This is a genomic window from Streptomyces sp. NPDC111507, from assembly GCF_055638955.1.
Genome location: NZ_JBVKBU010000002.1, coordinates 112417 through 225475, shown reverse-complemented (window position 1 = coordinate 225475; position 113059 = coordinate 112417). Strand labels below are relative to the sequence as shown.

The 113059-nt window shown below is 70.1% G+C and carries 104 protein-coding genes and 1 riboswitch (2 of these 105 running past the window's edge); of the genes, 45 read left to right on the top strand and 59 right to left on the bottom strand.

What is annotated here, in order from left to right; genetic code table 11:
* The 10 genes from ACZ7M2_RS08515 to ACZ7M2_RS08470 all read left to right on the top strand — a co-directional run.
* Window positions 1–694, top strand: the 3' portion of a protein-coding gene (locus ACZ7M2_RS08515; protein WP_471594662.1) for an SOS response-associated peptidase. The gene continues 122 nt to the left of window position 1, outside the view; only the last 694 of its 816 coding nucleotides appear in the window; its start codon lies beyond the left edge, outside the window; it ends in the stop codon at window positions 692–694.
* A 63-nt stretch (window positions 695–757) separates the two neighbouring features.
* Window positions 758–1390, top strand: a complete 633-nt coding sequence (locus ACZ7M2_RS08510) for an alpha/beta hydrolase family protein (RefSeq protein ID WP_471595204.1) — start codon at window positions 758–760, stop codon at window positions 1388–1390.
* A gap of 255 nt (window positions 1391–1645) precedes the next feature.
* On the top strand, window positions 1646–2329 hold the full coding sequence (sigR, locus tag ACZ7M2_RS08505) for an RNA polymerase sigma factor SigR (RefSeq protein ID WP_054228152.1): 684 nt from the start codon (window positions 1646–1648) through the stop codon (window positions 2327–2329).
* On the top strand, window positions 2326–2628 hold the full coding sequence (gene rsrA, locus ACZ7M2_RS08500; RefSeq protein WP_054228151.1) for a mycothiol system anti-sigma-R factor: 303 nt from the start codon (window positions 2326–2328) through the stop codon (window positions 2626–2628). The genes sigR and rsrA overlap by 4 nt, the downstream gene beginning before the upstream one ends.
* A 155-nt stretch (window positions 2629–2783) precedes the next feature.
* Entirely contained in the window at window positions 2784–4220 is a 1437-nt protein-coding gene (locus ACZ7M2_RS08495) for an HD-GYP domain-containing protein (protein WP_471594661.1), read from the top strand.
* Window positions 4217–5497: an HD-GYP domain-containing protein gene (locus ACZ7M2_RS08490; protein ID WP_471594660.1), complete on the top strand. Its 1281-nt coding sequence runs from the start codon at window positions 4217–4219 to the stop codon at window positions 5495–5497. Before ACZ7M2_RS08495 ends, ACZ7M2_RS08490 begins: the two co-directional genes overlap by 4 nt.
* A 153-nt stretch (window positions 5498–5650) precedes the next feature.
* Entirely contained in the window at window positions 5651–6631 is a 981-nt protein-coding gene (locus ACZ7M2_RS08485; RefSeq protein WP_471594659.1) for a tetratricopeptide repeat protein, read from the top strand.
* Window positions 6632–6759: 128 nt separating this feature from the next.
* Window positions 6760–7410 carry a peptide deformylase gene (gene def / locus ACZ7M2_RS08480; protein ID WP_075028841.1) on the top strand — a complete coding sequence of 217 codons (651 nt, stop codon included), beginning with the start codon at window positions 6760–6762 and terminating at the stop codon, window positions 7408–7410.
* A gap of 309 nt (window positions 7411–7719) precedes the next feature.
* Entirely contained in the window at window positions 7720–8805 is a 1086-nt protein-coding gene (cyc1, locus tag ACZ7M2_RS08475) for an epi-isozizaene synthase (RefSeq protein ID WP_471595203.1), read from the top strand.
* Complete coding sequence (locus ACZ7M2_RS08470) at window positions 8802–10172, top strand: bifunctional albaflavenone monooxygenase/terpene synthase (protein WP_471594658.1); 1371 nt, start codon at window positions 8802–8804, stop codon at window positions 10170–10172. The genes cyc1 and ACZ7M2_RS08470 overlap by 4 nt, the downstream gene beginning before the upstream one ends.
* A gap of 47 nt (window positions 10173–10219) precedes the next feature.
* Here the strand turns inward: ACZ7M2_RS08470 and ACZ7M2_RS08465 are convergent, their stop codons facing one another.
* The 9 genes from ACZ7M2_RS08465 to ACZ7M2_RS08425 all read right to left on the bottom strand — a co-directional run bounded on the left by ACZ7M2_RS08465 (window position 10220) and on the right by ACZ7M2_RS08425 (window position 21599).
* The gene (locus ACZ7M2_RS08465) at window positions 10220–11182 is read right to left on the bottom strand and encodes a GlxA family transcriptional regulator (protein ID WP_403699621.1); all 963 of its coding nucleotides are present in this window, start codon (window positions 11180–11182) and stop codon (window positions 10220–10222) included.
* A gap of 217 nt (window positions 11183–11399) precedes the next feature.
* A complete protein-coding gene (locus ACZ7M2_RS08460) occupies window positions 11400–11858 on the bottom strand; it encodes a hypothetical protein (protein ID WP_471594657.1) in 459 nt (152 codons plus the stop codon).
* A gap of 107 nt (window positions 11859–11965) precedes the next feature.
* Window positions 11966–14047, bottom strand: a complete 2082-nt coding sequence (locus ACZ7M2_RS08455) for a putative Ig domain-containing protein (protein ID WP_471594656.1) — start codon at window positions 14045–14047, stop codon at window positions 11966–11968.
* Window positions 14048–14438: 391 nt separating this feature from the next.
* Window positions 14439–15452, bottom strand: coding sequence for a ribonucleotide-diphosphate reductase subunit beta (locus ACZ7M2_RS08450; RefSeq protein WP_054228144.1), 1014 nt, complete (start codon window positions 15450–15452; stop codon window positions 14439–14441).
* Complete coding sequence (locus ACZ7M2_RS08445) at window positions 15452–17851, bottom strand: ribonucleoside-diphosphate reductase subunit alpha (protein WP_471594655.1); 2400 nt, start codon at window positions 17849–17851, stop codon at window positions 15452–15454. Before ACZ7M2_RS08445 ends, ACZ7M2_RS08450 begins: the two co-directional genes overlap by 1 nt.
* Window positions 17852–17971: 120 nt before the next feature.
* Window positions 17972–18110, bottom strand: a riboswitch (cobalamin riboswitch).
* A 52-nt stretch (window positions 18111–18162) separates the two neighbouring features.
* Window positions 18163–18675, bottom strand: coding sequence for a GNAT family N-acetyltransferase (locus tag ACZ7M2_RS08440; protein WP_471594654.1), 513 nt, complete (start codon window positions 18673–18675; stop codon window positions 18163–18165).
* Between the two features lie 154 nt (window positions 18676–18829).
* Window positions 18830–20440 carry a monocarboxylate uptake permease MctP gene (gene mctP, locus ACZ7M2_RS08435; protein WP_471594653.1) on the bottom strand — a complete coding sequence of 537 codons (1611 nt, stop codon included), beginning with the start codon at window positions 20438–20440 and terminating at the stop codon, window positions 18830–18832.
* Window positions 20437–20718, bottom strand: coding sequence for a DUF3311 domain-containing protein (locus tag ACZ7M2_RS08430; protein WP_095852672.1), 282 nt, complete (start codon window positions 20716–20718; stop codon window positions 20437–20439). The genes mctP and ACZ7M2_RS08430 overlap by 4 nt, the downstream gene beginning before the upstream one ends.
* Before the next feature lie 116 nt (window positions 20719–20834).
* Window positions 20835–21599 carry a GntR family transcriptional regulator gene (locus ACZ7M2_RS08425; protein ID WP_054228140.1) on the bottom strand — a complete coding sequence of 255 codons (765 nt, stop codon included), beginning with the start codon at window positions 21597–21599 and terminating at the stop codon, window positions 20835–20837.
* Between the two features lie 425 nt (window positions 21600–22024).
* Here ACZ7M2_RS08425 and ACZ7M2_RS08420 point away from each other — a divergent pair, with 425 nt between their 5' ends.
* The 4 genes from ACZ7M2_RS08420 (at window position 22025) to ACZ7M2_RS08405 (ending at window position 27586) form a co-directional block, all read left to right on the top strand.
* A complete protein-coding gene (locus tag ACZ7M2_RS08420; protein WP_471594652.1) occupies window positions 22025–23311 on the top strand; it encodes an extracellular solute-binding protein in 1287 nt (428 codons plus the stop codon).
* Window positions 23312–24233: 922 nt separating this feature from the next.
* On the top strand, window positions 24234–25220 hold the full coding sequence (locus ACZ7M2_RS08415; protein WP_471594651.1) for a carbohydrate ABC transporter permease: 987 nt from the start codon (window positions 24234–24236) through the stop codon (window positions 25218–25220).
* Window positions 25217–26065: a carbohydrate ABC transporter permease gene (locus ACZ7M2_RS08410; RefSeq protein WP_352045984.1), complete on the top strand. Its 849-nt coding sequence runs from the start codon at window positions 25217–25219 to the stop codon at window positions 26063–26065. The genes ACZ7M2_RS08415 and ACZ7M2_RS08410 overlap by 4 nt, the downstream gene beginning before the upstream one ends.
* 9 nt (window positions 26066–26074) lie before the next feature.
* Window positions 26075–27586 carry a glycoside hydrolase family 3 protein gene (locus ACZ7M2_RS08405; RefSeq protein ID WP_471594650.1) on the top strand — a complete coding sequence of 504 codons (1512 nt, stop codon included), beginning with the start codon at window positions 26075–26077 and terminating at the stop codon, window positions 27584–27586.
* 100 nt (window positions 27587–27686) lie between these two features.
* Here the strand turns inward: ACZ7M2_RS08405 and nagB are convergent, their stop codons facing one another.
* Window positions 27687–28472 carry a glucosamine-6-phosphate deaminase gene (gene nagB / locus ACZ7M2_RS08400; protein WP_471594649.1) on the bottom strand — a complete coding sequence of 262 codons (786 nt, stop codon included), beginning with the start codon at window positions 28470–28472 and terminating at the stop codon, window positions 27687–27689.
* A 288-nt stretch (window positions 28473–28760) separates the two neighbouring features.
* On the opposite strand from nagB, the gene ACZ7M2_RS08395 reads away from it, so the two are divergent.
* On the top strand, window positions 28761–29837 hold the full coding sequence (locus tag ACZ7M2_RS08395) for an SIS domain-containing protein (RefSeq protein ID WP_471594648.1): 1077 nt from the start codon (window positions 28761–28763) through the stop codon (window positions 29835–29837).
* 467 nt (window positions 29838–30304) lie between these two features.
* A complete protein-coding gene (locus tag ACZ7M2_RS08390) occupies window positions 30305–31771 on the top strand; it encodes a sensor histidine kinase (protein WP_352045988.1) in 1467 nt (488 codons plus the stop codon).
* A gap of 233 nt (window positions 31772–32004) precedes the next feature.
* On the opposite strand, the gene ACZ7M2_RS08385 is transcribed toward ACZ7M2_RS08390, so the two are convergent.
* Together ACZ7M2_RS08385 and ACZ7M2_RS08380 are read right to left on the bottom strand one after the other, a co-directional pair.
* Complete coding sequence (locus tag ACZ7M2_RS08385) at window positions 32005–32262, bottom strand: WhiB family transcriptional regulator (protein ID WP_006380970.1); 258 nt, start codon at window positions 32260–32262, stop codon at window positions 32005–32007.
* 319 nt (window positions 32263–32581) lie between these two features.
* Complete coding sequence (locus tag ACZ7M2_RS08380; protein WP_471594647.1) at window positions 32582–33550, bottom strand: diacylglycerol/lipid kinase family protein; 969 nt, start codon at window positions 33548–33550, stop codon at window positions 32582–32584.
* Between the two features lie 158 nt (window positions 33551–33708).
* On the opposite strand from ACZ7M2_RS08380, the gene ACZ7M2_RS08375 reads away from it, so the two are divergent.
* A complete protein-coding gene (locus ACZ7M2_RS08375) occupies window positions 33709–34158 on the top strand; it encodes a hypothetical protein (RefSeq protein WP_352045990.1) in 450 nt (149 codons plus the stop codon).
* A 126-nt stretch (window positions 34159–34284) separates the two neighbouring features.
* On the opposite strand, the gene ACZ7M2_RS08370 is transcribed toward ACZ7M2_RS08375, so the two are convergent.
* The 3 genes from ACZ7M2_RS08370 to ACZ7M2_RS08360 form a co-directional block, all read right to left on the bottom strand.
* Window positions 34285–35379 (bottom strand): RNA polymerase sigma factor SigF, encoded by a 1095-nt coding sequence (locus ACZ7M2_RS08370; RefSeq protein WP_352045991.1) that lies wholly within the window; start codon window positions 35377–35379, stop codon window positions 34285–34287.
* Window positions 35376–35789, bottom strand: a complete 414-nt coding sequence (locus tag ACZ7M2_RS08365; protein WP_054228129.1) for an ATP-binding protein — start codon at window positions 35787–35789, stop codon at window positions 35376–35378. Before ACZ7M2_RS08365 ends, ACZ7M2_RS08370 begins: the two co-directional genes overlap by 4 nt.
* A gap of 261 nt (window positions 35790–36050) precedes the next feature.
* Window positions 36051–36311: a UBP-type zinc finger domain-containing protein gene (locus ACZ7M2_RS08360; protein WP_352045992.1), complete on the bottom strand. Its 261-nt coding sequence runs from the start codon at window positions 36309–36311 to the stop codon at window positions 36051–36053.
* Window positions 36312–36372: 61 nt separating this feature from the next.
* On the opposite strand from ACZ7M2_RS08360, the gene ACZ7M2_RS08355 reads away from it, so the two are divergent.
* On the top strand, window positions 36373–37968 hold the full coding sequence (locus tag ACZ7M2_RS08355; protein WP_471594646.1) for a Na+/H+ antiporter: 1596 nt from the start codon (window positions 36373–36375) through the stop codon (window positions 37966–37968).
* Between the two features lie 16 nt (window positions 37969–37984).
* On the opposite strand, the gene ACZ7M2_RS08350 is transcribed toward ACZ7M2_RS08355, so the two are convergent.
* From ACZ7M2_RS08350 to ACZ7M2_RS08340, 3 genes are all read right to left on the bottom strand, one after another.
* The gene (locus ACZ7M2_RS08350) at window positions 37985–38863 is read right to left on the bottom strand and encodes a 1-aminocyclopropane-1-carboxylate deaminase/D-cysteine desulfhydrase (RefSeq protein ID WP_471595202.1); all 879 of its coding nucleotides are present in this window, start codon (window positions 38861–38863) and stop codon (window positions 37985–37987) included.
* Window positions 38864–38996: 133 nt separating this feature from the next.
* Window positions 38997–39587: an N-acetylmuramoyl-L-alanine amidase gene (locus ACZ7M2_RS08345; protein WP_471594645.1), complete on the bottom strand. Its 591-nt coding sequence runs from the start codon at window positions 39585–39587 to the stop codon at window positions 38997–38999.
* 169 nt (window positions 39588–39756) lie between these two features.
* A complete protein-coding gene (locus ACZ7M2_RS08340; RefSeq protein WP_054228125.1) occupies window positions 39757–39990 on the bottom strand; it encodes a hypothetical protein in 234 nt (77 codons plus the stop codon).
* A gap of 242 nt (window positions 39991–40232) precedes the next feature.
* Between ACZ7M2_RS08340 and ACZ7M2_RS08335 the strand changes: the two genes are divergently transcribed.
* The 6 genes from ACZ7M2_RS08335 to ACZ7M2_RS08310 all read left to right on the top strand — a co-directional run bounded on the left by ACZ7M2_RS08335 (window position 40233) and on the right by ACZ7M2_RS08310 (window position 44931).
* Entirely contained in the window at window positions 40233–41639 is a 1407-nt protein-coding gene (locus ACZ7M2_RS08335; RefSeq protein WP_471594644.1) for a family 2B encapsulin nanocompartment shell protein, read from the top strand.
* Window positions 41640–41806: 167 nt separating this feature from the next.
* On the top strand, window positions 41807–42853 hold the full coding sequence (locus ACZ7M2_RS08330) for a family 2 encapsulin nanocompartment cargo protein polyprenyl transferase (RefSeq protein ID WP_471594643.1): 1047 nt from the start codon (window positions 41807–41809) through the stop codon (window positions 42851–42853).
* 234 nt (window positions 42854–43087) lie between these two features.
* Window positions 43088–43696 carry a GNAT family N-acetyltransferase gene (locus ACZ7M2_RS08325; RefSeq protein WP_471594642.1) on the top strand — a complete coding sequence of 203 codons (609 nt, stop codon included), beginning with the start codon at window positions 43088–43090 and terminating at the stop codon, window positions 43694–43696.
* A gap of 95 nt (window positions 43697–43791) precedes the next feature.
* Complete coding sequence (locus ACZ7M2_RS08320) at window positions 43792–44076, top strand: hypothetical protein (protein ID WP_352046000.1); 285 nt, start codon at window positions 43792–43794, stop codon at window positions 44074–44076.
* A 21-nt stretch (window positions 44077–44097) separates the two neighbouring features.
* Window positions 44098–44511, top strand: a complete 414-nt coding sequence (locus tag ACZ7M2_RS08315; protein WP_471594641.1) for a YciI family protein — start codon at window positions 44098–44100, stop codon at window positions 44509–44511.
* An 87-nt stretch (window positions 44512–44598) separates the two neighbouring features.
* Window positions 44599–44931: a DUF952 domain-containing protein gene (locus tag ACZ7M2_RS08310; RefSeq protein ID WP_471594640.1), complete on the top strand. Its 333-nt coding sequence runs from the start codon at window positions 44599–44601 to the stop codon at window positions 44929–44931.
* Window positions 44932–44973: 42 nt separating this feature from the next.
* Here the strand turns inward: ACZ7M2_RS08310 and ACZ7M2_RS08305 are convergent, their stop codons facing one another.
* The 6 genes from ACZ7M2_RS08305 to sodN all read right to left on the bottom strand — a co-directional run bounded on the left by ACZ7M2_RS08305 (window position 44974) and on the right by sodN (window position 48250).
* A complete protein-coding gene (locus ACZ7M2_RS08305) occupies window positions 44974–45732 on the bottom strand; it encodes a VOC family protein (RefSeq protein WP_471594639.1) in 759 nt (252 codons plus the stop codon).
* Between the two features lie 20 nt (window positions 45733–45752).
* Entirely contained in the window at window positions 45753–46607 is an 855-nt protein-coding gene (locus ACZ7M2_RS08300; RefSeq protein ID WP_471594638.1) for an ATP-grasp domain-containing protein, read from the bottom strand.
* 113 nt (window positions 46608–46720) lie between these two features.
* Complete coding sequence (locus ACZ7M2_RS08295; protein ID WP_352046005.1) at window positions 46721–47137, bottom strand: VOC family protein; 417 nt, start codon at window positions 47135–47137, stop codon at window positions 46721–46723.
* 9 nt (window positions 47138–47146) lie between these two features.
* Complete coding sequence (locus ACZ7M2_RS08290; protein WP_266431591.1) at window positions 47147–47572, bottom strand: helix-turn-helix transcriptional regulator; 426 nt, start codon at window positions 47570–47572, stop codon at window positions 47147–47149.
* A 40-nt stretch (window positions 47573–47612) separates the two neighbouring features.
* Window positions 47613–47744: a hypothetical protein gene (locus tag ACZ7M2_RS08285; RefSeq protein ID WP_471594637.1), complete on the bottom strand. Its 132-nt coding sequence runs from the start codon at window positions 47742–47744 to the stop codon at window positions 47613–47615.
* Window positions 47745–47854: 110 nt separating this feature from the next.
* Entirely contained in the window at window positions 47855–48250 is a 396-nt protein-coding gene (gene sodN / locus ACZ7M2_RS08280; protein WP_004983535.1) for a superoxide dismutase, Ni, read from the bottom strand.
* Window positions 48251–48394: 144 nt separating this feature from the next.
* On the opposite strand from sodN, the gene sodX reads away from it, so the two are divergent.
* Window positions 48395–48829, top strand: a complete 435-nt coding sequence (gene sodX / locus ACZ7M2_RS08275; RefSeq protein WP_095857783.1) for a nickel-type superoxide dismutase maturation protease — start codon at window positions 48395–48397, stop codon at window positions 48827–48829.
* Here sodX and ACZ7M2_RS08270 read toward each other — a convergent pair.
* Window positions 48733–49362 (bottom strand): CGNR zinc finger domain-containing protein, encoded by a 630-nt coding sequence (locus tag ACZ7M2_RS08270; RefSeq protein WP_352046007.1) that lies wholly within the window; start codon window positions 49360–49362, stop codon window positions 48733–48735. The two genes, sodX and ACZ7M2_RS08270, sit on opposite strands and share 97 nt — an antisense overlap.
* A gap of 110 nt (window positions 49363–49472) precedes the next feature.
* Here ACZ7M2_RS08270 and ACZ7M2_RS08265 point away from each other — a divergent pair, with 110 nt between their 5' ends.
* Window positions 49473–50261, top strand: a complete 789-nt coding sequence (locus ACZ7M2_RS08265) for a class I SAM-dependent methyltransferase (protein WP_471594636.1) — start codon at window positions 49473–49475, stop codon at window positions 50259–50261.
* A gap of 95 nt (window positions 50262–50356) precedes the next feature.
* Here ACZ7M2_RS08265 and ACZ7M2_RS08260 read toward each other — a convergent pair whose 3' ends face one another.
* From ACZ7M2_RS08260 to ACZ7M2_RS08250, 3 genes are read right to left on the bottom strand one after another with little or no spacing between them, the layout of a single operon-like run.
* Window positions 50357–51151 (bottom strand): amino acid ABC transporter ATP-binding protein, encoded by a 795-nt coding sequence (locus ACZ7M2_RS08260; RefSeq protein WP_471594635.1) that lies wholly within the window; start codon window positions 51149–51151, stop codon window positions 50357–50359.
* Complete coding sequence (locus ACZ7M2_RS08255; RefSeq protein ID WP_471594634.1) at window positions 51148–52086, bottom strand: amino acid ABC transporter permease; 939 nt, start codon at window positions 52084–52086, stop codon at window positions 51148–51150. The genes ACZ7M2_RS08260 and ACZ7M2_RS08255 overlap by 4 nt, the downstream gene beginning before the upstream one ends.
* A 38-nt stretch (window positions 52087–52124) precedes the next feature.
* The gene (locus tag ACZ7M2_RS08250; RefSeq protein WP_471594633.1) at window positions 52125–53081 is read right to left on the bottom strand and encodes an ABC transporter substrate-binding protein; all 957 of its coding nucleotides are present in this window, start codon (window positions 53079–53081) and stop codon (window positions 52125–52127) included.
* A 543-nt stretch (window positions 53082–53624) separates the two neighbouring features.
* Here ACZ7M2_RS08250 and ACZ7M2_RS08245 point away from each other — a divergent pair.
* The 4 genes from ACZ7M2_RS08245 (at window position 53625) to ACZ7M2_RS08230 (ending at window position 57476) form a co-directional block, all read left to right on the top strand.
* Complete coding sequence (locus ACZ7M2_RS08245; protein WP_054228111.1) at window positions 53625–54899, top strand: NAD(P)-dependent malic enzyme; 1275 nt, start codon at window positions 53625–53627, stop codon at window positions 54897–54899.
* A 692-nt stretch (window positions 54900–55591) separates the two neighbouring features.
* The gene (locus tag ACZ7M2_RS08240; RefSeq protein ID WP_471594632.1) at window positions 55592–56557 is read left to right on the top strand and encodes a zinc-binding dehydrogenase; all 966 of its coding nucleotides are present in this window, start codon (window positions 55592–55594) and stop codon (window positions 56555–56557) included.
* 143 nt (window positions 56558–56700) lie between these two features.
* Window positions 56701–56910, top strand: a complete 210-nt coding sequence (locus ACZ7M2_RS08235; RefSeq protein WP_010984411.1) for a helix-turn-helix domain-containing protein — start codon at window positions 56701–56703, stop codon at window positions 56908–56910.
* Window positions 56910–57476 (top strand): Clp protease N-terminal domain-containing protein, encoded by a 567-nt coding sequence (locus tag ACZ7M2_RS08230; protein ID WP_471594631.1) that lies wholly within the window; start codon window positions 56910–56912, stop codon window positions 57474–57476. The genes ACZ7M2_RS08235 and ACZ7M2_RS08230 overlap by 1 nt, the downstream gene beginning before the upstream one ends.
* Window positions 57477–57581: 105 nt before the next feature.
* Here ACZ7M2_RS08230 and ACZ7M2_RS08225 read toward each other — a convergent pair whose 3' ends face one another.
* Entirely contained in the window at window positions 57582–58664 is a 1083-nt protein-coding gene (locus ACZ7M2_RS08225; RefSeq protein ID WP_471594630.1) for a PadR family transcriptional regulator, read from the bottom strand.
* 1 nt (window position 58665) lies between these two features.
* Entirely contained in the window at window positions 58666–59541 is an 876-nt protein-coding gene (locus ACZ7M2_RS08220) for a DUF4097 family beta strand repeat-containing protein (protein WP_352046015.1), read from the bottom strand.
* Between the two features lie 233 nt (window positions 59542–59774).
* Between ACZ7M2_RS08220 and ACZ7M2_RS08215 the strand changes: the two genes are divergently transcribed.
* Window positions 59775–60602, top strand: coding sequence for a hypothetical protein (locus ACZ7M2_RS08215; protein WP_471594629.1), 828 nt, complete (start codon window positions 59775–59777; stop codon window positions 60600–60602).
* Window positions 60603–60630: 28 nt separating this feature from the next.
* On the opposite strand, the gene ACZ7M2_RS08210 is transcribed toward ACZ7M2_RS08215, so the two are convergent.
* The 5 genes from ACZ7M2_RS08210 to ACZ7M2_RS08190 all read right to left on the bottom strand — a co-directional run bounded on the left by ACZ7M2_RS08210 (window position 60631) and on the right by ACZ7M2_RS08190 (window position 67813).
* Entirely contained in the window at window positions 60631–60813 is a 183-nt protein-coding gene (locus tag ACZ7M2_RS08210; RefSeq protein ID WP_005312030.1) for a DUF6104 family protein, read from the bottom strand.
* Window positions 60814–60990: 177 nt separating this feature from the next.
* Window positions 60991–64812 (bottom strand): multifunctional oxoglutarate decarboxylase/oxoglutarate dehydrogenase thiamine pyrophosphate-binding subunit/dihydrolipoyllysine-residue succinyltransferase subunit, encoded by a 3822-nt coding sequence (locus tag ACZ7M2_RS08205; RefSeq protein WP_471594628.1) that lies wholly within the window; start codon window positions 64810–64812, stop codon window positions 60991–60993.
* Window positions 64813–65094: 282 nt separating this feature from the next.
* A complete protein-coding gene (locus ACZ7M2_RS08200) occupies window positions 65095–66198 on the bottom strand; it encodes a HAMP domain-containing sensor histidine kinase (protein ID WP_351309806.1) in 1104 nt (367 codons plus the stop codon).
* Window positions 66199–66284: 86 nt separating this feature from the next.
* Window positions 66285–67022, bottom strand: coding sequence for a response regulator transcription factor (locus tag ACZ7M2_RS08195; protein WP_054236710.1), 738 nt, complete (start codon window positions 67020–67022; stop codon window positions 66285–66287).
* 113 nt (window positions 67023–67135) lie between these two features.
* Window positions 67136–67813, bottom strand: a complete 678-nt coding sequence (locus ACZ7M2_RS08190; protein ID WP_471595201.1) for a spermine/spermidine synthase domain-containing protein — start codon at window positions 67811–67813, stop codon at window positions 67136–67138.
* A 223-nt stretch (window positions 67814–68036) separates the two neighbouring features.
* Between ACZ7M2_RS08190 and ACZ7M2_RS08185 the strand changes: the two genes are divergently transcribed.
* The gene (locus ACZ7M2_RS08185; RefSeq protein WP_471594627.1) at window positions 68037–68291 is read left to right on the top strand and encodes a hypothetical protein; all 255 of its coding nucleotides are present in this window, start codon (window positions 68037–68039) and stop codon (window positions 68289–68291) included.
* Window positions 68292–68345: 54 nt separating this feature from the next.
* Window positions 68346–69263 carry a rhomboid-like protein gene (locus ACZ7M2_RS08180; RefSeq protein ID WP_471594626.1) on the top strand — a complete coding sequence of 306 codons (918 nt, stop codon included), beginning with the start codon at window positions 68346–68348 and terminating at the stop codon, window positions 69261–69263.
* 57 nt (window positions 69264–69320) lie between these two features.
* On the opposite strand, the gene ACZ7M2_RS08175 is transcribed toward ACZ7M2_RS08180, so the two are convergent.
* Together ACZ7M2_RS08175 and ACZ7M2_RS08170 are read right to left on the bottom strand one after the other, a co-directional pair.
* The gene (locus tag ACZ7M2_RS08175; protein WP_471594625.1) at window positions 69321–69863 is read right to left on the bottom strand and encodes a sulfatase/phosphatase domain-containing protein; all 543 of its coding nucleotides are present in this window, start codon (window positions 69861–69863) and stop codon (window positions 69321–69323) included.
* Window positions 69864–69900: 37 nt separating this feature from the next.
* Entirely contained in the window at window positions 69901–70842 is a 942-nt protein-coding gene (locus tag ACZ7M2_RS08170; RefSeq protein ID WP_471594624.1) for a sulfatase-like hydrolase/transferase, read from the bottom strand.
* Between the two features lie 381 nt (window positions 70843–71223).
* Here ACZ7M2_RS08170 and lon point away from each other — a divergent pair, with 381 nt between their 5' ends.
* Complete coding sequence (lon, locus tag ACZ7M2_RS08165) at window positions 71224–73641, top strand: endopeptidase La (protein WP_471594623.1); 2418 nt, start codon at window positions 71224–71226, stop codon at window positions 73639–73641.
* 285 nt (window positions 73642–73926) lie between these two features.
* Here the strand turns inward: lon and ACZ7M2_RS08160 are convergent, their stop codons facing one another.
* Entirely contained in the window at window positions 73927–74754 is an 828-nt protein-coding gene (locus ACZ7M2_RS08160) for a lysozyme (protein ID WP_471594622.1), read from the bottom strand.
* Between the two features lie 287 nt (window positions 74755–75041).
* On the opposite strand from ACZ7M2_RS08160, the gene ACZ7M2_RS08155 reads away from it, so the two are divergent.
* Window positions 75042–75560, top strand: coding sequence for a MarR family winged helix-turn-helix transcriptional regulator (locus tag ACZ7M2_RS08155; RefSeq protein WP_471594621.1), 519 nt, complete (start codon window positions 75042–75044; stop codon window positions 75558–75560).
* A gap of 12 nt (window positions 75561–75572) precedes the next feature.
* Entirely contained in the window at window positions 75573–76022 is a 450-nt protein-coding gene (locus ACZ7M2_RS08150) for a MarR family winged helix-turn-helix transcriptional regulator (protein ID WP_352046024.1), read from the top strand.
* Window positions 76023–76035: 13 nt separating this feature from the next.
* On the opposite strand, the gene ACZ7M2_RS08145 is transcribed toward ACZ7M2_RS08150, so the two are convergent.
* On the bottom strand, window positions 76036–76824 hold the full coding sequence (locus tag ACZ7M2_RS08145) for a protein phosphatase 2C domain-containing protein (RefSeq protein ID WP_471594620.1): 789 nt from the start codon (window positions 76822–76824) through the stop codon (window positions 76036–76038).
* A 413-nt stretch (window positions 76825–77237) separates the two neighbouring features.
* On the opposite strand from ACZ7M2_RS08145, the gene ACZ7M2_RS08140 reads away from it, so the two are divergent.
* From ACZ7M2_RS08140 to ACZ7M2_RS08120, 5 genes are read left to right on the top strand one after another with little or no spacing between them, the layout of a single operon-like run.
* Window positions 77238–80072 carry a sensor histidine kinase gene (locus ACZ7M2_RS08140; protein WP_471594619.1) on the top strand — a complete coding sequence of 945 codons (2835 nt, stop codon included), beginning with the start codon at window positions 77238–77240 and terminating at the stop codon, window positions 80070–80072.
* Window positions 80069–80572, top strand: a complete 504-nt coding sequence (locus ACZ7M2_RS08135; protein ID WP_352046027.1) for a roadblock/LC7 domain-containing protein — start codon at window positions 80069–80071, stop codon at window positions 80570–80572. The genes ACZ7M2_RS08140 and ACZ7M2_RS08135 overlap by 4 nt, the downstream gene beginning before the upstream one ends.
* On the top strand, window positions 80569–80976 hold the full coding sequence (locus ACZ7M2_RS08130) for a DUF742 domain-containing protein (protein ID WP_075028888.1): 408 nt from the start codon (window positions 80569–80571) through the stop codon (window positions 80974–80976). The genes ACZ7M2_RS08135 and ACZ7M2_RS08130 overlap by 4 nt, the downstream gene beginning before the upstream one ends.
* Window positions 80957–81631, top strand: a complete 675-nt coding sequence (locus ACZ7M2_RS08125; protein WP_471594618.1) for a GTP-binding protein — start codon at window positions 80957–80959, stop codon at window positions 81629–81631. The genes ACZ7M2_RS08130 and ACZ7M2_RS08125 overlap by 20 nt, the downstream gene beginning before the upstream one ends.
* 24 nt (window positions 81632–81655) lie before the next feature.
* Complete coding sequence (locus ACZ7M2_RS08120; RefSeq protein WP_471594617.1) at window positions 81656–82909, top strand: styrene monooxygenase/indole monooxygenase family protein; 1254 nt, start codon at window positions 81656–81658, stop codon at window positions 82907–82909.
* 15 nt (window positions 82910–82924) lie between these two features.
* On the opposite strand, the gene ACZ7M2_RS08115 is transcribed toward ACZ7M2_RS08120, so the two are convergent.
* The 4 genes from ACZ7M2_RS08115 to ACZ7M2_RS08100 form a co-directional block, all read right to left on the bottom strand.
* Window positions 82925–84013 (bottom strand): C40 family peptidase, encoded by a 1089-nt coding sequence (locus ACZ7M2_RS08115; protein WP_471594616.1) that lies wholly within the window; start codon window positions 84011–84013, stop codon window positions 82925–82927.
* A 102-nt stretch (window positions 84014–84115) separates the two neighbouring features.
* Window positions 84116–84424 (bottom strand): hypothetical protein, encoded by a 309-nt coding sequence (locus tag ACZ7M2_RS08110; protein ID WP_352046030.1) that lies wholly within the window; start codon window positions 84422–84424, stop codon window positions 84116–84118.
* 25 nt (window positions 84425–84449) lie between these two features.
* Window positions 84450–85175, bottom strand: a complete 726-nt coding sequence (locus ACZ7M2_RS08105) for a TetR/AcrR family transcriptional regulator (RefSeq protein ID WP_352046031.1) — start codon at window positions 85173–85175, stop codon at window positions 84450–84452.
* Window positions 85176–85384: 209 nt separating this feature from the next.
* Window positions 85385–86314, bottom strand: coding sequence for an AurF N-oxygenase family protein (locus ACZ7M2_RS08100; protein ID WP_403699478.1), 930 nt, complete (start codon window positions 86312–86314; stop codon window positions 85385–85387).
* 150 nt (window positions 86315–86464) lie between these two features.
* On the opposite strand from ACZ7M2_RS08100, the gene ACZ7M2_RS08095 reads away from it, so the two are divergent.
* The gene (locus ACZ7M2_RS08095; RefSeq protein ID WP_471594615.1) at window positions 86465–87571 is read left to right on the top strand and encodes a ferritin-like domain-containing protein; all 1107 of its coding nucleotides are present in this window, start codon (window positions 86465–86467) and stop codon (window positions 87569–87571) included.
* 69 nt (window positions 87572–87640) lie between these two features.
* A complete protein-coding gene (locus ACZ7M2_RS08090; protein WP_471594614.1) occupies window positions 87641–88549 on the top strand; it encodes an ADP-ribosylglycohydrolase family protein in 909 nt (302 codons plus the stop codon).
* Between the two features lie 15 nt (window positions 88550–88564).
* On the opposite strand, the gene ACZ7M2_RS08085 is transcribed toward ACZ7M2_RS08090, so the two are convergent.
* From ACZ7M2_RS08085 to ACZ7M2_RS08050, 8 genes are all read right to left on the bottom strand, one after another.
* Window positions 88565–89296: a TIGR03943 family putative permease subunit gene (locus ACZ7M2_RS08085; RefSeq protein WP_471594613.1), complete on the bottom strand. Its 732-nt coding sequence runs from the start codon at window positions 89294–89296 to the stop codon at window positions 88565–88567.
* Window positions 89293–90363: a permease gene (locus tag ACZ7M2_RS08080; RefSeq protein WP_352053599.1), complete on the bottom strand. Its 1071-nt coding sequence runs from the start codon at window positions 90361–90363 to the stop codon at window positions 89293–89295. The genes ACZ7M2_RS08085 and ACZ7M2_RS08080 overlap by 4 nt, the downstream gene beginning before the upstream one ends.
* Before the next feature lie 131 nt (window positions 90364–90494).
* Window positions 90495–91949 carry a penicillin-binding transpeptidase domain-containing protein gene (locus tag ACZ7M2_RS08075; protein ID WP_471594612.1) on the bottom strand — a complete coding sequence of 485 codons (1455 nt, stop codon included), beginning with the start codon at window positions 91947–91949 and terminating at the stop codon, window positions 90495–90497.
* Window positions 91946–93340 carry an FtsW/RodA/SpoVE family cell cycle protein gene (locus ACZ7M2_RS08070; protein ID WP_471594611.1) on the bottom strand — a complete coding sequence of 465 codons (1395 nt, stop codon included), beginning with the start codon at window positions 93338–93340 and terminating at the stop codon, window positions 91946–91948. The genes ACZ7M2_RS08075 and ACZ7M2_RS08070 overlap by 4 nt, the downstream gene beginning before the upstream one ends.
* Window positions 93341–93420: 80 nt before the next feature.
* Complete coding sequence (locus ACZ7M2_RS08065; RefSeq protein WP_471594610.1) at window positions 93421–93921, bottom strand: SH3 domain-containing protein; 501 nt, start codon at window positions 93919–93921, stop codon at window positions 93421–93423.
* Between the two features lie 101 nt (window positions 93922–94022).
* Window positions 94023–95360 carry an ATP-binding protein gene (locus ACZ7M2_RS08060; RefSeq protein ID WP_471594609.1) on the bottom strand — a complete coding sequence of 446 codons (1338 nt, stop codon included), beginning with the start codon at window positions 95358–95360 and terminating at the stop codon, window positions 94023–94025.
* A complete protein-coding gene (locus tag ACZ7M2_RS08055; protein WP_471594608.1) occupies window positions 95357–96169 on the bottom strand; it encodes a hypothetical protein in 813 nt (270 codons plus the stop codon). Before ACZ7M2_RS08055 ends, ACZ7M2_RS08060 begins: the two co-directional genes overlap by 4 nt.
* Before the next feature lie 156 nt (window positions 96170–96325).
* Window positions 96326–96832: a protein-tyrosine phosphatase family protein gene (locus tag ACZ7M2_RS08050; RefSeq protein WP_079065052.1), complete on the bottom strand. Its 507-nt coding sequence runs from the start codon at window positions 96830–96832 to the stop codon at window positions 96326–96328.
* A gap of 97 nt (window positions 96833–96929) precedes the next feature.
* On the opposite strand from ACZ7M2_RS08050, the gene ACZ7M2_RS08045 reads away from it, so the two are divergent.
* Window positions 96930–97733: a nuclease-related domain-containing protein gene (locus ACZ7M2_RS08045; RefSeq protein WP_471594607.1), complete on the top strand. Its 804-nt coding sequence runs from the start codon at window positions 96930–96932 to the stop codon at window positions 97731–97733.
* A gap of 189 nt (window positions 97734–97922) precedes the next feature.
* Here the strand turns inward: ACZ7M2_RS08045 and ligD are convergent, their stop codons facing one another.
* Window positions 97923–98789: a non-homologous end-joining DNA ligase gene (ligD, locus tag ACZ7M2_RS08040; RefSeq protein ID WP_352053592.1), complete on the bottom strand. Its 867-nt coding sequence runs from the start codon at window positions 98787–98789 to the stop codon at window positions 97923–97925.
* Window positions 98790–98986: 197 nt separating this feature from the next.
* Here ligD and ku point away from each other — a divergent pair, with 197 nt between their 5' ends.
* Window positions 98987–100081 carry a non-homologous end joining protein Ku gene (gene ku, locus ACZ7M2_RS08035; RefSeq protein ID WP_471594606.1) on the top strand — a complete coding sequence of 365 codons (1095 nt, stop codon included), beginning with the start codon at window positions 98987–98989 and terminating at the stop codon, window positions 100079–100081.
* Between the two features lie 47 nt (window positions 100082–100128).
* Here the strand turns inward: ku and ACZ7M2_RS08030 are convergent, their stop codons facing one another.
* From ACZ7M2_RS08030 to ACZ7M2_RS08000, 7 genes are all read right to left on the bottom strand, one after another.
* On the bottom strand, window positions 100129–101889 hold the full coding sequence (locus ACZ7M2_RS08030) for a beta-ketoacyl-[acyl-carrier-protein] synthase family protein (RefSeq protein ID WP_471594605.1): 1761 nt from the start codon (window positions 101887–101889) through the stop codon (window positions 100129–100131).
* A gap of 261 nt (window positions 101890–102150) precedes the next feature.
* Window positions 102151–103236 (bottom strand): 2,3-diaminopropionate biosynthesis protein SbnA, encoded by a 1086-nt coding sequence (gene sbnA, locus ACZ7M2_RS08025; protein ID WP_352053589.1) that lies wholly within the window; start codon window positions 103234–103236, stop codon window positions 102151–102153.
* A 157-nt stretch (window positions 103237–103393) separates the two neighbouring features.
* Window positions 103394–104488, bottom strand: coding sequence for a 2,3-diaminopropionate biosynthesis protein SbnB (sbnB, locus tag ACZ7M2_RS08020; RefSeq protein WP_471594604.1), 1095 nt, complete (start codon window positions 104486–104488; stop codon window positions 103394–103396).
* A complete protein-coding gene (locus ACZ7M2_RS08015; RefSeq protein WP_471594603.1) occupies window positions 104485–105489 on the bottom strand; it encodes a TauD/TfdA family dioxygenase in 1005 nt (334 codons plus the stop codon). The genes sbnB and ACZ7M2_RS08015 overlap by 4 nt, the downstream gene beginning before the upstream one ends.
* Window positions 105490–105610: 121 nt before the next feature.
* Window positions 105611–108859 carry a non-ribosomal peptide synthetase gene (locus ACZ7M2_RS08010; protein ID WP_471594602.1) on the bottom strand — a complete coding sequence of 1083 codons (3249 nt, stop codon included), beginning with the start codon at window positions 108857–108859 and terminating at the stop codon, window positions 105611–105613.
* A complete protein-coding gene (locus ACZ7M2_RS08005) occupies window positions 108856–111438 on the bottom strand; it encodes a Pls/PosA family non-ribosomal peptide synthetase (RefSeq protein ID WP_471594601.1) in 2583 nt (860 codons plus the stop codon). The genes ACZ7M2_RS08010 and ACZ7M2_RS08005 overlap by 4 nt, the downstream gene beginning before the upstream one ends.
* An 895-nt stretch (window positions 111439–112333) precedes the next feature.
* A protein-coding gene (locus ACZ7M2_RS08000; RefSeq protein WP_471594600.1) for an N-acetylmuramoyl-L-alanine amidase crosses the window boundary here: on the bottom strand, window positions 112334–113059 show its 3' portion. Its footprint extends 1233 nt past the window's final position; the window shows 726 of its 1959 coding nt (coding positions 1234–1959); the start codon falls outside the window, past its right edge; it ends in the stop codon at window positions 112334–112336.

Here is a 113059-nt window from a genome sequence, read left to right as displayed (position 1 = left end):
CTATGCCGTCCTCGACCGCCCCCTTAAGGACGCGGAGAGTCCGAAGCCGGTTCGCCAGCTGCGCAGGCTCAAGTGGGGGCTCGTCCCGTCCTGGGCCAAGACGCCCGAGGGCGGCGCCCGGATGATCAACGCCCGCGCGGAGACCGTGCACGAGAAGCCCTCGTACCGCCGTGCCTTCGCCGCCCGGCGCTGCATCGTCCCCGCCGACGGCTACTACGAGTGGGTCACCGGGTCCACCGAGCGCGATCTGGAGGTCGAGGGCAAGAAGAAGCGGCCGCGCAAGCAGCCGTACTTCGTGCTCCCGGCGGACGGCTCGGTCTTCGCGATGGCAGGGCTGTACGAGTTCTGGCGCGACCGGACGCTCCCCGACGACCACCCCCGGGCCTGGTGGGTGACGTGCTCGGTGATCACGACCGAGGCGGAGACCTCGCCGCTCGCGGTCGCGCCCGCCGAGGGGCCGTACACCCTCGCCGACATCCACCCCCGGATGCCTCTGATGCTCACCCCGGACCGCTGGGACGCCTGGCTCGACCCGGCCCGTACGGACGTCGACGGCCTGCGCGAGCTGCTCGCGCCGCCGCCCGCCGGGCTGATGCGCGCCTATCCCGTCTCCACGGCCGTCAGCAACGTCCGCAACAACGGGCCGGAGCTGCTGAAGGAGCTGGAGGGCCCCGAAGAGGGCACACTCTTCTGACGTGACGGAGGTCATGGAAGCCTTCTGTGACAGAGACCATGGAAGGCTGACGTGACGGAGATCATGGACGCGATCGAGACGGTCGAGACGGACGCCGGTACGGCCCGCGTCACCTGGCACCGGGCCAAGAAGCCACGCCTTGTGCTCGCTGTGAGTCACGGCGCGGGCGGCGGTATCGAGGCGCGCGATCTCCAGGCGCTGGCCGCGGTGCTGCCCGGGCACGGCGTGAGCGTCGCGCTCATCGAGCAGCCCTGGCGGGTGGCGGGGAAGAAGGTGGCGCCCGCGCCCAAGACCCTGGACGTGGGATGGCGGGGCCTGTGGCCCACGGTCGCGAAGCCCGGACTGCCGGTGGTCGCGGGCGGACGCAGCGCCGGAGCCCGCGTCGCCTGCCGTACGTCGACGGAACTCGGCGCCACCGCCGCCCTCGCCCTCAGTTTCCCGCTGCACCCGCCCGGCAAGCCCGAGAAGTCCCGTGCCGACGAACTCCTCGGCGCCGGGGTGCCCACCCTCGTCGTCCAGGGCGGCAACGACCCGTTCGGCAAGCCGGCGGAGTTCCCGAAGGGCTCGCACGAGCTGATCGAGGTGCCGTACGGAGATCATGGCTTCGCTGTGCCGAAACGGGCACCGATCGACCAGGACGAGGCCCTGGAGATCATCACCGGGGGCGTTGTGAGGTGGATCGCGTCACTCGGGTGACGCACGGGAATGTCGGGCGGTGGACCACTGTTGTGCCGAGCAGACAGCACGGAGCGTGCTGAACCGTTCGAACGAGAGGAAGTCCGCCGCATGGGTTCGACCATCTGCCCGAACCGCAGCAGTAGCCCTGAGCTGGACTGGACGGTGCTGCACGCGGCGAAGACCGCCCCCGTTCGAGCGGCGGCGGGTGTGGATGTTCGTCTATCCTCCGATTCGAGTGGGACCGGTTTCGGTTCTGCCATGTCGCTGGAGGAGGTGGGTCCGGTCACTGGGACCGACGCAGGGACCGATCACGGCCAGGCGGAGCAGCCCGAGGGCCAGGGCACGAGCACGGAGTCGTCCGCCGAGCGCACCGCGCGCTTCGAGCGGGACGCGCTCGAATTCCTCGACCAGATGTACTCGGCCGCCCTGCGCATGACGCGCAACCCGGCCGACGCCGAGGACCTGGTGCAGGAGACGTACGCGAAGGCGTACGCGTCCTTCCACCAGTTCCGCGAGGGCACCAACCTCAAGGCTTGGCTGTATCGCATTCTCACCAACACCTTCATCAACTCGTACCGCAAGAAGCAGCGCGAACCCCAGCGCAGTGCGGCCGAGGAGATCGAGGACTGGCAGCTCGCGCGTGCCGAGTCGCACATGTCGACCGGTCTGCGCTCCGCGGAGTCGCAGGCGCTCGACCACCTGCCCGACTCGGACGTCAAGGCTGCACTGCAGGCGATCCCCGAGGAATTCCGCATCGCGGTCTATCTCGCTGATGTAGAAGGCTTTGCGTACAAGGAGATCGCGGACATCATGGGGACACCCATCGGTACGGTGATGTCCCGGCTGCACCGGGGCCGTCGCCAACTGCGCGGCATGCTCGAGGACTACGCCCGTGACCGCGGGCTGGTCCCGGCCGGCGCCGGAGAGTCGAACGAAGCGAAAGGCTCGGGCTCATGAGCTGCGGAGAGCCGCACGAGACGGATTGCAGTGAGGTACTCGACCACCTGTACGAGTTCCTCGACCATGAGATGCCGGACTCGGACTGCACCAAGTTCGAGGTGCACTTCGAGGAGTGCTCCCCGTGTCTCGAGAAGTACGGACTCGAGCAGGCCGTGAAGAAGCTGGTCAAGCGGTGCTGCGGCCAGGACGACGTGCCGACCGATCTGCGCGCCAAGGTCATGGGCCGCATCGACCTGATCCGCTCCGGTCAGACCGTGCCCGAGCACGACGTCACCGCGACGCCCCAGGAGTCCTGAACTCCCCGGGGAGATCGTCCGGTTATCACCCGAACGTGCTAATCCGCGGGCTCAGAGCCCGCGGATTCGGCTATTGCCGCCCCCGCACCGTCCCCACCGCCCTAGGCTCCGGAGCCTGACCGGGGCAGGGGACGTCCGGGGGAGGGAACGAGGCGATGGGGTCGATTCCGGCGTGGGCCCGTGTCTACGTCGTCTGTGTCGTCCTGGCCGCCATGGCCTGCCTGGCTCCGCTGCCCGCCGTTCACGCACCCTGGTGGATCGTCGCCCTGCTCGCCGCGCTGTACGCCGGCTGCGAGCGGATCCCCTTCCCGCACAGCCCCAAGGGCGCCGCCGCTCGCGTCGCCGAGCGGGGCGCCCCCAGAGGGCTGGGCACCTTCCTGCCCGTGCTGCTCGCCGGGGCCTTTCTGCTGCCGCCGTCGGCCGCCGCGCTTGTGGCGCTGCCAGGCGCGCTGCTCGCCCGTGTGGAGCAGCGGCCGCGCTGGCTGCGCCGGATCTGGCGCGCGGCCCAGCTCGCCGTCGCGGTCTGGGCGGCGTCCCGGGTGCACTGGGCGCTGGGCGGCCGGGACGCGGTGGCCCTGCCGCACTTCCCGTACGCGCTCGTGCCCGCCGGGGCCGCGGTGCTCACCTTCTGCGTGGTGCTGACCGCGCTCGACGGCGGGATCCTGGCGCTCGCCGAGCGGGTGCCCGTACGGGGTGCCTGGCGGGGGCTCTTCTCGCGCTCCCTCGCCTCGGTCGCCGTGCACGGGCTCGCCGGGCTGATGATGGCGGTGCTGTGGCGCAGTCCGTACGGTCCCGTCGCCGCGTTGCTCGTCCTGCTGCCGATGTACGTGTCCTGCTGGGCGTTCGCCCAGTACCACCGGGAGCGGGCCGCCCACCAGGCCACCATCCGGGCCCTCGTGCAGGCCGTCGACATCAAGGACGGGTACACGCGCGGGCACAGTGAGCGGGTCGGGCAGGCGTCCATGATGATCGCCCGTGAGCTGGGCATGGACGACGAGCGCGTCGAGGTACTGCGCTTCGCCGGGATCCTGCACGACGTGGGGAAACTGGGCGTGCCCACGCGGCTCCTGCGCAAGGACGGGCCGCTGACGCCGGAGGAACGGCGGATCATCGAGCTGCATCCCGAGTACGGGCACGAGATGGTGCGTGGCATCGGCTTCCTCGGGGAGGCGCGGTCGGCGATCCTGCACCACCATGAGCGGATCGACGGGAGCGGGTACCCGTACGGGCTGGTGGGACGCCAGATCCCGGAGTTCGCACGCGTGGTGGCCGTGGCCGACGCGTTCGACGCGATGACGTCGACCCGGTCCTACCGGCGGGCCCGACCGGTGCCGGTGGCGCTGGAGGAACTGGAACGGTGCGCGGGGGCGCAGTTCGATCCGGGGATGGTACGGGCCCTGGTGCGAGCGCTGAACCGACACGGGTGGCATCCCGCGGTGACAGCGGGGGTCCACCCGCCCGGCGAAACCGGGTCCTCGGCGAGTACGGACGGCTGCTCGATGGGCGCCGACGGGCCGTCGACCGGCGCGGACCGGGACCCGACGGGCGTCGACCCTCGGTCGAGCGGCGTCGTCGGGCGGGGGCGGTCATGAATGCCGTGGGGGTGGAGATTCCCGGGTACGGGATCGTCGGTCGAGCCCCGTTCACCCTCACCCTCGTGCACGCGGTCGCTCTGCTCCTCGCCGTTGTCTCGCTGGCCGTCGTCCTCTGGCACGGTCTCGACGAACGAGGCGTCGCGCTCGCCTTCGGGATCCTCATCGCCGTGGGGGAGCTGACCCGATGGAGCGGGGCCGAGGAGCGGGAGTCGGCGCCCCTCGCCGCAGCCGGCGCCCTCGCGTACGCGCTGCTCGGCGAGAACGCCGGACACCGCACGGCCCCGGGCGTCCTCGAGATCGTGGCTGTCGTCGTGGCCGCGGCCCTCATCGGCTGCGTACCGCACGTCGCCCAGGGCCGCGGGCCCACCGCCGACCACCTCACCCGGCGCGTCCTCACCGTCGGCTTCGCAGCCGTCTGCTTCCAACCCCTCTACAACCAGGGAAGGTTGATGGGCTGGGGCGGCCCCTCGTACGCCCTGCTGCTGGTCTCCCTGCTGGTGCTCACCGCGCTGTGCGACGCCGTGCTCGCGGCGGCGATGGCACACGCCCGGACCCGCTGGCCCTTCGGACCGCTGCTGCGGGACGAGCTGCGGGCCACGCTCGGCATCGGGTCGGCGGTCTGCGCGACCGGGGCCGTGATGTCGCTCGCGGTGGCGGTCGTCGGGCTGTGGGCGCTGCCCGTGTTCTCGCTGCCCCTGTTGCTCACTCAACTCTCCGTCCGGCGGTACGCCGCCGTGCGCGTCACCTACCGGCAGACGATCGCCTCACTCGCGCGGGCGACCGAGATCGCCGGGTACACCCCCACCGGGCATGCCCGGCGGGTCGCCGCGCTCAGCCGGGCCGTCGGCCGTGAGCTGGGCCTGTCCGAGCCCGATCTGACCGTCCTGGAGTACGCGGCGCTCATGCACGACATCGGACAGCTCAGCCTTGTCGACCCGGTGCCGGCCGGAGCCACCTCCGTGCTCCCTGCCGACGAGCAGCGGCGCATCGCTCTCCTTGGCGGCGCCGTCGTACGTCAGACCGGCGTGGACGCCGAGGTCGCCGTGGTCGTGGAGCGGCAGGCCGATCCGTACCGGGAGCAGCCGGTCACGGCACGGATCGTGCGGGCCGTCAACGCGTTCGAGGAGATGGCCAGGGAAGCAGGCCCGGGAGGGCCCCTGACCGCCCTGGAGAAGCTGCGTCTGGCCACGGCCCGCGACTATCAGCCCGAGGTGGTGGAGTCGCTGGCCAGGGTCCTGTTGCGGGGCACCCTTACCCTGCCCCAGGCTGGGTAACCCATGGGTAATGAGCGCCCGTCCAACGGTCCGTGGTTGGATGCGAGGAAGAGGGTGTTCGGGGGCACGGGCCAGCCCGGGGCTGCGCTGTCTTCAAGAAACTCTTCAAGGGACCGGCAGGCGGGAAACGCAAGGAACTGGCAGGCGGGAATCGTGAGGATCTTCGGCAAGGGACGGCACCGGCCCTCCGCCTCATGGCGGCAGGCCACCGATCGCGCGTTCACGCTGATCGGCGACGGCCGGTACGAGGACGCGGGAGCGCTGTTGACGCGTGCCGCGGACCTGGAGCCCTGGCTGTCGGAGTCCTGGTTCAACCTGGCCCTGCTGCACAAGTTCCGGCACGACTGGGAGCAGGCGCGGGCCGCGGGCCTCCGGGCCGTCGCGCTTCTCGAACGGGAGACGGGCGCCCCCGACTGGTGGAACGTCGGGATCGCCGCCACCGCCCTGCAGGACTGGCCGCTGGCCCGTCGTGCCTGGCAGGCGTACGGGCTGCGGGTGCCCGGCGGGGCCGCCGTCTCCGAGGAACCGGTGGGCATGGACCTCGGCAGTGCGGCCGTACGGCTGTCGCCGGAGGGCGAGGCCGAGGTCGTGTGGGGGCGCAGGCTCGATCCGGCCCGGGTGGAGGTCCTGTCCATTCCGCTGCCGTCCTCGGGGCGGCGCTGGGGCGAGGTCGTTCTGCACGACGGTGTCCCGCACGGGGAGCGGACGACCGCCGCCGGGCACGCCTATCCCGTCTTCGACGAGATCGAGCTGTGGGCGCCGTCCCCGGTGCCCACCTGGGTGGTCCTCCTGGAGGCCGCCACCGAGGAGGACCGGGACGCCCTGGAGCAGCTCGCGGCGGACGCCGGCTTCGCCGCGGAGGACTGGTCCTCGTCCGTACGGCTGCTGTGCCGGATGTGTTCCGAGTCGCGGATGCCGTCCGACGAGGGCGACGGTGAGCATCTCGACCCGCACGACCACAGCGAGCCCGGGCATCCGGGGCCGCTCGGTCACCGCACCGACGGGCAGCTGTGGGTGCCGGAGCGGGAGTGCGGGGTGGCCGCGCCGGCTCCGCTGGTCAGGGGGCTGCTGGACGGGTGGGTCGCGGACAGCCCCGACTCCCGGGACTGGCGGGATCTCGAAGAGGTCTGCTGAGCGCTGCGGGTTCGCCGCGGGCCGGTGGGGGCTTGTCACGCAGTTCCCCGCGCCCCTGAAGGGGCGCCCGTCCCCGTACTCTGTAACAGCACCACACTCCCAGGCACCCAGGAAGGCGTACGTCGGTCATGGCGCAGCAGGACACCGAGCAGCAGCACTCTGGAGTGCTCCCCGTGGACGACGAGGGCTTCGTCAACGACACCGAGGACGGTGAGGAGCGCGAGGCGGCCTACCGTGAGCGCGGTACCTCGCGGCCGATCACGGTCGTCGGCAACCCGGTGCTGCACAAGGAGTGCAAGGACGTCACCGAGTTCGGGCCCGAGCTCGCCCAGCTGGTCGCCGACATGTTCGCCAGCCAGCGCACCGCCGAGGGCGTGGGCCTGGCGGCCAACCAGATCGGCGTCGACCTGAAGGTCTTCGTCTACGACTGCCAGGACGACGAGGGCAAGCGGCACGTCGGTGTCGTCTGCAACCCCGTCCTCGTCGAGCTGCCCGCCGAGCAGCGCCGCCTCGACGACAGCAACGAGGGCTGCCTCTCGGTGCCGACCGCGTACGCGCCGCTGGCCCGCCCCGACTACGCGGAGGTCACCGGGCAGGACGAGAAGGGCAACCCGATCAAGGTGCGCGGCACCGGCTACTTCGCGCGCTGCCTCCAGCACGAGACCGACCACCTGTACGGCTACCTCTACATCGACCGGCTCTCCAAGCGCGAGCGCAAGGAAGCCCTGCGGCAGATGGCCGAGAACGAGCCCCGCTACCCGATCGTCGCGAACGACTGAGTCGCGGCAGGACAGTTGGGGCCCGCGCGCACGCGCGGGTCGGCCCGAGCGGCGCCTGGTCAGGGGGAACTCCCTGACCAGGCGCCGTTCGCGTGTGTGTCGCACGTTCGATCCCTTGTGCTCCTCTAGTGATCCATATTCAGTCACACAAGGGGGGATTCTCAGCACCGTGGGGTAGTGAGTGGAGCAAATCCGTTCCCAGAACGGTCAGTTGTGGTGCTGAATGGGAAGTGCGGGGATACGCAACGGCGCACGCCCGGCACAGCGGGAGGGGCGCAGCGTCAACTGGCGGCTGAGAGGGGTTTGTTCGTGCATGCATTCTCACACGGCACTTCATCGACACCCACCGTGGTCGCGGTTCCACCGGCGCTCTCTCTCCCGGTGATCGAGTCCGCGTTTCCCCGCCAACTGCACCCGTATTGGCCGAGGCTCCAGGAGAACACACGTTCGTGGCTGAGGGAAAAACGCCTCATGCCGGCGGACAAGGTCGACGAATATGCCGACGGCCTTTGCTATACGGACCTGATGGCGGGCTACTACATTGGCGCTCCCGACGAGGTCATGCAGGCGATAGCGGACTTCAGCGCGTGGTTCTTCGTCTGGGACGACCGCCACGACCGCGATGTCGTCCACGGCAGGCCCGGCGCCTGGCGGAGGCTCAGGTTCCAGCTGCACGCGGCTCTGGACTCCCCGAGGGAGCACCTGCACCACCGGGACCCCCTGGTCGCGGGGTTCGCGGACAGCATGGTGCGCCTGTACTCGTTCCTGACCAAGAAGTGGAACGCGCGCTTCGCCCGGCATTTCCACGCGGTGATCGAGGCGTACGACCGGGAATTCCGCAACCGTGTCAACGGAACCGTTCCCACGGTCGAGGAATATTTGGAACTGCGGCGGCTCACCTTCGCGCACTGGATCTGGACCGACCTTCTGGAACCGAGCGCGGGCTGTGAACTTCCCACCGCCGTGCGGAACCATTTCGCATATCGGCGGGCGGCGCTGCTGAGCCAGGAATTCGCCGCCTGGTACAACGATCTCTGCTCGCTCCCGAAAGAAATAGCGGGCGACGAGGTCCACAATCTCGGAATCAGCCTCATTCATCACGAGGGGCTGACACTCGAAGAAGCGGTCCAGGACATCCGGCGGCGGATCGAGGAATGCATCACCGAATTCCTCGACGCGGAAAGGGACCTCAACCGCTTCTCCGACACCCTCGCGGACGGCACCGTGCACGGCAAGGAATTGAGCCTCGCAGTGAAAGCGTGCCTCGGCGGTATGCGGAACTGGTTCAGCTCCGTGTACTGGTTCCACCACGAGTCAGGCCGGTACACCGTCGACAGCTGGGACGACCGCTCCACACCCCCGTACGTCAACAACGAAGCGGCAGGTGAGTCATGACCGTCGAGTCCGTGAAGCCCGCGCAACCCGCGGCACCACAGCTGCCCGTCCCACCCCTGGCCGGGGGTGGCGTACCCGTCCTGGGCCACGGCTGGAAACTGGTCCGCGACCCGCTGGGCTTCCTCGCCCGGCTCCGCGATCACGGCGACGTCGTACGGCTCAAGCTGGGCCCCAAGACGGTGTACGCGCTCACCTCGCCGGCCCTCACCGGAGCGATGGCGCTCAGCACCGACTTCAAGATCGACGGACCCCTCTGGGAGTCCCTGGAAGGCCTGCTCGGCAAGGAGGGCGTGGCCACCGCGAACGGGCCCAGGCACCGTCGCCAGCGCCGCACCATCCAGCCCGCGTTCCGGCTCGACATCATCCCCGAGTACGGACCGATCATGGAGGAGGAGGCGCGGGCGCTCGCCGAGCGCATGGGGTCGGGCGAGCCCGTCGACTGCACCTCCGAGTCGTTCCGCGTCGCCGTGCGCATCGCGGCCCGCTGTCTGCTGCGCGGCGAGTTCATGGACGAGCGCGCCGAGCGGCTGAGCGTCGCGCTCGCCACCGTGTTCCGCGGCATGTACCGGCGCATGGTGATCCCGGCGGGCCCGTTCTATCGGCTGCCGCTTCCGGCCAACCGCAAATTCGACCGCGCATTGGCCGATTTGCATCTCCTCGTCGACGAGATCGTCGCCGAGCGCCGCGCATCCGGTCAAAAGCCGGACGATTTGCTGACGGCATTGCTGGAAGCGAAGGACGAGAACGGCGAGCCGATCGGCGAACAGGAGATCCACGACCAAGTCGTAGCGATACTCACGCCCGGCAGCGAAACCGTGGCGTCCACGATCATGTGGCTGCTGCAAGTCCTCACCGAACACCCGGAACACGCCGCACGCGTGGCCGAGGAGGTCAAATCCGTCGTCGGAGACCGGCCCGTCGCATTCGACGACGTCCGGAGGCTGTCGTACACCAACAATGTCGTCGTCGAGTCGATGCGGCTGCGTCCCGCCGTATGGATTTTGACCCGGCGGGCGGTGACCGAAACCGAACTCGGCGGCTATCGGATACCGGCCGGTGCCGACATCGTCTACAGTCCGTTCGCCATCCAGCGTGATCCGCGCTCGTACGACGGGCATCTGGATTTCGACCCAGACCGCTGGCTTCCGGAACGCGCCAAGGACGTCCCGAAGCACGCCATGAGCCCCTTCAGCGTGGGCAACCGGAAGTGCCCGAGCGACCACTTCTCGATGGCGCAGCTCAGCCTGATCGCGGCGACGGTGGCGTCCCGGTGGCGGTTCGAGCAGGTCTCCGAGTCCAATGACGCGACCCGTGTCGGCATCACCCTGCGTCCGTACCGGCTGCTGCTGAGGGCCCTGCCGCGCTGACCGCGCGGCGTCGTCCGCGGTGACCCCGTGTCCGTACCGGCGCGCGTTCAGGCAGCCCGCGGGCCCCTGAACGTGCGCCGGTACGCCTGCGGGGTCGTCCCCAGGCTCCGGACGAACTGGTGGCGCAGCGCGGCCGCGGTGCCGAACCCGGTGCGGCCCGCGATCGCGTCCATCGTCTCGTCCGAGGCCTCCAGCAACTCCTGTGCCAGCAGCACCCTTTGGCGCAGGATCCAGCGGTACGGGGTGGTACCGGTCTCCTGCTGGAAGCGGCGCGCGAAGGTCCGCGGGGACATGTGGGCGCGGGCCGCGAGCTGCTCGACGGTCACCTCCCGGTCGAGGTGGCGCTCCATCCACACCAGCACCTCGCCGACCGTGTCGCAGGTGGAGCGGGGCAGCGGGCGCTCGATGTACTGGGCCTGCCCGCCGTCCCGGTGCGGGGGCACCACCATCCGGCGGGCGATGGCGTTGGCGACCTCGGGGCCCTGTTCCTTGCGGACGATGTGCAGACAGGCGTCGATTCCGGCGGCGGTGCCGGCCGAGGTGATCACCGGGTCCTCGTCCACGTACAGCACGTCCGGTTCGACGATCGCCTTCGGGTACTGCCGGGTGAGCTCCTCGGCGTGGTGCCAGTGCACGGCGCAGCGCCGCCCGTCGAGGAGCCCGGCCGCGCCGAGCACGAAGACACCGGAACAGACGCTGAGCACCCGGGCGCCGCGGTCCGTGGCGCGGTGCAGGGCGTCGAGCAGTTCGGGCGGATAGGACCGGGACACGTAGGAGTTCCCGGCGGGCAGTGCGATGAGGTCGGCGCTCTCCAGTCGCTCCAGGCCGTGCTCCGTGGTCAGCGAGAACCCCGCGTGGGTGCTCAGGATCGGGCCTTCGGCGGAGGCGACAGCGAAGTCGTAGACGGGCAGGCCGTCGTCGCTGCGGTCGATGCCGAACACCTCGCAGACGACCCCGAGTTCGAAGGGGTGCACACCGTCGAGCAGGACCGCGGCCACGTTTTTCAGCATGTCCGCCAGTGTGCCTCGGTCGTGGCAGGAAATCGAGGGTGTACGGCAGTCCTGCCACTGACGCCGAAGGGTGAGCGGTACGACAGTGGTGTTCATGAAGATGCTCATCGGAAACTCGGACACCACCGTCGGAATCCTGACCGTCCTCGCGCTCTTCGTGGTCCTGGCCCTGCCCGCGCTGATCGGCGTGGCCCACGAGCGGCGCATCGACCGTCAGCTAGGACTTCGTGACCAGCACCGTGACCGTCCACTCCTGAATGCCCTTGCACGACACCTTGCCCGGGGCGGTCGCGCAGAGCGGCCGGGACGAGCTGAGGTGGGCGGTTCCCGCCGAGACCGCCTTGAAGGCGGAGCTCGCGTCGCCCGCCTGGAGGACGACGCCGCTGTTGGTGGCCTCTAGCCCGGTGCCGCTGACCTTGACGGGCGTCCACGGCCGACTGGTGGTGCCGTCCAGGGTGAGGCGGAGTACGCCGCCGGCCGTGAGGCAGTACGTGTGGCCGGTGTCGGCGGCGCCGAGCTCCGCGGGAGCGGAGTCACAGCTGGGGTGACTCGTCGTGGGGGACGGCGACACGGTGCGGCTGCCGCCCGCGTCACCGCCGCCCTGTGTGCCGCAGCCCGCGAGGAGCAGTGTCAGGGCCGTGAGGGCGAGGATCCGATGATGGGTCGTACGGCGCATGGGGTGGCACCTCCTTGTCGCTTGGACGTACCACCCCCGCATCAGGATCCACACAGGGACACAGAGAAACAGGGCCCTGGCCGCGACGCCGGCCAGGGCCCCACCGGTCAGCTGGTCGTGACGGCGGTGTCGTCGACGACGAAGCTGGTCTGGAGCGAGGAGTCCTCGACACCGCTGAACTTCAGGGTGACGGTGGACCCGGCGAACGAGGACAGATCGAAGGTCTTCTGGGCGTAGCCGGAGGCGGCGTTGAGGTTCGAGTACGTCGCCAGAGTGGTCGATCCGGCGGTGACCGTCAGCTTGTCGTACTGGCTGCTCGTGGTGGTCTCCGCGGTGTCGATGTGCAGGTAGAAGGTGAAGCTGGCCTTGCAGCCGGACGGGATCGTCACCGACTGGGAGAGCGTGTCGGTGTGCGTCGAGCCGTAGCCGTCCAGCCACGCCTTGTAAGAACCGGCGTGCGCGGCCTCACTGCTGGAGTTGGTGATCACGCCGCTGCTGGCGCTCCAGGTGGTGTTGCCCGACTCGAAGCCCGGGTTGCCGAGCAGCTGCGCCGAGGTGCAGGTGCCGCCGCCGGAGGTGCTGACGGTCCAGGTGAAGGAGGCGGAGCCGGAGGCGCCCGTGCTGTCGGAGGCGGAGACGGTGACGCTGTACGTACCGGCCGTGCTCGCGGTGCCGGAGATCAGACCGGTGGAGCTGCTGATCGACAGACCGGTCGGCAGGCCGCTCGCGCTGTAGGTGAGGGTCGCGCCCGCGCTGTCGCTCGCCGAGATCTGCAGGCTGACCGAACCGCCGGTGGTGGTGGACTGGCTGCCCGGGTTGGTGACGGTCACCGTGTTGCCGGTGCTGGTGCCCGACGCGAAGGCGGTGGTGCCGTTCGGGGTGCCCCAGCCGGTCGGGCCGTCGTAGCCGGTGGCGGCGGTGCAGAAGTACGAGGGCGAGCAGGAGCCGTTGTTGCCGCTGGTCACGTCGTACAGGTTCGAGGTGTGGGAGTACGGGTACTTCGCCGGGTAGTCGCTGGAGCCCGGGGTGCCCGCGAGGGCGTACACACCCGCGATGATCGGCGAGGAGGCACTCGTGCCGCCGTAGACCGCCCAGCCGGAGCCGCCGTAGGTGTCGTAGACGGCCACGCCGGTGGCGGGGTCGGCGACCGCGGAGACGTCGGACTCCATGCGCTTGGAGCAGCCGGTGTCGGTCTGCCAGCTCGGCTTCGCGTCGTAGGCGGAGCAGCCGGAGCCGGTGCCCTCGGTGCTGCTGGTCTTCCACACGGACTCGGTCCAGCCGCGGCTGTTGGAGCTGGTGGACAGAGCGGTGCCGCCGACGGCGGTCACGTACTGGGAGGTGGCCGGGTACTCGGCGCCGTAGGCGGAGTCACCGGAGGAGACGGTGATGGCCACGCCCGGGTGCTTGAAGTACGAGGTGTCCTCGCTGGTCTGCGAGGAGGACTCGGAGCCGCCCCAGCTGTTGGAGACGAACTTCGCGCCCAGCGTCACGGCCTCGTTCTCGGCGGTGCCGAGGTCGGAGTCGGTGGCCGAGTTGGCCTCGACGAGGACGATGTTGCAGTTCGGGCAGACCGCGCTGACCATGTCGATGTCGAGCGCTTCCTCACCCGCCCAGCCGGTGTCGTTGGTCGGCAGGGAGCTGGTCGAGCCGGTCTGGCTGACCTGCTTGAAGCAGCCGTTGGCCTTGGTGCAGGCCGACAGGCCGAACTGCGAACGGTAGGTCGCGAGGTCCGACTCCGCGTTGGGGTCGTTGTACGCGTCGACCACGGCGACGGTCAGGCCGGAGCCGCCGGTGGAGGGCAGGTTGTAGGCGCTGTGCAGGTTGGCCGGGCTCAGACCGGACACCGCGGCGGCGGCGTTCGGTGAGATCGCGGCGGCCAGCTTCTGCTTGATGTCGGTGCGGCGCTGCGCGAAGCAGGCCGCGTGACCGGCAGTCGGGGCGCCGCACAGGTGCGTGGTGGGCACCTTCTGGCCCGCCTTGCCCGTGGAGTGCACGGCCTGTGCGGCCGGGGCGGTCAGGGCCTTTGCGTTCTGAGCGGCCCGGGAGGGCTTGGCGGTGGTCGGCGCCGGCTGCGCGTTCGCGGCCGGGGCCGCCATGAGTCCGGCGACCGTGAGGGCGAGGGCGGGCGCGGCGGCGGTCAGAAGTCTTCGCAGTCGCCGGGTGGGCCTGCTGGGGGGTGTCTCACGCATGGGTGCTGCCTCCATCGGTTTGAGGCGGGGTGCCGTGCGGGCCGGGGTAGGGCCGCGCACGGCTCCACAGCCGGAAGTGGGGGTTCTCGGCGTTGCGTGGCAGGCCCGTGACGCGCGTAGCGTGAGAGAAGTGCGGATGTGCCATGGGCATGCCAATTCAGTCGTCCTGTCGTGCCGCTGTACGTGACATGTCAGGACGGCCAGAACCTAGCCGGGGCCGATGACGCCCGGATAGCCGCGCCCGAAGAACTTTGCCGCCCCATAGGGGGTCCATGGACGGTGCATGGACGGCCCATGGACGAGACGCGGTGATGCCGGGCCGCCACATGCGGCCCGGCATCACCGGTGTCATACCGTCAGAAGTCCTCGTACCGACGGAAGTTCTCGTCCGTCAGAAGTCCTCGTCGAAGCCGACCGAGCCCTCCACCGCCACCTGGTACGCCGAGGGACGGCGCTCGAAGAAGTTGGTCAGCTCCTGGACGCCCTGGAGCTCCATGAAGGAGAAGGGGTTCTCGGAGCCGTACACCGGGGCGAAGCCGAGACGCTGCAAACGCTGGTCGGCCACGCACTCCAGATACTGGCGCATCGAGTCGGTGTTCATGCCCGGCAGACCCTCACCGCACAGGTCGCGCGCGAACTGCAGCTCGGCCTCGACGGCCTCCCTCAGCATGTCGGTGACCTGCTGCTGGAGCTGGTCGTCGAAGAGCTCCGGCTCCTCCTTGCGCACGGTGTCCACCACTTCGAAGGCGAAGGACATGTGCATCGTCTCGTCGCGGAACACCCAGTTGGTGCCGGTGGCGAGACCGTGCAGCAGACCCCGGCTGCGGAACCAGTAGACGTACGCGAAGGCGCCGTAGAAGAAGAGGCCCTCGATGCACGCGGCGAAGCAGATGAGGTTGAGCAGGAAGCGACGCCGGTCCGCCTTGGTCTCCAGACGGTCCAGCTTCTCCACCGAGTCCATCCACTTGAAGCAGAACTCGGCCTTCTCACGGATCGAGGGGATGCTCTCGACGGCGTCGAAGGCGGCGGCGCGGTCCTCCGGGTCGGGAAGGTAGGTGTCCAGCAGGGTCAGATAGAACTGGACGTGGACCGCTTCCTCGAACAGCTGCCTGGAGAGATACAGGCGCGCCTCGGGGGAGTTGATGTGCTTGTAGAGGGTCAGCACGAGATTGTTCGACACGATCGAGTCGCCCGTCGCGAAGAACGCGACCAGCCGGCCGATCATGTGCTGCTCACCCTGCGAGAGCTTCGCGAGGTCGGCCACGTCCGAGTGGAGGTCGACCTCCTCCACGGTCCAGGTGTTCTTGATGGCGTCCCGGTAGCGCTCGTAGAAGTCCGGGTAGCGCATGGGGCGGAGCGTGAGTTCGAAGCCCGGGTCGAGCAGGTTCTTTTCGGTAGAGCTCATTACTGGCAGGCCTCGCAGGACTCGGGGTTCTCAAGGGAGCAGGCGACGGCGTCCTCGTCGGGGATCGCCTGCACGGGGATGGTCTTCGCGGGCTGGGCCTGCGCCTGGGCGGCACGGGCGATACGGGTCGCCGGGCGGGAGCGCAGGTAGTACGTCGTCTTCAGGCCCGACTTCCAGGCGTACGCGTACATCGAGGAGAGCTTGCCGATGGTCGGCGTCTCCAGGAAGAGGTTCAGGGACTGGGCCTGGTCCAGGAACGGGGTGCGGGCGGCGGCCATGTCGATCAGGCCGCGCTGCGGGATCTCCCAGGCCGTGCGGTACAGGTCGCGGACGTCCTGCGGGACCCAAGTGAAGCCCTGCACCGAACCGTTGGACTCGCGCAGCGCCTCGCGGGTCTGCGCGTCCCACACGCCGAGCTTCTTCAGCTCGTCCACCAGGTAGGAGTTGACCTGGAGGAACTCACCGGAGAGCGTCTCGCGCTTGAAAAGGTTGGACACCTGCGGCTCGATGCACTCGTACACACCCGCGATGGACGCGATGGTGGCGGTGGGCGCGATGGCGAGGAGGAGGGAGTTGCGCATGCCGACCGCGGCGATACGTTCCCGCAGGGCCGCCCAGCGCTCCGGCCAGGTCAGCTCCACGCCGTAGTGGTCGGGGTGCAGGACGCCACGGGCCGTACGGGTCTTCTCCCAGGCCGGGAGCGGGCCGCTGCGCTCCGCGAGGTCGGCCGAGGCCTCGTACGCGGCGAGCATGATTCGCTCGGCGATCCGGGTGGAGAGGGCCTTGGCCTGCGGGGAGTCGAAGGGGACGCGCAGCTTGAAGAAGACGTCCTGCAGGCCCATCGCGCCGAGGCCGACGGGCCGCCACTTCGCGTTCGACCGGCCGGCCTGCTCGGTCGGGTAGAAGTTGATGTCGACGACACGGTCGAGGAAGGTGACGGCGGTACGGACCGTCTCGTCCAGCCGCTCCCAGTCGATGTCCCCGTCGACCACGAAGGCGCCGAGGTTGACCGAGCCGAGGTTGCAGACCGCCGTCTCCCCGTCGTCCGTGACCTCCAGGATCTCGGTGCAGAGGTTCGAGGAGTGGACGGTGTGGCCCGGCTCCGCCGTCTGGTTGGCGGTGCGGTTGGCGGCGTCCTTGAAGGTCATCCAGCCGTTGCCGGTCTGCGCGAGGGTGCGCATCATGCGGCCGTAGAGGTCACGGGCCGGGATGGTCTTCTTGGCGAGGCCGGCCGCCTCCGCCCCGCGGTACGCCGCGTCGAACTCGTCGCCCCACAGGTCGACCAGCTCGGGCACGTCGGAGGGCGAGAAGAGGGACCACTGCCCGTCGGCGTCGACCCGGCGCATGAACTCGTCCGGGATCCAGTGCGCGAGGTTCAGGTTGTGCGTACGGCGGGCGTCCTCACCGGTGTTGTCGCGCAGCTCCAGGAACTCCTCGATGTCGGAGTGCCAGGTCTCCAGGTAGACCGCGGCCGCGCCCTTGCGCCGGCCGCCCTGGTTCACCGCGGCGACCGAGGCGTCGAGGGTCTTGAGGAACGGGACGATTCCGTTGGAGTGCCCGTTCGTACCGCGGATCAGCGAACCGCGCGAACGGATCCGGGAGTAGGAAAGACCGATGCCGCCCGCGTGCTTCGAGAGGCGGGCCACCTGGTGGTAGCGGTCGTAGAGGGAGTCCAGCTCGTCCAGCGGGGAGTCGAGGAGGTAGCAGGACGACATCTGCGGGTGCCGCGTACCGGAGTTGAACAGCGTGGGGGAGGAGGGGAGGTAGTCGAGACGGCTCATGAGCCCGTAGAGCGCCGCGACCTCGTCCAGGGCCCGGTTCGTGTCGTCCTCGGCCAGGCCCGACGCCACGCGCAGCATGAAGTGCTGGGGCGTCTCGATGACCTTGCGGGTGATCGGGTGCCGGAGCAGATAGCGGCTGTGCAGGGTGCGCAGGCCGAAGTAGCCGAAGCGGTCGTCGCCGTCGGTGTCGATCAGCGCGTCCAGCCGGGCCGTGTGCAGCCGGACGAACTCCGCCGTACGGTCGGCGATCAGGCCCTCGCGGTGACCCGCGGCGATCGACCCGGAGAAGGACGTGACGCCCTGCGAGGCGGCCTCCGCCGCGATGCTGATCGTCAGCAGCCTGGCCGCGAGCCGGGAGTAGACGGGGTCCTCGGAGATGAGGCCCGCGGCCGCCTCGGTGGCCAGTTCGCGCAGCTCCGTGTCGTCCGCGTGCGCGGACCGGCCGCGCAGCGTGGCGGCGGCGACCCGGCCGGGGTCGGCGCCGGGGAGGTCGGCGGTGAGGTCGGTCAGGGTACGCAGCAGCGTGGTACCGGGACCGTCCGTCTCCACCGGGACCTGCTTCCGCTCCTGCTGTGCGAAAGCGGTAGCTGAAGCCGGGTCGGCTGGCGCGATGGTCACTTGGGGCTCTCCCTCGCTCGGCACGGGGCCTGGCGGAGGGCAGGGCAGCTCACGAGCGCACACGGCGTCGCGTCCACCGGCCCATTCCGCGAGGCCCGGACGTCATGCACCCGGGCCGGATGGCCGGGCGCGCTGTCGGCAGGTCCTCGGACTGACGCGAGTACGTGGGCGCGGGTGTGCGAACACGTACAAGTACACCGTTGCGGGACAGTTCCGGATTTGCACCGGATTCCCCTGCGACGACAGCGAGCATGAGCATACATCTTGTGTCGGGCTGCGGTGACACCACCAGATGTTGTGTCGTGCCGGTGTCAGAGTGTCAACTCGTAGGTGAGGAGAGTGATGTCGTCGAGCTCCGGGAGCGGGTTCCAGTCGCGGTCGGGGGTGCGGGTGAAGCCCAGGCGTTCGTAGATGCGGTGGGCGGCGTGCATGGTGCGCTGGGTGGAGAGCACGACGCGTACGCAGCCCGCGGTGGCGCGTGCGTGGTCGACGCAGGCGCGGACGAGGGTCTCGCCGGCGCCTCGGCCGCGGGACTCGCGTGCGACGGCGAGCATACGGATCTCGGCTTCGCCGGGGCGGGCTATGTCGGCCATGGGGCCGCCACGCGGTACGAAGGTCACGGCGCCGAGGATGTGGTCGTGGTCGTGGTCCACGGCGACGAGGACCTCCGCGGCGGTGGCTCGTTTCGCCACGTCTCGCAGTTCGCCGAGGTACTCGTCGCTCTCCCCGAAGTCGAGCAGATCGTCGCCGAGGTAGGCCTGTGCGGTGATCTCGCCGATGCGGTCGTATTCGTGGGGGTGGGCGTGTCTGATGCGGATGTCCATGCCGGTGAGTGTGCAACAGGGCGCGGGAACGGGCCGCCGGATTTATGTCCGACGGCCCGTGGGGGTTGTTGATGCGGTTCCGCGGCTGCGCGCCAAGCACCCGCTCACCCGCAGTCGAAGAACCCACCGGGGGTACGGGGGCGCAGCCCCGGGCTCAGTGGGCGGAACCCGCCGTGGCCGGAGGCAGCTCCGTCGCGACGCCCGCGTCACCCGCATCCGCCGTGTAGTCCTCCGGAGACGTCTCGTCGACGCCGTCCGGCGCGTTGAAGGCGCGGAGGGCGAAGGTGAGGACGACGCTGACCACGGCGTTCAGGACGAAGGCCGTCAGACCGATGTAGCCGATCTCCCCGATGCCCGGGATCTCCTTCGAACTGCCGCCGAAGTGCTTCTGGGTCGGCGAGGCGACCCCGTACGCGGCGAGCGTGCCGTACAGCATGCCCACCGCCCAGCCCCCGAGCAGCGCCCAGCGGTGGAACCAGCGGGTGAACAGGCCACCGACCAGCGCCGGGAAGGTCTGGAGGATCCAGATGCCGCCCAGGAGCTGGAAGTTGATCGCGACCGTCTTGTCCATCGTCAGGACGAAGACCAGCGCGCCCACCTTCACAAGCAGCGACACCAGCTTGGAGACCCTGGTCTCCTGCTGCGGGGTCGCGTCCGGCTTGATGAAGTCCTTGTAGATGTTGCGGGTGAAGAGGTTCGCGGCCGCGATGGACATGATGGCCGCCGGCACGAGCGCTCCGATGCCGATCGCCGCGAAGGCCACCCCCGCGAACCAGTCCGGGAACATGTTCTCGAAGAGCTGGGGGATGGCGAGCTGGCCGTTGGTGACCTTGACCCCGGCCGCGATCGCCATGAACCCGAGCAGGGCGAGCAGCCCCAGCATCAGGGAGTAGAGAGGAAGGATCGTGGTGTTGCGGCGGATCACCTCACGGCTGCGGCTGGAGAGCGTCGCCGTGATCGAGTGCGGGTACATGAACAGCGCGAGCGCCGATCCGAGCGCGAGCGTGGCGTATGTCCACTGGCCCGCTTCGGCGGGCACGAGCCCGCCCGCCCCCGCCGCCGTGTACTTGTCGCTCGCCGCCTTGAAGATCTCGTCGAACCCGCCCAGCTTGATCGGGATGTAGATGATGGCCACCGCGATCACGATGTAGATCAGGGTGTCCTTCACGAACGCGATCAGGGCGGGGGCGCGCAGCCCCGAGGAGTAGGTGTAGGCGGCCAGCACGCCGAACGCGATGAGGAGCGGAAGGTCCTTCACGAACCAGTTCGTGTTCTCGCCGCCGCCCACGCCCATCACGTCCAGGACGGCCTGGATGCCGACCAGCTGGAGCGCGATGTACGGCATGGTCGCGAGGATGCCGGTCACGGCCACGGCGAGGGACAGGCCCTTCGAACCGAAGCGCCCGCGCACGAAGTCCGAGGTCGTCACGTACCCGTGCTTGTGGGAGACCGACCACAGGCGGGGGAGGAACGTGAAGATCAGCGGGTAGACGAGGATCGTGTACGGAACGGCGAAGAAGCCGGCCGCGCCCGCCGCGTAGATCGCCGCCGGTACGGCGACGAAGGTGTACGCCGTGTAGAGGTCGCCGCCGAGCAGGAACCAGGTGACCCAGGTGCCGAACGACCGTCCGCCCAGGCCCCATTCGTCGAGGCTGTGCTCGTCGTCCGCCCTGCGCCAGCGCGCGGCCAGGAAGCCCATGACCGTGACGGCCAGGAAGAAGAAGATGAAGACGCCGAGCGCGACGCCGTTCACACCGTCCTTCACTTCGCCGCACCCCCGCCCTGGGACGCGCGGGCGCGCTGGTCACGCTGCCACAGCTGGTACGCGGTCACGGTGAGCGCCGTGGACACGAGCACCCACAGCATCTGGTACCAGTAGAAGAACGGGATGCCGATGAACGCCGGGTCGGTCTTGGCGTAGGAGCCGACCCACAGCATCGCCACGAACGGGGCGATCAGGCACAGGGCGATGACCACCCGGATCGGTGTCACCACCGGCGGCTCGACCTTCGGCGCGTCTGAAACGTCTGACACGTCTGACATACGGCGACTCCGTCCCCTCGCTGTTCACCTGTGCAATGCGCAGGCAATCTAGGCGACGGCGTCAGCCATACGGAACCCCTCGTCCGTATCTCGGTCGGGGCAGCACGACAGGTGCGCTACTCCTGCGGGCGCTTGAGCCGTGCCACGAACTTGTACCGGTCGCCCCGGTACACCGACCGCACCCACTCCACCGGCTCGCCCTGCCGGTCCAGCGAGTGCCGGGAGAGCATCAGCATGGGCAGACCGACGTCGGTGCCGAGCAGGCCGGCCTCGCGCGGGGTGGCCAGCGAGGTCTCGATGGTCTCCTCGGCCTCGGCGAGATGGACGTCGTACACCTCGGCGAGCGCGGTGTAGAGGGACGTGTACTTCACCAGGCTGCGGCGCAGGGCGGGGAAGCGCTTCGCGGAGAGGTGGGTCGTCTCGATGGCCATCGGCTCGCCGCTCGCGAGGCGCAGCCGCTCGATGCGCAGCACCCGGCCGCCGGCCGAGATGTCGAGCAGCTCGGCGAGGGTGTCGTCGGCGGTGATGTAGCCGATGTCCAGGAGCTGCGAGGTGGGTTCAAGGCCCTGGGCGCGCATGTCCTCGGTGTACGAGGTGAGCTGGAGCGCCTGGGAGACCTTGGGCTTGGCGACGAACGTGCCCTTGCCCTGGATGCGTTCGAGGCGGCCTTCGACGACCAGTTCCTGAAGGGCCTGGCGCACGGTCGTGCGCGAGGTGTCGAACTCGGCGGCGAGGGTGCGCTCGGGCGGTACGGGCGTGCCGGGCGGCAGTGTCTCCGTCATGTCGAGCAGGTGCTTCTTGAGGCGGTAGTACTTGGGCACGCGCGCGGTACGGATGGGGGCCCCACCCTCGTTCTCCGCACTGCTGACGTCGGTGCTCATGCTCTGCCTTCCCGGCTCCGGGTGCCGAAGCGACCGACATCCCGTCGGCCACGGCTCACATCGTGGCACGGCTTCGTGTGCGAGTGTCCCCCCGCACGCTCCGTGATCCCCTCTATATACCGTCGGCGTACCCGTTGGTCTAGTCCATAGTGTGGACTCGGGTCGGCCGAGAGGCGTGTGAGGCCGCTGAACGGCCCCGCCGTTTATGCCACTTACCTACTTAAAGGTCCTTGCATATGTAGGTCCCATAACGGACGACCAGTCGGGCTTACACACCCTTGACACCCCTCTAGGTCTAGGCCAAGCTCCCCGTACTGGTCTACACCATTGGTCCAGTCCCAGTCCCACGGGCCGTACTCGGCAGCGCTTCGGCATGTGTCACCGCGGTGGGCAGGGGGGTTTATGGCATCCCTGAGGAGGGTGGCGTGAAGCGGAAGCTGGCAGCCGCGATCGGTATCGCGGGCATGATGGTCTCCATCGCGGCGTGCGGGAGCAGCGACAACAAGTCCGGGGGGTCGGACAAGGGCGCGGACGCGAAAGCACTGACCGTCTGGCTCACGGTGGACGCGCAGAACAACTGGCCCGAGCTGGTGAAGGCCGCCGACGCGGCGGTGCAGAAGGCGCACCCGGGCGTCAAGATCAACCACGAGTACTACGGCTGGCCGGACAAGAACACCAAGCTCGACGCGGTCCTCGCCACCGACAAGGCGCCCGACGTGGTCGAGATGGGCAACACCGAGATGCTCGGCTACATGGTCAAGGGCGCCTTCGCCCCCATCGACGCGTCGAAGCTCGACAACTCGGCCGCGTGGCTGGACGGCCTGAAGGCCTCCGTCACCTATGACGGCAAGACCTACGGCGTGCCGTACTACGCCGGTGGCCGCGTCGGCAACTGGCGCAAGGACGTGGCGGCTTCGGTCGGTGTCAAGACGCCCCCGAAGACGTACACGGAGCTCATCTCCGACCTGGACAAGATCCAGAAGAAGGAGGGGAGCAAGTTCAGCGCCTGGTACCAGCCGACGCGTGACTGGTACGCCGCGATGTCCTTCGTCTACGACGCCGGCGGCTCCATCGCCAAGGAGGACGGCGGCCAGTGGAAGGCCAGCCTGTCGTCTCCGGAGTCCATCAAGGGACTCAACGACTGGAAGACCATCGTCGACAAGTACATGCACGGCGACAAGACCAAGGACGAGTCCGACCGTTACATCGTCTACGGCCAGGGCAAGTCCGCCATGATCTTCGGCGCCGCGTGGGAGGGTGCGACCTCCGAGGACCCGAAGAACGACAAGACCGGCAAGCTCAAGGGCAACCTCGAGAACTTCGTGATGCCCGGCCCGTCCGGCAAGAACATCCCCGTCTTCCTCGGCGGTTCCGACCTCGCCGTCCCGGTGAAGTCCAAGGCGCAGGCGCTCGCCGCCGAGTGGATCAACGCCTTCACGGGCTCCGCCGGTCAGAAGGGTCTGATGGCCAAGGGCAACCTGCCCAACAACAAGACCGACCTCGCCACCCTCAAGAACGACCCGGCGACCGTGGTTCCGGCCACCGCGGCCGAGTCCAACTGGTTCGTGCCGATGGCTCCCGGCTGGGGCCAGGTCGAGAAGGCCCAGGTCCTGCAGACCATGCTGCAGAACATCGGCACCGGCAAGAAGTCGGTCGAGGCCGCCGCGAAGGATGCGGACGCCGCGATCGACAAGGTCATCAACACCAAGTGACGTGAGCGCGAGGCGTGGTGGGACCCCGGGGCACCTCCGGGGCTTCGCCCGGGGTGCGTCCAGGGTCCGCCCCGGGTCCGCCCGGGGCGCGTCTCCGGGAGGTACGTCCGAGTGCGTCCGGGGCGATCCCGGGATGCTCCCGGGCACGCCTGCCGGGGCCTCTTCGGGCCCGGGTTCCTACCGCTTCCCGCACGACCGAGCGGGACCCGGCGACGTACGACCGCGCGGGGCCCCGGCCCCGCACGACCGTGCGTGGCCGGGCCGCGTACGGCCGGTCCACGACCCGGGCGGATCCCGACCGGAACCGCCCGCACCAGGTTCGGACCACGCACGACCCGCACCGGACCCGGACCGAGCAGGACGGGCCAGGACCGGCGGGCCGTCTCGCGCACGACCGAGAGGACCCGCCCCGGCGAGCGCCCCGCGTACGACCGCGGGGGCCCGCCCCCGTGCATGACCTGCGCGGGCCCGGCCGGTGTACGACCGAGTGGGTGGGCTCCGGTGGGCGACCTGTTCGGGGCAGGCCGTGTGCGACCCGCGTGGGGTTCGAACTGCGTACGGCCGTGCGGGGTTCGAACTGCGTGTGACCGTGCGGGGTTCGAACTGCGTACGGCCGTGTGGGGCCCGGACTGTGCACCACCGTGCGGGGTTCGGGCCGGGTCTGATCTGGGTGGCTTTCGCCCGGATGCGACCGCACCGGGTTTGGGCCCTGTACGACCGCGAGGGTCCGCCCGTGCGGGATCGCGAGGTCCGTCCCCGCGCAGACCGTGCGGGGCCGGGCCGCGTACGACCGTGCGAGGCGCCGGCCGCGTACGGCCCGGGCGTGTTTCGCCTGTGTTCGACCGTGTGGGGCCTGCCCCGCGTACGACCCCGTGCGGGGCTTCGACCACGTACGACCTGAGGGACCGCTGAGGAGCGCGCGATGAGTGCCGCAGACACGACCACCCCCGCCAAGGTGCCGCCGCCGCGGCAGGCACCGCCACCGGCCGTCCCCAAGGCGCCACGCAGAGGGCGGACCTCGGGCGGAGCGGCGGTCCCCTGGGCCCTGCTCGCGCCCTGTCTGCTGATCCTCGCGCTGGTCATGGGCTATCCCCTGGTCCGCCTGGTCACCCTCTCCTTCCAGAAGTTCGGACAGTCCCAGCTGTGGGGCTTCCAGCCGGCCGAGTCGGTCGGCTTCGACAACTTCGCCAAGGTGCTGGGCGACAGCGAGTTCTGGACGGTCGTCGTCCGCACGATCGTCTTCGCCGTCGGGTCCGTCGTCTTCACCATGGTCATCGGCATGCTGATCGCGCTGCTCCTCCAGCGCGTCTCGGGCTGGGTGAAGATGCTGATCAACATTGTGCTGGTGGCCAGCTGGGGCATGCCCATCATCGTGGCCACCACCGTCTTCAAGTGGCTCTTCGACTCCGACTACGGCGTCTTCAACGCGCTGCTGAGCAAGCTGCCGGGCGTCGACATGATCGGCCACAACTGGTTCGCCAGCGGCCCCCAGGGACTGGCCGTGATCATGCTCCTGGTGGTGTGGGGCGCGGTGCCCTTCGTCGTCATCACGCTCAGCGCGGGGCTCACCCAGGTGCCGAGCGAACTGGAGGAGGCGGCCCGGCTGGACGGCGCCGGCGCCTGGGGCGTCTTCCGTTACGTCACGCTCCCGATCCTCAAGCCGATCATCGTGATGCTCACGACGCTCTCCGTCATCTGGGACATGGGCGTCTTCCCACAGGTCTTCGTGATGCGGGGCGGCCACCCGGAGGCGGAGTTCCAACTGCTCACCACGTACTCCTACGACCGCGCCTTCGTCGTCAACGACTACGCGCAGGGGTCGGCGATCGCCCTGCTGACCGTGCTGTTGCTGCTGGGCGTGGTCGCCGTGTACATGCGTCAGATGCTGCAGATCGGAGAGGTCGAATGAGCACCCTCGCCACGGCGGGCCGGCGCCGGGGGAAGTCCAAGCTCGGCTGGAACCTCCTCGGCCTGCTCGTCTTCGTCACCGCGGGCTTCCCCGTCTACTGGATGCTGAACACGGCGTTCAAGCCGGCGAAGGACGCCATCGACCCGGACCCGAGCCTGTTCCCCACGGGCCTCACGCTCGACAACTTCCGTCGCGCGCTGGACATCGCGGACTTCTGGGGCCCCGTCGGCCGCAGCCTGATCGTCTCCCTGTCGGTCGTCGTGATCGGCGTCGTCGTGGGGATGCTGGCCGCGCTGGCCATCTCCCGCTTCGCCTTCCGCGGCCGCAAGGTCGTGATCGTCGGCATCCTCGCGGTCCAGATGATCCCGCTGGTCGCCATGATCATCCCGGTCTTCCTGCTGCTCAACGACCTGAACCAGTACGACAAGCTCTCCGGCCTGATCATCACGTACCTGACCTTCATCCTCCCCTTCACGGTGTGGACGCTGCGCGGCTTCATCGTCAACATCCCGAAGGAGCTGGAGGAGGCGGCCATGGTCGACGGCTGCTCGCGCACCGGAGCCTTCATACGGGTGGTCTTCCCGCTGCTCGCGCCCGGCATGGTCGCCACGTCCGTGTACGCGTTCATCCAGGCCTGGAACGAGTACCTCTACGCCCTGATGCTCATGAGCCAGGAGCACCAGACCGCCACCGTCTGGCTCGGCAACTTCACCACCAAGCACGGCACCGAGTACGCCCCGATGATGGCCGGCGCCACGATGATGGCCGTGCCGATCGTCGTGCTCTTCCTCATCGTCCAGCGCAAGATGGCCGCGGGGCTGACCGCGGGCGCCGTGAAGGGATAACGCCACCCGATGACGACACTCGCCAGTGGTACGACCGCGTCCTCTTCCGACCGGAACGGCTTGGCACGCGACGCGCTCACCGTCCTCCAGCCCGGCTTCACCGGAACCACCGCCCCCGACTGGCTGCTGCGCCGCCTCGGCGAAGGGCTGGCCGCCGTCGGCCTGTTCGGCCGGAACATCGCCTCTCCCGAACAACTCGCCGCCCTGACCGCCCAGTTGCGCGCGGAGCGCGACGACGTCCTGGTCGCCATCGACGAGGAGGGCGGTGACGTCACCCGTCTCGAGGTCCGCGCCGGCTCCTCCTACCCCGGCAACCACGCGCTGGGCGCGGTGGACGACGTGGAGCTGACGCGGGCGGTGGCCTCGGCACTCGGCCACCGCCTCGCGGCCTGCGGGGTGAACCTGAACTGGGCCCCCTCCGCGGACGTGAACTCCAATCCCGACAACCCGGTCATCGGCGTACGGTCCTTCGGCGCCGACACCGACCTGGTGGCCCGGCACACCGCCGCCTACGTCACCGGGCTCCAGTCCGCGGGCGTCGCGGCCTGCACCAAGCACTTCCCCGGTCACGGCGACACGGCGGTCGACTCGCACCACGCGCTGCCGCGCATCGACGCCGGCCTGTCGGTCATCGAGGCCCGCGAACTCGCCCCGTTCCGTGCCGCGATCGCCGCGGGCACACGCGCCGTGATGAGCGCGCACATCCTGGTCCCGGCGCTGGACCCGGACCGCCCGGCCACCCTCTCCCGCCGCATCCTCACCGGCCTGCTCCGCGAGGAACTCGGCTACGACGGCCTCATCGTCACCGACGGCATGGAGATGCAGGCCATCGCCGGGACGTACGGCATCGAGCGGGGCAGCGTCCTCGCCATCGCGGCCGGTGCGGACGCGATCTGCGTGGGCGGCGGGCTCGCGGACGACGAGACGGTACGGCGCCTGCGCGACGCCCTCGTCACGGCGGTGCGCACCGGTGAACTCCCCGAGGAGCGCCTCGCGGACGCGGCGGAGCGGGTACGGGCGCTGGCCCGTTGGACGGCGGCGGCCTCCGCGGCATCGCCGGCCGCCGAGCGGGAACCGGCCGACGTGGGGCTCGTCGCCGCCCGACGCGCGCTGACGGTGACACGCGCGCCGTCGTACGAGCCGGTGGACGCGGCGCCGTTCGTCGCCGCCTTCACCCCCGTGGCGAACATCGCCGTCGGTGACGAGACCCCCTGGGGCGTGGCCGCGGAACTGGCCCGGCTGCTGCCCGGCACGGAGACGGGCAGCTTCGCGGGGGAGGGGGCGGCAACGGCGGCCCTGGCCGCCGCGGGCAGCCGCCGCGTCGTCGCCGTCGTCCGCGACGAACACCGCCACCCCTGGATGGCGGCCGCCCTGGACACACTGTTGGGGGAACGCCCCGACACGATCGTGGTCGAGATGGGCATCCCCCAGGCCCCGCCCCGGGGCGCCCTCCACATCGCCACGCACGGCGCGGCGAGGGTGTGCGGCCGGGCGGCGGCGGAGGTCATCGCGGGGGAGTGACGGCCTGCGAGAAGGAGAACGAGGAAGGTGCCGGACCCCAGGTGCCGGCACCTTCCTCGTTCTCCTTCTTCCCGTCGTGCGCTCCTTCGCGCCCTCGGGGTCAGATCCCCTGCCAGTCCGGCTTGTTCGCGAACGTGTGCCGGAAGTAGTCCGCCAGTTTCAGCTTGGACGCGGCGGCCTCGTCCACGACGACCGTGGCGTGCGGGTGGAGCTGGAGCGCCGAGGCGGGGCACACCGCGGCCACCGGCCCCTCCACGGTCGCCGCGACCGCGTCCGCCTTGCCCTCACCCGTGGCCAGCAGCACGAGATGCCGCGCCTCCAGGATCGTGCCGATGCCCTGGGTGATGACATGGTGCGGCACCTGCTCGATGTCGCCCTCGAAGAACCGTGCGTTGTCGACCCTGGTCTGCTCGGTCAGCGTCTTGATCCGGGTCCGCGAGGCGAGCGAGGAGCAGGGCTCGTTGAACCCGATGTGCCCGTCGGTGCCGATCCCGAGCAGCTGGAGATCGACGCCACCGGCCGTGGCCAGCGCCTTGTCGTACGCCCGGCACGCGGCCCGCACGTCCTCGGCGGTGCCGTCCGGGCCCATGAACGCGTCCATGCCCAACCCCAGCGGTTCCAGCACCTCGCGCCGCAGCACCGACCGGTACGACTCGGGGTGCTCGGCGGGCAGTCCCACGTACTCGTCGAGCTGGGCGACCCGCGCCCGCGAGGCGTCAACGGCACCGGAGCCGACCTTCGCCGCCAGCGCCTGGTAGATGGGCAGCGGCGTCGAGCCGGTGGCCACGCCGAGCAGAGCGTCGGGCTTGCGCCGGAGCAGCTCCGCCATGGCCTCGGCGATCAGTTCGCCGCCCGCCTTGGCGTCGGGAACGATGACAACTTCCACGCTGGGCCTGCCGATCTGGAGAGTGGCTCGCCGGGAACCGTGAGGGAACACATGTGGTGTAGACCAATCTAGCAAAGGAGTTCCCCCCACGGCCCGTCACGGCTTCTCGGCGCATCCGGGCCCGCCGCCCGGACGTCCGCTCGCCACCCGGTGCGGAGCGGCACACCCGGCAAAGCCCTGCCCACAGGCGATGAGATGCTGATACCGATCCTCGCGATCCGCACCGCACGCACCACCCCGTATCGGCCACGGTCGACGCGTACGACCGGAACGTCCCCAGGAGGCCCCATGTCCGCCCCTACCCCGGACCCCCGGACCGACGACGACCGCCCGGGTCGGATCATGGCCCGCGAGATGGCCGAGCAGCCCGACGTGCTGCGCCGGATCCTGGAGGCGGGCGCACCGCGGATCCAGGAAGTGGCCCGGCAGATCGCGGCCCGCGCGCCCCGTTTCGTACTGCTCACCGCCCGCGGCACCTCCGACAACGCCGCCCTGTACGCGAAGTACCTGCTGGAGATCCAGCTGGGCCTGCCGTGCGGGCTCACCTCGATGTCGACGACCACGGCGTACGGCGCGCGGCCCGATCTCACCGACGTCCTGGTCGTCACCGTCAGTCAGTCCGGCGGCTCCCCGGATCTGGTCGCCTCGACCCGGGCCGCCCGTGAGGCCGGCGCCATCACGCTCGCGGTGACCAACAACCCGGACTCACCGCTGGCGGCCGTCTCCGAGTACCACCTCGACATCATGGCCGGACCCGAGAGGGCCCTGCCCGCCACCAAGACCTACACGGCCTCCCTCCTCACCCTCTATCTCTTCGTCGAAGGACTGCGCGGCGGCGACGGCGCCGCGGCCAAGGCGCTGCCCGATCTCGCCGCGCACCTCCTCACCCGCCAGGACGAGATCCGCACGCTCGCCTCCCGCTACCGCTTCGCCGAGCGCATGGTGATCACCTCGCGCGGCTACGGCTACCCCACGGCCAAGGAAGCCGCCCTGAAGCTGATGGAGACCAGCTACATCCCCGCCCTCTCGTACTCCGGCGCCGATCTGCTGCACGGGCCCCTCGCCATGGTCGACAACATCTCCCCGGTCATCGCGGTCGTCACCGACGGCAAGGGCGGCGAGGCGCTCCAGCCCGTGCTCGACCGGCTGCGCGGGCGCGGCGCCGACCTGGTCGTCATCGGCCCCCGTGCCCAGGTGGAGCAGGCCTCGGCCGGGTTCGTCCTGCCCACCGAGGGGGTGGCCGAGGAGCTCCAGCCGATCCTTGAGATCCTTCCGCTTCAGCTCCTGGCCTACGAGGTCACCATCGCCCGCGGCCAGGACCCGGACGCGCCGCGGGCCCTGGCGAAGGTGACGGAGACCCGCTGACCGGCGCGTCCCCCGGGCGGGTGGACGAAGCCAAGGTGATCTGGCCCCGTTCATGAGCCGATCCGGCCCCCACCGGGGGCCGAACCCGGCTAGTCTGCGTGGTGGATGCTGTTGGAAGTTCGATAAAGAGACAACAACAAACATCCGCCGGCGCATGGACGCGGCACGTGGTCTAGTCCACAATGTGCAGGTAAAGCCTTCGATCGACGCGGCGTCGCTTACGGCGAGGCGTTGATCCACACAAGCATCCGTCTTCCCCGCACAGGAAGGCGGACCGAGGAACCGGCGCTCTCTGCCCTGACTGCTCCGGGTCCTCTCCTTCGGCCGACCGGGACCGCACACCCCGCGGCCGTTGCTGCTCCGGGCTGCGGTGCCGGGAGGGTTGAGGGTCCCTCCCAGGCGCCGCGGCCCGCGGGTGTTTTCGGAGCCGGGCCAAACCCCCAGGTACGCTCGCAGATGTGCCCTCCATGAACGACCTCGTCCGCCAGCACACCGCTCTCGGTGACTCCGATCTCGAGTGGTTGCATCTGCTGGTCTCGGAGTGGCAGTTGCTCTCCGACCTCTCCTTCGCCGACCTCGTGCTGTGGGTTCCCACCCGCGACGGCACCCGCTACGTCTCCGTCGCGCAGATGCGGCCCAACACCGGCCCGACCTCGTACCAGGACGACATGGTCGGCCACCTCGTCCCACGCGGCCGCCGCCCGCTGCTGGACGCCGCGCTGGACGAGGGCCGGATCGTGCGCGAGGGCGATCCCGAGTGGCGCGAGGAGGTGCCGGTACGGGTCGAGTCCATTCCGGTACGGCGGGAGGGGCGCGTCCTCGGTGTCATCGCGCGCAACACCAATCTCCTCACCGTGCGCACCCCGAGCCGGCTGGAGCTGACCTACCTCCAGAGCGCGTCCGACCTCGCCCAGATGATCGCCGCCGGCTCCTTCCCGTTCTCCGGCCAGCAGGTCGACATGGACGCCTCCCCGCGGGTCGGCGACGGACTGATCCGCCTCGACGCCGAGGGCATCGTCCAGTACGCGTCTCCGAACGCGCTGTCCGCGTATCACCGCCTCGGTCTCGCCTCCGACCTGGTGGGCCACCACCTCGGTGTGACCACCGCGGAACTTGCCCCGTCCCGCGGTCCGGTGGACGAGGCCCTGTCCAAGGTCGCCAGCGGCTGGGCACCCCGCGAGTTCGAGATCGAGAGCGGCGACGGGGTGATCCAGCTGCGCGCGATCCCGCTCAAGCCCAAGGGCACCCGGGTCGGTTCGCTCGTCCTGCTGCGTGACGTGACCGAACTGCGCCGCCGCGAACGCGAGTTGATCACCAAGGACGCGACCATCCGGGAGATCCACCATCGGGTCAAGAACAACCTCCAGACGGTGGCGGCGCTGCTGCGGCTCCAGGCCCGGCGCATCGAGTCGGAGCGCGGCCGTGAGGCCCTGGAGGAGGCCGTACGACGGGTCGGCTCGATCGCCATCGTGCATGAGACGCTGTCTCAGAACCTGGACGAGCGGGTCGAGTTCGACGAGATCGCCGACCGGGTGCTCGCCATGGTCGCCGAGATCTCGCCCGGCAAAGTCACCGGCCGCCGTACCGGCCGCTTCGGCATACTCGACGCCGAGGTCGCCACCCCGCTCTCCATGGTCCTCACCGAGATTCTTCAGAACGCGCTGGAGCACGGCTTCCGCGAGGGCGACCGGGGCACGGTCGAGGTCTCGGCGGTGCGCGGCGGCACCAGCAAGGAGGCCCGCCTGCTGGTCACCGTCCAGGACGACGGGGTCGGTCTCCCGGAGGGCTTCGACCCGCACCGCTCGGGCAACCTCGGGCTGCAAATCGTACGGACGCTGGTGGAGGGCGAGTTGGGGGGCAGCTTCGACATGGTGGCGGCCCCGGAGCGCGGCACGCAGGTCATCCTGGACATTCCGGTGCGAGCGCACAAGTAGGAGTGCGTGGAGGAGCGCGAGCAGAACTACCAGCAGAAGTACCGGCAGAAGTACAAGCGGAAGCATCTGACGCACCCACAAGTCGCGCATGACAGTGGCCCCGGACCAGAAGGTCCGGGGCCACTGCTTACGTTGCTATGCGCATCGGGGGTACTGCGCGCTGCGGCTCGGGGGCGGGAGATGCGTACTCGCTGTACGCGCCGCCGGGCTCAGGCTCGTTACGGGGTGGGGTGTCAGGCGGTGGCCTGACGGGCCCGGTTGCGGGCGGCACGGCGCTTCATCGCGCGACGCTCGTCCTCGCTGAGGCCACCCCAGACGCCGGAGTCCTGGCCGGACTCGAGCGCCCACTGCAGGCACTGCTCCATGACGGGGCAGCGACGGCAGACGGCCTTGGCTTCCTCGATCTGCAGCAGCGCAGGACCGGTGTTGCCGATGGGGAAGAAGAGCTCGGGGTCTTCCTCGCGGCAAACGGCGTTGTGACGCCAGTCCATGGCTGCTACCTCTCCTTGGTATTACATGCACGTTGCTTGTGAATGTGAACGCTTTCACGAATCCCTCAACAAGTGAAGGGCCGACTGCCAGGATTCCCTGACGTGGTCCTGTGATTTGAGGAGGGGTTCTGGCTCTCTGTGGGGCCGATGTTGCGGGCCGTCCCGATCGCCACGTAGAGACTCGCAAACCTCAGCGGCGGATACAACCCCTACCGGAAAGTTTTTTTTGATTCCTCGGTGTCGACTAGGTCACAGCCGTACTTCCATGGGGTGGACCCTGGTCTAAACGTTCGAGTGAAAGGACTTTGGGGCCTTCCGCTCACACAATCACACGCAGTGCACGGCGTACGCCTGTGAACGTCACGCTGGTGCGCAGTCCCAGGTGGTCGCCGTCCATCTGGAGGGGGAGCGGCGCCTTCGAATGCAAGGTGAAGTCGGTCAGGTCATGGAGAGACAGGGCGTGCTTGCCGTGGGGTCCGCGCTCGGGGGACGAAGTGAGCAACTGGGTGGCATACCGGGCAACCGCGCCCGTCGACATGCGGTTGAAGGTGAGTACGTCGAGCCCGGTATCGAACGAAGCCTTAGGTGACGCGTACACCGGACGATTGCCGAGAAACGTCCAGGGCGAGGTGTTGCAGATTATGGACATCACAAGATCGGTGACCGGGTCCTGGCCGGGGCGCTCCAGTGTGATCGTTCCGTGCCTGCGGTGAGGTTCGTCCAAAAACTGACGTGCCACTTGGCGCAAATAGAGAGCGTGAGTGGAGCGCTTGCCGCGCTCGCGCTGCTGTTCGACCCGGCCGATCACCCCCGCGTCGAAGCCGAGCCCCGCGCAGAAGGTGAACCAGCGGGAGGGAACGGCTTCGTCCTCCGTGCCGGGGGTACCCGCGGCGAGACCGAGGCCGATCGCGCGCTCGCGGTCCTCTCTGAGCGCGTCCAGCAGGGCGCCGGTGGCCTCCACGGCGTCGTTGGGCAGGCCCAGGGCGCGGGCGAAGACATTGGTGGAGCCGCCGGGGACCACCGCGAGGCGGGGCAGACGGTCCAGGTCGGGGCCGTTGTGCAGGAGACCGTTCACGACCTCGTTGACGGTGCCGTCCCCGCCGAGCGCGACCACCAGTTCTATGTCGTCGCTCTCCGCGGCCTGCCGGCCGAGGTCCCGGGCGTGCCCGCGGTACTCGGTCGTGACCACCTCGAGCTTCATCTCGCTCGCCAGCGCGTGGATCAAGACATCGCGCGTGCGCGCACTTGTGGTGGTAGCTGCCGGATTGACCACGAGAAGTGCACGCATGCGATGCAGCGTACCTACCGAGGGGTACCGGTCCCATACAGAGTTAGGGATCCGGTAAGAGATAGGGGCGTGAGTCTCGACACGGTGAGGTGCGGGAGGCGGTGGGGTGGCGGCCGGGGCCGGGCCGCGCGCCGGGGCCCGAGGGATACCCTTCGGGGGTGAGCGCTGAGCAGATCCCCACCCCTGACGCCCCTTCCGCAGAGCCCCGTCCCGGACGGCTGACCGCCGCGGCCGCGCTGGCCGCGCTGGAGGGGCTGGTCCTCGCCGTGGGGGGCGTGTGGATGCTGGTCCTGGGGGCCACGGGTGGCTCGGGAGACGGGCAGCAGGGCGTGACCCTGGGGGTGACGCTGATCGTGCTCGCGCTGCTGCCCCTGCTGGCCGCCCGCGGTCTGCTGCTGCGCCGCAGCTGGAGCCGGGGGCCCGCGGTCATCACCCAGATCATGGCGCTGCCCGTCGCCTACAGCCTGCTCCAGGCCGACAGCGTGGCGATCCCCGCCGGAATCGCCCTCGCGGTGGTCGCGATCACGGCGCTGGTCCTGCTCGTCAACTCCGAGACCACCCGGGCGCTGGGCATCCGTGGCCCCGGTGCCGCCGAGGAAACCGAGTAGCTTCGGTCTGCCGACGGGGTCCATACCGGTCGCGCGCCCGCTGAAAAGGCGGGATCCGCGCCCGGAGGGTCGGGCTTCGCGCCTACGGGGACTCCGCGGCGGCGCCCCCGCCCGGCGGCTGCCCGGTTACTCCTCGACCAGGAGCTTTTCGCGGAGCTGGGCGAGAGTGCGGGCCAGCAGGCGGGAGACGTGCATCTGGGAGATGCCGACCTCCTGTGCGATCTGCGACTGGGTCATGTTGCCGAAGAAGCGAAGGAGCAGGATCCGCTTCTCTCTCGGGGGAAGGTCCTCGAGCAGGGGCTTCAGCGACTCCCGGTACTCGACGCCCTCCAGCGCCTCGTCCTCGGCGCCCAGGGTGTCCGCGACCGCCGGGGACTCGTCGTCCGTGTCGGGGACGTCCAGCGACAGCGTGGAGTACGCGTTGGCGGACTCCAGGCCCTCCAGGACCTCCTCCTCCGAGATGGCCAGCTTCTCGGCCAGCTCGTGGACCGTGGGCGAGCGCCCGTGCTGTTGCGACAGCTCGGCCGTCGCCGTCGTCAGGGCCAGGCGCAGTTCCTGCAGGCGGCGCGGAACGCGCACCGCCCAGCCCTTGTCGCGGAAGTGCCGCTTGATCTCGCCGACGACCGTCGGGGTCGCGTATGTCGAGAACTCGACGCCGCGCTCCGGGTCGAAGCGGTCGACCGACTTGATCAGGCCGATGGTCGCGACCTGGGTGAGGTCGTCCAGCGGCTCACCGCGGTTGCGGAAGCGGCGCGCCAGGTGCTCGACGAGCGGCAGATGCATACGGACCAGCTGATTGCGCAGCTCCGCGTATTCCGCGCTGCCGTCCTGCAGCTTGCGCAGCTCGATGAACATCGCCCGCGCGCCGCTGCGGTCCTGCGGGTCGTGCTGGATGTGCTGGGCGCTCGGCCCGTGCTGCGTGCCCTGCACGCTCTGCACCCCTGGCTTGTCGTGTCGCTCGTGCTCGCTCATAGTCCCGCCCGTCACCAGCCGCCGCCCTTCCGAGGACGTGCTCGGCGCGGCACCCTCCGGATCCCGTTGCCCGTCGTCCTGGCCGGAGAGGCTCTCCTGTGCGTCCTCCGGGTGCGGCCGGGCCTGTTCGGGGATGCCGTCGACGCCCTCCACCGCGTGCCGCGGCCCGTCGAGGCCGTCGACACGTCCGGCGGGAAGCTCCCGTGTGCCGCGCTCTTCGTCCCGCACCGGCCCGTCCCCGTTCCTCACGCCGGCCCGGGTCCCGCGCCGCGCTGTTTGTAGAGGCTGATCGAAACGGTCTTGTCCTCGGCGACGGTGGAGTCGACCTTGCCCGCGAGCGCCGACAGGACGGTCCACGCGAACGTGTCCCGTGACGGAGCGTGACCATCGGTGGTCGGAGCGGAGACCGTCACCTCGAGCGAGTCGTCGATGAGCCGGAAGACACAGCTGAGCACCGATCCGGGGACGGCCTGCTGCAACAGGATCGCGCAGGCCTCGTCCACCGCGATGCGGAGGTCCTCGATCTCGTCGAGGGTGAAGTCCAAACGGGCCGCGAGACCGGCCGTAGCCGTACGCAGCACCGACAGGTAGGCACCCGCGGCCGGCAGCCGGACTTCCACGAAGTCCTTCGTCGCGGGCTCGCCTGCGATCTGGGACACCCTCACCTCCAAGGTGGTACAAGCTCTTTCGAGCTCTTTTCGGGGGCCGAGGGTCGCCCCCCGGGGTAACGCGCTAGGTGGTTCAGCGGTGACGCTACCGCGCTCCCGACTTTCCTGTCCTGGGGACCCCGCCCCTTGCTGTCACTCATAGTAAGCCTATGAGTACGCACAGTGGCTAGGGGTCTGCGGGCCCAATTAGGAAGAGCGCGCGCCGGGTTGACGTACCCAGGCGTCAGACGGTCGAACCGTCCGGGCCGTGGGTCACGCCAGTACGTGGTCGACGAAGCACCAGCGCCAGCTCTCACCGGGCTCGAAGGTCCGCATCAGGGGATGTCCGGTCTCCTTGAAATGCCCCGTCGCGTGCCGCAGCGGCGATGAGTCGCAGCAGCCGAGGTGCCCGCAGATCAGACACAGGCGCAACTGCACCGGATGTGTACCGGCGGCCTGGCACTCCAGGCAGGTCTCGCTCAGCGGCCCGGGTTCGGGGTGCGGCAGCTCGTCGGCGTGCGTGCACTGTTTCATGATTGCCAGGTTACGTCGGGCGTGTGGGATGTCGCGCGAAAACGAGGGCGGGCGGAAGACGATGGACGTATTGCCACTGCTGTTGCTGGTCGCGGGGAGCGCCGCGGTCGCCGGGTTCGCCCGTCGCACTCCGGTGCCGGCGCCGCTGTTGCTCGTCGCGGCGGGCCTGGCCGTCTCGTACGTCCCGGGGGTGCCTGGATACGAACTCGACCCGGAGGTCGTGCTCCCGCTGGTGCTGCCCCCGCTGCTGTACACGGCGGCCACCGACAGCTCGTACCTCGATCTCCGGGCGCACATGCGGCCCATCGCGCTGCTGTCGGTGGGGTACGTGCTCTTCGCGACGCTGGCCGTCGGCTGGGCCGCCTATCTGATCGTGCCGAGCCTGCCGCTGCCCGCGGCGCTGGTCTTCGGGGCGGTGGTGGCGCCGCCGGACGCGGTGGCGGCCACGGCGGTGGCACGCCGGGTGGGGCTGCCCTCGCGGATCACCACGATCCTTCAGGGCGAGTCCCTGGTGAACGACGCGACCGCGATCACCGCCTACAAGGTGGCCCTCGCCGCCGCGGTCGGCGAGGGCGCGACCTGGGCGGGCGGTGTCCGTGAGTTCCTCCTCGCGGCGGTCGGCGGTGTGGTCGTCGGTCTCGTCCTGATGGTTCCGATCCACTGGTTGCGCACGCACCTGAATGAGGCACTTCTCCAGAACACCCTCTCCTTGTTGATCCCCTTCGCCGCCTACGGGATCGCCGAGCAGGTGCACGCCTCCGGAGTGCTCGCGGTGGTCGTCGTCGCGCTCTACCTCGGGCACCGCGCCTGGGAGGTGGACTTCGCGACCCGGCTCCAGGAGGAGGCGGTGTGGAAGATGGTCGCGTTCGTCCTGGAGTCGGCGGTGTTCGCCCTGATCGGACTCCAACTGCCGGTCGTCCTCAAGGGCCTCGGCCAGTACCAGGGAGCCCAGGCCGCCTGGTATGCGGTGGCCGTCTTCCTGGTCGTGGTCGCCGCCCGGTTCGTGTGGATCTATCCCGCCACCTTCCTGCCCCGGATCCTGTCGGCGCGCGTCCGGGAGCGCGAGGGGTCCCCCACCTGGAAGGGCCCGTTCATCATCGGCTGGGCCGGCATGCGCGGGGTGGTCTCGCTCGCCATCGCCTTCTCCATCCCGCTCACCGTGGACGGTGGTGTCTCCTTCCCCGATCGCAACCTCCTCCTCTTCCTCACCTTCACCACCGTGATCGGGACCCTGGTCGTCCAGGGACTGACCCTGCCCCCTCTCATTCGCCTGCTGAAGCTGCCGGGACGCGACGTCCAGGCCGAGACGCTCGCCGAGGCGAACGCCCAGGCTCAGGCGTCCCGGGTCGCCGAGGAGCGCCTCGACGAACTCCTCGCCGACGACCGCAACGCCCTGCCCCCGCCGCTCGCCGACCGGCTCCGCTCGGTCCTGGAACGCCGCCGCAACGCCGTCTGGGAACGGCTCGGCGCCGTCAACCCGGTGACCGGGGAGACCGCTGACGACACCTACCGCCGCCTGTCCCGCGAGATGATCAGCGCCGAACGCGAGATGTTCGTGAAACTCCGCGACCACCGCTACATCGACGACGAAATGCTCCGCACCCTCCTGCGCAGACTCGACCTGGAGGAGGCGGCGGCCTACCGGGAAGCGGCGTGAAGCGCCGGACGGGGGCTCACAACGGTGCCCCCGTGATCACCGCCGCCACCGTCGTCCCCCGTGGGAACGCCCCCTCCTCCACCAGGGTGACAAGTCCGTAGAGCATCTTGGCGACATAGAGACGCTCCACGGGCAGGCCGTGGCGCTGTTCGAAGTCCGCGGCGAAGGTGTCGAGTTCGGGCGTGGTGCGGGCATAGCCGCCCAAGTGGAAGCGGTCGTCGAGTGACCAGGTCCCGCACGGGCCGCCGAAGGCGGCTTCCTGGAGGGCTCTTATGTCACCGCCCAGGAAGCCGCCCTTGAGGACAGGGATCCCCAGGGCCCGCTGGTCGGGGGCGAGGCCTGCGGCCAGGCCGGCGAGGGTGCCGCCGGTGCCGCAGGCCAGGACGGCCACATCGACACCGCCATGGCCCCGCAGCTCCGCGCCGAGCTCCCGGCAGCCGCGTACGGCAAGAGAGTTGCTGCCACCCTCCGGGACGACGTACGCGTCCTCGGCGTCCACCGAGCGCAGCAGGGCGGCCAGCGTCTCCGGTTCGCTCTTGCGGCGATACGTCGATCTGTCGACGAAGTGCAGTCGCATGCCGTCGGCCGCGCAGCGGGTCAGTGAGGGGTTGAGGGGCCGGTCGGCCAGCTCCTGGCCGCGGACCACCCCCACGGTCGTCAGCCCGAGGAGGCGGCCCGCGGCGGCGGTGGCGCGCAGATGGTTGGAGTACGCGCCGCCGAACGTGACCACCGTGCGGCCCGCCGCCGCGCGGAGGTTCGGGGCGAGCTTGCGCCACTTGTTTCCGATCAGCTCCGGGTGGATCAGATCGTCCCGCTTGAGCAGCAGCCGCACGCCCTGGCGCGTGAAGCGCTCGTCCGTGACCTGACACAGCGGCGAGGGCAGCCTCGGCCGCAGAACGGTCGGGTCGAGCGCTTCGGGGACGTCCGGAGCGGCCGGGGTGGTCGGGTCGTCCGGGGTTGCGGGGCTGGGCACCCCACCATTGTCGGACACCTGTCCGGTATGCGGGCAGCCACCCCGTGCCCGTCCGTCACTTGAGGCGGTCGCGGACGCGCTCTCTCATCGAGGCCATCGTGAAGCCGCGCGGGTCGACCTTGCCCGGCTGCCACTCCAGGTGGCCGATGACCGAACGCTCCGTCCAGCCGTGGTGGCGGCAGATCGCGGCCGCGGCCTTCTCGATGGCCTCCAGCTGCACCTCGGGCCACGGATCCTTTCCGTCGCCGAGGTTCTCGCACTCGAAGCCGTAGAAGTGGCGGTTGCCGTCGGTGTTCGCCTCGTTGTCCGGCGGGAGCGCCTTCTCCGCGATCACGGCGCGCAGCACGTCGTCGTCGCCCAGGCCCGCGTGGTTGGCCCTGCCGTAGCCCACGAGGTGCAGGACACCGTCCTTGGTGATGACGCCGTGGCACAGCGGACCGGGCAGGTCCGGGCGGCCCGCACGACAGAGCCCGACGGTGTGCTCGCTGCCCGAGGTCACCGAGTGGTGGATCATCACGCCGTACACCGGACCCCAGGGCCCCTTGTGATTGCGGTTGTGATGCTCCCAGTCGCCGACCTCGACGACGGTGACGCCTTCCTCCCTGAGCTGGTCCAGGAAACCGCCCGCGGACATGGGTGGGGCCATGACCGCCTCCTTCGCACTGCGCGGCGGCCACCGGTCGCGGCCGTCTCGTACCGCAGCTGTACCCGGAACCCGGGGCTCCGGCCCAGCCGTTCGTACGGCGTGCGAGTCGATCCGGTCAGGGACGCGGGCGCGTCTGACCAGCGCGTTCGCGGCGCGTCCGTGAGGCCCGTCAGGAGCGCAGGAACGCGTCCCCGTTCACGGCGATGTGGCTCTCCAGCGCCTGCAGGGCCTGCTGGGTCGCCTCGGGGGAGCCGCTGCCGCGCCGCTCCGCGTAGTACGCCGCGCCCAGTTTCTTGAGGAGGTCGCCGCCCGCACGCTGCGCCTGCACCTCGTCGAGCTTCTGCTTGCCCTGGGTGAGCCCTCGCTGCGCCTGTTCCTTGGCGCGGTCCAGGAAGCCTGCCATTGCCGTCTCCTGTCGTCGTCCGTCACCGCGTCAAACGGTTGGCCTGATCTGGGAGTTCCCGCTCGCAACGGCTCCGCGCTGTTCGAGGACGACGGCGCCGGCTGTTCGATCGATCGACAAAAGCGGACCCTCTGCCCAATCCACCGTGATCCATTCCCGCTCATTCGTGTAATAGCACCGGCACGCTCCGTGATGGAAGGCTGGTCGGCGCAGATCAGCGCATGACCGGGAGGGCAATTTTCATGTCGGTAGGCGAAGAGGTCCGTGCGGGTCAGGGCAAGCCGCAGCAGAGTCTCGGCACATCGGCCGCGCGGAACCTGGCCACCACCACCAAGTCCGCACCCCAGATGCAGGAGATCAGCTCACGGTGGCTGCTGCGCATGCTTCCGTGGGTGAACGTGCAGGGTGGCACGTACCGCGTGAACCGGCGGCTCAGCTACTCCGTGGGCGACGGCCGCGTGACGTTCGTGAAGACCGGTGACCGTGTGCAGGTCATCCCCGCGGAGCTCGGCGAGCTGTCCGTGCTCCGCTCGTTCGAGGATCAGGAGGTGCTCGGCGAGCTCGCCCAGCGGTGCCAGCAGCGGGAGTTCGTACCGGGCGAAGTGCTCGCCTCGTTCGGCAGCCCGTCCGACGAGGTGTTCCTGCTCGCGCACGGCAAGGTGGAGAAGATCGGCACCGGCCCGTACGGCGACGACGCGGTCCTCGGCGTCCTCGCCGACGGCGCGTACTTCGGCGAGCAGGCGCTCATCGACCCGGACGCCATCTGGGAGTACACGGCCCGCGCCGTCACCGCGGTCACCGTGCTCGCACTGCCGCGCCAGGACCTCGAGCAGGTCGCCGAGCGCTCCGACTCCCTGCGCGAACACCTCACGTCGCTGCGCGCGATTCCGGAGCAGCGCACCAACAAGTACGGCGAGAAGGAGATCGACCTCGCGGCCGGCCACACCGGGGAGCAGGACATCCCCGGCACCTTCGTGGACTACGAGGCCGCGCCGCGCGAGTACGAACTGAGCATCGCCCAGACCGTGCTGCGCCTGCACACGCGTGTGGCCGATCTCTACAACCAGCCGATGAACCAGACGGAGCAGCAGCTCCGCCTCACCGTCGAGGCGCTGAAGGAGCGCCAGGAGCACGAGCTCATCAACAACCGGGAGTTCGGACTGCTCAACAACTGCGAGTACGACCAGCGGCTCCAGCCGCACGACGGCGTGCCCAGCCCCGATGACCTGGACGAGCTGCTCAGCCGCCGGCGTGGCACCAAGCTGCTCCTCGCCCACCCGCGCGCGATCTCCGCGTTCGGCCGCGAGTGCAACAAGCGCGGACTGGTCCCCGAGAGCGTCGAGATCGCGGGCAACCGCATCCCGACCTGGCGCGGTGTGCCGCTGTTCCCGTGCAACAAGATCCCCGTCAGCGACACCCGGACGACCTCGATCATCGCCCTGCGTACCGGCGAGGCCGAGCAGGGTGTCATCGGCCTCCAGCAGGCGGGCATCCCGGACGAGATCGAGCCGAGCCTGTCGGTGCGCTTCATGGGCATCAACGAACAGGCGATCATCTCCTACCTGGTGACGGCGTACTACTCGGCGGCGGTTCTCGTGCCGGACGCCCTCGGCATCCTGGAGAACGTCGAGATCGGCCGCTGGCGGTGACCTTCCCGGCGCCGGCCGCCGTGTTCCCGCCCGATCAGGCGGGAACACCGGGGACGAGGCGGAGTCCGGCCGAGACCCTGGACAGGCGGGGCCTCATCGGCAAGCCCATGGAGGGCAGGCCCTTGGACGGCGGACCCTCGGACGGCGGGTCCGCGGACGGGAGGCCCATGGATCGGCAGGTCGCGCCCGGCCCGCTGGAGGGACAGGAGGCGGCGGGCATCCTGGAGTACGCCCGTGCGTCCGTCGACCCCGAGCTGCGCAGGGCCGTCGACTCGCTGCCTGGATCCATGCGCCGGATCGCGCTCTACCACTTCGGCTGGGAGCACGCGGACGGCACCCCGGCGGCGGGCAACGCGGGCAAGGCGATCCGCCCGGCCCTGGTGCTCACCGCCACGGGAGCGCTCGGCGGTCAGCACGCGGCCGCCGTACAGGCGGCGGCCGCAGTGGAGTTGATCCACAACTTCACGCTGCTGCACGACGACGTCATGGACCGGGACACCACCCGCAGACACCGCCCCACCGCGTGGACCGTGTTCGGCGATGCCGACGCGATCCTCGCCGGGGACGCCATGCAGGCGCTCGCCCAGCGGCTGCTGGCCGAGGACGCGCACCCGGCGTCCCAGGCCGCCGCCGCCCGGCTCGCGTCCTGCGTCGTAGAGCTGTGCGAGGGGCAGCACGCGGACACGGCCATGGAGAAGCGCGGACCCGCCGAGGTCACCCTCGACGAGGTGCTCGCCATGGCCGAGGCCAAGACCGGCGCGCTGCTCGGCTGCGCATGCGCGCTCGGCGGGCTGTACGCGGGGGCGGACGAGGAGGACGTCGACGCGCTGGACGCGTTCGGCCGGGAGGCCGGGCTCGCCTTCCAGCTGATCGACGACGTGATCGGGATCTGGGGGGACCCGAGCCGCACCGGCAAGCCGGCCGGGGCGGACCTCATCGCCCGCAAGAAGTCCCTGCCCGTGGTCGCCGCGCTCGCCTCCGGCACCCCGGCGGCGACGGAACTCGCCGAGCTGTACGGAGTTCCCTACGAGGAAGGGGAGTTGGAGCGCACGGTGCAGGCCGTCGAGCGGGCGGGCGGCCGTGACTGGGCGCAGCTCCAGGCGGCCGACCGGATGTCCCGGGCGATGCACGAGTTGTCCCGGGCGATCCCCGACCCGGAGGCGGCGGGCGGCCTCCTCGCGCTCGCGGAGTTCGTGACGCGGCGCAGCAACTGACCCGTTCGAACCTTCGGATGACCCGTTCGACCCTTCAGAAGGGCGGTTGAAGACCCCGGGGCCTCCGGGACCGTACGGCACCTGACCTCCGTACGGCACCGGGCTCCGGCCGGAGCGGGTCCCGCGCATCCCCACGGTGCGCGGGGCCCGTCTCTCTCGGGCCCGGACAGGCCCGACAGGCCCTAGGCTGCAACAGCCGTACGATCAGCGGCGGTTGAGGCGAGAGGGTGGGACATGGGCGTGGTGATCCGGACGGCGGACGTGGGCGACCGGGAGCTGGTCACCCGGCTGCTCGACGAGGCGTTCCAGGACGACCCGGTGAGTGGCTGGGTCTTTCCGGACGCGGCGCACCGCCGCGCGAAGCACCCCGGGCTGATGGGGATGTTCACCGAGCTCGTGCTCGCCGAGGGCCGCGTCGACGTCACGGAGGACGGCACGGCGTGCGCGCTGTGGCTGTCCGTGCCCGCCGACGCCGGCCACGCAGACGAGGACGACGGTCCCGCACGGCTGCGTGAGGCCGTCGACCCCGACAACGAGCGGGTCGAGCTGATAGGCCGCCTGACGGCCGGGATCCACCCCGCGGGCCGCGCCCACGAGTACCTGTGGATGATCGGCGTGGCGCCCCAGCGCCAGGGCGAGGGTCTCGGCACCGCGCTCGTCCGGTCGGTCCTCGACCGCTGCGACCGCGAGGGTCTGCCCGCCTATCTGGAGGCGAGCAACGCCGACAGCCGTCGGCTCTACGAGCGTCTCGGCTTCGAGCTCACGGGGCGCCCTCTCGACCTGCCGGACGGTCCGCGGATGTGGCCGATGTGGCGCGAGCCGCAGCCCGGGCGGGGAGCCTGATCGGGCAAAGCGCAGGACGACGCGTGCAAGAACGGCGTCTTGGCGCGGACGTACAGCAGGAAGCGCTGAAGCGTCACCCGCCCTACCCTGAATGCATGGGCACCGATGAGCATGTCTGCCCCGCCTGCCGGCAGCCGGTCACCACCGTCGTGCGGCGCCACAAGACGCTGGGCGCGTTCGTTCCCGTATGGGGCCCCGGCCCCTGCCACAACCCGGAGTGCGAGAGGTACGTCGGCGAGCCCGGAGCCGGAGTCGGGTCCGGCGGTGCGGGATCCGGAGGCGGCGCGCGGTCCCGGTCCGTGCCCGGGACCGGATCCGAACCCGGCGGGGACACCGGAGAGCCCCGGGAGCAACCCGGGGAGTCCGTCGCGGAAAAATGAGGAAGCCGAGGGAGCCGACTCGTGAAGTACCTGGTGATGGTGCAGGGCACGCAGGCGGACTACGAGGGCATGCGGGGCAAGGGCTCCGTACATGCCCCGGCCTGGAGCGAGCAGGAGCTGCAGGCGATGTACGCGTACATGGGCGCGATCAACGAAGACCTCTCGAAGTCCGGTGAGCTCGTCGACGGGCAGGGGCTGGTCGAACCGGCACAGACCCGCCTGGTCACGGCCGGGCAGGACGGGAAGGCCGTCATCACCGACGGGCCGTACAGCGAGACCAAGGAGCTGATCGCCGGCTACTGGGTACTGGAGTGCGAGAGCCTGGAGCGGGTCACCGAGATCGCCGAGCGCGTCACCCGCTGCCCCGGCCCCGAGGGCGCCACGAACTACCCGGTGGTCATCCGCCCCATCCTGGACGGCACCGGAGACATCTGAGCGGGATCCGCCCGCGCCACCCCCGGTTTCCCCGAGCGACGCCACTGGAGACGAGGGCGGCCCGGCTGAGGCCGTAGCGTGGCGGGCATGTCCGAACCCTTGTTGCACCTCACCGAGCGTTCCCTGTGGGACGCGGCGCGCGCGTCCGGCGCGTACGAGATGTCCACCCGTGGCCGCACCCTCCAGGAGGAGGGCTTCATCCACTGCTCGCTGCGGCACCAGGTCCCCGGGGTCGCCTCCTTCCTGTACGGCGGGTACGACGGCCCCGACGAGCTGGTGCTCCTGGTCATCGATCCCGAACGGCTGGACGTGCCGCTGCGCTACGAGGCGGTCAAGCCCGGGGGCGAGGAGTTCCCGCACATCTACGGGCCGATTCCGGTGGCTGCCGTGGTGGACGTGGAGGTGTGGGAGCCCGCGTAGGGCTGTCCGCCTCGGGCCGTCCGCTTCGGGTCGTTCCTCGGATCAGGCCGGGGCCGGGAGGCTGCCCGTCGCCGGGTCCCGGCCGGTCAGGCAGTACGTGCCGCCGACCGGGTCCCGCATGACGGCCCAGCGGGCGCCGTGACCGACGAGCACGGCACCGAGCCGCTCGTGGTGGGCGCGTACCGCCTCGATGTCCGAGCAGGCGATGTCGAGGTGGGCGGCGGCGGGGCGGGCGGTGTCGAGGCGTTGCAGGAGGATGCGGAAGGGGAGCCCGGCGGGCGGCCTGAGCAGGTGGAACTCCGGGAGCGCGCCGGGGTGCGACTCCCATCCGGTCAGGGCGCTCCAGAAGGCGACTTCGGCCTCGAAGCGGGTGGGCGCCACGTCCAGGCACACCTGGTCGAGGCGGCTGGTGGCGCCGGTGGGGCCCGGGACGACCGCAGGCCGCGCCGACCCGCCGTGCCAACGGACCGCACAGAACGGCTGGCCACCGGGGGAGCGCAGGACGACCAGGTCCTCTTCGGTGGTGACGATCTCGGCGCCGAGCTGCCGGGCCGACTCCGCCAGCGCCGCTACGTCCTCGACGGCGAGGTCCAGATGGGCGCCGCCGTCGCCCGCGTCGACGCCCTGCGCCTTGACGCAGGCGTCGGTGCCGTCGGGCAGCAGGGTCACGAACTCGCCCTGCTCACCACGCGGTTCGGACAGCTTCGTCGCCGTGACCGCGGTCCAGAAGCCGCAGGCGCGATCGAGGTCCTTCATGGGCCGGTCGACGAAGGCGTAGGTCCATCGAATGGGGTCAGCCATGGGTCGTTTCCCGCTCCCTCTCAGACGCCTTGTGCGGCTCGTACCGTCTCCTGTCCGATCAGCCCGCGCAACGACGTTTTCACCCGTGAGACGAAGGCGTCCCGCGCGTCGGGGGAGAGGACGTCCAGGGACAGATACGGGTTCAGGTCCTCCAGCTCCACGAGGAGCAGTTCGCCGTCGGGGGCCCGGCAGGCGTCGACGCGCTGGATGCCGTACGCGATGTCGTTCCAGTCGACGAACCGCTGCGCGAACTCCCGGTCCCGCTCGGTCGGCTCGTACGGTTCCAGGGCCCAGCGCTCGTCCGGGCGGGGCGCGTACAGGGCGTACTGGAAGGTGTGGTCGACGAAGTAGAAGGACACCTCGTAGCGGAAGTCGATGCGTGGCTGGACGAGGATGTTGCCGTACGGCAGTTCGGGCAGCCGGTCGCGGGGTACGAACTCCAGGCCGATGGAGTCCGCTCCCAGCTTGGGCTTCACGACGTAGGTGTCGACGTCCGGAAGCCGGTCGAGGTCGTCCGCGCGGTCGATGGTCGGGATGACCGGGAACCCCGCCGCGGTGAGGTCCAGCAGGTACCCCTTCCCCGCCATGTCCCCCTTGCCGGACAGCTGGTTGTACACGCGGACACCTTCCGTGACCGCCTGCTTCCGGAACGCGTCGTACTGCGCCTGGTAGTGCAGCACGGGCCCGCTGTTCCGTACGACGACGGCGTCGAAGCCGGTCATCAGCGCGGCCGCGTCCAGGGGGTGGCACACGGCGAGGTCGAACTCCTCGCGCAGGCGGGAGGTGAGGAAGATGTCCTCGTCGCAGTACCGCCGCCCCTTGGCCGGGTAGGCCAGGTCACTGACGTAGAGGACGCGGGGGCGCGCGGACGGCATCGATGACTCCTCGGACTACGGGACTTCAGACGTTCCGTTCCATGGGCGACCCGCTCCCACGGAACACACGGACGTAGTCTGCCTCCCGCCGGCCGATGCGGGGGTGGCCGGGGTCAGGCAGCGGGGCGTTCGGTGAAGCGCAGGAGGTTGCCCGCCGGGTCGCGGAAGGCGCAGTCGCGGACGCCGTACGGCTGGTCCATCGGCTCCTGGAGGACATCGGCGCCGGAGGCGCGGACGCGTTCGTAGAGGGCGTCGCAGTCGGCGGTGGAGAAGATGACACCGCGCAGGATGCCCTTGGCGAGGAGCTCGGCCATGGCCTGTTTGTCGGCGGGGGAGATGTCCGGGCTCGCGGCGGGCGGCTCCAGGACGATCTGGACGTCCGGCTGGAGCGGGGAGCCGACCGTCACCCAGCGCATCCCCTCGAAGGCGACGTCACCCCGGACCTCCAGGCCGAGGACGTCCCGGTAGAAGGCGAGCGCTTTGTCATGGTCGTCCACGGCGATGAAGCACTGTGAGAGTTTCAGGTCCATGGCCCCACGCTAGAGGCGCGTACCCGGTTCCGCTTCCGGGTTGCGGTGGCGGGTCGGGCGGGTCAGGCGCTGGGCCACACACGGCGGGATGGGGGCGCCGTGATCGTGCGGCCGGGCCCGGTACGCGCTCGGGGTCTCGCCGACCAGTTCCGTGAAGCGGGAGCTGAACGAACCGAGCGACGTACAGCCCACGGCGAGGCAGACCTCCGTGACCGTCAGGTCACCCCGCCGCAGCAGGGCCTTGGCCCGCTCTATTCGGCGGGTCATGAGATAGGTGTACGGCGTCTCCCCGTACGCCGCCCGGAAGCTCCGCTGGAAGTGCCCGGGTGACATCAGCGCGGTGCGCGCGAGCGCGGCGACGTCCAGCGGCTCCGCGTACTCGCGGTCCATCCGGTCGCGTGCCCGGCGCAGCCGGACCAGATCCTCCAGAGTCATTTCTTCAGGATGGCACGCGCCACTGACAGAGGCTGGTGGGTCACGGCCACGGACGGGACGCGGCCGCGGTGTCGGGGGCGACGAGCAGGCCCGCGAACTCGTCACTGCGGACGTCGAGTTCATCCAGCAGCTCGCCCCGGCTTCCGAACGCGGCGGTGAAAGAAGACCGCACCCGGACCGTCAGGGACGCCGTGTCGGGCGTCCTGCGGGCCGGGTGCGGGCAGAGGGACCGCGTGACCGGAGAAACCGAACAGGTCGCGGGTCGAGCCGTATGACCAAAGGTCAGGCCTTCTTGGTCTCCCAGAAGATCTTGTCGATCTGGGCGATGTAGTCCAGCGCCTTCTGGCCCGTGGCCGGGTCCGTGGACGCCTTGGCGGCCGAGAGGGCCTTCAGGGTGTCGTTGACCAGCTGGTGCAGCTCCGGGTACTTCTCGAAGTGCGGGGGCTTGAAGTAGTCGCTCCAGAGCACCGACACGTGGTGCTTGGCGAGCTCGGCGCGCTGCTCCTTGATGACGGTGGCGCGAGCCTGGAAGTGCGGGTCGTCGTTGCCGGCCATCTTTTCCTGGACGGCCTTCACCGACTCCGCCTCGATGCGGGCCTGGGCCGGGTCGTACACGCCGCAGGGCAGGTCGCAGTGCGCGCTGACCTTGACCTTGGGGGCAAACAGGCGGGAGAGCATTGAGCTGTCCTTCCTCGTGATCGTCTTCTCAGGTGGGACATTACTCCGTAGGAGACGTCTTTTCTCGAGTGCCCCCATGGGCTTAGGACAAAAGTCCAGGGTGAGACTGGGACTGGTGGAGGATGGACCGGGGAGGTGCCGGTGATGCCGGAGCTGTCGCAGGAGACCGAGCGTGGGAGGGCCGTGCTGCCGTTCGGGGCCGCCGAGGTGACGGGGCCCTCGATGGTGCCCACGCTCCAGCACGGAGATCGGCTCGTCGTGCAGTACGGGGCCCGGGTCAGGCCCGGTGACGTGGTCGTTCTGCGCCATCCGTTCCAGCAGGACCTGCTGGTCGTGAAGCGGATCGCGGAGCGGCGCGAGGGGGGTTGGTGGGTGCTCGGGGACAACGCCTACGCGGGTGGGGACAGCACCGACTACGGAACCGTGCCCGAGGACCTCGTCCTCGGGAAGGTGCGCTTCCGCTACCGGCCCTATCTACCGGGTCAGCGCTCGCCGTTCGCCGTCGTCCGCTGGGCGCTCGGCGCCGCCAGGCCGGTGCTCTCCGACCGGTCGGCCTCCAGGCGTTTGCGCGCTCGGTAGGCCGCCACGTTGGCGCGCGTCGCGCAGCGGTCCGAGCAGTAGCGCCGGGAGCGGTTCGTCGACGTGTCCAGGTACGCGTTGCGGCAGGGGGCCGCCTCGCACAGGCCGAGGCGGTCCACGCCGTACTCGGTGAGGTGGAAGGCGAGTCCCATGGCGGCGATCGCCGCGTAGCCCGCGGTCGCGTTCGACGGGTGGTCCGCCAGGTGCATGTGCCACAGCGGGCGCCCGTCGTCGTCCCGGTGGTCGTGCCCGGAGATCTGCGGGCTGACGGGGAACTCCAGGAGGAGTGAGTTCAGCAGGTCCACGGACAGGGTCTCGTCGCCGCCGTCGGCCGCCTCGAAGACGGCGCGCAGCCGGGCGCGGACCGACCGGAAGCGGGTGACGTCCGCGTCCGTGGCGCGGCGGGCCGCGGAGGCGTTCCCTCCGAAGAGGTCCCGGACCGCCTCGACCGAGGTGAGCGAGTCCTTGCCCCGGGTCGGCTCCTCGGTGTTGACGAGGCGTACCGCGTAATCCGAGTAATAGGCCAGTTCCACTTGTAGTCCTTACGGAGGCGCTCTATCGTCGTGCGTGCGGTCAGGTAACGGCTGATTGCGCTTCCAGGGTATTACGCGGGCGAGTGAAGGCGAACGGAGAAGGGGCTTCCATGACCGTCGGCACCGGAATCGACAGCGACGAGATCCATGGCAACGGCACCGACTGGCATGCCTGGCAGGAGAGCTGGGACCGCCAACAGGAGTGGTACATGCCGGACCGGGAGGAACGCTTCCGGGTGATGCTCGACATGGTCGAGGCCCTGTGCGGCCCGGAGCCGCGCGTCCTCGACCTGGCCTGCGGCACCGGCACCATCACGGCCCGGCTCCTCGACCGCTTCCCGAAGGCCACCAGTACCGGCGTCGACCTCGACCCGGCGCTCCTCACCATCGCCGAGGGCACCTTCGCGGGCGACGAGAGGGTCTCCTTCGTCACGGCCGACCTCAAGGACCCGCACTGGGCGACCCGGCTGCCGTACGGCTCGTACGACGCCGTCCTGACCGCCACCGCCCTCCACTGGCTGCACAGCGAACCCCTCGCGGCCCTCTACGGCCAGGTCGCGGAGCTCGTCCGCGACGGCGGCGTCTTCATGAACGCCGACCACATGATCGACGAGTCCACGCCCCGGATCAACGAGGCCGAGCGCGCCCAGCGGCACGCCCGGATGGACGAGGCCAGGGCGCGCGGGGTGCTCGACTGGGCCGCCTGGTGGGAGCTGGCGGCCCAGGACCCCGTCCTCGCCGCGCCGACCGCCCGCCGCTTCGAGATCTACGGGGAGCACGCCGACGGTGACATGCCGTCCGTCGACTGGCACACGCGTGTGCTGCGCGAAAGGGGCTTCGGGGAGGCGCGGGCGGTGTGGCGGTCGCCGTCGGACGCGCTGGTGCTGGCAGTGAAGTAGACAGGCCGCGGGGGCCGGACGAAGGAGGGGCGGTACGGGATTCCCGTACCGCCCCTTCACTCTTGTCCGTGGCTCAGAGCACTTTTGTCCGTGGTTCAGAGCACCTTGGACAGGAACGACTGCGTCCGCTCGTGCTGCGGGTTCGTCAGTACGTCACGCGGGTGGCCGGACTCGACCACCACACCGCCGTCCATGAAGACCAGCGAGTCGCCCACCTCGCGGGCGAAGCCCATCTCGTGGGTGACGACGATCATCGTCATGCCGGACTCGGCGAGGTCGCGCATGACGTCGAGGACGTCACCGACCAGCTCCGGGTCGAGCGCCGAGGTCGGCTCGTCGAACAGCATCAGCTTCGGGTCCATCGCCAGCGCTCGGGCGATGGCGACACGCTGCTGCTGACCGCCGGAGAGCTGCGAGGGGTAGTTGGCCGCCTTGTCGGCCAGGCCGACGCGTTCCAGGAGCTGCTCCGCACGCACCCGGGCCTGGGTCTTGCTGATGCCCTTGACCTGGACCGGGGCCTCCATGACGTTCTCGAGCGCCGTCATGTGCGGGAACAGGTTGAAGCGCTGGAAGACCATGCCGATGTCCCGGCGCTTCAGCGCGACCTCGCTGTCCTTGAGCTCGTACAGCTTGTCGCCCTTCTGGCGGTAGCCGACCAGCTCACCGTCGACGGACAGCCGGCCGGCGTTGATCTTCTCAAGGTGGTTGATGCACCTCAGGAAGGTCGACTTGCCGGAGCCGGACGGGCCGATGAGGCAGAAGACCTCGCCGGACCTGACCTCCAGGTCGATGCCCTTGAGGACCTCGACCGCGCCGAAGGACTTGTGGACGCCTTCGGACTTCACCATCGGCGTACCGGAAATGTCTTTGGTGGTTTCGTTCTCGGTCATGCCGCCGCTCCCTGACGGTTCGACAGGGACGTCAGATTGGCCTTGATCTTCTGCCACGGGGTGGGCGGCAGCTGACGGCTCGAACCGCGGGCGTAGTACCGCTCGACGTAGTACTGGCCCACGCTCAGGACCGAGGTCATGATCAAGTACCAGGCGGCGGCCAGGAAGAGCATCTCCACCGGGGCGCCGGAGGTCTGTCCGATGTCCTGGGCGTACCGCAAGAGCTCGTAGTACTGCACCGCCGACACGAGGGAGGTCGTCTTCAGCATGTTGATGACCTCGTTGCCCGTGGGCGGCACGATCACGCGCATCGCCTGCGGGATGATGATCCGCCGCAGCGTCTTGCCGTGGCTCATGCCCAGCGCGTGCGACGCCTCGGTCTGGCCCTCGTCGACCGACAGCAGACCGGCACGGCAGATCTCGGCCATGTACGCGGCCTCGTTCAGACCCAGGCCGAGCAGCGCCGTCAGGAACGGCGTCATGAAGCTGGACCAGTAGTCCTTGTAGATCGGCCCGAGGTTGATGTACTCGAAGACCAGACCCAGGTTGAACCAGACGAACAGCTGGACGAGGACCGGGGTGCCGCGGAAGAACCAGATGTAGAACCACGCGATGGACGAGGTCACAGGGTTCTTCGACAGGCGCATCACCGCGAGCAGGATGCCGCCCACGATGCCGATCACCATGGAGAGCACCGTCAGCAGCAGAGTCTGGCCGACGCCCTTGATGATGCGCTGGTCGAAGAAGTAGTCCGGTACGGCATTCCAGTTGATCTTGCCCTGGCCGAACGCGTAGATGATCGCGACGAGCACGGCGATCGCGATGACGGCCGAGAGGTACCGTCCGTAGTGCCGGACGGGGATGGCCTTGATGGCCTCCGGCCCGGCCGGAGGAGTGTCCTCCGGCCCTGCCGTCTTGTCGATGTCAACAGTCACGGGTGTTGTTGCCTTTCAGTGCCCGCTCGCGCCCGCGGTCACTTTCCTCCGTTGACCGCGGCCGTCTTGACGGCGCCGGCCTCGACGCCCCACTTCGCTATCACCTTGTCGTACTCGCCGTTCTTGATGATCGCGTCGAGCGCGGCCTGCAGTGCGTCGCGAAGCTGCGTGTTGGACTTGGCGACCGCGATGCCGTACGGCGCCGCCTCGACCTGCTCGCCGACGAGCTCGAAGTCCTTGCCGCCGCCCGAGGTCTTCACCGCGTACGCGGCGACCGGGAAGTCCGAGGAACCGGCGTCGGCGCCACCGGCGCGCACCCGGGTCTGGGCCTGCTGGTCGTTGTCGTAGGACTCGATGGCGATCTTCTTGCCACCCGTGCACTTCTTCGACTCGGACTTGGCGAGGTCCTCCGAGACCGTGCCGCGCTGCACCGCGATCTTCTTGCCGCAGAGGTCGGCCCAGGTCTTGATGTTCTGGGTCTTGCCCTTGGGGGTGTAGATCGAGACACCCGCGGTGAAGTAGTCGACGAAGTCGACGCCCTCGCCGACCTTCTTGCCGGTGTCGGCGTCGACACCGTTCTGGCGGTCCGCGGTGTCCGTCATCGCGGACATCGCCATGTCGTACCGCTTGGAGCGCAGACCCGTGATCAGGGTGTCGAAGGTGCCGTTCTGGAACTCGAACTTCACTCCGAGCTGCTTGCCCATCGCGTCCGCCAGATCGGGGTCGATACCCACGGTCTTGCCGGAGCTGTCCTTGAACTCGACGGGCGCGTACGCGATGTCCGAGCCGACCTTGATGACGCCCGCGTCACGGATCGACGCGGGCAGCTTGGAGGCCAGCGGAGCTGAGACGGCGCTCGAGGAAGAGCTGTTGGAGTCCTTCTTGGTCTGGTCACCGCAGCCGGTGAGAACCAGGGCCCCGGCGACCGCGATCGCACCGACCGCTGCTATACGGGACTGCGCGGCGGTCGTACGACGGGTGGAGCTTGCGGTCATGGTGGGTTCCTCCGGCGGATGAGGGAGTTGCCGATGGGTCGACGAGAACACACACCTTTGGGTGTCGCGACCTCGTGTGATGACGGCATCTTGCCATTCGGACTGCGCGCTTCAGGGGACTCGCTATGTCAAAATCGGATAACGGGTGACCCCCGAACCGCCATGGACGGCTCCATCAGGGCCGGACCTTGTGCGGGAATCCCTCCTTCCGGCCGGAAGATCTTCGGCGCATCTCGCGATGCGGGCCGGCACCACTCCGCACTTGTAGTGTCTTGAGGTCATGTCTTGGACTTGTCCACATATCCAGGTATGAGTCATGTCACCGGCGTGTGAGCTTCGCGGTATGGACTCGTCGCCGACCTGGTCCGTCCGGTAAGAAGGTTCTCTACACCCCTCATCCGGGGCTCAGGGCGCGTGTGCGGCGCGTCCGTCGCGTATCCGCCCGTACGCACCACCACGGCGGCAGGGTTACGCGGTGCCCGCCCACCCCTCAACCAGGAGTGGTCACCCTCAAATCAATGAAGACTTAAGGGGTAAAACAAAGTGGCAGCGGAGATCGTCAATCCTCGCAGCGACAGCAGTACGGGTCTTGAAGGCGACGTGGAGCCGGTCAATTCCGCCGGCTCCGTCGACACCGTCGGTTCCGACGGTTCCGTCGACTCCCTCGACTTCGACCCTGCCTTTGCGCTGCACCGTGGCGGCAAGATGGCCGTGCAGGCCACCGTGCCCGTCCGTGACAAGGACGACCTGTCCCTGGCGTACACGCCCGGCGTGGCGAAGGTGTGCAGCGCCATCGCCGAGCAGCCCGAGCTCGTCCACGACTACACGTGGAAGTCGTCCGTCGTCGCTGTGGTGACGGACGGTACGGCCGTGCTGGGACTCGGTGACATCGGCCCGGAGGCCTCCCTTCCCGTGATGGAGGGCAAGGCCATCCTGTTCAAGCAGTTCGGCGGGGTGGATGCCGTGCCGATCGCGCTGGACTGCACGGGCGTCGACGAGATCGTGGAGACCGTGGTCCGGCTCGCTCCCTCGTTCGGGGGCGTCAACCTGGAGGACATCTCGGCGCCGCGGTGCTTCGAGATCGAGCGCAAGCTCCAGGAGCGGCTGGACATCCCCGTCTTCCACGACGACCAGCACGGGACCGCGATCGTGACGCTGGCGGCGCTGCGGAACGCGGCGAAGCTGACCGGGCGGACGCTGGGTGATCTGCGTGCGGTGATCTCGGGGGCGGGGGCGGCCGGGGTTGCCATCGCCAAGTTCCTGCTGGAGGCGGGGATCGGTGACGTCGCGGTCGCGGACCGCAAGGGCATCGTCTCCGCGGACCGGGACGACCTGACCGACGTCAAGCGGGAGCTCGCCGGGATCACCAACAAGGCGGGGCTCACGGGGTCGCTGGAGTCGGCGCTCGCGGGCGCGGACGTCTTCATCGGCGTGTCCGGGGGTACGGTGCCGGAGCCGGCGGTGGCGTCGATGGCCGAGGGGGCCTTCGTCTTCGCCATGGCCAACCCGAATCCCGAGGTGCACCCCGAGATCGCCCACAAGTACGCGGCCGTGGTCGCGACCGGGCGGTCGGACTTCCCGAACCAGATCAACAACGTGCTGGCGTTTCCCGGGATCTTCGCGGGGGCGTTGCAGGTGCGGGCGTCTCGGATCACCGAGGGGATGAAGATCGCGGCGGCGGAGGCGTTGGCTGCGGTCGTGGGGGACGACCTTGCCGCGGACTATGTGATTCCGTCGCCGTTCGATGAGCGGGTGGCTCCCGCGGTGACCGCGGCGGTGGCCGCGGCTGCTCGGGCCGAGGGGGTTGCCCGCCGCTGACGCGGCTGCGTGCATTCAGGGCCTCGCCGGGGTTGCTCCCGGCGGGGCCCTGCTTTCTGTCCCGTATTGGTCTGTACGGGTACCTTTGTCCGCCCCCGCCGCCCCTACCCGTCCCATCCCCAGGGGCTCCGCCCCTTCGACCCCGCCGGGGCGGGGCAGGGGAGGGCGGGGAGCGGAGGATCGGGGATGTGGGGGGATGGGGCTGCACCCCCTACCTCGGGCCGCCGCCGGAGGCTCCGCCCCCGCGAGGCCGCCCCTGCACCGCAGCGAGGGGTTTGTCTCTCGACGCCCGATTCGGCCTGGGCGGCCTTTGGCTCTGGGTGTGGAGCGGAGTCTTTGGGGGTGCGGGGAACTGCGCGACCGACCCCCACCTGCCCGCGGCCGAATGTGTGCGGGCGGGTGGGGGGATCGGGGCGGAGCCCCGCTCGAGGGGCGCGAGGGGCTGTGCGGCTGGTCCCCGCCCACCCGCAGTCCAAGGCGTGCGGGGGAACTGCGCGGCTGGCCCCCACCTGCCCGCGGCCGCATGCGTGCGGGCGGGTGGGGGATCGGGGTGGAGCCCTGGGTAGGCAGCGGTGGTTGGGGTCGCTCGTGGTTGGTGCGGACCGGTGTGACGTGGAGCGTGAGGGTGGCGGGACGTGTGTCACAGGGGGACGTGGTTCCGCCGGGCGGGGGCGGAGCCTATCGTCAAGGTCATGTTCGCTGCCTACGCCGCCCGCATTGACCGTGACCAGCCGCTCACCGGCCTGGAGTTGGGGGAGCGCCCGGCCCCCGAGCAGAGGTCGGGCTGGACCACCGTGAACGTCAGGGCCGCGTCCCTGAACCACCATGACCTCTGGTCCCTGCGCGGCGTCGGTCTCTCCGAGGACAAGCTGCCGATGATCCTCGGATGCGACGCGGCCGGCGTCGACGAGGACGGCAACGAAGTCGTACTGCACTCGGTCATCGGACAGACGGGGCACGGGGTCGGCCCGAAGGAGCCCCGCTCCATCCTCACCGAGCGTTACCAGGGCACGTTCGCCGAACAGGTCTCCGTCCCGACGTGGAACGTCATCCCCAAGCCCAAGGAACTCTCCTTCGAGGAGGCCGCCTGTCTGCCGACCGCATGGCTGACGGCGTACCGCATGCTCTTCACCAACGCCGGAGTACGGCCCGGCGACTCCGTCCTCGTCCAGGGCGCCGGCGGCGGCGTGGCGACCGCCGCGATCGTGCTCGGCAAGGCCGCAGGACTTCGGGTCTTCGCCACCAGTCGCGACGAGGCCAAGCGCAAGCGGGCGGTCGAGTTGGGCGCCGTGGAGGCGCTGGAGTCCGGGGCGCGGCTGCCGCAGCGCGTGGACGCGGTCATCGAGACGGTCGGCGCGGCCACCTGGTCGCACAGCATCAAGTCGCTGCGGCCCGGCGGCACGCTGGTCATCTCGGGCGCGACGAGCGGCGACCGCCCCTCGCACGCCGAACTCACCCGCATCTTCTTCCTGGAACTCAAGGTCGTCGGTTCCACGATGGGCACCAAGGACGAGCTGGAGGATCTGCTCTCCTTCTGCGCCGCCACGGGGGTGCGACCCGTCATCGACGAGGTGCTTCCACTGGACCGGGCCAGGGAAGGGTTCGAGCGGCTGGCGGCGGGCGACCAGTTCGGGAAGATCGTTCTTACGGTGGGGTGAGGGATTGAGAGGTACTCGGCCGTTCGGGCCGAGGTGCAGTGCGGGGTGGTCGCGGCGGGCTCGGGAGGATTCGGGCCCGCCGTTTTCCGTACCGTTTGTCAACTGGGGTTGACAGTCATCTGCTGTCAACTTAGATTGACGTCATGACCGAAGCAACGGATCTCGCCGAGCGTGCGGGTGATCGCGATCCGCGGATCGGACTGCGGGCGGTCTCCGCGCTGCGGAGGCTGCTGGAGCAGTTGGAAGCGGTACAGGTGCGCAGCGCGCGCAATCAGGGCTGGTCGTGGCAGGAGATCGCCGCGGAACTCGGAGTGAGCAGGCAGGCCGTGCACAAGAAATACGGGAGGCAGTGATGTTCGAGCGGTTCACGAAGGACGCCCGGGCCGTGGTCGCGGGAGCGATCGGGCACGCCGAACGCACGGGCGCCGAGGCGGTGGACGAGGAGCACATGCTTCTCGCCCTCCTCGATCGGGAGGGCAGCCGAGGCTCGTTCGCGCTGGCCTCGCTCGGGGCGGCCGGTCGTCGCGACTCCATGGAACGGTCGCTTGCCGAGGCGCGCCGACGGGGTGGGCTCTCCCGCGCCGACACGGAGGCGCTCTCCGGGCTCGGGATCGACCTCTCGGAGATCGTCTCCCGGGTGGAGGAGGCCCACGGGGTCGGGGTGCTGGGATCGGGGAACGGGGGTGGCGTCGGGCGCCGTTCCAGGCGTCGGCCGTTCGCCCCGGGCGCCAAGGACGTGCTGACGCGGTCCCTTCGTGCCGCGCTCGCCCGTCATGACCGGCACATCGGCGACGAGCATCTGCTGATGGCCCTGACCGCTCGGCCCGGTGTGCCGGCGGAGGTGCTCGCCGACCACGGGGTCACCTATGAGGCGGTCACACGCGTGCTGTACGGCGGCGGGGAGGCCAAGGCGGGGTGAGTGAGCGGTCGGAGCCGGTGGCTTCGCCGGGGGCTTCTCCGAGGTCCCCGGCCGGAGCCCGGGGGATCCCCTCGGGCCTCGGAAAGCCCCGGGCGGCGATGGGCGTCAGCTCTTCGGCGTGCGCAATGCGGCCCCTATGTGCGCCGCAGCCGTCGACAAGTGACGCCGGGCCGAGCGGAGTTGGTCCTCGGTCACCCCGTGGTCGCGGGCGGCGTCGCGGATGTCGTCGCGGAAGCGGTCCAGGAGGCGTTCGAGGTCGCGGGCCGGGTCGCCGGTGGAGTCCTCGTGGGCCCAGGAGGGTGCGTAGTCGGCGGGGAAGTCCTCCGGAGTGTCCGTGTACTCGGCGTACTCGGGCTTCGCCGACCCGCCGGCCGCCGCACCCGCGCGGCCGAAGCCGAAGTCCTTACCGAAGTCCTTGCCGAAGGTCTTTCCGAAGTCGCCGAACTCCTTGGCCAGTTCGCTCAGGCCCTCACGGACCCCGTTCGGCCAGTCGCCGCGCGCGAAGCGGTCCTGCACCTGCTCCTGGACCCGCTTGGCCATGCGCTGCATCTCCTCCTGCGCCTCCTTGGCCTGGCGCCGCGCGCGCTGCGCCTCGTCGCGGGCCCGGCGGCTCTCGTCCTTCGCGCGCCGGTTCTGTTCCTTCCACTCCTGCTTGACCCGCCGCATCTCCTCCTTGGCGACCCGCCACGACTCCTTGTCACGGGAGTCTCCGAAGTCCCCGAACTCGCCCGCGGGACCTTCGTGTTCACCGGCACCGACGCCGGCACCGGTGCTGGTACCGGTGCCGCTCTTGCCGCCGCGCCTCGCCTCGGTGGCCGCGGCCCGCATCTCTCGGCGCAGATCGCCCGCCGCGCCCCGCACATCGGCGCGGATCTCCGCGGCGAGCTCCGCGACCGACTCGCGGATCTCCAGCTCCAGGTCGGCCAGTTCGCCACTGCGGTCGGCCAGTTCGGCGCGGCCCGCGTCCGTGATCGCGTACACCTTGCGGCCGCCCTCGGTGGTGTGGGTGACCAGCCCTTCCGCCTCCAGCTTCGCCAGCCGGGGGTAGACGGTGCCTGCCGAGGGTGCGTACAGCCCCTGGAAGCGCTCCTCCAGGAGCCGGATCACCTCGTACCCGTGGCGGGGGGCCTCGTCCAGCAGCTTCAGCAGGTAGAGGCGCAGGCGGCCGTGGGCGAAGACGGGAGGCATGTCAGAGCACCTTCTTGTCGGTCGGGGTCTGCGGAGAAGCGGACGACCCGTCCTCGTGGGGCTCGTCCTCCGTCGTCGGCCTGCGGAGCATGGCGATGGAGCCGGAGACGGTCATCGCCTTCAACTTGCCGTTGCCCGCGCCCAGTCGGCCGGTGATCTTCTTGGCGCCCCACTGGCCGCTGACCCGGAGGTCCTCGAAGGCACTGGAGACCGTGCCGCTGGCGGTGTTGGCCTCCACCTCGGCGTCGGCGGGGTGCGGGAGGCGGATGGCGATCTCCCCCGAGACGTTCGACAGCTGGACGTCGGTGGGGGTGCCCCTGGGGTCGAGGTCCACGATCATCGAGCCGCTCACCGATTCGGCGCGCACGGAGCAGCCCGAGGCCTCGACCACGGTCAGGTCGCCGGAGACGGAGTTGAAGCGGAGGTCGCCGGTGACGGCCTGGGCCTCCAGGCTCCCGGAGACGGTCTCCACGCGGACGGGGCCGGCGATCCGTACGAGGGTCGTGTCGCCCGTGACGCCCTTGACCGCCACCCGGTTCTCCATGCCGGAGACCACGGCGGCGGCGCCGACGACGCCCACCTCGACGGGGGTGCCGACCGGGACGGCCAGCGTGACGACGGCGCTGCGGCGCCAGCCCTTGCGGTCGAGCCACTTGAGGAAGCCCTTCCAGGGCAGGTCCTCATACGCCACGGTGAGTGTGCCGTCCTGCTGGGTCACGAACAGCGGCGGGCCTTCCAGCTCGGAGACTTCCAGGCGGGCGGAACCCTCGTCGGTCCCCACGACGTTCACTGTTCCGTTGACGACGCGCACATGAAGTGCCGTCACGGGGTCGTCGAAGGTGAGCTTCCTCGGCTCTGCGACGGACCACTCGGACATGGTGCAGACCTCCCAACGACCCGACCAGACCGAGCATGCGTCTGGACTCGACGTAATCTTGACCCGACGCGCCATATCGCGTCTTCCGTCATTCACGATATATCGCGGATGTGGAAAGTCAAGGCACTCGTTTGGGGGAAGTGACGCCCTCGCGATCGGAGCTTGCGGGTGAGTGGTGGGGACTTGACGGGCAAAACGGGTATTTCCGGTCGTCGTCGATCTACGGTGTGCCCATGTCCACGACGCCCGACTCGTTCCAGGCCAAGGCCGCCGGCGCCCTGCTGCTCTGCCGGGCAGGGCACGAGTCCGTCGGTCTGGCCGCCCAGCTGTTGCGGGAGCGGATGCTGCTCACCGGGGCGGGCCCCGAGTGGAGCGTGCTCGTTCCCGAGGGGGAGCCCTGGCTGCACGGCGCCGAGCCCGTCGACCGCGTGGTCACGGGGTGGGCCACCGCCCTGGCCGTCAGCGCCCCCTGGCCCGTACTGGCCCTGTGGTGGGACGCGGACCGCAGCGGGCTCACCCTCGCGGCGGGCTTCCGGCGCAGCGTGGGCTACGAATGGCTGGCGAACGGCACCCCGGTCGGTGAGGACGAGGCGATGCGCACCTTCGCCGCGCGGCTCGGCCTCGACCCGGTCCTCGACATGCAGGCGCTCGACCCGCTGACCAGGCCGGTGTCCGGGGCGGACGCCCGCGCACGCCTGCGGGGACTGCTCGCCGTCCTCGCGCGCGCGGGGGTGCTGCTGCCGGCCGGGCTCGGCCCCGGGGAGCCGGCCGACCGGCTCCTCGAGGTGGCCCGGATCCAGCCCGGTGCCGAGCAGATCGAGTGGAACGGGTGGCGTGCGGCGGTCCGGGCGGAGCTGGAGGCGGTGGAAGGCGCCGGTGGGGGTTCCTGGCTGCGCGGGCGCCGGGCCCGTGTCGTCGCGACCGGGCAGCTGGCCGCCGGGCTGCCGCTCACCGTGTGGGGCCTACGGCGCCACAGCGCAGGCTGGATCGTCGCGGGGACACTCCTGATGCTCCACGGGGCGCTCGGTCTCGCGTACGACCGGCTGCGCGCCTTCGACTGACGTCCACCCGCTCCCGACGTCGGGGGGCCTACTCCTCGTCGTCCTCGTCGTCCAGCCGCGCCAGCCACGTCGCCAGCCGCTCCACCGGCACCTCGAAGTCCGGATTGAGGTCGACGAACGTACGCAGCTGCTCGGCGAGCCACTCGAAGGTGACCTCCTCCTCGCCGCGCCGCTTCTCCAGTTCCTCGATGCCACGGTCGGTGAAGTACATGGATGGTGCTCCGTCGCTGAAAGTGAAGGGGAACGCTGAGAAAAGGATAAGTGGGCGCACGGGGCGCCCGGAGGGACTCGGACCCCGTATCACCGCCGGAACGGTGGCACAGGGAAGGGCCCGGCCTCCGGTGTTCTCGGAGGCCGGGCCCTTCACCGGACTTGAGCGGGTCGAGGGCTACGCCTCGAACACCTCACGCACCAGCTGCTCCTGCTCGGCCTGGTGCCGCTTCGCCGAGCCCACGGCCGGGGACGAGCCGGCCGGGCGGGAGATGCGGCGCAGCCGCTCGGCGCCCGGGATGTCGGCGCCGACGGCCAGGTCCAGGTGGTCGATCAGGTTGAGCGCGATGAACGGCCACGCGCCCTGGTTCGCCGGCTCCTCCTGGGCCCACAGGTACTTCTCGGCGTTCGGGTACTTGGCGATCTCCGCCTGGAGCTCGGCACCCGCGAGCGGGTACAGGCGCTCGATGCGGATGATCGCCGTGTCCGTGACACCGCGCTTCTGCCGCTCGGCCTCGAGGTCGTAGTACAGCTTGCCGGCGCAGAAGACGACCTTGCGGACCGCCGAGGCGTCGACCGAGTCGTCGCCGATGACGGGGCGGAAGGCGCCCGTGGTGAACTCCTCCGTCTTCGACGCGGCGGCCTTGAGGCGCAGCATCGACTTCGGGGTGAAGACGACCAGCGGCTTGTGGTGCGGGTTGTGCACCTGCCACCGCAGGAGGTGGAAGTAGTTCGACGGGAGCGTCGGCTGGGCGACCGTCATGTTGTTCTGCGCGCACAGCTGGAGGAAGCGCTCGATGCGGGCCGAGGAGTGGTCCGGGCCCTGGCCCTCGTAGCCGTGGGGGAGGAGGAGGGTGACGCCGGACGTCTGGCCCCACTTCTGCTCCGCGGCCGAGATGTACTCGTCGACGACCGTCTGCGCGCCGTTGACGAAGTCGCCGAACTGCGCCTCCCACATCACGAGGGCGTCCGGGCGGGCCAGCGAGTAGCCGTACTCGAAGCCCATGACCGCGTACTCGGAGAGCAGGGAGTCGTAGACGTTGTAGCGGGCCTGGTCGTCGGAGAGGTACTGGAGCGGGGTGAAGTCCTCGCCCGTGACCCGGTCGATCAGGACCGCGTGGCGCTGGCCGAAGGTGCCGCGGCGGGAGTCCTGGCCCGACAGCCGGACCGGGGTGCCCTCCAGGAGGAGGGAGCCGATGGCGAGGGTCTCGCCCATGCCCCAGTCGATCGTGCCGTCCTCGATCATCGCCGCCCGGCGCTGCAGCTGCGGCAGCAGACGCGGGTGGACGGTGACGTTGTCGGGGATGTTGACCTGGGACTCGGCGATCCGCTTGACGACCTCCTGGGAGACCGCGGTCTGCACGGCCACCGGGAACTGCGCCTGCGGGTCCGAGATCTGCACCTCGGCCCCCTGCGAGACGGCCTCGCGGACCTCGGTGAAGACCTTCTCCAGCTGGCCCTGGAAGTCCTGCAGCGCCTGCTCGGCCTCTTCGAGGGTGATGTCGCCGCGGCCGATCAGGGACTCGGTGTAGAGCTTGCGCACCGAGCGCTTCTTGTCGATCAGGTCGTACATCAGCGGCTGCGTGAACGCCGGGTTGTCCGACTCGTTGTGCCCGCGACGGCGGTAGCAGATGAGGTCGATCACGACGTCCTTGTTGAACGCCTGGCGGAACTCGAAGGCCAGGCGAGCGACGCGGACGACGGCCTCGGGGTCGTCGCCGTTCACGTGGAAGATCGGCGCCTCGATCATGCGGGCCACGTCGGTGGCGTACATGGAGGAGCGCGAGGACTCCGGGGCGGCGGTGAAGCCGACCTGGTTGTTGATGACGATGTGGACCGTGCCGCCGGTGCGGTAGCCACGCAGCTGCGACATGTTCAGCGTCTCGGCGACCACACCCTGGCCCGCGAAGGCCGCGTCACCGTGCAGGGCGACCGGCAGGACGGTGAAGTCCGTGCCGCCCTTGTTGATGATGTCCTGCTTGGCGCGGGCGATGCCCTCGATGACCGGGTCGACCGTCTCCAGGTGGGAGGGGTTCGCGGCCAGCGAGACCTTGATCTGCTCGCCGTCCAGGCCGGTGAAGGTGCCCTGCGCGCCCAGGTGGTACTTCACGTCACCGGAGCCGTGCATCGACTTCGGGTCGAGGTTGCCCTCGAACTCGCGGAAGATCTGCGCGTACGACTTGCCGACGATGTTGGCGAGGACGTTCAGGCGGCCGCGGTGGGCCATGCCGATGACGACCTCGTCCAGGCGGGACTCCGCGGCGCTGTCGATGACGGCGTCGAGGAGCGGGATGACGGACTCGCCGCCCTCCAGGGAGAAGCGCTTCTGGCCGACGTACTTCGTCTGCAGGAAGGTCTCGAAGGCCTCCGCCGCGTTCAGGCGGCGCAGGATGCGCAGCTGCTCCTCGCGCTCCGGCTTGGAGTGCGGGCGCTCGACGCGGTCCTGGATCCACTTGCGCTGCTTCGGGTCCTGGATGTGCATGAACTCGATGCCGGTGGTGCGGCAGTACGAGTCGCGCAGCACGCCGAGGATGTCGCGCAGCTTCATCATCGACTTGCCGGAGAAGCCGCCGACCGCGAACTCGCGCTCCAGGTCCCACAGGGTGAGGCCGTGCTCGGTGATGTCGAGGTCGGGGTGCTTGCGCTGGCGGTACTCCAGCGGGTCGGTGTCGGCCATGACGTGGCCGCGGACCCGGTAGGAGTGGATCAGCTCGAAGACGCGGGCGGCCTTCGTGACGTCGTCGTCGTGGCTGGCGTCGATGTCCTTGAGCCAGCGGACCGGCTCGTAGGGGATGCGCAGGGCCTCGAAGATCTCGTCGAAGAAGCCGCTCTCGCCGAGGAGGAGGTTCGCGACGATCCTGAGGAACTCGCCGGAGGCGGCGCCCTGGATCACCCGGTGGTCGTAGGTCGACGTGAGCGTCATGACCTTCGAGATGCCGAGCTTGTTCAGGGTGTCCTGCGAGGTGCCCTGGAACTCCGCCGGGTAGTCCATGGAGCCGACGCCCATGATGACCGACTGGCCGGGCATCAGACGCGGCACGGAGTGGACGGTGCCGAGGCCGCCGGGGTTGGTCAGGGAGACCGTGACACCGGTGAAGTCGTCCATCGTCAGCTTGCCGTCGCGGGCGCGGCGGACGATGTCCTCGTAGGCCTGCCAGAACTCGAAGAAGTTCAGCGTCTCGGCCTTCTTGATGCCGGCGACGACGAGCTGGCGGTCGCCGTTGGGCTTCACCAGGTCGATGGCGAGACCGAAGTTGACGTGCTCCGGCTTGACCAGGGTCGGCTTGCCGTCCTTCTCGACGAAGGAGTGGTTCATCGACGGCATGGCCTTGATGGCCTGCACCATCGCGTAGCCGATGAGGTGGGTGAAGGAGATCTTCCCGCCCCGGGCGCGCTTCAGGTGGTTGTTGATCACGATGCGGTTGTCGAAGAGCAGCTTCACCGGGACCGCGCGCACGGACGTCGCCGTGGGCACATCCAGCGAGGCGTTCATGTTCTTCGCGACGGCACCGGCGGGACCACGCAGCGTCACGTACTCGGGGCCCTCGGTCGCGGGCTCGGCCTTCGGCTTCGCGGCGGCCGGAGCGGCCTTCACGGGGGCCGGGGCGGCGGCAGCGGGCTTCGGCGCCGCCGGAGCGGCCACGGGAGCGGCGGCCTGGACGGGCGCAGGAGCGGCCTGAGCCGGGGCTGCGGGCGTCACGGGCGCGGCCGGGGCCGCCGGAGCGGCAGGCGCGGCCTGAGGCGTCACTGACGGGGTGGTGGTGGTCCCTGCGGCCCCCGCGGCCGCAGTACCCGCCGAAGCCGAGGCGGCAGGCGCCCCCGGCTTGTAGTCGGCGAAGAAGTCCCACCAGGCTCGGTCTACCGAATTCGGGTCCTGGAGGTACTGCTGATAGATCTCGTCGACGAGCCATTCGTTCGCACCGAACGCGGCCGCGGGGTTCTTCCCGGCGGCTTGGTCATCGGTCGAGATGCTCGAGTTACTGGGGGACTGTGGCGACACGGCGGCAACCGCCCTCTTCCGCTTCACAAGGTGATGGACAGCGGGAATTAAGGCTACGCCCCCATGGCCGAGAAGGTCAGGCCGGGCCGGTCCAACGTCGTGTAAGTCACATCGGAAAGCGTGTTTCGGGGAAGGAAATGGCGGGAAACAAGCGGGGTTTCGGTCCTGAATGGGTACGGCGATCCAGGGTCGCGGTACGACTCACACGGCCCTGTGCCTGATCACACGTGTCCACGAGCACGGGACGACGGTGGATCTTGTGGCTCCGGTTCGAACTTTACGTCAACTTGGCAGAGAAGGAAGCCCTGGAAGGATGACCTGAATCCGGCAACCTCGCTGGGATTCGGCCACGCCGATCCGGCCGCCGTGCAGATCGACCGCCCAACGGGCGATGGCGAGCCCGAGGCCCGTACCGCCGTCGCTGCCCGGGCCGTGCGGCGAGGGCACCCCGCCGCGGTTGAAGCGCTCGAAGACCCGGTGCCACTCCGACTGCGGAATGCCGGGGCCCTCGTCCAGGACCTCCAGGGCAAGTGACTCCGGGTAGTCGCCGCGCCGCGCCTTGACCGTCACCCGGCCGTGCGGCGGGCTGTGCTTCACCGCGTTGTCGATGAGGTTCGCCACGACCTGGTGGATCCGCTCCGGGTCCGCGTGCGCGGTCAGCTCCGGCGGGGACACGTCGAGGTGCAGATGGACGTCGGTGCGGGTGTGACTGCCGGAGCCCGAGGCGATGCCCGCGCGCGCGGAGGCGACCATGTTGGCCTCCTTGAGCACGCCGGACAGGTACGGCCACACCTCGAAACGGCGCCTGCGCAGGGGTACGACGCCGTTGTCCAGCCTGGAGAGATCCAGCAGCGTCTCGACCAGCCGGCCCAGCCGCTCCGTCTGCTTCAGGGCCGTACGCATCGTCTCGGGGTCGGCGGCCGAGACACCGTCCACGACGTTCTCCAGGACCGCGCGCAGGCCCGCGATGGGGGTGCGCAGCTCGTGCGAGACATTCGCCACGAGTTCCTTGCGCTGGCGGTCCTGGGCCTCCAGTTCGTCGGCCATGAGGTTGATCGTCTGGGCCAGGTCGCCCAGCTCGTCCCGCCGGTCGTCACGCACCCGGCGGGTGTAGTCGCCGTGCGAGATGGAGCGGGCGACCGTGTTCATCTCGTCCAGCGGCGCGGTGAGCGAATGGGCCACGAACTGCGTTATCAGCAGTGTGGCGATCATCGAGAAGACCGTGATGAAGCGGAGCTCCGTCTTGGTGTGCACCGCGATCATCGACAGACCCGTGGTGATGAGCACGGAGATGACGACCAGAGCGCCCAGCTTGGTCTTGATCGAGAAGGGGCGTACGGAGCCCCAGAACCCCTCGCCGCGGCCCGGCTCACCGGGACCGCTCATGACGCCCGTGGTTCTGCCCGATTCACCGAGCCCGCTCATGACATCAGCCCCCTACATGAGGTTCCTGGCCCCTGCGGAGACCCGGCTCACGGAGTCGGGGTCTCCAGGGCGTAGCCCACACCGTGGACGGTACGGATCCGCTCGGCACCGATCTTCCGGCGCAGCGCCTTGATGTGGCTGTCCACGGTCCGGGTGCCCGAGGCGTCCGCCCAGTCCCAGACCTCGGCCAGCAACTGCTCGCGGGAGAGTACCGCGCGCGGAGTGTTGGCGAGGCATACCAGGAGGTCGAATTCGGTGGGCGTGAGGTGCACGTCCTCCGAGCGCACCCGCACCCGGCGCTGCGCGTGGTCGATCTCCAGCTCGCCGAGGCGCAGGATCCCGCTGCGCGGCGTCGAGGCGGCCACCACGGCCCGCTCGACCCGGCGCAGCAGGACGTGCACGCGCGCGGCCAGCTCGCGCATCGAGAACGGTTTGGTCATGTAGTCGTCGGCGCCGACGCCGAGCCCGACCAGCATGTCGGTCTCGTCGTCGCGCGCGGTGAGCATCAGCACCGGCACCGGACGCTGGGCCTGCACGCGCCGGCAGACCTCCAGACCGTCGAAGCCGGGCAGCATGATGTCGAGGATCAGCAGGTCGGGCTGCCAGGCCTCTGCTGTGTCGACGGCGGCCGGTCCGTCGCCCGCGGTTTGCACGAGGAATCCCTCGGCTCGCAGGCGGGCCGCGATGGCGTCGACGATCGTCGGGTCGTCCTCGACCACCAGCACCCGGCGCTGAGCGCCTGGCGTGGCCGCCGTGCCGTTGTGCGAGGTGTGTGTCTGCTCCATCGCCCGCCCCTGAGGTGTGCTTTCCGGAATCCGTGGGGTGATCCCATGACTGCGCTTGACGCTTGAATGATCTGCGCCAGGGAAGCAGGGTACGGGCAGTCACCTTCGCTCGGCTATCCAGGCCCGACCGCGAGATGGACGACGTCCGGAACGCCCCGGGCAACGGGGATCTCTTCGGTACGCACCTGGTGGAATCCGGCATTCCGCAGCGTTCCTTCAAATTCCGGAGAGGGCTGCGCCGACCATACGGCGAGCACCCCGCCCGGCTTCAACGCCCTTGCACAGCTTGCCAGTCCGGCGGGTCCGTACAGCCCGGTGTTGTCCTCGGTGACGGTCCAGTCGGGCCCGTTGTCGATGTCGAGGCACAGCGCGTCGTACGTGTCGGAAGTCTCATTGACGTGAGCGAGCAGATCGGATCTCACGATCTCGGTCCGGGGGTCGGTGAGCGCCGCCGCGGAGAGTTCCGCCAGCGGTCCGTCACGGTGCCAGTCGATGATGGCCCCTTCGCGCTCGATCACGGTGATGTGTCCCCAGCGCGGGTCGGCGGCGGCGTGTGCCAGAGAGAACCCGACGCCGAGCCCCCCGATCAGCACCTTGGGCTCCGCCCGCCCGTCCAGGGCGTCCAGCGCGGCGTCGACGAGCAGCCGTTCCGAGCGGCCGTCGGAGGTGTCCATCAGGAAGCACCCGTTGGCGATGATCTGCAGCAGCGCGCCGTGGCGCCGCAACACGACCTCGCCGTACGGGCCTTCCCGGCGATCGATGACTACAGGGATGTCGTACGAGGCAGTCATGACTCCCATCCTGGCATTTTCACCGGGAGGGGTAGCCGAATTAACCGTTCCCAGGGACTGAACGGGAGTGAGTCCTGTTGCCAGGACCGCTGCTCAGCCGAACAACCCGAACGGTGTGGGGTGTTCTGGTCGCGCGTTTTCGCTCCACTGCCGGGCGGCACGTGTCCGGTACGCGGTCCGGGCGGGTGGGGGCGGGTCCTCCTCCGCTTGTTGCCTCCTTCGCTTGTTCAACGTCCCGCTCGCCGAGGCGGGCGATCCCGGCCACCCCGCCGACGCGTTCTTCGTGAAGCGCTACAAGGCCGCCCGGATGCGGGCCCACCTCGACCGGCTGCTGCGCTCGATCACCGTCTCGGGCGCGGGGCCGCCGTCGGACGCGCGCGCGGACTGGCTCGGACGCATGTGCGGACACGGCGACCCCGGACGCCGTACGCGCTTATCAGGTTGCTATGAATCGCCTCCCACGTGGCGTCGGTCATAGACAGCGGCGCCGCGAGCCCCCAAGGGTGGAGCGGGACGGAAGGAGCCCCTCACCTTGGACCGGAGCACCACCGCGACGGCGACGGCAGTGGCGACGACCACGGCCCCGACGGCCTCCTCGGCCGATGCCGCGCTCAAGGACCCACGGACGGGCACGCTTCTCCTGGACGGGGTGCCGCGACAACGCGGTGTCACGACCGTGCCGCCCGCCCCCCGCCCGGCGACGACACCCCCTGTACTCGCCCCTCCCGCTGCACCCGTCTCCCGCGCCCTCGCCCGGCTCCGGTCGCTCCGTCCATGGCGGCTGCTGCCCACCCCCACCGGAACGCCGTTCACCTTCGGTTACGCGGCCGTGCTCACCGTCACCGCGATGGTCACCGACTACGCGGACCCCTCTCTCGTGCACGCCTTGCAGCAGGGGTCCAGCACCGATGTCGCGCACCTCATACGCGAACCGGTACTGGTGCTGCTGGCCAGTGCGCTGTGGATGGCGGGCGGGATCACCTCGCCGTACGCCATCGGGTTCGTGCTGGTGCTGACCGCGTTGGAGCGGCGGATAGGCGGCCTGCGGGCCGCCGGAGTCTTTCTGCTCGGGCACGTCGTGGCCACCCTGGCCACCGAGGTGCCCGTCGGCCTTTCCGTGCTGGCGGGACACCTTCCCGACAGCTCCCTGCACCGTCTCGACTACGGCATCAGCTTCGGCGTCGCCACGAGCGTCGGCGCGCTCGCCGGATTGCTGAGGCCCTGGCTGCGCTGGCCCATGCTGGTCGTCTTCGGCTCGATGGTCGTCGGGGACCTGCTCGAATTCGCCGACCCGATGACGGACTGGGGGCATGTGATGTCCCTGGCGATCGGGGTGTCGACCTGGCCGCTGGTCCGCGGCTGGCGCCGCGCCCGTACGGAGGCGGCCTCCAGCCCCGCCGCCCCCGCCGCCGCACACACCGCTCAGTCGCCCGGCACCGCCGCCGTCTGACATCCCGGACGGTCGGGCCGGGTCCGGACCGGATCAGTCCAGTCCAGTCGGGTCGGGTCAGGTGGCCCGGGCCGCCGTCAGCCGTCGGGCCAGCTCCGGGATGCCGAGGCGACGCTCCTGTCCCGCACTCGCCCCGTGAAGCTTGTTGGTGAGCTGGTAAGGGTCGGCGCGCAGGTCGTAGTACTCGCGGAAGAGGACCTCGCCGCCGTTCACCCCGCCGGGCAGCCGGCCCTGCCGGTCCAGGCGGAGACCGTAGTACTCCGTGTACTGCTCGGTCCTGCCGATGTACGTCGCCCAGCTGTGGATCGGCTGCTTGTCCTGACGGTTCCACCACCACTCGGCGAGCACGTGGTCGCGGTCCCGGGCGCCGAGCAGCGAGTGGCCGTCGTGTGGGGTGTCCGGGGTGATGCCGGCCGCGTCGAGAAGGGTGGGCGCGATGTCGACGTGCGCCGTGAGCCGGTCGTCGGTCCTGGCCGCGCCGAGCCCGCCGCCCGGCCACGACAGGTAGAACGGCACCTCCAGGCTCGGCCGGTACGGCACCGACTTGCGCAGCCAGCCGTGGTCGGCCCAGAGCAGGCCGTGGTCGCTCGTGTACAGCACCAGGGTGTTGTCGAGCTGCCCGAGGGAGCGCAGCTTGTCACCGGAAGTCCCGCATCGCGTCGTCCACGGAGAGCAGCGTGCGCAGCTGGCGGGTGCGCAGGGCCTGCCCCTCGGCGAGCGTGTGGTGCGCCGAGCCGCCGTGCAGGAACGGCGGCTTGTCGGACTTGTCGCTCTCGAAGACCGACGGGCGCCCGTTCCACTCCGGGACCTGGGTGTGCGCGTACTTCTTCTCCGGGATGTTCAGTTCGTGCGCGGCCCGGGTGGCGACGTACGCGAACCAGGGCCGGTCGTCGCTCCGGGACCGCTCCATGAAGTCGAGGGCGTGGTTCTTGATGATGGTGGTGTTGTAGCCGGGGATGTCACGGACGGTCCCCTGGTCGTTGTAGTGGCCGTTGTAGTAGCTGACCGGCTCCTGGAGCAGCCACTCGTCGAAGTGCGGCGGGTTGTCGCCGGTGTGCCAGTAGTTGAGGTACTTGCCGAACAGCCCCGTCCGGTAGCCGGCGTCATGGAGCTGTCGCTGCACGGTGGTGTGCTGGTCGAGGCGGTAGGGGTGCCGGGTGTCGAGGACGCCGTGGTGGTGGGCGTACCGGCCCGACATGATCGAGGCGCGGGACGGGGCGCACAACGGCGTGTTGGCGTGCGCCCGCTCGAAGGTCACACCGTGCCCGCCGAGCCAGTCGACGGTCTCGGGCGTCGCCCACTCCGTCTCCTTGGGCTGGTCGTCGGTGACGACGACCAGGATGTTGGGCCGCCCGGAACGATTGCCGCCGGGAGCGGCGGTCGCGGTGGCGGCCGGGGCACGCCCGGCGGCCGGCGCAGCGGTCGCCCGCCGCTCGGCCGTCCGCTCGGACCCGTTCGCGTCCGTCACCGCCCGCACCGCCGCCGCCCCGAGCGCTGCTACGGCCGCCGCCCCGGCACCCACGACCACTCGGCGCCGGGTCGACCTCCGTTCCCGTCCCTGTTCCTGCCCCTCGCCCACGTAGCGCCCCGTCTCCCCGTGCGTGGTTCCACAGCCTGTGGATGACCTGCAGTGTGAAGGAGCCGGCTGTGAATGCGATGGCGATGGTGCGGCGGGGCTAGTGCACTCTTGCGGCTGCGTCGGCCGCGTCGGCCGCGTCGACCGGGCGCGGTCGCACGGGAAGGGACGGCTGGCCGACGGCGTTGACCGCACCACAGGCGTTCGCCGCGGATCTACGGCGGAGTGGCGCCGACCAAGAGGGAAGCGTGGCGGATACCCCACTGACCTGCGTGGATGTCTCTGTGGAGAGCGATCGCTCACAGCGAACAGACGCTGGGGAACAATCCGGGGCTCACGTGCATTGAGTCGGCATAGCTCAACTTGACTGCCTAGGGAGAGATAATGGCTTCGACGTCCACACCGCTCACCCTGCCCGTGTTGCCGCTCGATGATGAGGTCGTGCTGCCCGGGATGGTGGTTCCGCTGGACCTGAACGACGCCGATGTACGCGCCGCGGTGGAGGCCGCCCAGGCCGCCGCGCGGTCGGAGCCCGGCAAGCCGAAGGTGCTGCTGGTGCCACGCATCGACGGGGCGTACCCGAGCACGGGCGTGCTCGGCACCGTCGAGCAGGTCGGCCGACTGGCCGACGGCGACCCGGGCGCGCTGATCCGCGGCCGTGGGCGCGTGAAGATCGGCGCCGGGACGACCGGTCCTGGTGCCGCCCTGTGGGTCGAGGGCACCCGGGTCGATGAGACCGTGCCCGACCCGCTGCCCGGCCACGTCGCCGAACTGGTCAAGGAGTACAAGGCCCTCGCCACCAGTTGGCTGCGCAAGCGCGGCGCCTGGCAGGTCGTGGACCGCGTACAGGCCATCGACGACGTGTCCGCCCTTGCCGACAATTCCGGTTACTCCCCGTTCCTGAGCACCGAGCAGAAGGTCACGCTGCTGGAGACCGCCGACCCGGTCGCCCGGCTGAAGCTCGCCACCGAGCAGCTGCGTGAGCACCTGGCGGAGCAGGATGTCGCCGAGTCCATCGCGAAGGACGTCCAGGAAGGCGTCGACAAGCAGCAGCGCGAGTTCCTGCTGCGGCGCCAGCTCGAAGCCGTCCGCAAGGAGCTGCGCGAGCTGAACGGCGACGCCAAGGAGGGCGAGGAGTCCGACGACTACCGGACCCGCGTCGAGGCCGCCGACCTCCCCGAGAACGTCCGCGAGGCCGCGCTCAAGGAAGTCGACAAGCTGGAGCGGTCCAGCGACCAGTCGCCCGAGGGCGGCTGGATCCGGACCTGGCTCGACACCGTCCTGGAACTGCCGTGGAACGAGCGCACCGAGGACGAGTACGACATCCAGGGCGCCAAGAGCATCCTGGACGCCGAGCACGCCGGTCTGGAGGACGTGAAGGAGCGCATCACCGAGTACCTGGCCGTGCGCAAGCGGCGTTCCGAGCGTGGTCTCGGCGTCGTCGGCGGGCGGCGCGGCGGTGCCGTGCTCGCGCTCGTCGGTCCGCCCGGTGTCGGCAAGACCTCGCTCGGCGAGTCCGTCGCGCACGCCATGGGCCGCAAGTTCGTCCGGGTCGCGCTCGGCGGCGTACGGGACGAGGCCGAGATCCGCGGCCACCGGCGTACGTACGTCGGCGCGCTGCCCGGCCGCATCGTCCGCGCCATCAAGGAGGCCGGGTCCATGAACCCGGTGGTCCTGCTGGACGAGATCGACAAGGTCGGCTCCGACTTCCGCGGCGACCCCGCCGCGGCGCTGCTCGAAGTCCTCGACCCCGCCCAGAACCACACCTTCCGGGACCACTACCTGGAGGTCGAGCTCGACCTCAGCGACGTGGTGTTCCTGGCGACGGCCAACGTGCTCGAAGCCATCCCGGAGGCGCTGCTCGACCGTATGGAACTGGTCCGGCTCGACGGGTACACCGAGGACGAGAAGGTCGTCATCGCCCGTGACCACCTGCTGCCGCGTCAGCTGGAGCGGGCCGGTCTGGAGAAGGAGGAGGTCGCGCTCGACGAGAGCGCGCTGCGCAAGCTCGCCGGGGAGTACACCCGGGAAGCGGGCGTACGCAACCTGGAGCGGGCCGTCGCACGCCTGCTCCGCAAGGTCGCGGCGCAGCACGAACTCGGAGAGCGGGAGCTGCCCTTCACGGTGACCGACGCCGATCTGCGCGGGCTCATCGGACGGCCGCACCACGTGCCCGAGTCCGCCCAGGACCCGGCCGAGCGCCGTACCGCGGTGCCCGGTGTCGCCACCGGTCTGGCCGTGACGGGCGCGGGCGGTGACGTCCTCTTCGTGGAGGCGTCGCTGGCCGACCCGGAGACGGGCGCGGCCGGTCTGACCCTGACCGGTCAGCTGGGTGACGTGATGAAGGAGTCGGCGCAGATCGCGCTCTCCTTCCTCCGCTCGCACGGCGCCGAGCTGGAACTGCCGGTCGGCGACCTGAAGGACCGGGGCGTGCACATCCACTTCCCGGCGGGTGCGGTCCCCAAGGACGGTCCGAGCGCGGGCGTCACCATGACGACGGCGCTGGCCTCGCTCCTGTCCGGCCGACTGGTCCGCACGGACGTGGCGATGACGGGTGAGGTCTCGCTGACCGGCCGTGTCCTGCCCATCGGCGGGGTGAAGCAGAAGCTGCTCGCCGCGCACCGGGCGGGTGTCACCACGGTCATCATCCCGAAGCGCAACGAGGCCGACCTGGACGACGTCCCGGCCGAGGTGCTGGAGAAGCTGGACGTCCACGCCGTCACGGACGTCCGCCAGGTCCTGGAACTGGCGTTGTCGCCGGCGATGAACGGCGCGATGCCGGAGGTTCCGGTAGCGGCGTGACGGACGCTGCCGGTAGGGAAGGCCCGGGTCCCGTGAGGGAGGCCCGGGCCTTCGCCGTGCTGTCAGCCGTTTGTGTCGGCTGTCGGCCGACATCGGTCGTCTGAAATCTGAAATCTGAAATCTGAAATCTGTCAGCTGTCAGCTGAAATCTGTCAGCTGTCATGTGTCAGCTGTCAGCTGTCAGCTGTCAGCTGTCAGCTGTCAGCTGTCAGCTGTCATGTGTCAGGTGTCGGCCGTCATGTGTCAGGCGTCGGCCGACATCTGACATCTGACATCTGCCATCGGTCAGCCGTTGGCCAGTGCCCGCACCCGGTCCAGCCCGCCGTTGAACTTGTCGTGGTCACCGACCGTCGGTCCGGACGAGGTGTACTGCCACATCGTGTAGTACGTCCAGCCGGCCGGCAGTGTGCCGGGGTCGGCGGCGTAACGGGCGATCCACAGGGGGTTCAGGGAGGCGAAGCCGCTGTAGTTGCCGGTGCAGTCGCTCCACCAGCTGGTGGCCGTGTAGAGCACGGCGTCCCGGCCGGTGCGCGCCTTGTACTGGGCGAGGAAGCTGCTGATCCAGCTGACCATCGCGCTCTGCGTCTTGCCGTAGCAGGCGGCCCCGTACGGGTTCCACTCGATGTCGAGCGTGCCCGGCAGCGTCCTGCCGTCGCCGGACCAGCCGCCGCCGTGGTCCACGAAGTAGTTGGCCTGGGTGGCGCCACTCGTGGTGTCGGGGGTCCCGAAGTGGTAGGCGCCGCGGATCATGCCGACGTTGTACGAGCCGTTGTACTGCTGGGCGAAGTAGGGGTTCGTGTAGTACGTCCCCTCGGTGGCCTTGGTGTAGGCCCACTTGACCCCGCTGTTCCACAGGGTCGACCAGGCGACGTTGCCCTGGTAGCCGCTGACGTCCACGCCTTCCGTCTGGGTCGCGTCACCCGTGTGGGGTGTGCCGGCCTGGCCGTCGTGCGCGAGGACGCCCATGCCCATGCGGGCGGAGCCCCGGGCGGGGGTGTCGGCGGCGGAGGAGGGCGGGGCGGAGAGGGCGGAGAGGAGGGAGAAGGCGGCGAGCAGGGTTCCCAGCGCGAGCAGGCGCAGGCGGTGGGGCGTTCCGGATCTGTGCACGGGCATGACGTGCCTCCGAAGGGCTCGATGGAGCCAGGTGGGGGGAAAGGTGCGGACATGCGTGCCGTGAGCGGTGCGGGCATGCGCGCCGTGATGGGGGGAGGTCCTCGTCGACCTGGCGGCGTGGGCATGCCATTGGGTGCCTGTTCACGAAGCTACGCACGGGGAGAACGCCCTGGGAAGAGGGGCCGTGGACTGTCGTTGGTCTACGCCTGAGAAATACTTACGGAGCTGTGGCTATGGCCACCTTTGGCGGAAACTTTCAGAGTCGGGAAACCGGGTGAGGGGCAGACGTGCGCGAGGACAGGAACGGAGGCCGACGTCCGGCCGGCCCCGACGGGCCGGGCAGGGGTGTGGACCAGCCCGCCGCGCACGGCGGCCCGGACCCGGAATTCCTCTCCCTGGAGCGTGAGTTGACCGTGTTCTTGCGCCGTGCCCGCGCCAACCAGGGCGAGATGGCCCGCGAGGTCCATCCGGACCTGGAGTCCGCCGCGTACGGACTCCTCGTACGCCTCGACGAGTGGGGTCGCCAGCGCGCCACCGCACTGGCCGCCTACATCGGCGTCGGCAAGGCCACCATGTCCCGCCAGCTGCGTGCCCTGGAGGAGCTCGGCCTCATCGCCCGTGAGCCCGACCCCGCCGACGGCCGTGCCTGGCTCGTCCACCTCACCGAGGAGGGCCGCGGCCGGGTGGGCCAGGTGCGTGAGGCGCGGCGCGCCCGGTATGTGAGCGAGCTCGCCCACTGGGATCCTCGCGAGGTCGCGGAGCTGGCGCGGCTGCTGCACCAGCTGAACCTCGGCATGGAGAAGTAGGAGGAGGCGGGCGTGGACGAGGAGGCGGGCGTGGACCAGGAATTCCCCGCGCTGGAGCGGGAGCTGACCCTGTTGCTGCGGCGTGCCCGGGCCAGTTCCGGCGAGATGGCCCGCGAGGTCCACCCCGACCTGGAGTCCTCCGCGTACGGGCTCCTCTTCCGCCTCGACGAGTGCGGCCGCCAGCGCGCCACCGAACTGGCCGCGTACATCGGCGTGGGCAAGGCGACGATGTCCCGTCAGCTCCATGCCCTGGAGGAGCTCGGTCTGGTCGCCCGCGAGCCCGACCCCGTCGACGGGCGTGCCTGGCTCGTCCGTCTCACGGACGAGGGCCGGCACCGGTTCCGTACGGTGCGGGAGGCGCGCCGGGCACGGTACGTCCGTGAACTCGCGGGCTGGGACCCGGGCGAGGTCGCCGAACTGGCCCGGTTGCTTCACCAGCTGAACCAGGGCATGGAGAAGTAACACTCCGATCCGCTCACCACTCCACGAAGACCACCGTCGCGTCGTCGTGCGTCTTGCTCCGCCTCAGCCGTGCCCGCGTCTCGGCGTCGGCCCGCTCCAGCGTCCGTACGCGGTCCACGAGGGCCTGGGCGCCCTCCTTGCGGACGAGGGTGAACAGGCCGCCCCAGTCGTCCTCCTCGAACTTCTCCACCCAGCGGGTCGCGCCGTCCGTCAGGGCGGCCAGGGCACGGACCTCGGCCCGGGGTATGGTCCCCGTCACCGCCCGGGCCGCGACCGACGGATCGGCGGCGGCCGTGAAGAAGCCCCCCTCCTTGTTGCGGACGGTCGCGTCGGCGATCGCGTCCGAGGCGAGAGAAGCGCGGGGGACACGGGTGAGGCGGTCGTCCAGGACCGGTGTCACCTCGCCCGCGGGGGACTCCAGCAAAAGGGCCGAGTCCGAGAGGACCAGGTACTCGACGAGGTCGGCTGACCAGCGGGCGAGGACCACGGTTGCCTGGGGCGTGCGCGGGTGAGAAAGGTCACAGGTGTCGGAGTGGGCCTCGGAAGTGCGCCGGATGGACCGGGAAAGGATCTCCGCCAAGGTCAGATCCCGGCGGGAAACGGACAGTTCGGTCAGGGCTCCGCCGAGGCGTGCGGAGAACCAGTGGACGGAATGCAGACAGCCGTCGTCGCCCGGCGGGGGAGTCACGCCGTCGAGGACGACCAGTGATCCTCCTTGTCCTGACGCCGGAAGGCCGACCGATGCGAAGTCCTCATTGGGGCGGGCCGGGTCACCCGGCTCGGAGACTAGTTCGGTGCGCATTCAGCCAGTCTGCACCAGCCCTTCACAAGGTCCACGAAAGGCTGGCAACGGTCGCAGGACCGGTGCGGACCAGCAGCTCAGCCGCCTGGTTTGGCATGGAATGATCGACTCCGGCAAGGCGTGGCGGCGAATACTGCCAAAGCCCGCCGCAGACGTCCAACCGGCCCGCCGCGCAAGGGGTCCGCACGCGCCAGAGGAACTTGCCCGCCAACTCCCGTCCGGGGTTCACTCCTTCGGGTGGCGGGCCGGACGATGCGGGACCACTGCCCACCGGCACTGGGAGGGTCGGGAGCCGATGGGACACCCCCTGCTCGAGCGAAGTCGAGAGCTTGGGGAGGGCGGACGCCCAGTTGACGGAACGTCACCCGGGCCCTTGGGTACACGAGTCAGGATTGCGAGCACCGGTGCAGAAGATGCGGTCTCGGCGCACAGGCAAGCAGGCGGCCTCCGGAGCCGGGCAGTCGGCCTCCGAAGGGGGCGCGGAGCGCACGCCGGGTGCCGCGGGGCAGACCCCTGCGGGCAAGGGCCGCTCCGCTCACGTGCGTAATCGGCTGATCGTCGCCGTGGCGGTCGTCGCGGCCGCCATCGTCGGCGCCGGAGCCCCCACGGTCCTCGCGGCCTCCGAGCAGCTGAACGACTCCCAGAACCTGGTGACGCTCGCCGGGCGGACCCAGCAGGCGCTGACGCTCGCCCACTCGCTGGCCGACGAGCGCGACGAGGTCACCTCGTACATCGCCGCGGGCCGGCCGAAGTCCAAGGCGCCCTCCGAGCAGCGCAGCGCGCGGGTCGACCGGCAGGTCGACGAGGTTCGGGCGGACGAGGACGCGCCCGCCGTCCTCCTGAAGGACCTGGACGGCATCGGCACCGCCCGCAGAGCGGCGCTCACCGGCAAGAGCACCGCTCTCGAAGCGCACGAGGCGTACTCCGACGTCATCACCGAACTCCACGCCCTCGCCGAGGACCTGGCCGAGCAGCTGCCGCCCCGCGCGGGCTCCGGCGCGCACGCCCTCGCCGAGCTGGACTCCGCGGTCCAGCAGTCCGCCGCCGCCCGCGGACTGCTCCTCGCGGCCCTCAACATCCCGCGCACCACCCAGACGGTCATCAACCCCGTCACCGGCCTGGCGTCCACCACCAGCGGCTCGTCTCCCGCCGACACCAAGCAGCGCGACGCGCTCAGCGCCGCCGCCCAGCAGGCCCGGCTCCGCTCGGACGCGGCCCTCGCGGACTTCCGCGAGACGGCCCCCAAGGACGCCAAGGCCTCGTACGACTCCACGGTCACCGGACCCGACGTCACGACCGCGGACACGTACCTCACCGACCTCACCGACCAGCCGACGCTCTCCGACTCCGAGCTCGACTCCAGTACGAACAAGGTGGACGCGGCGCTCTCCGCCCGCGTCGAGCTGATGCGCGGCGCCGAGGCCTCGCTCAACGACCACCGCACCAAGGACCTGGAGCGGCTGCGGGACGACGACGTCACCGCGCTGGAGATCCGGATCGCCCTCATCGGCACCCTGCTGCTGGTCGCGGTCGGCGTCTCGATGGCCATGGCCCGCACGCTCACCCGCCCGCTGGCCGTGCTGCGTCTGGGCTCGGCCCGCCTCGCCGCGGACCCGGGAGCGCAGGAGCCGGTGAAGTTCACCGGGCGCAACGACGAGTTCGCCCAGGTGGTCCGCTCCGTCAACGCGCTGCACGCGCACGCCGCCGCGCTCCACGAACGGCTGACCACCCTCGAAGCGGACCGCAAGCACCTCATCGGGCAGCGCCAGCTGATGGCCGACGAGCGCGACAGGCTGCGCGCGGAACTCGCCGACGCGGCGGCCCACCTGGAGCAGGTGCGCGGCACCATCCACGGCACCTTCGTCAACCTCGCGCTGCGCACCCTCGGCCTGGTCGAGCGGCAGCTCGGGGTCATCGAGGGACTGGAGGAGCGCGAGCAGGACCCGGACCGGCTGGGCACGCTCTTCAAGCTGGACCACTTCGCGACCGTCATGCGGCGCCACAGCGAGAACCTGCTCGTCCTCGCCGGCCACGAGCACGTCCAGCACCACGCGGGCCCCGTCCCGCTGGTCGACGTCGTACGGGCCGCGGTCAGCGAGATCGAGCGGTACGAGCGCGTCCGTATCGCCGTGTTGCCGCCGCACGCGCACCTCGCCGGGTTCGCCGCGGACGACCTCTCGCACCTGGTGGCCGAACTCCTGGAGAACGCCTCCTCGTTCTCGCCGCCCGACCTGCCCGTCGAGGTCTCCGGCTGGCTGCTGGAGAACGGCGAGGTGATGCTCTCCGTGCAGGACGAGGGCATCGGCATGGCCGCCGACCGGATGGCCCAGCTCAACGGCCGCCTCTCCGCGTTCGACCCGGAGGACACCTACGACCAGGAGAGCGGCGAGGGACTCGGGCTCGGCCTGTACGTGGTGGCCCGGCTCGCCCACCGGCACGGCGTCCGCGTACAACTGCGGGAGCAGAAGCAGGGGGGCACCGCGGCCGTGGTCGTCCTCCCCAGGACGCTGCTCGCGACCGCCCCCGCCGTCACGGTCCCCTCGGCCTCCCCGGTCGCCGGAGCCGCCCCCTCGGTCGTCCTCCCGGGCGCCGACGCGGAGGCCAACTCGAACGTGCTGCACGGCCGTTCGGCCCTCACGGCACGGGGCCAGGCGAGCCCCGCCGTTCCCACCGCTCCCGCCGGTGACGAGGACCCGCTGATCGCCGCCGCGGAGGAAGCCGTACGCGACGCCGCCGCGGAGGAGGCCGTACGGTCGGACGCCGCCGCGCAGGTGGCGTACGCCCCCGAGCCGACGCTCTCCGAGACCACCATGGAGCTGCTGGCACCGCTGGTCCCGCCGGACGAGCCGGTGGCCCCGGCGCACGAGCCCGCGGTGTCCGCCACCACCGCCGACCCCTACGCCATCGGCCCCGACTCCCACGAACGGGTGTCGGACGAGGAGACGGAGCGGGTCACCGACAAGGGACTGCCCAAGCGGACGCCGAAGATCTCGGCGCCCGCACCGGTTCCCCGGCCGCGCGTCGGCGGTGTGGACGCCGAGGCGCTGCGGCGCAGGCTCGGCGGCTTCCACCGGGGCGCGACGGAGGGCCGCCGCGACGTGGAGGCCGAGATCGCCGAACAGACGGCCCAGACACCCACCCCGCACCACACCGCACGGAACACCGCGCAGGACCAAGCGCAGGACGCGGTGCGACAGCAGGACGCAGTAGACGCATCGGGGGGCACCGTCGAGGAGGCAAGCAGTTGACCGCGCCCAGTACCTTCGGCCTGAGCAGTGAGGCCCGCAATCTGCACTGGCTGCTGACGAACCTCGTCGAGGAGGTGCCGGGCCTCCAGTCGGTCGCGGTCGTCTCCTCCGACGGTCTGCTGCTGCTGTCCTCCGACCCCGGGAGGAACGCGGAGGCCCGCACCGGGGCGGAGGCGCGCCCCACCGGCCCCAAGGGATCCTCCGCGGACCTCGCCACCATCGTCTCCGGCATCGGCAGCCTCACCATCGGCGCCGCCAGGCTGATGGACGCGGGCGGGGTGAAGCAGACGATGGTCGCGATGGACGAGGGCAGCCTCTTCGTCATGTCGATCAGCGACGGCTCGCTGCTCGGGGTGCACGGCGCCCCGGACTGCGACATGAGCGTGGTGGCGTACCACATGGCGCTGTTCGTCGGCCGCGCCGGACACGTCCTGACGCCCGAACTCCGCAGCGAGCTACGCCAGTCACTCGAAGCCAAGCCGACGGGGAGTGCCCAGTGAGTTCTTCCTCCGCGCCCAAGCTCCCCATACGTGGCGGGGACCGCAAACCGGCCCGCGTGCGCCCGTACTCGCTCACCGGCGGCCGTACCCGTTTCGGGCACGTGCTGCTGGTCGAGACGTTCGTGGCGGCGCTCGAGGCCCCCGAGGAGCGCAAGGAGCTGACCAACGGCTCCCTCGCGACCCGGGTGATGCCCGAGATGCAGGCCATCGTCGAACTCTGCCGCCGGATGCGTACGGTGGCCGAGATCGCCGCCCTCCTCAGGATGCCGCTGGGCGTGGTCCGCGTCCTCCTGAGCGACCTGGCGGACCAGGGAAAGATCCGTGTGTACGGAACAGGTCACGGCCCGGGACAGCCGGACCGCGCTCTGCTGGAAAGGGTGCTGAATGGACTCCGTCGTCTCTGAGGGTGCGCCGAGAACGGCCTCCCCCGCCTCGGCTCCGATGCCTCTGGCCCCGGTGCCGCTGCCCGAGTCCGACGAGAACCTCCAGGCCTGGCAGACCGACCGCACCCGTGCCCCGATCGCGACGAAGATCGTGGTGGCGGGCGGCTTCGGCGTGGGCAAGACCACGCTGGTGACGGCGGTCTCCGAGATCACGCCCCTCCAGACGGAGGCGCTGATGACCCAGGCCAGCGAGGAGACGGACGACCTCACCGGCACCCCGGAGAAGCTGACCACCACCGTGGCCATGGACTTCGGCCGTATCACGCTCGCCGACGACCTGGTCCTGTACCTCTTCGGCACCCCGGGTCAGCCGCGCTTCTGGTTCATGTGGGACGACCTGGTGCGCGGCGCGATCGGCGCCGTGGTCCTCGCCGACACCCGCCGCCTCAAGGACTGCTTCCCGGCGCTCGACTACTTCGAGAGCTGCGGACTGCCGTACGTCGTCGCGGTCAACCACTTCGACGGCAGCGAGCGGTTCGACGCCGACGACGTGCGCGAGGCCCTCACGGTACCCCCACACATACCTGTCATGATCATGGATGCCAGGCGCCGGATCACGGTCGTCGAGACCCTACTCGCGCTGGTGGGGCACGCGCTCGACGTGAGCCCCGAATAAGACGTACACGGAGTTAGGACGCGCATGCGGAAGATACTCGTCGTCGGAGCCGGTCAGTCCGGACTCCAGCTTGCCCTCGGCCTCCAGTCGCACGGGTACGAGGTCACCCTGATGTCGAACCGGACGGCGGACGAGATCCGCACCGGCCGCGTCATGTCGACGCAGTGCATGTTCCACACGGCACTCCAGCACGAGCGCGATCTCCAGCTGAACTTCTGGGAGTCCCAGGCCCCGAAGATCGAAGGACTCGGCGTCTCGGTCGCCGCCCCCGGCTCTCACGACCCCGGTCCGACCCAGCGGGCGATCGACTGGGTGGGCAGGCTCGACGGCTACGCGCAGTCGGTCGACCAGCGGGTGAAGATGGCCGGCTGGATGGAGACCTTCGCCCAGCGCGGTGGCCAACTGGTCATCCACGGCGCGGCGGTCTCCGACCTGGACTACTTCGCCCGTACGTACGACCTGGTCCTGGTGTCGGCCGGCAAGGGTGAACTGGTCTCCATGTTCGGCCGGGACGCCGCCCGTTCCCCGTACGCGGAGCCGCAGCGCGCCCTCGCCGTCGCCTACGTCCACGGTCTGGGCCCGCGCCCCGAGCACCCCGACTACGACGCGGTCCGCTGCAACCTGGTCCCCGGCGTCGGCGAGCTCTTCGTCATGCCGACCCTCACCACCACCGGCCGTGCGGACATCCTTTTCTGGGAGGGCATACCCGGCGGCCCGGTCGACGCCTTCACCGGCATCAAGGACCCCGCCGAACACCTCTCCCTGACCCTGGAACTCATGGAGAAGTTCGTGCCGTGGGAGTACGCCCGGGCCACCAAGGTCGAACTCACCGACGCCAACGGAACGCTGTCCGGACGCTACGCCCCCACCGTCCGCAACCCGATCGGCCGCCTCCCCGGCGGCGGCCTGGTCCTGGGCGTCGCCGACGTGGTCGTCGCCAACGACCCGATCACCGGCCAGGGCTCCAACTCCGCCTCCAAGTGCGCGGCGGCGTACCTCGGCGCGATCCTCGAGCACGAGGACAAGGAGTTCGACGAGGCGTGGATGCGGTCCGCGTTCGACCGGTACTGGGACACGGCCCAGCACGTGACGAAGTGGACGAACGCCATGCTGGGCGTGCCGCCGGAGCACGTCCTCAACCTGATCGGGGCCGGGGGGCAGATTCCGGCGGTGGCGCATCGTTTCGCCAACGGGTTCAACGACCCTGCGGACTTCGAGAACTTCTTCTATGAGCCCGAGAAGACCGAGGCGTACTTGGCCTCCGTGACCGGGGCCTGAGCCTGTCGGGTACTTCTAATGGGACGCGAGCCTCGGTGGTGTGTAGTGCCGCAGGGGCTTTCCGTCCGGGTCCGGGCGGACGGCTCCGAGCAACGGGTTGGCGGCGATGGGGGAGACCTTGACGTCGGTTCCCGGTCTCGGGGCCTGCACGACCAGGCCGTCCCCCAGGTACAGGGCGACATGGGTGGCCTCGGGGAAGTAGATCACCAGATCCCCGGGGCGAAGCTCGCTCAGCGGAATGTGGGGCAACTGGGCCCATTGCTCCTGGCTGGTCCGGGGGATGGGCCGCCCGGCGTGCACCCAGGCCTGCGAAGTGAGCCCCGAGCAGTCGTACGCCCCGGGACCCTCGGCCCCCCACACGTACGGCTTGCCGATCTGCTTGACGGCGTACCGCACCGCCTTCTCGCCCTCTCGCGTGGGCGGCCGTGCACTGCTGAGCGCCCCTGACGCCACGAACTTCTGCTGCGCCTCGGCGACTCCCGACTTCTCCAGCCGGGCGAGCTCGGAGAGCTGACCGGCGCTGAGCGAGGCGAGCAGCTGCTCGACGTCCTTGAGCCGCCCCCGCACCTCGTCGCGCTCCTTCTTCTGCCGTTCGGCGAGAGTGAGTTGACCGTCGAGTGCCTTGCGCGCCTTCCGTGCGAGACCGTCGGTCCTGCGCTCCGTCCCCTGCAGCCGGTCGACGGTCTCGACCCGCTCCTGTGCCAGCTGTCCGATCACGTGCCCCTCGTCCAGGGCGTGCTGCGGATCACGGGCGAGCAGCAGCCGTACGTATGACGAGATCTCGCCGCTGTTCTGGTACTGCTGCCGGGCGAGCCGCCCCGCCGCCGCGCGGCTGTCGTCCAGCGAGAGCCGGGCCTTGGCGAGGTTCCCGTCGAGCCGGGCGACCTCGGCCTTCTGCTTCTTCAGCTTCTCCGCCGTGGCATTGTACGTCTCGGTGGCACGCTCGGCGTCCTGGTAGAGCTGTTGAAGATCCGTCAGCAGCTTGGTCACGGACCGCTCTTCGGCCCCGGGATCCGGCGCGGCCACCACCGCCGGCCCGGTGGCCAGCAGCACCCCCGACGCCATCGCGGCCGTACAAGCCAGACGTACAAGCCTTCCTGACACGCCATCACCTCCGGTGTCGAGGTGGTACCTCCACCTCGCACCGGCAGGATCAGGGAGGCGCATCCCGAGCGCGCGCCGACTGGCCGGTTCGGCCCAAGAACCTCACTCGTCGGCGTGGGACTCCGGCGTGGCTCCCGCACCCTTGCCGCCGGGCTTGGACCAGGGCCACTTGCGCCCGCTCCCCGCGTCGCCCGAGGGGTCGTACTCGTACTTCCACGCCTGATGCAGCCCCAGCCGCTTGCTCACCCGCGCCTGGACCCGCCGGTAGACGAGCACGGTCGGCGGGCCGCCGTCGGCATCCGGAACCGGAACCCGGTACACCTTCGGCGGGTGTCCGGTCAGACCGAGCAGGACGGGCAGCACACGCCCGTCCAGCGGGCCGCCCTCGAAGGGGGTGTCTTCGCTCTTCACGGCACCAGTGTCACAAACGCACCCGTCACAGCAGCCGAGCGGCATCACCGATCACCGGAAGGACCGCCCGGGCCAGCTTCCCCAGGGCCCCTTCCCGCTCCTCCAGGACGAGCGCGGCCCGCACCACGCCGGCGGTCTGCGGATCACGTCCGGCACTGACCACGAGCATCGCCACGAACTGCTCCACGAGCCAGTCCCGCAGCTCGTCCAACGGCGGCTCCTTGCCCCCGTCCAGCCAGCTCAGCGAGGCGCCCTCCACCGCCGTGATCCACATCCGCACGGTCATCCGCAGCCGTCGCCCCGGATCCTTCACGCCCAGATGATCCAGAATGTGCTCCGCCGCCGCCCGCCGCACGCCGTCCACTATGGCCGTCGTCCTGGAGGTCTCGACGACACTGCCTCCCTGAAGCAACGCGGTGAACCCGGCGTCGTGCTGGTCCACGAACGCCAGGTACCGGTCCAGAGCCCGGGCCAGCCGCTCGCTCAACGGCCCCTCGGGGGGCTCCGCGAAACAGTGCTCCAGATCCTCCGCGGCGGACCGCAGGGCGGCCTCGTACAGCTGCTGCTTGCCGCCCGGGAAGTACCGGTACACAAGAGGCCGTGACACGCCCGCCGCCTCCGCCACGTCGTCGAGCGAGACCTCCTCGGGTGCCCGGTGCGCGAAGAGGGACAGCGCCGCCTCGAGGAGCTGCGAGCGCCGCTCCTCGACACTCAGCCGACGGTATGCGGGGGTGGGAGCCTGCGAGGTCATATCGGCAGCGTAACGGCCAGGACACGAGCTCCCTTCCCAGCCGCGGCCGCCCTGCGACGCGAGGGGCCGTGGCGGTACGTCGCAAGCCCGTCGCTCACGTCCGGATCGAGCAGCAACTCCCTTGCCCGGCCCACGTCTGATCCGGCGGCGACGGGCTCGACGTACCGCCACGGCCCCGACCCACCACCGATCCCGCGGGCGCCCCGCCCTCAGGCCAGCAGCCCCGACGCCTTCCACAGTCGCCGCCCGACTCCCCGCAGCACCCCGATGTCGTCCAGGAAGTCGGTCAGCCGTTTGGCGCCGGTCTGCATGACCTCCCGCCGGTGCCCGCTCGCCTGCACCTGCGCCACGGCCTCCCGCTGGTCGAGGCCGACGTTCGTGTAGACCTCGGGATTGACGAAGGCGACGGAGAAGATCCGGGCGAACTCGCCCGACGTCACCCGCGTGAACTCCTGCGACCACCGCGGCGCCGTCACCATCTGCCGCCGCAGCTCCTCCCGCGCGTACCGCACGTGCCGCGCCTCCTCCACCACGTGGATGCGCGTGACCCCCCGTACCAGGCTCTGCACCCGCTCGTCCGGAAAGGTCAGCCGCTGCATCCAGTCGAGGATCTCCTCGCCGAGCAGAGTCGCCGTGAAGGACCCGGGCGTGGTCGAGATGGTCTTGAAGACCCGCCCCAGATTCCGATGCGTCCGGCTCACCGGGTAGTACGGCGTTCCGCCGTGCGAGATCAGCCGGGCGAACATCTTCGAGTGCCGGCACTCGTCCTCGATCTCGGTCAGCGCATAGCGCACATGCGCACTCGTCGCCGCCTTGTCGTAAATGTGCCGCACCAGCAACTGCATCAGAATGATCTCGAACCAGATCCCCAGTGAAGCCAGCGCGGCGGCCTCGTGGTGCGAGAGCAGAATCCGCTGCTCCTCGCCCATCCGCTTCCACAGCGGGGTGTCGTACAGCGACACCAGCTCCGGCGGCCAGAACCACTTGCCTTCCTCGAAGGGCGCGTCCCAGTCCAGCTCCTTGTCCGGGTCGAAGGAGTGCTTGGCGGAGGAGTCGAGCAGCCGCTCGGCGACCTGCTCCCGGTCCTTGAGCAGACCGAGCGCATCGCGCAGCACATCCACTTCCGTCACGGTCGTCATGGCTGTTCCCACCTCGTCGTACGGGATCTGGCACGGGATCCGTCTGGGTTACCGACGGTCACGACTTATGAGACTGCTTGTCAGCAAGCTCGTCAATCCCTTGCGTGCGACTTGTTGACGACGCGTCTACCTCGTGTGAGCCTGCGAGGTATGCCGACGCACGAGCTGTACGCCAAGGACCCGGGAGACCCCCTCTGGCAGGTACCGGCCTCAGGGGCGGCACGCTTCAGCTGGGAGTACGACGACGGCCGCGACCGACTCCTCGCCCTGTACCAGAAGGGCAAGGACAAACAGTGGGACGGCCAGAAGAGAATCGACTGGGACCTGGAGGTCGACCCCCATGACGCTCTCGGTACCCCCGACGAGTCGCTGACCCTCTACGGGACCCCGTACTGGGCGAAGATGACCGACCGGGACAAGGGCGAGCTGCGCAAGCACTACGCGTCCTGGCAGTTCAGCCAGTTCCTGCACGGTGAGCAGGGGGCCATGGTCTGCGCCGCGCGCATCGTCGAGTCGGTCCCCGACCTGGACGCGAAGTTCTACTCGGCCACCCAGACCATGGACGAGGCCCGCCACGCCGAGATATACGCCCGCTTCCTGCAGGAGAAGATCGGGATGCTCTACCCGATCAACGACAACCTGCAGTCGCTCCTCGGCGACACCCTCCGGGACTCCCGCTGGGACATGCCGTACCTCGGGATGCAGGTCCTCATAGAGGGCCTGGCCCTGGCGGCCTTCGGCATGATCAGGGACACCACCGACAAGCCCCTCCCCAAGCAGATCCTCGCCTACGTGATGCAGGACGAGGCCCGCCATGTGGCCTTCGGCCGGATGGCGCTGCGCGACTACTACACGCAACTCTCCGACGCCGAACTCCGTGAACGCGAGGAATTCGTCATCGAGGGCTGCTACTTGATGCGGGACCGGCTGCGCGGCGTCGAGGTCCTGGAGAACTTCGGTATTCCCAAGGCCGAGGCCGAGGAATACAGCGAACAGTCCGAATTCCTGCGCCTCTTCCGCCAGTTGCTCTTCAGCCGCATCGTCCCGTGCGTCAAGGACATCGGCCTGTGGGGCGAACGCCTCCAGCGGGCGTACGTCGACATGGGCGTCTTCGAGATGGGCGACTCCAACCTCGACCTGCTGATGGCCCAGGACGAGGAGGTGGCCGAGCGGTTGGACGCGGAGCGGTTCGCGGCGGAGGAGAGGGAACGGGTGGCGGAGGTGGAGGAGATGATCGAGAAGGGTGAGGGCTCGTAGGGCGAACCGCCGGAAACGGCTTGCACGAACACGCGTGCGCCGGCCCACCCCGACCGGCATGCTCACATCATGACATTCGCCCCGAACCCCCGTCTCACCCCGCGTGCCTCGGCCCGCCGCAGCCTGGAGGGCCTGGCCCTGGGCGACGCCTTCGGCGAACGCTGGTTCCCCCTCTTCCGGGACCGCCCCCAGGCGTACGAGGAGATCCGTGCCCGAAGCACCCCCGAGGAACCGCACTGGCACTGGACGGACGACACGGTCATGGCACTCGGCATCTTCCGTGTCCTCGACGAACACGGCGAGATCCGGCAACCGGAACTGGCCCAGGCCTTCGCCCTCGGCTACGACGCCGACCCGGCCCGGGGCTACGGCTACGGCATGCACCAACTGCTCCCGCGCCTCCTCCAGGAGCCGGACCGCTGGGCGGAACTGGCACGCGGACTCTTCGACGGCGAGGGCAGCCTCGGCAACGGCGCGGCGATGCGGGTGGCCCCGTTGGGCGCCTGGTTCCGGCGCGACCTGCGTCTGGTGGTCGCACAGGCGACGCTCTCGGCAGAGGTGACCCATGCCCATCCGGAGGGCATCGCGGGCGCGGTGGCGGTGGCCGTCGCGGCGGCGCTGTCCACCCGGCACGACCTGAACATCGGCACCGTGGTGGAGGCCACGCCCGACAGCGCTGTCCGCGAGGGGCTGCGGCGCGCGGCGCGGCTCCCCTTCACCACCGAGCCGTGGAAGGCCGCGGACATCCTCGGCAACGGCCAACGCGTCCGCGCCGACGACACCGTCCCCTTCGCCGTCTGGTGCGCCGCCCGTCACCCCGACGACCTGACCTCGGCCCTGTGGAGCACGGCGGAGGGCTTCGGCGACGTCGACACGACCTGCGCCATCACGGGCGGCATCGTGGGTGCCCGTACGGGAGTGGGGCACGTGCCCGAGGAATGGCTGAGCCGCCGCGAGGCGGTACCCGGCGCCGGGTAGCCGGCCCGGCCCGCCTCAGTTGTTCCAGCTCTCGTCGTACGGGTCGTGCGGGGTCGGGACCGGTTTGGCCGCGGTGACGTCGAGGAACGGGATGCGGCCGTCGTTGACGGGGTCCTTGGTCTGCTTGGCGGTGTAGGTACCGGTGACCTGGAGCCAGGTGTCGGGCTGAAGGACGGGCGGGATGTGGCCGGTCAGGCCGATCTTGACCGGTTGGGCGTCGGCGGCACAGCAGTTGAGGGCCATCCGGACCAGGTACGGGGTGCCGTCCTCGGCAAGGGCGACGAAGCCGGTGACTTCGACCCGCCGGTGGGCCAGGGTACGGCCGTGGTCGTAGGCGGCGCGGCCCGCGTAGTCGACGACGCCGAGCGGGAGCGGGTCGGTGGCAGGCAGGGACGGGTAGGCCAGGGGCGCCTGTAGGGCCGTACCGGCGTGCATGGCGCTGTAGGAACCCAGCGCGGGCGGGGAGACCAGGATCAGGGCGAGGAGGGGGAGGACGAGGAGCCAGGCGACACGGGGTTCGCGGTGGACGTGCCCGTGCCCGTCGCCGTCGCCGTGGCCGGCTTCACCCCGGCCGCGTCGCTCGTACCAGACCGTCGCCACCGCCGCCATGATCAGCACGACCCCGGCGGCCAGCAGCAACGGCCGCAACCCCGCCTTGACGTAGCGCAGGTAGAGGTCGGTGAGTCCCGCGTGCAGGACCGCCGCCCCGACGAGGAACAGGACCGCCGCCTGTGCCTGCCGGTTCACAGCAGCACCGTCCCGACGAGGACCGAGCCGAGGATGGCCAGGGCGAAGGTGGCGGGTGCGAACCGCAGGGCGAACCCGCGGCCGAACGTGCCCGCCTGCATGGCGAAGAGTTTCAGGTCGATCATCGGTCCCACCACGAGGAAGGCCAGCCGCGCGGTCAGCGAGAACTGGGTCAGCGAGGAGACGACGAACGCGTCGGCCTCGGAGCAGATGGACAGCAGCACGGCGAGGACCGCGAGGGCGAGGATCGCCACCACCGGGTTGGCGGCCGCGGCGTGCAGCCAGGTCGCCGGGACGACGGCCTTCAGCGTGGCCGCTGCCATCGCCCCGATGACGAGGAACCCGCCGGCGTGCATCACGTCGTGCCGTACGGAGTCCCAGAACGCGGCGCCCTTGCCGAGCCCCTCGTGCGAGGGCCGGGCCGGCGGCCGCATCCAGTCCGCCCGCCCCAGCCGCTGCCACAGCCACCCCATCACGCAGGCCACGAGCAGGCTTGCCACGAACCGGGCGAGGACCATCTCGGGGTTGCGGGGGAACGCGACGGCGGTGGCCGTCAGCACGATCGGGTTGATCGCGGGCGCCGACAGCAGGAACGCCAGCGCCGCCGCGGGCGTGACCCCCCGCCGTACCAGCGCCCCCGCCACCGGTACCGACGCGCACTCGCAGCCGGGCAGCACCGCCCCGGCCATCCCGGCGACCGGCACGGCCAGCGCGGGCCGCTTGGGCAGCGCCCGGGCGAAGAACGTCGGCGGCACGAACACCGCGATGACCGCCGACAGCATCACACCGAGCACGAGGAAGGGCAGCGCCTGGCAGACCACCGCGACGAACACGGTCATCCAGCTCTGCATCACCGGCGCCGACAGCGCCCGGCGGATCGGCCCCTGCGCCACCACCAGGACGAGCAGCAGCATGACCAGGACGAGCGGCGAGTTGAACTGCCAGCCCTGGGATGCGGCCGCCTGCTCCCGTGGACCGTCCGGTGCGTCCGTCAGTTCCCGTGGACCGTCCGGTGCGTCCGCGTCGCGGTGGTCGGCCCCGGGCGGGGCCGCTTTGGTGATGCTCACGGGCGAGGTACCTCCGGCAGGGCACGGGCTGGAATCTCGTGGGTGGGTTCCCCTCCCCATAAATACGCCCGTATGGGTACGTCCGTTCAGGCGGGGGCGTTCATTCCCGAGGGGCGGCCCCAACTCCCGTCTCAGAACCCGAGAACCGCCTCCATCACCGCCTTCGCGATCGGCGCCGCGTCCCCGCCCCCGCTGATGTCCCCGCGGTCGGCCGCCGCGTCCTCGACGACGACCGCGACCGCCACCGCGGGCTCCATCGTGCCGTCCGCCTGGGCCCAGGAGATGAACCAGGCGTACGGCGTCCCCAGGTTGTCGATGCCGTGCTGGGCGGTCCCGGTCTTGCCGCCGACCGTCGCTCCGGGAATCGCGGCGTTGGTGCCGGTGCCCTCCGTCACCACGTCGGTCATCAGCTCGCGCATCCGCATGGCGGTCGCCGGGTTCATCGCCTGGTGGAGCGTGCGGGGACCGGTCGACGACACCGTGCTGTCGCTCCGGGTGGTCGTCTTCTCCACCAGATAGGGCGTTTTGACGGACCCGCCGCCCGCGACGGCCGCCGAGATCATCGCCATCTGGAGGGGAGTGGCGCGGGTGTTGAACTGGCCGATGGAGGAGAGCGCGAGCTGCGCCTTGTCGAGTGTCGTGTCGAAGTTGCTGGGGGCGACGGAGAAGGGGATCCGCAGGCGGTCGTTGAAACCGAAGTCCGCCGCCGTGCGGGTCATGTCGCTCAGTCCCACGTCCACGCCCAGCTTGGCGAAGACCGTGTTGCAGGACCACTCGAAGGCGTATCGCAGCGAGGCGTCCTCGCAGCCTTCGCTCTCGTTCGTCAGCCGGGTCGTGGTGCCGGGCAGCCGGTAGGGGTCCGGGGAGGTGGTCGATGTGTCGAGGTCCCTCACCACCCCCGCGTCGAGCGCCGCCGCGGCCGTCACCACCTTGAACGTCGACCCGGGCGGGTAGGTCTGTCGGATCGCCCGGTTGAGCATGGGCTTGTCCGCCGCCCCGTTCAGCCGCTCCCAGGCGTGCCTGACCGCCTTGCCCGTCCCGGACAGCTCCCCGGGGTCGTACGACGGGGTGGAGACCAGCGCGAGGATCCTGCCCGTGGACGGCTCGATGGCGGCCACCGCCCCGCGCCGCGAACCGAGACCCCGGTACGCGGCGCGCTGTGCGGCGGGGTCGATCGTCGTGAGCACCTTGCCGGCGGGGTTCTGGGCGCGGGTGGCGTCGTTCCACAGGGGGAAGGGTGAGAGGAGCGGGTCGCTGCCGGAGAGGATGCCATCCTCGGAGTTCTCCAGGAACGTCGTCCCGTACACCTGCGAGGCGAAGCCGGTCACGGGCGCGTACAACGGGCCGTCCGTGTAGGTCCGTTCGTAGCGGAGCTGCTGGCCGCTGTCCCTGGAGCCGGTGACCGGCCGGCCCCCGACGAGGATGTCACCGCGCGGCTGGCCGTAGCGGGCGATCGTCTGGCGGCGGTTGGCCGGGTTGTCGTCGTACGCCCCGGCCTGGAAGACCTGGACGCGGGTGGCGTTGACGAGGAGCGCCAGCAGCAGTACCGCGCAGAGCGCGGCGGCCCGGCGGATGTACTTGGTCATGGCGCCGCCGTCCCGTCGTACTGGCTGCGTGCCGAGTCGCTGACGTGGATGAGTAGCGCCACGATGATCCAGTTGGTGACGACCGAGGAGCCGCCCTGGGCGAGGAACGGCATCGCCATCCCGGTCAGCGGGATCAGACCGGTCACGCCTCCCGCGATCACGAAGACCTGGAGCGCCACGATCGAGGCGAGGCCGATGGCGAGGAGCCGTCCGAAGGGGTCGCGCAGGGCGAGGCCGGCGCGATAGCCGCGTTCCACGAGGAGGCCGTAGAGGAGGAAGATCGCACAGAGTCCGAAGAGGCCCAGTTCCTCGCCCGCGGTGGCCAGGATGAAGTCCGACTTGGCGGCGAATCCGATGAGGATGGAGTGGCCGAGCCCGAGGCCGGTGCCCATCATCCCGCCCGCGGCGAACGCGAACAGGGACTGGGCGAGCTGGTTCGGCCCGTGGCCCGCCTCGATCGTCGCGAAGGGGTGCAGCCAGTCCTGCACCCGGCTGTGGACGTGCGGTTCCAGCCAGCCGACGGCTGCCGCGCCCACACAGGCGAGCAGCAGGCCCACGGCGATCCAGCCGGTGCGGCCGGTGGCGACGTACAGCATGATCACGAAGAGGCCGAAGAACAGTAACGAGGTGCCGAGGTCCCGCTCCAGGACCAGGACCAGCACGCTCAGCAGCCAGATCGCGACGATCGGGCCGAGGACCCGGCCGGTGGGGAGCTGGAGCCGCTTGAACCGCCAGACGGGGCGGCCCGCGTAGGCGAGCGCGTTGCGGTTGGCCGCGAGGTAGCCGGCGAAGAAGACCGCGAGCAGCACCTTCGCGAACTCGCCCGGCTGGATGGAGAACCCGGCGATCCGGATCCAGATCCGGGCGCCGTTCACGGCGGGGAAGAGGATGGGCAGGATCAGCAGGCCCAGCGCCGTGACGACCGAGACGTAGGTGTAGCGCTGCAGGACGCGGTGGTCGCGCAGGAAGAGGACGGCCGCGATGAAGAGCGCGACGCCGAGCGTCGACCAGATGAGCTGGATGGGGGCGGCCCGGTCGCCGGGGGTCTCCAGGTCCAGGCGGTAGATCAGTACCAGGCCCAGGCCGTTGAGCAGGACGGCGATGGGCAGCAGCAGCGGATCGGCGTACGGCGCCCGCAGCCGCACCGCGACATGCGCGAGGAGCGCGAGCACGCCGAGCCCGGCGCCGTAGACGGCGGCGCCGGGCGGGAGGGTGTCGTGCCGGGCGTATCCGACCGCGCAGTAGCCGAACACGGACAGCAGTACGGCCATGACGATCAGGGTGAACTCGATGCCACGGCGCCGGGGCAGGCGGACAGCGGGGGTGGGCGGGTCCGCTGCCACGGTCGTTCCCCGCGTACCGGGAATTCCGGGCATTCCGGGCTGAATCATGTCCGGAACGTAGCAAGCGCCGAACCTGATGTCCCGTTAGGTGATGACAAACGGGCAGATCCGGTGAGCGCGACCCGGCGTCAGCACCAGCGCGGGGACGGGCCGATGTTGTCGATGTGCTGCGCCGATCCCCAGGACCAGGTGCCGTCGGTGATCAGGTACCAGATCGGGTTGCCGCCGACGCGCTCGCCCGTGGTCTTGCAGTAGATGTGGACGCGCTCGTGGAACGGTGCGATACGGATGATCCGGCTGCGACGGTCGGGCCGGTTGTGCAGCGCGAGGCCGTTGCGGGAGACGATCCGGCCCTCGAAGCGGCGGGGGTCGTCGAGCCGTCCGTCGTAGTACGGGTCGTCGAAGTGGCTGTCGCCCAGACCGTCGTCGTCGAAGTAGGGGTCCTCCCCGTTGTCCCAGTCTCCGTTGTCCCAGTCGCGGATCCCGGAGTCGTCGGCGATGCCGGGGCCGGTGCCCATGGTCGTGGTGGGCTTGCCGGCGGCGAGGGCGGGTCCGGCGCCCGCGGCCGCGATGAGCGTGCCGGTGGCGAGCACCATCCCGGTGCGGGCAAGGGTGTGGCGCAGGGACATGGAGACTCCTCCGGAAAGGTGGCAAATCTGACTAATCGCCACATTAGGAGCGAGCTCGGACGCGCGCAGGCCGCACTGAGCCATCGGGGACGAGAGGACGCTCAACGTGCCCCGGTCGGCCCTTTCCCACCGGTCGGGCCGGGCGCGCCGCGCTCGCCCTGAGGAAGCGTCAGCGTCGCGATCGCACCGCCCTCGGGAGCGTTGGCGAAGACCAATCGCGCGCCCAGCACCTCCGCCTGGCCGAGCGCGATCGTCAACCCCAGCCCATGGCCCTTCGAACCGCCCTCCGTTCGGAACCGCTGCGGCCCGTGCTCCAGCAGGTACTCCGGATAGCCGCCGCCGTGGTCCCGCACCGTCACCACCGGGCCGTCGACGGTCAGCACCACCGGGTCCGCCCCGTGCTTGTGCGCGTTGGCCACCAGATTGCCGAGCACCCGCTCCAGACGGCGTCGGTCGGTCTCCACCCGGACGCCACGCACGACCCGCACCTCGGTCTCGGTGCCCGACGCCCGCACCACCCGCTCGGCCAGCGGGGCCAGCGGCTCCGAGTCCAGCTCCAGCAGCTCCCGCCCGGCGTCCAGCCGGGAGATCTCCAGCAGGTCCTCGGTGAGCGTCCGCAGCGTGGCCACCCGGTCGCGGACCAGCTCCGTCGGCCGGCCCGGCGGCAGCAGCTCCGCCGCCGCGTGCAGCCCGGTCAACGGGGTGCGCAGCTCGTGCGCCACGTCCGCGGTGAAGCGCTGCTCGCTCGTCAGCTTGCTCTGCAGCGAGGACGCCATCGTGTCGAGGGCCCCGGCGACCGCGGCCACCTCGTCCTGGGGGCCGGCCGGATACTGCGTACGGGGGTCCACGGCCGTACGGGGATCGTTGACGCGCGCGTCCAGGTCGCCCGCGCTGATCCGCCGGGCCACCTGTGCCGTCGCGTGCAGCCGACGGGTCACCCGTGTCACCGCGAACACTCCCACCAGCAGCGTCGCGCCGATCGCCAGCGCCGAGGACCACACGATCGACCGGTCCAGGGCGTCGATGGCGTGCGCGCCCTGCGAGTAGTCGAACTGCACGGCGAGCGCCCGCCCGCCGCTCGCGGGTCCGGCCGCCCACATGGTGGGGTGCGGGTCGTTGTCCCCGACCATCGTGCCGCGGTGCCCGTCCGTCGCCAGCTCGCGCAGCGGCGCCGGCAGACCCGGGAGATCCAGCCCCGCGCCCGGCGGCAGCCGGTCGCCCGCCTCGTAGGCCGCCGTCACCTCCGCCAGCCGGTCGAGCGCCCGGCCGCGGGCCTCGCCGACGGTCTGGTTGGTCACCGAGACATGCACGAGGACGCCGAGCAGGGCGGCGAGAGCGCAGCACATCACCGTGATGAAGGCGGCGGCCTTCCAGGTGAGGGTGGCGGCCCAGGAGGGGAGACGGCGGGGCGGCCGGAGGCGGCTCGGGGGCAGTCTCATGGGGCGCTCGCGGCGGTCGGCGGCGTGGGGGAGGCGGAGGGGGAGACGAAATGCGAGGCCGACGGGGAGGGTGAGACCGGCGGGGCGGGGGGTGCCGAGGGGACGGGTGCGGTGGTGCCGCGCCTGGTGGGGCTGGGCGTGCCCACCCGGAGGATCTCGTCCCGGGTCGCCAGCATCGCGTGCTGGTGCGGGTCCCAGGTCCACACCGTGCGGTACTCGTAACCCGGCAGGGTCGAGGGCGAGCGGATGATCACGTCACGGCCCGCGATCTCGACGCTGATCGTGCTGTCCACGGTGCCCATGATCTGGACCAGCTTGTGGTGCTCGAAGGTGTACACACGCACCGCCAGCTGATTCTGCGGAAAGCGGATGCCGAGCACCAGGTCGTCCTTCCGGTCACCCGTGAGATCACGGTAGTACGCCTGGAGGATCGGGCACTTCCCGCCGTGCGTGTCCTCGCCGGTGCAGTACTTGAGCTGCTGGGCCGCCTCACGGTACGGGGCGTGGACGGCGCTGTACTCGTCCGGGTGGCGGCCGACCTCGGCACGGAACACGGCGATCGGGTCCACCTTGTGGATGTCGTCGCCCGGCGCCGTGATGCCCGTGACCGTCTCGGTGTCCGCCTCGCCGTAGTCGAGGGCCGCCGTCGACGCGGGCGGCAGCTCGGGCCAGAGCCGGGCCGGGCCGACGGCGGTGGGCGTCGCCCCCGCGCCCCGCAGGGCACCGGAGTCGCCACAGCCCGTCACGGCCGCCGCCAGCAGGGCGACGAGGGCGGCGAGCACGAGACGGCTGGGCCGGGTGGGGGTCACTGCGCTCCTGCGTCCGGGCCGGCCTCGATCCGGGGCCAGGGGGACGGCTCGGTGCGCGAGGTCGGCGTGAAATCGACGAAACCGACGGCCTACACCATATTCGTAGGGAAGTCCTTTTTGTTCGCGGGTGGGGTCGGTGGGGCTGGTGCTGGGGGGCTACTCCGCCAGTTCCTCCAGGAGGCGGGCCGTGGGCAGACCGGCGCGCAGGTACTCCACGAACAGTTCGTTGTGCAGGGCCCAGGGCGAGCGGCGGCTGCGGATCAGGCGGATCGCCTCGTCGGAGGTGTGTCCCGCGAGGACCAGCGCGTGCGCGACCACGAGCCCCGAGCGGTTGTAGCCGTGATAGCAGCGCACCAGGACCCGGCGCCCGTCCTCCAGCGCGTCGTCCGCGGCCCGCGCGAGCCGGATCACCCCCGCGAGCTGCGTCCCGTCCAGGGGACCGTCCGGAATCGGCCACACATGGTGCTCGACGCCCGGGTCGGGGCCGTGCCCCGGCAGCCTCAGCAGCGTCAGGACCAGATCGAACTCATCCCTCACGACCGCGAATTCCGGCTCGCCGGCACGCCCGGCGAACGCGTGTCCGCCCATCCACAGGCCAGGCACGATCTCGCTCCACGGGCTGTCCGGAGCGGGCACATCGGGTTGCTTTCTGCGAGTCCGCAACAGCGCCTCCCACAACTCCCCCAACTGCTCACAAAGGTAACCGGGTTCTTGCCCCTGGAGCACCCCGCCTGTTCCCATGGTCATGGGGTGATGGTGCATGAACGGACTGCGCGTCATACCGACCTGGCGCCACGGGCAGGAGCGCCTGTACGTGTGCCTGACCGACGGGAGGAACGTCGCCTGGTACGACCGTGAGGCAGCCCGCGTCAATCTGCTCAGCGAGGAGCGGCGGGAGGACGTGCTCGACGTGCTCGGCCCGTTCCTGACCGGCCCGGTGACGGTGGGGCCTCCACCGGTCCCGACCCCCGCGGAGCTGGCCCGGCTGACGCTCCACCCGGACGACGACCTCGCGCCGAACCGGCCCGGCGAGGCGCTGGTGATCGACCTCGACCGCGACCCGGGACCGCCGCGCCGCCTGCGGCCCGACCCGCGGCGCCGTGCGCTGGCCGCCGAGCAGACGGTCGGGGAGGCCCTGGACCGCCTGGAGGGCGCGGGCTGGCACACCGTCCACTCCATCCCGCTCCCTGGCGGCGACCGCGTCCACCACTTGCTGATCGGCCCCGGCGGCATCTTCGCCTTGCGCTCCCTGTACGCCCGCAAGCAGCGGGTTCTCGTCGCCGACCCCATGGTGACCGTCGGCCGCCGGGAGCCGTATCCGCTGCTGCGCCGGGTCCGGGCCGACGCCGACCGGGCCTCCTACGCGCTGACCGCCGAGGTCCACGCCGTCCTGGCGGTGGCTGGCCCCGCCGACCTCGACGTCCTCGCCCCCCTCCGCGAGGTCCGCGTCCTGCGGGACACCGACCTGTCCTCGCTGGCCCGCCTCGGGGGTGTCCTGAAGCCGGCGGACGTGGAGGCCCTGCACGCGATGGCCCGCGACCGCCACACATGGCTACGGACGTGACTCCGTAGCCCTGGATCGCCGCGTGCCGGTGTCTGTTCGGCTGCGGGTGGGTGGGGGCCGGTCGCGCGGTTTCCTGCGCCCCTGGGACGGGGCTGCGCTCCGAGTCCCCGCCTGCCGGATTTCGTTCGTCTGCGGGACGGTGGGGGCTTGGCGCGCAGTTCCCCGCGCCCCTGAAGGCCCCTGGGCTGGTCAGGGGGGCGGGGTGAGGAGGGGGGTGAGGAGGTCGCCTTGTCGGCGGAGGCGCGGGGCGATGTCGTCGGCGTGGAAGACGAGCCCGGACGGGTCCCCGCAGGACGCGACCTCGTCCCAGGTGACGGGGGCGGACACGGTGGGCGCGGACCGCGCACGCAGCGTGTACGGCGTGGCCGTCGTCTTCCGCGCGGCGTTCTGACTGTGGTCGACGAACACCTTCCCGGGCCGCAGACTCTTGGTCATCCGGTGCGTGACGAGCGCCGGCAACGCCCGCTCCGCCTCCACGGCCAGCTCCTTCGCATACGCGCTGACGTCCGAGGACGGCATCCGCACCACCGGCGCCAGCAGATGCAGCCCCTTCGACCCGGACGTCTTCGCGTACGCCTCGATCCCGTCCACAGCCAGCCGCTCCCGCAGCCACAACGCGACCTCGCAGCACTCGACGACCGTCGCCGGCGCCCCCGGGTCGAGGTCGAACACGAGCCGGTCGGCCAGACCGGGCGTGTCCACCTGCCACTGCGGCGTGTGGAACTCGGTGACGAGGTTCGCCGCCCACATCAGCGAGGGAAGGTCCTGGACCAGGACCATCCGGGCGGGTCCCGCCGTCCGGGGGACCTCGGCGGTCCGGACCCAGTCGGGGGTGCCGGGCGGCACGTTCTTGGTGAAGAAGACCTGTCCGTCCGGCCCGTCGGGGTAACGGAGGAAGGAGACCGGCCGGTCGTGGAGGTGCGCCAGCAGGGGTTTCGCGACCGTCGCGTAGTAGTGCAGGACCTCACCCTTGGTGAAACCCGTCGCGGGGTACAGCACCTTGTCCAGATGGGTGAGCGCGAGCCGCCGTCCCTCCACTTCGGTGATCGGCGTCATACGACGAGAGTCGCATGAAATCGCTATCAAGGCGCCCAGGTCACCCCGCCGCTCCCGTGCGGATGTGAGGTCGCGCACACCCGTCTAGCCTGGCTCTCAACCACGCCCGCGAGCCCGATTCAGCAAGAACCCGCGTCAGCAAGAACCCGCGCCACCGAGAACCCGCGTCAGCAGGAACCACCAGGAAGGTGCCGCACGTGCGATCCATCTGGAACGGCGCCATCTCCTTCGGTCTGGTCAGCATCCCGATCAAGGTCGTGAACGCGACGGAGAGCCACTCGATCTCCTTCCGCCAGGTCCACCTGGACGACGGCGGCCGCATCCGGTACCGCAAGTTCTGCGAACTGGAGGACCGCGAGGTCACCACCGGTGAGATCGGCAAGGCGTACGAGGACGCGGACGGCACGCTGATCCCGATCACGGACGAGGAGCTGGCCGCGCTGCCGATCCCCACCGCGAGGACGATCGAGATCGTGGCGTTCGTGCCGGCCGAGCGGATCGACCCGCTCCAGATGGACACGGCGTACTACCTGGCCGCGAACGGCGTCCCCGCCACCAAGCCGTACGTCCTGCTGCGCGAGGCGCTCAAGCGCAGCCAGAAGGTCGCCGTCGCGAAGTTCGCGCTGCGCGGGCGGGAGCGGCTCGGCATGCTGCGCGTGGTGGACGACGTGATCGCCATGCACGGGCTGCTGTGGCCGGACGAGATCCGGTCCACCGAGGAGGTCGCCCCGGACGCGAGCGTGACCGTACGGGACAAGGAACTCGACCTGGCCGACGCCCTCATGGACACCCTCGGCGAGGTCGAGCTCACCGAGCTGCACGACGACTACCGCGAGGCCGTCGAGGAACTCATCGCCGCCAAGGCCTCCGGCGAACTCCCGGCCGCGCCGCCCGCCGGGGAGCGGGCCGGCGGCAAGGTGCTCGACCTGATGGCCGCCCTGGAGAAGAGTGTGCGCGCGGCCAAGGTGTCCCGGGGTGAGGAGACGGGCGAGGAAGCCGGGGCGCGGACCGGCGAATCCGCCGAGGTCACCGCGTTGCCGTCCCGCAGGTCGGCCCGTACGGCGCCCAAGGAGGTCGGCGGGAAGAAGTCCACGTCGACCGCGAGGAAGACGGCGGCGAAGAAGACGGTCGCGAAGTCCACGGCGAAGTCGACGGGCCAGGCGGCCGGCAAGGCGGCCGCCACCAAGTCCACCGCGAAGAAGACGGCGGCCAAGAAGACGACCGCCAAGAAGGCGACGGGGAAGAAGACGGCCACGAAGAAGGCCACCCCGAGGGGGCGCGCCTCGGCCTGACCGCCCCGGGGCACCCGCGGGCCCCGGGCCCCGTCACCTCGTCCGGCTCACCCCGTACGCCGCAGGGCCAGCACGGCGTTGTGCCCGCCGAACCCGAACGAGTTGCTCAGGGCGAGGTCGCCGAGCGCGGGCAGTCGGCGGGGGTTCTTGGTCACCACGTCCAGGTCGATCGCGTCGTCCTGGACTTCGCAGCCGATGGTGGGTGGGATGAGGCCGTGGTGGAGGGTGAGCACCGTGGCGACGGCCTCCACACCGCCCGCGGCTCCCTGGAGATGGCCGAGGTGGCCCTTGAGCGCGGTCACGGGCACGCTCCCGCCGAGCACGGCGCGCAGCGCGCTCGCCTCGGCGAGGTCGCCGTCGACAGTGGCGGTGGCATGGGCGTTGACGTGGACGACGTCCACGACATGGGCACCGGCGTCGTGGACGGCCCGGCGCAGTGCCAGTGCCACGCCGCTGCCGGACGGGTCGGGCGCGGCCATGTGGTGGGCGTCGGCGGACAGTCCCCAGCCCGCGGCCTCGCAGTAGACGCGCGCGCCGCGTGCCCGGGCGTGCTCCTCGGCCTCCAGGAGCAGGAAGCCCGCACCCTCGCCGTTCACGAAGCCGTCGCGGTCGCCGGCGAACGGCCGGGAGGGGCTGGTGGCTCCGAGCTCGTGGGTGGAGAGCGCGCGCATGGCGGCGAACGAGGCCATGATCGCGGGGGTGACGACGGCTTCGGCGCCCCCGGCGAGGGCGACGTCCACCCGGCCGTACCGGATGCGGTCGATGGCCTGTCCGATGGCCTCGGTGCCGGAGGCGCACGCGCTGGTCACGGTGCGGGCCTCGCCGGTGATGTGCAGCGCGAGCGACACCTGGGAGGCGGCCTGCGAGGGCACGGTCATCGGAGTGGTGAGCGGGGAGACCGCACGCGGACCCTTGTCCCGCAGCTTGCGGTCACCGCCGACGAGCACGGAGGCGTCACCGAGGATGGCCCCGACCGAGACACCGACCCGCTCGGGCGCCAGCCCGCTCTCCGTCGTGCCGGCCGGGTCCAGTCCGGCGTCCTGCCAGGCCTCCCGGGCGGCGAGCACCGCGAACTGGGCGGACCGGTTCATCCGCCGCGCCTGCGGCCGGGGGAGCAGTCCGACGGGGTCCACGGGCACGCTGCCCGCGATGCGCACGGGCAGTTCGGCGAACTCCTCGCCCTCCAACTCGCTTATCCCGCACCGGCCCTCGACCAGGCCCCGCCACAGCTCCTCGACCCCGACACCGAGCGGCGTCACGGCACCGAGCCCGGTGACGACGACCCGGCGGGGTGCGTACACCTCGGCGGCCCGCCTCGGACGCGGGTAATGCCGTACGACATATCCCTTTTGCATGACGTGTTCGGCCAGGTCCCGCAGTTCCTCGTCGGGGACGGGATCCTCGGTCCGGCGGTCCAGGTCCCGGTGCCAGTGACCCCACCTGCGGGTGTACGACTCCTCGACGGCCCGGGGGTCCACGGCGTGCAGTGAGGTGATGCGGTCGCCGTCCCGGAATTCCACCGGGCCGAGGTCGGTGGAGGTGATCTCGGGAATTGCCCCGACATCCATTCGGCGGCAGGCCGTGGTCACTTGGTGACCGCGTTCGAATATATCGTCGTGATCAATTCCGCCGAGTGGCGGCCGCAATGTCAGGCGAATGGTGTGGGGAGTCTCGGGCAGGGTGTGCATCACCACGTACCAGGTGTTCTCCGCCACATCCTGTTCGGACAGGGCGATCAGTTCACCAGGGATCACTTCGGCGACGGTGACGGCGTGGGGCTGTACGGGAACGTCGGACGAACGGCGCATGGGGAGCGATTGCTTTCTGTGGGGATTTCCGTCCCCAACTTTCGGTGACAATGTAGGAATTGCCTAGATGTCCCCATCACATAGTGGGCAACGTCACCGAAAACAGTGATCAGTATTTCGCTCCCGTACCTCCCCTACCGTGCCTGGCCGGACAACCGAATCCCGTGGCCGCCGAGTTCGTCGAAGTACCGCCCCGGATCGGGCGGCCAGGACCGCGGGGCCCGGCATGTACCGGACCCCGCCCACCCGCGAAGACAGGCTCTAGCTCTTACGGTCCTGGAGTTGAGGGCGTTGGGTCTTGCCGCGCTCGCTGTCCTGGAGGTCGCCCGCCCGGCCCCACCGTGTCGGTGGGGTGGGGGAGGGCGACCAGGAATCGGCGGCGATCACCTCCGAGTTGAGCACGTTGTCGCCGTAGAGATCCCGCAGCCAGCTGGCCTGGTAGATGGTGTCGAGGTAGCGCTCGCCGAGGTCCGGACCGATGGCCACGGCGGTGAGTTCGCGTGCGTCGTGCCGGCTCAACCAGTCCGTCGCGCCGCTGACCACCGTGCCGGTGGAGCCGCCGAACACGAAACCTCTCCTGGCCAGCCGGTGGCAGGTACGGACGGTGTCCCTCTCCTCGACCCGTATCACTTCGTCCACGTAGGACTCGTCGAGCAGTGGCGGGCGCATGCTCATCCCGAGGCCCGGAATCATCCGGCGGCCGGGCGGACCACCGAAGGACACCGAGCCCACGCTGTCCACCGCGACGACCCGCACCGGACGGTGCCACTCGCGGAAGTAGCGCGCGCAGCCCATCAGGGTGCCGGTGGTGCCGGCCCCGACGAACAGCACGTCCAGCTGCGGGAACTGACGGGCGATCTCCGGCGCCGTCCTGCGGTAGTGCGCCTTCCAGTTGCTCGGGTTGGTGTACTGACTGAGCCATACATACCGGTCGTCGGAGGCGCACAGGGCACGCACGTATTCGATCCGCGCGCCGAGATAGCCGCCGTTGCTCTCCTCCTGACCGGCGATCATGTGCACCTGGCTGCCCAGGGCTTCCATCATCATCCTGGTCGACAGGTTGCCGCGGGAATCCGTCACGCAAAGGAACCGGTAACCCTTGCTCGCCGCGATCATGCTGAGCGCCACGCCGAGGTTCCCGGACGAGGACTCGACCAGGATCGAATCCGGCTTCAGAACTCCGTCCCGCTCGGCGGCCTCCACCATCTCGATGGCGGCCTTCAACTTGATCGAGCCGGCGAAGTTGAATCCCTCACACTTCAGGAAGAGCGAGTGCCCGATGATCGCCCGGAGGTCGACATAGAGATCCTCTTCGTTGTAGGCCTGGGGAACGGAAATGACGGGCACGACGGTCTCCTCAATCTGGAGCAGAGCACTTTCGGAATGTCCGTCCGACCGTGGGCGGGCTTCTTCGCTTTTTCGGGCGGGAGGCCGTGTCCATCCGGGTCGGACAGGGCCCTGCGTCAGGGGCCGCTGTCTTCTGCGGCCTAGGGTCGAGGCCGGCTCATCCGTACCGGCTCAGTTCGTGGAAGAAGTCGTCGACGACGTGCAGTTCCCCGCAGCGGACCACTTCGTCGTAGACGTACTTGCCGACCGCGAGGTCGAGCACCCCGAGGCCGAAGGGTGAGAACACCACCGGCCGGTCCGCCGGCACGGTCACCCGTCCGGCCATCACGTCGTCCAACGTGCCGTGCACGAAGTCCCGGTTGCCCGTGAGCTGCTCGGCCAGATGCGGCGAGGTGTCGGCCTTCAGGCAGTGCTCGATGTCGTCGACGATGTTGGTCGAGGCGAGCAGGATCTCCGGCGCGAGGTCGCGCAACGACACATGCAGGACCACAGGGTTGTGTTCGAACCAGGACAAGTCGCTGACGTGCGGCTGCCCGGCGACAGTGGCGAAGACCACCAGGTCGCTGTTGCGGATCAGCTGCTCGGCGTTGTCGTGCACGGTGATCCGGCCGGTGGCGCCCGACTGTTCCAGGTAGCACCGGAAACCCGCCGCGCTGTCGGGGGACAGGTCGTGCACACCGACCTCGTCGAACGACCAGCCGGTGCCGACCAGGAACGTGTGGATGTACCGGGCGATCAGGCCCACCCCGAAGAAGCCGACCCGCGCCGGTCGCGGCCGGTCATGGCTGAGCCGGTCGGCAGCCGCCGCGGCCGACGCGGCCGTCCTGGTGGCACTGATGATCGAGCTCTCCAGACAGGCGAATGGGTAGCCGGTGTCATGGTCGTTGAGGATCAGTACGGCCGAGGCCCGGGGGACACCGGCCGCCACGTTCTGCGGGAAGCTGGAGATCCACTTCAGGCCGTCCACCCGTACCTCCCCGCCGATCGAGGCGGGCAGCGCGATGATCCGGGAGGACGGGCGGTCGGGGAACCGCAGGAAGTACGACGGCGGGTTCACCGAGTCACCGGCGCCGTGCACCCGGTAGGTGGCCTCGACCAGCTCCACGATCTGCTTCTCGTGTCCGCGCAGCGCGCGCTGGACCTGGGCGCCGGGGATCACCGCGAACGGCGGCACGGTGATCGGCGCGGCCGGCGCGGACTTCGGTGCGGATTCCGGTGCGGATTCCGACGTGGTGGAACGGGTGGTGGTCATGACGCGGTCACCTCGACGGTCGGGGAGCAGTCGGTCAGACGCACCGGGTCGGCCAGGGCGACGAGCACTTCGCGTGGTCCCTCGAAGGGCTCCCTGCTGTGCGCGGTGCGGATGTTGTCGACAAGCATCAGGTCGCCGGCCTGCCACGGCTCGCGTGCGGTGTGGGCCTCGTAGACGCTGTTGAGCAGCTCCACGACGTCCTCGCCGATCGGGTCGCCGTTGCCGAAGCGGGTGTTGAACGGCAGCCCGTCGGCCCCGTAGACGTCCATCAGGTACTCACGGACCTCGGGGGCCATCGTCCACTCGTTGAGGAACGCGATCTGGTTGAACCAGCAGCGGCGGCCGGTGACTGGGTGGCGCACCACGGCGCTGCGGCGCTGTCGGGTGCACAGCCCACCGTCCGGCTGCCATTCGAACGCGATGGCGTTGGCGCGGCAGTAGCTCTCGACGGCACCACGGTCCTCGGTGCCGAACGCCTCGGCGACGGACGCCCCGATCTCGTCGTTGTAGCTGCGGGTGAGCAGCCAGCCCTCGCGCTCGAACCGCCCGGTCAACTCGGCGGGCAGCGCGTCGAGCACGGTCGGCGCGTCGGCCACCGCGGTCGCCCCTCCGTCGGTGGGCGCGCTCAGACAGGCGAACATCATCAGGCTGGGGAACTCGAGCGTGTAGCTCAGTTCGTGGTGCATGCACATCGGCTGGTTCGGCGGCCACTTCGTCGAGGAGTACACGCCGTCGGAGTAGCTCCGTCGCGGTGCGAAGACCTCTTTCTCGGTCATCAGACCGGTGGCGAGCTTCGAGAAGACGGCACCGGTCTCGGCCGCCTCGCGCAGCCCGAGACCGCGGACCAAAACGCAGCCGTGTTCGGCGACGACGGTGCGCAGCGCGTCCCGGTGCGCGGCTGCCCAGCCCGCCGCGCCACCGGTGACCTCGGCCCGCAGAAGCGGAGGTCTGCCGGGCTGCAGTTCCACGTCGACCATCGACGCCGTGGAAGTGGACGACATCTCGGTTTCCTTTCCGTAGCCACTCAGTCGGTTGTCACTCGGGTCAGTCACTCGTCGGTTGTCATTCGTCGGTTGACATCCGTCAGTTGTCATTCGTCGGTTGTCACCAGTCAGTTGTCACTCAGGAGGGAGCGAACAGTTCGGCGGCGCGCAGAACGGCCTGTGCCGCTTCGGCCGGACGGGTGCGCGGGAAGTAGTGGCCGCCGTCGGCGAGCTCGTGCAGGTCGACCTGCTCGGCCAGGAGCTGCCAGTCGCGGTAGCGGTGCGGGTGGTCCGCCGTGCTCGGGTCGTCGGCGGCGACGACCACGGTGACCGGAGCGGACAGCTTCGGAGTCGGCGGGTTGTCCAGGAGGTCGGCGAAACAGCGGTGTGCGGACACGCAGTCGTGCCGGTAGGCGGCACCGACGTGCTCGGCGTGCCGCGCGTCCAGTTCGCCGAGTTCGGTGTACCCGCCCGCCGCGCTCAGCTTGGCGGCGATCGCGGCGTCGCTCAGTTCCGTCAGTTCGTCGATGGCGGCGCGCCGCAGGGCGGCGTCGCCGAGCAGTTGCGCGCCGAGGAACACCCGCTGGACGTCCACCCCGCGCTCCTGGAGCCTTCTGGCCGTCTCCAGGGCCGGCGCGGCGCCCGAGGAGTGGCCCCACAGCAGGATCCTGGTCAGGCCACGCCGGACGATCTCGTCGACGACCTGTTCGACCACCTGTGTCATCGGTGCGAACGGTTCGCGGTCGGCGGCCACGTCGTGACCGGGCAGCTCGATGGCGTAGACGGCGGGCCCGCCGGGCGGCAGCGCCCTGGCAAGCGGCTGGAAGTTCACCGCGTTGCCGCCGGCGTACGGGAAGCACACCAGGGCCCCGCCCCGCGCGTCGTCCGATTCCGACAGCGGGTGCAGCAGCCCGGGGCGCCGCTGTGACCTGCCGTCGACCAGCGCGGCCAGGTCGGCGAGGACCGGGTGACGGGTGACGTCCTTGAGGGACACCGCACGATCCAGGGTGATCGCGAGCTTCACCGCCGAGAGGGAGGTGCCGCCGCGGTCGAAGAAGTGGTCGCGGCGTCCGATCCGGTCTTCCGGGACGCCGAGGACCTTCGCCCAGGCGGCCGCCAGGCGCTGTTCGGTCGGGGTGGCCGGCGGCTGGTGCTCGTCGTCGGTGGTGGCGGGTTCTTCGGCGAGTGCCGCCAGGGCCTTCTTGTCGATCTTGCTGTTGGCGGTCAGTGGCAGGCTCTCGCGCCAGTGGAAGGCCGACGGGACCATGTACTCGGGCAGCGACTCGGCGAGCCGGGCCGGCAGGACGTCGCCGTCGAGGGCCCGCGGGCCCGAGTAGAACGCCACCAGGTGCTTGCTCTGATCGGCCCGCTCGGCGACGACCACCGCGCCGTCCCGCACCCCCGGCACCCGCAACAGGGTGTTCTCGATCTCGCCGATCTCGATCCGGAAGCCACGGATCTTGACCTGGGTGTCCCGGCGGCCGAGGAACTCCAGCTTGCCCCCGGGCTGCCAGCGGCCGTAGTCGCCGCCCCGGTAGAGCCGGGCGCCCTCACGGTGTGGATCGGCCAGATAGGCCTGCCGGGTGCGCTCGGGGTCGTTGATGTACCCGCGGCCGACGCAGACCCCGGAGAACACGATCAGGCCGGGGGCGCCGAGCGGCACCGGGGTGAGGTGTTCGTCGACGACGTAGACGCGCACGTTGTTGACCGCGCGGCCCAGCAGGATGCGCTCCGGCGCCCGGTCCATGACCTCGTGGTTGGTGTCGTCCGAGGTCTCGGTCAGCCCGTAGGCGTTGACCAGCTTGATCCCGGGCTGGACGGCGAACCAGCGCTCCGTGAGCTCCTTCTTCAACGCCTCGCCGGTGACCGACACGCATCGCAGGTCCGGCAGCTCGCGGGGGTGCTGCCGCAGACAGGACACGACGACGTCCAGGTACGAGGGCACGACCTGGAGGACGGCGACCCGGCCTTCGACGATCTTGTCGACGAACCGCTGGACGTCGAGGATCACCTCCTGCTCCACCAGCAGGGTCTGCCCGCCGACCAGGAGCCCGGACACCAGTTGCCACAGCGAGATGTCGAAGCACTGGGGCGCGGTCTGCGCGACCACCTGTCCCTCGCCGAGTCCCAGGTCGTCGATCTTGGCGTAGAGGTGGTTGAGCATCCCCGCGTGCTCGCACATCGCGCCCTTCGGCTCACCCGTGGAGCCGGAAGTGAAGTAGATGTAGGCGAGTTGGTCCGCTGCCACGGGCACGCCCGGATCGTCGTCGGCGTGGTCCTCCGCGTAGGCCGCGTCGATGAGGACCTTCCCGATCCCGGGCAGGGACTCCAGGGCCTGGTCGAGGGTGGTGGTGCTGCCGTGCTCGGTCAGCACGAGGGCGCACTCGGCGCGCGTGAGGGTGGTGGCGATGCGGCCGGCCGGGAAGTGCGGCTCGATGGGCAGGTACACGCCCCCGGCCTTGAAGACCGCCAGCACGGCGGCCGGCCAGTCCAGGTTGCGTTCGGTCACCACCGCGACCACGCCCTCCCGGCGCAGCCCGCGTGCCAGCAGCGCGCGTGCCAGCCGGTTGGCCCGGGCGTTGAGCTCGCGGTAGGTCCACCGCCGTTCACCGTGTACGGCCGCGACGGCGTCCGGGTGTTCCCGTACCCGCTGTTCGAACAGCTCGTGCATGCGGCGGTCGGGCAGCTCCCGGTGGGGTCCGGCGAGCCCTTCGAGCTGGAAGTGGAGTTCCTCGGCGGAGAGCAGGCCCTGCCGTCCGTGCTCGGCATCAGGGCCGACGGCGATCAGGGCGAGCGCGGTGACGTGGTAACCGGCGATCCGGGCGGCGCAGTCCGCGTCGAGTACGTCGGTCCGGTACCGCAGCCGCTGCACGAGCCGGCCGTCCCGCCACGAGAACCCGATCCACACCACGGTGTCCTCGGCCAGGTCACCGCCCACACCGCCCGGATCGAAGACGGCCTCGAACGGCGCTTCGGTCAGGCTCAGTTCGCGCCTGAGGTCGTCGACCGGGAAGTCCTTGTGCGACAACAGCTCCGACGCGGCCCGATGGGCGTTCAGCAGCAGCTTCCGCCACGTCGGGGGTTCGGTCGTCAGGCGGCAGGGCAGCGGTCGGCCGCCGTCGGCGGGGACATAGCCGGACACGACCTCGCGCTCACCGGACAGCGCGGCGAGCACCTTGGCGTGCGCGGCCAGCAGCACCGAGTCGAGCGGTACCGCCAGGTCCTGCGCCAGCCCGCGCAGCGGTCCCGCGATGTCCTCCGGGACCGTCGTCTCGTGGTCGGCGACGCCCGCCACCGGCTGGGGCGTCCACCGCGGCACCGCGGTGAACCCTCCGGCCACGAGCTGACCGCGCCAGAACTCCCGATCGGCTTCCACTTGCACTCTCATCGCATCTTCCCGTGTGACTGGGCCTGCAGGCCGGAGCGGTCACGCTGTGCCTCGTACGCCAGCGCGGTAGGCTGATAGGGGGCCTCGCGCGTTTCGGCAGCCGGGTTCCCGCCCCACCGGGCGCGCTCCGGGACCTCCTCGCCCTTCATGAGGAAGGAGTCGGGGGCGAGCTCCGCGCCGTCGCCCATCGTCACGCCGTAGTGGACGTGGGCGCCGACACCGAGCGTGGAGCCGGCGCCGATCGTGCTGCGGTCGGACTTGAAGGTGCCGTCCTCCTGTGAATGGCACTGGATCTTGCTTCCCGCGTTGAGCGTGCAGTCGCTCCCGATGGTGGTGAGCATCCGCTCCGTCAGGTGGCACCCGTCGTCGAAGACCCTGCTGCCGATCCGAACGCCCAGCATCCGCCAGATCAGACTCTTGAAAGGGGTCCCGTTGAAGATGTTGAGGTAGTTCTCCGGCACCTTCCAGAGGCGCTCGTGCCACCAGAAGTACGGATCGTAGATGGAACACAATTGCGGTTGCAGTCCGCGGAATGCGGCAATACTGCGTTCCACCAGCACGAAGTAGAAAGGCGTGAAAGCAAGGCTGAACACCAAGAACGCTGCGATCAGCACATGACCGTACGAGTCGTACAGGTCGACATCGGCGAGAGCGACCACCGTGAGGACGAAGAAGTAGATCCACCGCACCATCAGGAAGAAGGCGATCGAGCGGATGTTGTAACGATTCTTCGCGGCGAGACTGCGACGGAACTCCTCGCCGCTGCGGAGATGGTCGAACCGTGAGTCGCGCTCGACCGACCGGGGAATCTCGAAACACGGCGAGCCCAACAGACCCACCCCCTCGCGCACCTCGCCTTCGAGCGGAATCATCACCTTCGTCGCGAGGAGGCAGTTCTCGCCCGTCCTGGCCCCCGACGGATAGGCGATGTTGTTCCCGATGAAGTTGCGTGGTCCGATCGAGGCCTTGGACACCCGGAAAGAGGAGCTCGAATAGTCCGCGTTGATGATGGAGAGCCCGTCGGCGACCATCGTGCCGCTGCCGACCGAACACAGATACGGGGTTTCGTGCTGCACTTCCGTGCCGAAGTTCGACCCGGTCTGTTCGATCCGGGACAAGTCGTATCCGAGGCCGCGCAGATAGTAGACGATGAAGGAGCTGTCACCGAGCAGCCATTTGAAGAACTTGATGTTGGTCATGCGCCCGATCGCGCGGAACGTCGAGTAGTGGAAGCCGTACAGCGGATAGACCTTCTCCGGCTTGATGACCAGGTTCAGCAGGCGCGGAAGGGTGAACAGCACCGCCACGCCGAAGACGACGAAGCCGAAGAACAGCACGAAGGACAGCGCCAGCGCGTCGGCGTAGAGACCTGGTGAGGTGAAGCCCACCGAACCCGGGCCCAGCCGGTTGTGCAGCGCCGGAATCAGATCGATCAGCATGTACGCGCCCCCGACCATCAGCGGCACGTAGAGGAAGAACACCTGAAGCAGGGTGACGAAGCCGAAGCCGACCCGGCGCAGTGTGCCGCACGCGGTCGATTCGACCCTCACGTAGTCGTGCTCGGTGGGCTGTGCCGGGGAGCCGTGCCACTGTTGGCCGCCCGGGACCGTCTGGCCGCTGTACAGCGTGGACGTGTGGCCGAGCTGCGCCCCGTCGCCCATCGACGTGTCGATGTCGAGCACGGTCTTCTCGCCGATGAACACGTCCCGGCCCAGGGTGACCCGCCCGGTCTGGATACGCCCTGCGTGCGCCCGGTAGCAGTGGAAGAACGAGTCCTTGCGGATCACCGTTCCGGCACCGATCGTGAGCAGGTCGGGGCAGGCCGGAGTCTGGCGGGAGAGGATCGTGACCCCCTTGCCGATCCGGGCGCCCAGGGCGCGCAGGTACAGCACGTACAGGGGATTGCCGACGAAGAAGATCATCGGGTTGGCGTGGATCAGCGCCTTGACCGTCCAGAAGCGCAGATACGTCAGTCCCCAGATCGGGAACTCGCGCGGTTTCCATCTGCCGACGAGAATCCATTTGGCCACGATCGGGAAGGTGCACAGAGCGACGAAAGCGATGGAGCCGAAGACGAGCGATCGCAGGTAAATGCCGAACGCGTTGGAACCGGCGGACACCCATCCGTAGCCCCGGTCGGCGACAATTGCGGCGAGGAAAGAATATCCCATGAAGAACAAGAACTGAAGCGCTCCACAGAGGACGTACCGCGCCGTCCCGGCCCGCGTCACCACCGTGGCCGGCGCCGGAACCGACGACTCTGCCGGAAGCGGTTCGGCGTCCGCGAGCCCCGTCGCCAGGCTTCGGATCGTCGGGTACCGGTAGATGTCCTTCATCGACGCCGAGGGGAGATCCGGCCGTTTTCTGATTCGTGCACAGAATTGGGCCATCACCAATGAGTTGGCGCCGAGGTCGTTGAAGAAGTGACTCTCGACCGATACTCGTTCGACGTCGATGACGCCGGCCAACACCTCGGCGAGCTCCTTCTCGATGCCGCTCTTCGGTCCGGTGTGCTCACGCTTGTCGAGTGAGGATTCACCCGGATCAGGCGTCAGGACTTCGACGGACTTCTCCTCCATGCGAGCTCCTTGAGGAACTTTCGAACGCCGCCTGCCAATACGGCCGACGCCCTGTACGCGCGCTTTTCAATGGCCGGAGCAAGTAATCCGGAGGCCATGAGGTCGGGATCTGTTGTCCGGTGACAAAACCGGCCCGGTCACAGGACCGTTGCCTCAGTCTTAGCCGCCCATCCGTGGGGCTGCCACTCGAACCGGATCGTGTCGGTATGGCACTGGCCTTCGACGGCGTCAGGGGGTTCTCGCTGCTGACGTCCGATGCCCGCGGCACAGAGCGGTCGACACCCGTTTTCACCTCTCCTCCGTGATCCCGACCGACGGGCCGGGGAGGAGTTGCGCACGGGATTCGCCTTACTGCGTACGAGTGGCGTGTATCTGATCCGGAAGGGCGGGCGGAAACGGCACCGACGGGGTCGGGACGTGGGCGTGGAGGCTCTGGGCAGGCGGAGATCTGCGAGGACGTGGAGATCGGTGGGGGCGTGGGGATCTGTGGAGATATGGAGGAGAGGCGCGGCGCGGCCGGGCCTGCGGCCGCTCACGGGCGCGAGGAGAGGGCGCGGGGGCGCCCACGAAGAGAACTGCCGCCGGGTACCTGTCACGTCGTCCGAGCCGCGGGGTACTCCGTCACGTCTGAGCCGCCGGGCACCCCGTCACGTCTGAGCTGCGGGGTGTCCCCTCATGTCTGAGCTCCGGGGCACCCCGTCAGGTTCGAGCCGCGGGGTACTCCGTCACGTCTGAGCTGCGGGGTGTCCCGTCACGTCTGAGCCGCGGGGTACTCCGTCACGTCCGAGCCGCCGGGCACCCCAGCACGTCTGAGCCGCCCGGCTACCCCCGGCATGCCTGAGCCGGAGGCGTCCACGTGGTCGCGTGGACGTCTCCGGCTCGGACGGGGACTCCTCTATTGCCCAGCAGGGGGCGCCGCGTGTCCCGACGGCGCCTTCTCCGTGCCAGGTACACGCACCAGGTCCACGTCGCTCGCGCGGACGTAGGCGATCCGGTGGCCGAACTGGATCTCGTAGTACTCCTCGCGCCCCGTCACCACCAGGCTCGGTGTGTCACTGAAGGTCGACCTGTCGATATAGGAACCGACGGGCCGGGACTGCGCCACGTACCGCTGGCCCGCGAGGAGGCTGTACGGGAGCGGGGAATCGGACTGCTGCTCCACTCCCTCCGGGTAGGCCTCCTCCTCCGGGAGGGCGCGCCCGAACACCGGGATCTCGTTCAAGCCCTCCTTCGGAGTCACGAACCGGCCGCTCGCGCCGACGGCCGTCGGATGGTTCTTCGGGTTCTTGAACCACGCCTTGTGGCCCTGGTACCAGATCGCCGTCCAGTCGCCACTGCGTCCGGCGACCGCGTAGGTCTGGCCGGCGGAGACCCGCGACCCCAGGTCGTTGACGTCCTCCGTGGAGTCCTCGCCGTCGGGACGCCGGCCCGGGTCCTGGATCAGTGGCGCGTGCTCGTCCGGCTCGGTGTGCAGGCGGACGGCGCTGGAGCCGTGCGGCGCGCACTTCACACCGCTCTTGGTGCACCCCGTGAACACCGGCTTGTGAGTGGTGAAGTCCGGCAGCACGGTCACCAGGTCGCTGTCGGGCCCGGCCGTGGCACGCAGGGGCGCGCCGAGGAG

Coding starts and splice junctions, on each gene's coding strand:
- ACZ7M2_RS08510 (WP_471595204.1), top strand. CDS start 758: ATGGACGCGATCGAGACGGTCGAGACGGACGCCGGTACGGCCCGCGTC.
- rsrA (WP_054228151.1), top strand. CDS start 2,326: ATGAGCTGCGGAGAGCCGCACGAGACGGATTGCAGTGAGGTACTCGAC.
- ACZ7M2_RS08495 (WP_471594661.1), top strand. CDS start 2,784: ATGGGGTCGATTCCGGCGTGGGCCCGTGTCTACGTCGTCTGTGTCGTC.
- ACZ7M2_RS08490 (WP_471594660.1), top strand. CDS start 4,217: ATGAATGCCGTGGGGGTGGAGATTCCCGGGTACGGGATCGTCGGTCGA.
- def (WP_075028841.1), top strand. CDS start 6,760: ATGGCGCAGCAGGACACCGAGCAGCAGCACTCTGGAGTGCTCCCCGTG.
- ACZ7M2_RS08470 (WP_471594658.1), top strand. CDS start 8,802: ATGACCGTCGAGTCCGTGAAGCCCGCGCAACCCGCGGCACCACAGCTG.
- ACZ7M2_RS08465 (WP_403699621.1), bottom strand. CDS start 11,182: ATGCTGAAAAACGTGGCCGCGGTCCTGCTCGACGGTGTGCACCCCTTC.
- ACZ7M2_RS08460 (WP_471594657.1), bottom strand. CDS start 11,858: ATGCGCCGTACGACCCATCATCGGATCCTCGCCCTCACGGCCCTGACA.
- ACZ7M2_RS08455 (WP_471594656.1), bottom strand. CDS start 14,047: ATGCGTGAGACACCCCCCAGCAGGCCCACCCGGCGACTGCGAAGACTT.
- ACZ7M2_RS08450 (WP_054228144.1), bottom strand. CDS start 15,452: ATGAGCTCTACCGAAAAGAACCTGCTCGACCCGGGCTTCGAACTCACG.
- ACZ7M2_RS08440 (WP_471594654.1), bottom strand. CDS start 18,675: ATGGACATCCGCATCAGACACGCCCACCCCCACGAATACGACCGCATC.
- ACZ7M2_RS08430 (WP_095852672.1), bottom strand. CDS start 20,718: ATGTCAGACGTGTCAGACGTTTCAGACGCGCCGAAGGTCGAGCCGCCG.
- ACZ7M2_RS08425 (WP_054228140.1), bottom strand. CDS start 21,599: ATGAGCACCGACGTCAGCAGTGCGGAGAACGAGGGTGGGGCCCCCATC.
- ACZ7M2_RS08415 (WP_471594651.1), top strand. CDS start 24,234: ATGAGTGCCGCAGACACGACCACCCCCGCCAAGGTGCCGCCGCCGCGG.
- ACZ7M2_RS08410 (WP_352045984.1), top strand. CDS start 25,217: ATGAGCACCCTCGCCACGGCGGGCCGGCGCCGGGGGAAGTCCAAGCTC.
- ACZ7M2_RS08405 (WP_471594650.1), top strand. CDS start 26,075: ATGACGACACTCGCCAGTGGTACGACCGCGTCCTCTTCCGACCGGAAC.
- ACZ7M2_RS08395 (WP_471594648.1), top strand. CDS start 28,761: ATGTCCGCCCCTACCCCGGACCCCCGGACCGACGACGACCGCCCGGGT.
- ACZ7M2_RS08390 (WP_352045988.1), top strand. CDS start 30,305: ATGAACGACCTCGTCCGCCAGCACACCGCTCTCGGTGACTCCGATCTC.
- ACZ7M2_RS08385 (WP_006380970.1), bottom strand. CDS start 32,262: ATGGACTGGCGTCACAACGCCGTTTGCCGCGAGGAAGACCCCGAGCTC.
- ACZ7M2_RS08380 (WP_471594647.1), bottom strand. CDS start 33,550: ATGCGTGCACTTCTCGTGGTCAATCCGGCAGCTACCACCACAAGTGCG.
- ACZ7M2_RS08360 (WP_352045992.1), bottom strand. CDS start 36,311: ATGAAACAGTGCACGCACGCCGACGAGCTGCCGCACCCCGAACCCGGG.
- ACZ7M2_RS08355 (WP_471594646.1), top strand. CDS start 36,373: ATGGACGTATTGCCACTGCTGTTGCTGGTCGCGGGGAGCGCCGCGGTC.
- ACZ7M2_RS08345 (WP_471594645.1), bottom strand. CDS start 39,587: ATGGCCCCACCCATGTCCGCGGGCGGTTTCCTGGACCAGCTCAGGGAG.
- ACZ7M2_RS08340 (WP_054228125.1), bottom strand. CDS start 39,990: ATGGCAGGCTTCCTGGACCGCGCCAAGGAACAGGCGCAGCGAGGGCTC.
- ACZ7M2_RS08335 (WP_471594644.1), top strand. CDS start 40,233: ATGTCGGTAGGCGAAGAGGTCCGTGCGGGTCAGGGCAAGCCGCAGCAG.
- ACZ7M2_RS08330 (WP_471594643.1), top strand. CDS start 41,807: ATGGATCGGCAGGTCGCGCCCGGCCCGCTGGAGGGACAGGAGGCGGCG.
- ACZ7M2_RS08325 (WP_471594642.1), top strand. CDS start 43,088: ATGGGCGTGGTGATCCGGACGGCGGACGTGGGCGACCGGGAGCTGGTC.
- ACZ7M2_RS08320 (WP_352046000.1), top strand. CDS start 43,792: ATGGGCACCGATGAGCATGTCTGCCCCGCCTGCCGGCAGCCGGTCACC.
- ACZ7M2_RS08310 (WP_471594640.1), top strand. CDS start 44,599: ATGTCCGAACCCTTGTTGCACCTCACCGAGCGTTCCCTGTGGGACGCG.
- ACZ7M2_RS08305 (WP_471594639.1), bottom strand. CDS start 45,732: ATGGCTGACCCCATTCGATGGACCTACGCCTTCGTCGACCGGCCCATG.
- ACZ7M2_RS08300 (WP_471594638.1), bottom strand. CDS start 46,607: ATGCCGTCCGCGCGCCCCCGCGTCCTCTACGTCAGTGACCTGGCCTAC.
- ACZ7M2_RS08295 (WP_352046005.1), bottom strand. CDS start 47,137: ATGGACCTGAAACTCTCACAGTGCTTCATCGCCGTGGACGACCATGAC.
- ACZ7M2_RS08290 (WP_266431591.1), bottom strand. CDS start 47,572: ATGACTCTGGAGGATCTGGTCCGGCTGCGCCGGGCACGCGACCGGATG.
- sodN (WP_004983535.1), bottom strand. CDS start 48,250: ATGCTCTCCCGCCTGTTTGCCCCCAAGGTCAAGGTCAGCGCGCACTGC.
- sodX (WP_095857783.1), top strand. CDS start 48,395: ATGCCGGAGCTGTCGCAGGAGACCGAGCGTGGGAGGGCCGTGCTGCCG.
- ACZ7M2_RS08265 (WP_471594636.1), top strand. CDS start 49,473: ATGACCGTCGGCACCGGAATCGACAGCGACGAGATCCATGGCAACGGC.
- ACZ7M2_RS08260 (WP_471594635.1), bottom strand. CDS start 51,151: ATGACCGAGAACGAAACCACCAAAGACATTTCCGGTACGCCGATGGTG.
- ACZ7M2_RS08250 (WP_471594633.1), bottom strand. CDS start 53,081: ATGACCGCAAGCTCCACCCGTCGTACGACCGCCGCGCAGTCCCGTATA.
- ACZ7M2_RS08240 (WP_471594632.1), top strand. CDS start 55,592: ATGTTCGCTGCCTACGCCGCCCGCATTGACCGTGACCAGCCGCTCACC.
- ACZ7M2_RS08235 (WP_010984411.1), top strand. CDS start 56,701: ATGACCGAAGCAACGGATCTCGCCGAGCGTGCGGGTGATCGCGATCCG.
- ACZ7M2_RS08230 (WP_471594631.1), top strand. CDS start 56,910: ATGTTCGAGCGGTTCACGAAGGACGCCCGGGCCGTGGTCGCGGGAGCG.
- ACZ7M2_RS08225 (WP_471594630.1), bottom strand. CDS start 58,664: ATGCCTCCCGTCTTCGCCCACGGCCGCCTGCGCCTCTACCTGCTGAAG.
- ACZ7M2_RS08220 (WP_352046015.1), bottom strand. CDS start 59,541: ATGTCCGAGTGGTCCGTCGCAGAGCCGAGGAAGCTCACCTTCGACGAC.
- ACZ7M2_RS08215 (WP_471594629.1), top strand. CDS start 59,775: ATGTCCACGACGCCCGACTCGTTCCAGGCCAAGGCCGCCGGCGCCCTG.
- ACZ7M2_RS08210 (WP_005312030.1), bottom strand. CDS start 60,813: ATGTACTTCACCGACCGTGGCATCGAGGAACTGGAGAAGCGGCGCGGC.
- ACZ7M2_RS08200 (WP_351309806.1), bottom strand. CDS start 66,198: ATGAGCGGTCCCGGTGAGCCGGGCCGCGGCGAGGGGTTCTGGGGCTCC.
- ACZ7M2_RS08195 (WP_054236710.1), bottom strand. CDS start 67,022: ATGGAGCAGACACACACCTCGCACAACGGCACGGCGGCCACGCCAGGC.
- ACZ7M2_RS08190 (WP_471595201.1), bottom strand. CDS start 67,813: ATGACTGCCTCGTACGACATCCCTGTAGTCATCGATCGCCGGGAAGGC.
- lon (WP_471594623.1), top strand. CDS start 71,224: ATGGCTTCGACGTCCACACCGCTCACCCTGCCCGTGTTGCCGCTCGAT.
- ACZ7M2_RS08160 (WP_471594622.1), bottom strand. CDS start 74,754: ATGCCCGTGCACAGATCCGGAACGCCCCACCGCCTGCGCCTGCTCGCG.
- ACZ7M2_RS08145 (WP_471594620.1), bottom strand. CDS start 76,824: ATGCGCACCGAACTAGTCTCCGAGCCGGGTGACCCGGCCCGCCCCAAT.
- ACZ7M2_RS08140 (WP_471594619.1), top strand. CDS start 77,238: ATGCGGTCTCGGCGCACAGGCAAGCAGGCGGCCTCCGGAGCCGGGCAG.
- ACZ7M2_RS08125 (WP_471594618.1), top strand. CDS start 80,957: ATGGACTCCGTCGTCTCTGAGGGTGCGCCGAGAACGGCCTCCCCCGCC.
- ACZ7M2_RS08120 (WP_471594617.1), top strand. CDS start 81,656: ATGCGGAAGATACTCGTCGTCGGAGCCGGTCAGTCCGGACTCCAGCTT.
- ACZ7M2_RS08105 (WP_352046031.1), bottom strand. CDS start 85,175: ATGACCTCGCAGGCTCCCACCCCCGCATACCGTCGGCTGAGTGTCGAG.
- ACZ7M2_RS08100 (WP_403699478.1), bottom strand. CDS start 86,314: ATGACGACCGTGACGGAAGTGGATGTGCTGCGCGATGCGCTCGGTCTG.
- ACZ7M2_RS08095 (WP_471594615.1), top strand. CDS start 86,465: ATGCCGACGCACGAGCTGTACGCCAAGGACCCGGGAGACCCCCTCTGG.
- ACZ7M2_RS08090 (WP_471594614.1), top strand. CDS start 87,641: ATGACATTCGCCCCGAACCCCCGTCTCACCCCGCGTGCCTCGGCCCGC.
- ACZ7M2_RS08075 (WP_471594612.1), bottom strand. CDS start 91,949: ATGACCAAGTACATCCGCCGGGCCGCCGCGCTCTGCGCGGTACTGCTG.
- ACZ7M2_RS08070 (WP_471594611.1), bottom strand. CDS start 93,340: ATGATTCAGCCCGGAATGCCCGGAATTCCCGGTACGCGGGGAACGACC.
- ACZ7M2_RS08065 (WP_471594610.1), bottom strand. CDS start 93,921: ATGTCCCTGCGCCACACCCTTGCCCGCACCGGGATGGTGCTCGCCACC.
- ACZ7M2_RS08060 (WP_471594609.1), bottom strand. CDS start 95,360: ATGAGACTGCCCCCGAGCCGCCTCCGGCCGCCCCGCCGTCTCCCCTCC.
- ACZ7M2_RS08045 (WP_471594607.1), top strand. CDS start 96,930: ATGAACGGACTGCGCGTCATACCGACCTGGCGCCACGGGCAGGAGCGC.
- ligD (WP_352053592.1), bottom strand. CDS start 98,789: ATGACGCCGATCACCGAAGTGGAGGGACGGCGGCTCGCGCTCACCCAT.
- ACZ7M2_RS08030 (WP_471594605.1), bottom strand. CDS start 101,889: ATGCGCCGTTCGTCCGACGTTCCCGTACAGCCCCACGCCGTCACCGTC.
- sbnB (WP_471594604.1), bottom strand. CDS start 104,488: ATGACCACCACCCGTTCCACCACGTCGGAATCCGCACCGGAATCCGCA.
- ACZ7M2_RS08015 (WP_471594603.1), bottom strand. CDS start 105,489: ATGTCGTCCACTTCCACGGCGTCGATGGTCGACGTGGAACTGCAGCCC.
- ACZ7M2_RS08010 (WP_471594602.1), bottom strand. CDS start 108,859: ATGAGAGTGCAAGTGGAAGCCGATCGGGAGTTCTGGCGCGGTCAGCTC.
- ACZ7M2_RS08005 (WP_471594601.1), bottom strand. CDS start 111,438: ATGGAGGAGAAGTCCGTCGAAGTCCTGACGCCTGATCCGGGTGAATCC.